The 112,954-nt window shown below is 65.5% G+C and carries 100 protein-coding genes, 1 tRNA gene and 1 riboswitch (1 of these 102 only partly in view); of the genes, 45 read left to right on the top strand and 56 right to left on the bottom strand.

Annotation, left to right across the window (positions count from 1 at the left end):
- The 5 genes from V9L20_RS06180 to V9L20_RS06160 all read left to right on the top strand — a co-directional run.
- Positions 1 to 1,506, top strand: partial view of a 3-oxoacyl-[acyl-carrier-protein] synthase III C-terminal domain-containing protein gene (locus tag V9L20_RS06180; protein WP_258505961.1) — the 3' portion only. It extends 450 nt beyond the left edge of the window; 1,506 of the gene's 1,956 nt are visible here — the last part of the coding sequence; the start codon falls outside the window, past its left edge; it ends in the stop codon at positions 1,504 to 1,506.
- Complete coding sequence (locus V9L20_RS06175) at positions 1,490 to 2,401, top strand: DUF6999 family protein (RefSeq protein ID WP_258505962.1); 912 nt, start codon at positions 1,490 to 1,492, stop codon at positions 2,399 to 2,401. Before V9L20_RS06180 ends, V9L20_RS06175 begins: the two co-directional genes overlap by 17 nt.
- An 18-nt stretch (positions 2,402 to 2,419) precedes the next feature.
- Positions 2,420 to 2,788, top strand: coding sequence for a hypothetical protein (locus V9L20_RS06170; RefSeq protein ID WP_126746489.1), 369 nt, complete (start codon positions 2,420 to 2,422; stop codon positions 2,786 to 2,788).
- Complete coding sequence (locus V9L20_RS06165; RefSeq protein ID WP_012747462.1) at positions 2,775 to 3,005, top strand: hypothetical protein; 231 nt, start codon at positions 2,775 to 2,777, stop codon at positions 3,003 to 3,005. Before V9L20_RS06170 ends, V9L20_RS06165 begins: the two co-directional genes overlap by 14 nt.
- Before the next feature lie 214 nt (positions 3,006 to 3,219).
- Positions 3,220 to 3,801 carry a hypothetical protein gene (locus V9L20_RS06160; RefSeq protein ID WP_258505963.1) on the top strand — a complete coding sequence of 194 codons (582 nt, stop codon included), beginning with the start codon at positions 3,220 to 3,222 and terminating at the stop codon, positions 3,799 to 3,801.
- Here V9L20_RS06160 and V9L20_RS06155 read toward each other — a convergent pair.
- Entirely contained in the window at positions 3,795 to 4,643 is an 849-nt protein-coding gene (locus V9L20_RS06155) for a metal-dependent hydrolase (protein ID WP_337295904.1), read from the bottom strand. The two genes, V9L20_RS06160 and V9L20_RS06155, sit on opposite strands and share 7 nt — an antisense overlap.
- Positions 4,644 to 4,752: 109 nt before the next feature.
- Here V9L20_RS06155 and V9L20_RS06150 point away from each other — a divergent pair, with 109 nt between their 5' ends.
- Positions 4,753 to 5,388, top strand: coding sequence for a TetR/AcrR family transcriptional regulator (locus V9L20_RS06150; protein ID WP_258505966.1), 636 nt, complete (start codon positions 4,753 to 4,755; stop codon positions 5,386 to 5,388).
- 37 nt (positions 5,389 to 5,425) lie between these two features.
- On the opposite strand, the gene V9L20_RS06145 is transcribed toward V9L20_RS06150, so the two are convergent.
- A complete protein-coding gene (locus tag V9L20_RS06145) occupies positions 5,426 to 5,794 on the bottom strand; it encodes a nuclear transport factor 2 family protein (RefSeq protein ID WP_337295903.1) in 369 nt (122 codons plus the stop codon).
- A 13-nt stretch (positions 5,795 to 5,807) separates the two neighbouring features.
- Positions 5,808 to 8,027, bottom strand: a complete 2,220-nt coding sequence (locus V9L20_RS06140; RefSeq protein WP_337295902.1) for a sodium-translocating pyrophosphatase — start codon at positions 8,025 to 8,027, stop codon at positions 5,808 to 5,810.
- A 254-nt stretch (positions 8,028 to 8,281) separates the two neighbouring features.
- Here V9L20_RS06140 and ppa point away from each other — a divergent pair, with 254 nt between their 5' ends.
- The gene (ppa, locus tag V9L20_RS06135) at positions 8,282 to 8,809 is read left to right on the top strand and encodes an inorganic diphosphatase (protein WP_021007095.1); all 528 of its coding nucleotides are present in this window, start codon (positions 8,282 to 8,284) and stop codon (positions 8,807 to 8,809) included.
- A gap of 58 nt (positions 8,810 to 8,867) precedes the next feature.
- On the opposite strand, the gene V9L20_RS06130 is transcribed toward ppa, so the two are convergent.
- Together V9L20_RS06130 and V9L20_RS06125 are read right to left on the bottom strand one after the other, a co-directional pair.
- On the bottom strand, positions 8,868 to 9,620 hold the full coding sequence (locus V9L20_RS06130) for a hypothetical protein (protein ID WP_258505970.1): 753 nt from the start codon (positions 9,618 to 9,620) through the stop codon (positions 8,868 to 8,870).
- A 76-nt stretch (positions 9,621 to 9,696) separates the two neighbouring features.
- Positions 9,697 to 10,878 carry a GNAT family N-acetyltransferase gene (locus V9L20_RS06125; RefSeq protein WP_337295901.1) on the bottom strand — a complete coding sequence of 394 codons (1,182 nt, stop codon included), beginning with the start codon at positions 10,876 to 10,878 and terminating at the stop codon, positions 9,697 to 9,699.
- Positions 10,879 to 10,897: 19 nt separating this feature from the next.
- Here V9L20_RS06125 and V9L20_RS06120 point away from each other — a divergent pair, with 19 nt between their 5' ends.
- Together V9L20_RS06120 and V9L20_RS06115 are read left to right on the top strand one after the other, a co-directional pair.
- Entirely contained in the window at positions 10,898 to 12,601 is a 1,704-nt protein-coding gene (locus tag V9L20_RS06120) for an NAD+ synthase (protein ID WP_337295900.1), read from the top strand.
- Positions 12,598 to 12,936, top strand: coding sequence for a P-II family nitrogen regulator (locus tag V9L20_RS06115; protein WP_126746480.1), 339 nt, complete (start codon positions 12,598 to 12,600; stop codon positions 12,934 to 12,936). Before V9L20_RS06120 ends, V9L20_RS06115 begins: the two co-directional genes overlap by 4 nt.
- Before the next feature lie 127 nt (positions 12,937 to 13,063).
- Here the strand turns inward: V9L20_RS06115 and V9L20_RS06110 are convergent, their stop codons facing one another.
- The 6 genes from V9L20_RS06110 to V9L20_RS06085 form a co-directional block, all read right to left on the bottom strand.
- Entirely contained in the window at positions 13,064 to 13,654 is a 591-nt protein-coding gene (locus V9L20_RS06110) for a TIGR00730 family Rossman fold protein (protein WP_337295899.1), read from the bottom strand.
- Positions 13,655 to 13,685: 31 nt separating this feature from the next.
- Complete coding sequence (locus tag V9L20_RS06105) at positions 13,686 to 14,093, bottom strand: diacylglycerol kinase (protein ID WP_337295898.1); 408 nt, start codon at positions 14,091 to 14,093, stop codon at positions 13,686 to 13,688.
- Positions 14,090 to 14,659, bottom strand: coding sequence for an RDD family protein (locus V9L20_RS06100; protein ID WP_157613684.1), 570 nt, complete (start codon positions 14,657 to 14,659; stop codon positions 14,090 to 14,092). Before V9L20_RS06100 ends, V9L20_RS06105 begins: the two co-directional genes overlap by 4 nt.
- A gap of 11 nt (positions 14,660 to 14,670) precedes the next feature.
- Positions 14,671 to 15,456 carry a DUF3106 domain-containing protein gene (locus V9L20_RS06095; protein ID WP_337295897.1) on the bottom strand — a complete coding sequence of 262 codons (786 nt, stop codon included), beginning with the start codon at positions 15,454 to 15,456 and terminating at the stop codon, positions 14,671 to 14,673.
- A gap of 132 nt (positions 15,457 to 15,588) precedes the next feature.
- Positions 15,589 to 16,011 (bottom strand): DUF3619 family protein, encoded by a 423-nt coding sequence (locus tag V9L20_RS06090; protein WP_126746475.1) that lies wholly within the window; start codon positions 16,009 to 16,011, stop codon positions 15,589 to 15,591.
- The gene (locus tag V9L20_RS06085; RefSeq protein WP_093019119.1) at positions 16,008 to 16,574 is read right to left on the bottom strand and encodes an RNA polymerase sigma factor; all 567 of its coding nucleotides are present in this window, start codon (positions 16,572 to 16,574) and stop codon (positions 16,008 to 16,010) included. Before V9L20_RS06085 ends, V9L20_RS06090 begins: the two co-directional genes overlap by 4 nt.
- Positions 16,575 to 16,856: 282 nt before the next feature.
- Between V9L20_RS06085 and V9L20_RS06080 the strand changes: the two genes are divergently transcribed.
- From V9L20_RS06080 to V9L20_RS06045, 8 genes are all read left to right on the top strand, one after another.
- Entirely contained in the window at positions 16,857 to 18,641 is a 1,785-nt protein-coding gene (locus tag V9L20_RS06080) for an acetolactate synthase 3 catalytic subunit (protein WP_337295896.1), read from the top strand.
- Positions 18,642 to 18,748: 107 nt separating this feature from the next.
- Positions 18,749 to 19,240 carry an acetolactate synthase small subunit gene (gene ilvN, locus V9L20_RS06075; protein WP_012747479.1) on the top strand — a complete coding sequence of 164 codons (492 nt, stop codon included), beginning with the start codon at positions 18,749 to 18,751 and terminating at the stop codon, positions 19,238 to 19,240.
- Between the two features lie 55 nt (positions 19,241 to 19,295).
- A complete protein-coding gene (locus tag V9L20_RS06070; protein ID WP_157613688.1) occupies positions 19,296 to 19,559 on the top strand; it encodes a DUF4282 domain-containing protein in 264 nt (87 codons plus the stop codon).
- Positions 19,560 to 19,612: 53 nt separating this feature from the next.
- A complete protein-coding gene (gene ilvC / locus V9L20_RS06065) occupies positions 19,613 to 20,629 on the top strand; it encodes a ketol-acid reductoisomerase (RefSeq protein WP_337295895.1) in 1,017 nt (338 codons plus the stop codon).
- Between the two features lie 185 nt (positions 20,630 to 20,814).
- On the top strand, positions 20,815 to 21,639 hold the full coding sequence (gene pssA, locus V9L20_RS06060) for a CDP-diacylglycerol--serine O-phosphatidyltransferase (protein WP_055800083.1): 825 nt from the start codon (positions 20,815 to 20,817) through the stop codon (positions 21,637 to 21,639).
- 184 nt (positions 21,640 to 21,823) lie between these two features.
- Entirely contained in the window at positions 21,824 to 23,527 is a 1,704-nt protein-coding gene (gene leuA, locus V9L20_RS06055; protein WP_258505979.1) for a 2-isopropylmalate synthase, read from the top strand.
- A gap of 52 nt (positions 23,528 to 23,579) precedes the next feature.
- Positions 23,580 to 25,118, top strand: a complete 1,539-nt coding sequence (locus tag V9L20_RS06050; RefSeq protein ID WP_309957516.1) for a 2-isopropylmalate synthase — start codon at positions 23,580 to 23,582, stop codon at positions 25,116 to 25,118.
- 114 nt (positions 25,119 to 25,232) lie between these two features.
- Positions 25,233 to 26,435, top strand: a complete 1,203-nt coding sequence (locus tag V9L20_RS06045) for a serine hydrolase (protein WP_337295894.1) — start codon at positions 25,233 to 25,235, stop codon at positions 26,433 to 26,435.
- Between the two features lie 5 nt (positions 26,436 to 26,440).
- Here V9L20_RS06045 and V9L20_RS06040 read toward each other — a convergent pair whose 3' ends face one another.
- Genes V9L20_RS06040 through aat form a run of 3 tightly spaced genes read right to left on the bottom strand, consistent with a single transcriptional unit; the run spans position 26,441 to position 28,806 of the window.
- Positions 26,441 to 27,274 (bottom strand): IclR family transcriptional regulator, encoded by an 834-nt coding sequence (locus V9L20_RS06040; protein WP_337295893.1) that lies wholly within the window; start codon positions 27,272 to 27,274, stop codon positions 26,441 to 26,443.
- Positions 27,275 to 27,304: 30 nt separating this feature from the next.
- Positions 27,305 to 28,054 (bottom strand): arginyltransferase, encoded by a 750-nt coding sequence (locus V9L20_RS06035; RefSeq protein ID WP_337295892.1) that lies wholly within the window; start codon positions 28,052 to 28,054, stop codon positions 27,305 to 27,307.
- Positions 28,051 to 28,806, bottom strand: coding sequence for a leucyl/phenylalanyl-tRNA--protein transferase (gene aat / locus V9L20_RS06030; RefSeq protein WP_337295891.1), 756 nt, complete (start codon positions 28,804 to 28,806; stop codon positions 28,051 to 28,053). Before aat ends, V9L20_RS06035 begins: the two co-directional genes overlap by 4 nt.
- A 194-nt stretch (positions 28,807 to 29,000) precedes the next feature.
- Here aat and V9L20_RS06025 point away from each other — a divergent pair, with 194 nt between their 5' ends.
- Positions 29,001 to 31,331 carry a xanthine dehydrogenase family protein molybdopterin-binding subunit gene (locus tag V9L20_RS06025; RefSeq protein WP_337295890.1) on the top strand — a complete coding sequence of 777 codons (2,331 nt, stop codon included), beginning with the start codon at positions 29,001 to 29,003 and terminating at the stop codon, positions 31,329 to 31,331.
- A gap of 6 nt (positions 31,332 to 31,337) precedes the next feature.
- A complete protein-coding gene (locus V9L20_RS06020; protein ID WP_258505987.1) occupies positions 31,338 to 31,733 on the top strand; it encodes an SRPBCC family protein in 396 nt (131 codons plus the stop codon).
- Between the two features lie 15 nt (positions 31,734 to 31,748).
- Here V9L20_RS06020 and pobA read toward each other — a convergent pair whose 3' ends face one another.
- The gene (pobA, locus tag V9L20_RS06015; protein WP_337296125.1) at positions 31,749 to 32,930 is read right to left on the bottom strand and encodes a 4-hydroxybenzoate 3-monooxygenase; all 1,182 of its coding nucleotides are present in this window, start codon (positions 32,928 to 32,930) and stop codon (positions 31,749 to 31,751) included.
- 130 nt (positions 32,931 to 33,060) lie between these two features.
- Between pobA and V9L20_RS06010 the strand changes: the two genes are divergently transcribed.
- The 5 genes from V9L20_RS06010 to V9L20_RS05990 all read left to right on the top strand — a co-directional run bounded on the left by V9L20_RS06010 (position 33,061) and on the right by V9L20_RS05990 (position 37,777).
- Positions 33,061 to 33,831 carry an IclR family transcriptional regulator domain-containing protein gene (locus tag V9L20_RS06010; protein WP_126746464.1) on the top strand — a complete coding sequence of 257 codons (771 nt, stop codon included), beginning with the start codon at positions 33,061 to 33,063 and terminating at the stop codon, positions 33,829 to 33,831.
- 54 nt (positions 33,832 to 33,885) lie between these two features.
- Positions 33,886 to 34,545, top strand: coding sequence for a response regulator (locus V9L20_RS06005; RefSeq protein WP_126746463.1), 660 nt, complete (start codon positions 33,886 to 33,888; stop codon positions 34,543 to 34,545).
- The gene (locus V9L20_RS06000; RefSeq protein WP_337295889.1) at positions 34,542 to 35,873 is read left to right on the top strand and encodes an ATP-binding protein; all 1,332 of its coding nucleotides are present in this window, start codon (positions 34,542 to 34,544) and stop codon (positions 35,871 to 35,873) included. The genes V9L20_RS06005 and V9L20_RS06000 overlap by 4 nt, the downstream gene beginning before the upstream one ends.
- 103 nt (positions 35,874 to 35,976) lie before the next feature.
- Complete coding sequence (locus V9L20_RS05995) at positions 35,977 to 37,446, top strand: DegQ family serine endoprotease (protein ID WP_337295888.1); 1,470 nt, start codon at positions 35,977 to 35,979, stop codon at positions 37,444 to 37,446.
- Between the two features lie 28 nt (positions 37,447 to 37,474).
- Entirely contained in the window at positions 37,475 to 37,777 is a 303-nt protein-coding gene (locus V9L20_RS05990; RefSeq protein WP_258505991.1) for a hypothetical protein, read from the top strand.
- Between the two features lie 44 nt (positions 37,778 to 37,821).
- Here the strand turns inward: V9L20_RS05990 and V9L20_RS05985 are convergent, their stop codons facing one another.
- From V9L20_RS05985 to V9L20_RS05960, 6 genes are all read right to left on the bottom strand, one after another.
- Positions 37,822 to 38,187 (bottom strand): hypothetical protein, encoded by a 366-nt coding sequence (locus V9L20_RS05985; RefSeq protein ID WP_337295887.1) that lies wholly within the window; start codon positions 38,185 to 38,187, stop codon positions 37,822 to 37,824.
- A 17-nt stretch (positions 38,188 to 38,204) separates the two neighbouring features.
- Complete coding sequence (locus V9L20_RS05980; protein ID WP_258505993.1) at positions 38,205 to 38,627, bottom strand: hypothetical protein; 423 nt, start codon at positions 38,625 to 38,627, stop codon at positions 38,205 to 38,207.
- A 147-nt stretch (positions 38,628 to 38,774) separates the two neighbouring features.
- The gene (locus V9L20_RS05975; RefSeq protein ID WP_337295886.1) at positions 38,775 to 39,623 is read right to left on the bottom strand and encodes an OmpA family protein; all 849 of its coding nucleotides are present in this window, start codon (positions 39,621 to 39,623) and stop codon (positions 38,775 to 38,777) included.
- Positions 39,624 to 39,658: 35 nt separating this feature from the next.
- On the bottom strand, positions 39,659 to 44,053 hold the full coding sequence (locus tag V9L20_RS05970) for a YadA-like family protein (protein WP_337295885.1): 4,395 nt from the start codon (positions 44,051 to 44,053) through the stop codon (positions 39,659 to 39,661).
- 948 nt (positions 44,054 to 45,001) lie between these two features.
- Positions 45,002 to 47,593 carry an autotransporter outer membrane beta-barrel domain-containing protein gene (locus V9L20_RS05965; RefSeq protein WP_337295884.1) on the bottom strand — a complete coding sequence of 864 codons (2,592 nt, stop codon included), beginning with the start codon at positions 47,591 to 47,593 and terminating at the stop codon, positions 45,002 to 45,004.
- A gap of 1,288 nt (positions 47,594 to 48,881) precedes the next feature.
- The gene (locus tag V9L20_RS05960) at positions 48,882 to 49,208 is read right to left on the bottom strand and encodes a hypothetical protein (protein ID WP_337295883.1); all 327 of its coding nucleotides are present in this window, start codon (positions 49,206 to 49,208) and stop codon (positions 48,882 to 48,884) included.
- Between V9L20_RS05960 and V9L20_RS05955 the strand changes: the two genes are divergently transcribed.
- The gene (locus tag V9L20_RS05955) at positions 49,207 to 49,659 is read left to right on the top strand and encodes a hypothetical protein (protein WP_337295882.1); all 453 of its coding nucleotides are present in this window, start codon (positions 49,207 to 49,209) and stop codon (positions 49,657 to 49,659) included. The genes V9L20_RS05960 and V9L20_RS05955 overlap by 2 nt on opposite strands.
- 75 nt (positions 49,660 to 49,734) lie before the next feature.
- Here V9L20_RS05955 and V9L20_RS05950 read toward each other — a convergent pair.
- From V9L20_RS05950 to V9L20_RS05925, 6 genes are all read right to left on the bottom strand, one after another.
- A tRNA-Asn gene (locus V9L20_RS05950) sits at positions 49,735 to 49,810 on the bottom strand.
- A gap of 89 nt (positions 49,811 to 49,899) precedes the next feature.
- The gene (locus V9L20_RS05945; RefSeq protein WP_337295881.1) at positions 49,900 to 52,062 is read right to left on the bottom strand and encodes a TonB-dependent siderophore receptor; all 2,163 of its coding nucleotides are present in this window, start codon (positions 52,060 to 52,062) and stop codon (positions 49,900 to 49,902) included.
- Between the two features lie 11 nt (positions 52,063 to 52,073).
- Complete coding sequence (locus V9L20_RS05940) at positions 52,074 to 53,006, bottom strand: thiamine phosphate synthase (RefSeq protein ID WP_337295880.1); 933 nt, start codon at positions 53,004 to 53,006, stop codon at positions 52,074 to 52,076.
- On the bottom strand, positions 53,003 to 53,830 hold the full coding sequence (locus tag V9L20_RS05935) for a thiazole synthase (RefSeq protein ID WP_337295879.1): 828 nt from the start codon (positions 53,828 to 53,830) through the stop codon (positions 53,003 to 53,005). Before V9L20_RS05935 ends, V9L20_RS05940 begins: the two co-directional genes overlap by 4 nt.
- A 34-nt stretch (positions 53,831 to 53,864) precedes the next feature.
- Positions 53,865 to 54,068 (bottom strand): sulfur carrier protein ThiS, encoded by a 204-nt coding sequence (thiS, locus tag V9L20_RS05930; protein ID WP_126746451.1) that lies wholly within the window; start codon positions 54,066 to 54,068, stop codon positions 53,865 to 53,867.
- Positions 54,065 to 55,156, bottom strand: coding sequence for an FAD-dependent oxidoreductase (locus V9L20_RS05925; protein ID WP_337295878.1), 1,092 nt, complete (start codon positions 55,154 to 55,156; stop codon positions 54,065 to 54,067). The genes thiS and V9L20_RS05925 overlap by 4 nt, the downstream gene beginning before the upstream one ends.
- A gap of 140 nt (positions 55,157 to 55,296) precedes the next feature.
- On the opposite strand from V9L20_RS05925, the gene thiD reads away from it, so the two are divergent.
- Positions 55,297 to 56,160, top strand: coding sequence for a bifunctional hydroxymethylpyrimidine kinase/phosphomethylpyrimidine kinase (thiD, locus tag V9L20_RS05920; protein ID WP_337295877.1), 864 nt, complete (start codon positions 55,297 to 55,299; stop codon positions 56,158 to 56,160).
- Here the strand turns inward: thiD and V9L20_RS05915 are convergent.
- Both V9L20_RS05915 and V9L20_RS05910 read right to left on the bottom strand, forming a co-directional pair.
- Complete coding sequence (locus tag V9L20_RS05915) at positions 56,111 to 57,466, bottom strand: purine-cytosine permease family protein (protein WP_337295876.1); 1,356 nt, start codon at positions 57,464 to 57,466, stop codon at positions 56,111 to 56,113. The two genes, thiD and V9L20_RS05915, sit on opposite strands and share 50 nt — an antisense overlap.
- Positions 57,467 to 57,542: 76 nt before the next feature.
- Positions 57,543 to 57,650, bottom strand: a riboswitch (TPP riboswitch).
- A gap of 26 nt (positions 57,651 to 57,676) precedes the next feature.
- On the bottom strand, positions 57,677 to 58,411 hold the full coding sequence (locus V9L20_RS05910) for a TetR/AcrR family transcriptional regulator (protein ID WP_337295875.1): 735 nt from the start codon (positions 58,409 to 58,411) through the stop codon (positions 57,677 to 57,679).
- Positions 58,412 to 58,522: 111 nt separating this feature from the next.
- On the opposite strand from V9L20_RS05910, the gene V9L20_RS05905 reads away from it, so the two are divergent.
- Positions 58,523 to 59,827, top strand: coding sequence for an aspartate aminotransferase family protein (locus V9L20_RS05905; RefSeq protein WP_337295874.1), 1,305 nt, complete (start codon positions 58,523 to 58,525; stop codon positions 59,825 to 59,827).
- On the opposite strand, the gene V9L20_RS05900 is transcribed toward V9L20_RS05905, so the two are convergent.
- From V9L20_RS05900 to V9L20_RS05820, 17 genes are all read right to left on the bottom strand, one after another.
- A complete protein-coding gene (locus tag V9L20_RS05900) occupies positions 59,814 to 60,854 on the bottom strand; it encodes an NAD(P)/FAD-dependent oxidoreductase (RefSeq protein WP_337295873.1) in 1,041 nt (346 codons plus the stop codon). The two genes, V9L20_RS05905 and V9L20_RS05900, sit on opposite strands and share 14 nt — an antisense overlap.
- On the bottom strand, positions 60,851 to 61,180 hold the full coding sequence (gene fdxA, locus V9L20_RS05895; protein ID WP_055806301.1) for a ferredoxin FdxA: 330 nt from the start codon (positions 61,178 to 61,180) through the stop codon (positions 60,851 to 60,853). Before fdxA ends, V9L20_RS05900 begins: the two co-directional genes overlap by 4 nt.
- A 42-nt stretch (positions 61,181 to 61,222) precedes the next feature.
- Positions 61,223 to 62,560: a sulfate adenylyltransferase subunit 1 gene (locus tag V9L20_RS05890; RefSeq protein WP_337295872.1), complete on the bottom strand. Its 1,338-nt coding sequence runs from the start codon at positions 62,558 to 62,560 to the stop codon at positions 61,223 to 61,225.
- Complete coding sequence (gene cysD, locus V9L20_RS05885; RefSeq protein WP_337295871.1) at positions 62,560 to 63,513, bottom strand: sulfate adenylyltransferase subunit CysD; 954 nt, start codon at positions 63,511 to 63,513, stop codon at positions 62,560 to 62,562. Before cysD ends, V9L20_RS05890 begins: the two co-directional genes overlap by 1 nt.
- A gap of 32 nt (positions 63,514 to 63,545) precedes the next feature.
- Positions 63,546 to 64,178 (bottom strand): phosphoadenosine phosphosulfate reductase domain-containing protein, encoded by a 633-nt coding sequence (locus V9L20_RS05880; protein ID WP_281150693.1) that lies wholly within the window; start codon positions 64,176 to 64,178, stop codon positions 63,546 to 63,548.
- Between the two features lie 23 nt (positions 64,179 to 64,201).
- Positions 64,202 to 64,597, bottom strand: a complete 396-nt coding sequence (locus V9L20_RS05875; RefSeq protein ID WP_126746440.1) for a DUF934 domain-containing protein — start codon at positions 64,595 to 64,597, stop codon at positions 64,202 to 64,204.
- The gene (locus V9L20_RS05870) at positions 64,594 to 66,372 is read right to left on the bottom strand and encodes a nitrite/sulfite reductase (protein ID WP_337295870.1); all 1,779 of its coding nucleotides are present in this window, start codon (positions 66,370 to 66,372) and stop codon (positions 64,594 to 64,596) included. The genes V9L20_RS05875 and V9L20_RS05870 overlap by 4 nt, the downstream gene beginning before the upstream one ends.
- A gap of 267 nt (positions 66,373 to 66,639) precedes the next feature.
- Entirely contained in the window at positions 66,640 to 67,461 is an 822-nt protein-coding gene (locus V9L20_RS05865; RefSeq protein WP_337295869.1) for a M55 family metallopeptidase, read from the bottom strand.
- 19 nt (positions 67,462 to 67,480) lie between these two features.
- Positions 67,481 to 68,548, bottom strand: coding sequence for a DmpA family aminopeptidase (locus tag V9L20_RS05860; protein WP_337295868.1), 1,068 nt, complete (start codon positions 68,546 to 68,548; stop codon positions 67,481 to 67,483).
- Between the two features lie 13 nt (positions 68,549 to 68,561).
- Complete coding sequence (gene gsiD, locus V9L20_RS05855; protein WP_258506013.1) at positions 68,562 to 69,482, bottom strand: glutathione ABC transporter permease GsiD; 921 nt, start codon at positions 69,480 to 69,482, stop codon at positions 68,562 to 68,564.
- Positions 69,483 to 69,492: 10 nt separating this feature from the next.
- On the bottom strand, positions 69,493 to 70,413 hold the full coding sequence (gsiC, locus tag V9L20_RS05850) for a glutathione ABC transporter permease GsiC (protein WP_337295867.1): 921 nt from the start codon (positions 70,411 to 70,413) through the stop codon (positions 69,493 to 69,495).
- Positions 70,414 to 70,548: 135 nt separating this feature from the next.
- Positions 70,549 to 72,099, bottom strand: a complete 1,551-nt coding sequence (gsiB, locus tag V9L20_RS05845; protein ID WP_337295866.1) for a glutathione ABC transporter substrate-binding protein GsiB — start codon at positions 72,097 to 72,099, stop codon at positions 70,549 to 70,551.
- 71 nt (positions 72,100 to 72,170) lie between these two features.
- Complete coding sequence (locus V9L20_RS05840) at positions 72,171 to 74,048, bottom strand: dipeptide ABC transporter ATP-binding protein (protein ID WP_337295865.1); 1,878 nt, start codon at positions 74,046 to 74,048, stop codon at positions 72,171 to 72,173.
- Between the two features lie 32 nt (positions 74,049 to 74,080).
- On the bottom strand, positions 74,081 to 75,043 hold the full coding sequence (locus V9L20_RS05835) for an isoaspartyl peptidase/L-asparaginase family protein (RefSeq protein ID WP_337295864.1): 963 nt from the start codon (positions 75,041 to 75,043) through the stop codon (positions 74,081 to 74,083).
- Complete coding sequence (locus V9L20_RS05830; protein ID WP_337295863.1) at positions 75,043 to 76,002, bottom strand: MurR/RpiR family transcriptional regulator; 960 nt, start codon at positions 76,000 to 76,002, stop codon at positions 75,043 to 75,045. Before V9L20_RS05830 ends, V9L20_RS05835 begins: the two co-directional genes overlap by 1 nt.
- A 156-nt stretch (positions 76,003 to 76,158) precedes the next feature.
- Positions 76,159 to 76,611 carry a GNAT family N-acetyltransferase gene (locus V9L20_RS05825; protein ID WP_337295862.1) on the bottom strand — a complete coding sequence of 151 codons (453 nt, stop codon included), beginning with the start codon at positions 76,609 to 76,611 and terminating at the stop codon, positions 76,159 to 76,161.
- A 76-nt stretch (positions 76,612 to 76,687) separates the two neighbouring features.
- Positions 76,688 to 78,085 carry a TolC family outer membrane protein gene (locus V9L20_RS05820; protein ID WP_443098549.1) on the bottom strand — a complete coding sequence of 466 codons (1,398 nt, stop codon included), beginning with the start codon at positions 78,083 to 78,085 and terminating at the stop codon, positions 76,688 to 76,690.
- Positions 78,086 to 78,283: 198 nt separating this feature from the next.
- Between V9L20_RS05820 and V9L20_RS05815 the strand changes: the two genes are divergently transcribed.
- The 3 genes from V9L20_RS05815 (at position 78,284) to V9L20_RS05805 (ending at position 88,448) form a co-directional block, all read left to right on the top strand.
- A complete protein-coding gene (locus V9L20_RS05815) occupies positions 78,284 to 85,309 on the top strand; it encodes a peroxidase family protein (RefSeq protein WP_337295861.1) in 7,026 nt (2,341 codons plus the stop codon).
- 67 nt (positions 85,310 to 85,376) lie between these two features.
- On the top strand, positions 85,377 to 87,083 hold the full coding sequence (locus V9L20_RS05810; RefSeq protein ID WP_337295860.1) for a type I secretion system permease/ATPase: 1,707 nt from the start codon (positions 85,377 to 85,379) through the stop codon (positions 87,081 to 87,083).
- A gap of 21 nt (positions 87,084 to 87,104) precedes the next feature.
- Positions 87,105 to 88,448, top strand: a complete 1,344-nt coding sequence (locus V9L20_RS05805; protein WP_258506022.1) for an HlyD family type I secretion periplasmic adaptor subunit — start codon at positions 87,105 to 87,107, stop codon at positions 88,446 to 88,448.
- On the opposite strand, the gene V9L20_RS05800 is transcribed toward V9L20_RS05805, so the two are convergent.
- The 3 genes from V9L20_RS05800 to V9L20_RS05790 form a co-directional block, all read right to left on the bottom strand.
- Positions 88,391 to 89,857 (bottom strand): ATP-binding protein, encoded by a 1,467-nt coding sequence (locus tag V9L20_RS05800; protein WP_337295859.1) that lies wholly within the window; start codon positions 89,855 to 89,857, stop codon positions 88,391 to 88,393. The two genes, V9L20_RS05805 and V9L20_RS05800, sit on opposite strands and share 58 nt — an antisense overlap.
- Entirely contained in the window at positions 89,850 to 90,527 is a 678-nt protein-coding gene (locus tag V9L20_RS05795; RefSeq protein WP_337295858.1) for a winged helix-turn-helix domain-containing protein, read from the bottom strand. The genes V9L20_RS05800 and V9L20_RS05795 overlap by 8 nt, the downstream gene beginning before the upstream one ends.
- 301 nt (positions 90,528 to 90,828) lie before the next feature.
- A complete protein-coding gene (locus V9L20_RS05790; protein ID WP_337295857.1) occupies positions 90,829 to 91,722 on the bottom strand; it encodes a LysR substrate-binding domain-containing protein in 894 nt (297 codons plus the stop codon).
- Between the two features lie 85 nt (positions 91,723 to 91,807).
- Here V9L20_RS05790 and V9L20_RS05785 point away from each other — a divergent pair, with 85 nt between their 5' ends.
- Together V9L20_RS05785 and V9L20_RS05780 are read left to right on the top strand one after the other, a co-directional pair.
- Positions 91,808 to 92,980 carry an NAD(P)/FAD-dependent oxidoreductase gene (locus V9L20_RS05785; RefSeq protein WP_337295856.1) on the top strand — a complete coding sequence of 391 codons (1,173 nt, stop codon included), beginning with the start codon at positions 91,808 to 91,810 and terminating at the stop codon, positions 92,978 to 92,980.
- A 52-nt stretch (positions 92,981 to 93,032) separates the two neighbouring features.
- Entirely contained in the window at positions 93,033 to 94,064 is a 1,032-nt protein-coding gene (locus V9L20_RS05780) for a class I fructose-bisphosphate aldolase (RefSeq protein ID WP_337295855.1), read from the top strand.
- Between the two features lie 2 nt (positions 94,065 to 94,066).
- On the opposite strand, the gene msrA is transcribed toward V9L20_RS05780, so the two are convergent.
- The 3 genes from msrA to V9L20_RS05765 all read right to left on the bottom strand — a co-directional run bounded on the left by msrA (position 94,067) and on the right by V9L20_RS05765 (position 97,569).
- Positions 94,067 to 94,768: a peptide-methionine (S)-S-oxide reductase MsrA gene (msrA, locus tag V9L20_RS05775; protein WP_337295854.1), complete on the bottom strand. Its 702-nt coding sequence runs from the start codon at positions 94,766 to 94,768 to the stop codon at positions 94,067 to 94,069.
- 166 nt (positions 94,769 to 94,934) lie between these two features.
- A complete protein-coding gene (locus V9L20_RS05770) occupies positions 94,935 to 96,470 on the bottom strand; it encodes an alpha/beta hydrolase family protein (protein WP_337295853.1) in 1,536 nt (511 codons plus the stop codon).
- Positions 96,471 to 96,669: 199 nt separating this feature from the next.
- A complete protein-coding gene (locus V9L20_RS05765) occupies positions 96,670 to 97,569 on the bottom strand; it encodes a transglutaminase family protein (protein WP_258506031.1) in 900 nt (299 codons plus the stop codon).
- A 113-nt stretch (positions 97,570 to 97,682) separates the two neighbouring features.
- Between V9L20_RS05765 and V9L20_RS05760 the strand changes: the two genes are divergently transcribed.
- Positions 97,683 to 98,018, top strand: coding sequence for an antibiotic biosynthesis monooxygenase family protein (locus tag V9L20_RS05760; protein ID WP_337295852.1), 336 nt, complete (start codon positions 97,683 to 97,685; stop codon positions 98,016 to 98,018).
- Here V9L20_RS05760 and mnmC read toward each other — a convergent pair.
- Together mnmC and V9L20_RS05750 are read right to left on the bottom strand one after the other, a co-directional pair.
- Positions 98,015 to 99,856 carry an FAD-dependent 5-carboxymethylaminomethyl-2-thiouridine(34) oxidoreductase MnmC gene (gene mnmC / locus V9L20_RS05755; protein ID WP_337295851.1) on the bottom strand — a complete coding sequence of 614 codons (1,842 nt, stop codon included), beginning with the start codon at positions 99,854 to 99,856 and terminating at the stop codon, positions 98,015 to 98,017. The two genes, V9L20_RS05760 and mnmC, sit on opposite strands and share 4 nt — an antisense overlap.
- 7 nt (positions 99,857 to 99,863) lie before the next feature.
- Complete coding sequence (locus V9L20_RS05750; RefSeq protein WP_012748083.1) at positions 99,864 to 100,136, bottom strand: oxidative damage protection protein; 273 nt, start codon at positions 100,134 to 100,136, stop codon at positions 99,864 to 99,866.
- A gap of 137 nt (positions 100,137 to 100,273) precedes the next feature.
- Here V9L20_RS05750 and V9L20_RS05745 point away from each other — a divergent pair, with 137 nt between their 5' ends.
- From V9L20_RS05745 to V9L20_RS05690, 12 genes are all read left to right on the top strand, one after another.
- Entirely contained in the window at positions 100,274 to 101,299 is a 1,026-nt protein-coding gene (locus tag V9L20_RS05745; protein ID WP_337295850.1) for a sulfate ABC transporter substrate-binding protein, read from the top strand.
- 20 nt (positions 101,300 to 101,319) lie between these two features.
- Positions 101,320 to 101,904: an NADPH-dependent FMN reductase gene (ssuE, locus tag V9L20_RS05740; protein ID WP_258506034.1), complete on the top strand. Its 585-nt coding sequence runs from the start codon at positions 101,320 to 101,322 to the stop codon at positions 101,902 to 101,904.
- 98 nt (positions 101,905 to 102,002) lie between these two features.
- On the top strand, positions 102,003 to 102,137 hold the full coding sequence (locus V9L20_RS05735) for a hypothetical protein (protein ID WP_309957588.1): 135 nt from the start codon (positions 102,003 to 102,005) through the stop codon (positions 102,135 to 102,137).
- 37 nt (positions 102,138 to 102,174) lie between these two features.
- Positions 102,175 to 103,131 carry a sulfonate ABC transporter substrate-binding protein gene (locus tag V9L20_RS05730; RefSeq protein WP_337295849.1) on the top strand — a complete coding sequence of 319 codons (957 nt, stop codon included), beginning with the start codon at positions 102,175 to 102,177 and terminating at the stop codon, positions 103,129 to 103,131.
- A 185-nt stretch (positions 103,132 to 103,316) separates the two neighbouring features.
- The gene (ssuD, locus tag V9L20_RS05725; RefSeq protein ID WP_337295848.1) at positions 103,317 to 104,486 is read left to right on the top strand and encodes an FMNH2-dependent alkanesulfonate monooxygenase; all 1,170 of its coding nucleotides are present in this window, start codon (positions 103,317 to 103,319) and stop codon (positions 104,484 to 104,486) included.
- An 8-nt stretch (positions 104,487 to 104,494) separates the two neighbouring features.
- The gene (gene ssuC / locus V9L20_RS05720; RefSeq protein WP_337295847.1) at positions 104,495 to 105,343 is read left to right on the top strand and encodes an aliphatic sulfonate ABC transporter permease SsuC; all 849 of its coding nucleotides are present in this window, start codon (positions 104,495 to 104,497) and stop codon (positions 105,341 to 105,343) included.
- Between the two features lie 11 nt (positions 105,344 to 105,354).
- Positions 105,355 to 106,341, top strand: a complete 987-nt coding sequence (locus V9L20_RS05715) for an aliphatic sulfonate ABC transporter substrate-binding protein (protein WP_337295846.1) — start codon at positions 105,355 to 105,357, stop codon at positions 106,339 to 106,341.
- On the top strand, positions 106,338 to 107,168 hold the full coding sequence (locus tag V9L20_RS05710; protein WP_337295845.1) for an ATP-binding cassette domain-containing protein: 831 nt from the start codon (positions 106,338 to 106,340) through the stop codon (positions 107,166 to 107,168). Before V9L20_RS05715 ends, V9L20_RS05710 begins: the two co-directional genes overlap by 4 nt.
- Positions 107,169 to 107,202: 34 nt before the next feature.
- A complete protein-coding gene (locus V9L20_RS05705) occupies positions 107,203 to 108,492 on the top strand; it encodes an O-acetylhomoserine aminocarboxypropyltransferase/cysteine synthase family protein (protein ID WP_337295844.1) in 1,290 nt (429 codons plus the stop codon).
- A gap of 60 nt (positions 108,493 to 108,552) precedes the next feature.
- Positions 108,553 to 108,768 carry a TOBE domain-containing protein gene (locus V9L20_RS05700; RefSeq protein ID WP_007829250.1) on the top strand — a complete coding sequence of 72 codons (216 nt, stop codon included), beginning with the start codon at positions 108,553 to 108,555 and terminating at the stop codon, positions 108,766 to 108,768.
- A gap of 139 nt (positions 108,769 to 108,907) precedes the next feature.
- Entirely contained in the window at positions 108,908 to 109,822 is a 915-nt protein-coding gene (gene epsC, locus V9L20_RS05695) for a serine O-acetyltransferase EpsC (RefSeq protein ID WP_337295843.1), read from the top strand.
- Positions 109,823 to 109,895: 73 nt separating this feature from the next.
- Entirely contained in the window at positions 109,896 to 111,263 is a 1,368-nt protein-coding gene (locus tag V9L20_RS05690; protein WP_337295842.1) for an NAD(P)/FAD-dependent oxidoreductase, read from the top strand.
- Here V9L20_RS05690 and V9L20_RS05685 read toward each other — a convergent pair.
- Together V9L20_RS05685 and panE are read right to left on the bottom strand one after the other, a co-directional pair.
- On the bottom strand, positions 111,250 to 111,972 hold the full coding sequence (locus V9L20_RS05685; RefSeq protein WP_258506048.1) for an Asp/Glu/hydantoin racemase: 723 nt from the start codon (positions 111,970 to 111,972) through the stop codon (positions 111,250 to 111,252). The two genes, V9L20_RS05690 and V9L20_RS05685, sit on opposite strands and share 14 nt — an antisense overlap.
- Positions 111,973 to 111,985: 13 nt before the next feature.
- On the bottom strand, positions 111,986 to 112,918 hold the full coding sequence (panE, locus tag V9L20_RS05680) for a 2-dehydropantoate 2-reductase (RefSeq protein WP_337295841.1): 933 nt from the start codon (positions 112,916 to 112,918) through the stop codon (positions 111,986 to 111,988).
- Positions 112,919 to 112,954 lie beyond the last annotated feature (36 nt).

The following is a 112,954-nucleotide window of genomic DNA, read 5'->3' as shown; positions in this document are numbered from 1 at the left end:
GCGCTTGCGGTGGCAAGCGAAATGCCGTCGCGGCTTTTCAAGCGCTCGCGCTTCGCGGCGCGTGGCTACGAAACGGACTTCGATTCGCACTTCCTGCGGTGGATGCTTTCCGACGGTGCCGGCGCGTTGCTGCTCTCCGACGGCACGCCCGGGCTGGCCGGCAACCCGGGGCTGCGTTTGCGGCTGAAATGGGTGCACCAGCGCGCGTTCTCGGGCGACTACCCGGTGTGCATGCAGCTGGGCCTGACCGAAGACCGTACGCGCGGGCATCTGGACTACGGCTCCTGGGCGGAGGCGGAAGCGGCGGGTGCCTTGTCGCTGCGGCAGGACATTCGCCTGTTGCCGCACCTGTTCGACGTTGGCATTCACGAATACGCGACGCTGGTGCGCGATGGCTGGGTCGATCCGAAGCGGGTCGATCATTTCCTGTGCCACTACTCGTCGGAAAAATTCATTCCGGTGGTCGAAGACCTGATGACCAAGGCCGACCTTGCGATTCCCCGCGAGAAGTGGTGGAGCAACCTGGCCTGGCGCGGAAACACCGGCGCGGCGTCGATCCTGATCATGCTGTCGGAGTTCTTGCACACCAAGACGCTGAAGCCCGGTGAGCAGATCTTCTGCTACGTGCCGGAGTCGGGGCGCTTCATGGCTGCCTACATGCTGCTGGAGGCCGAGGCGGCGGATGCGCCGCTGCAGGCGGTGCCCAGCCCACGCGCGGCCGCCGAAGCTGCGCCCGCCGACGACGAGACGGCGATTGCGCCGCCGCACGATCCGGCCGCCGCGCCTGAAGGCCTGGCCGCGCTGCTGACCGAGCTGGCCGGCATCTGGCACGACTACCGCTCCAACGTCTGGCGCACGCCTTTGATCCGCCAGATTCGCGAGCGCCGCTTCGCGCTGCCCGATTACCTGAACTGGATGGAGCAGTGGGTTCCGCAGGTGCGCGAAGGCAGCCGCTGGATGCGCGAAGGCGCCGCTTCGCTGACGGGGCCCTACAAGACGCTTGCCGCGTTGATCGACGTGCACGCGGGCGAAGAGCAGGACGACTTCAACATTCTCTTCAGCGACTACCGGAAGGCCGGCGGCACCGTGGCCGAGATCGGCGAGTTGCGCCGCAACCCCGGTGGGGAGGCGCTCAACGCCTACCTGCACGGCCTGGCCGCCACGCGCGACCCCATCGGGCTGCTGGGCGCGATCTACATCATCGAAGGCACGGGCCAGCGCATCGTGCCGGCGCTGCTCCCGCTGATCAAGGCCGGCCTCAAGCTGCCGCCAGATGCGTTCCGCTTTCTCGAGTACCACGGCCACAACGACGAGAACCACCTGAACCGATGGCTTGCCGCGGTCGAGATGGTGATGGCCGTGGAAGCGGACAACGACGGCCAAGGCGGCAAAGGGCAGGGCCGCGCAGCCCGGCAGATCATCGACACGGCGCGCCACACGGCCGCGCTGTACTTGATGCAGTTTCAGCACATCACGGAGCGAATGTCACATGAGCCGAACGCCTGATTTTCTCGAGCAGGGCCACGACGAGCGCGACCCCAGCCCCTGGCTGGCCCTCTACCTCGACCAGAGCACGCCGCTGCCCGACGAGGTCAAGGCCGCGTGGCTCGCCGATTCGAGCTCGGGCTCGCGCCAGTATCTGCTGCCGTTCCTGCGGCCGGTGGCGCGGCTCACGATCATCCTGATCCAGGTGGTGAAGGTGTTCGTGCCGCGCAACTGGTCGCACTCGAAGATGCTGCACAACCTGCTGGCCTGGGGGCTGAAGCGCTTCGTGTCGCCGGAGGCGAACTGGCTGATCCTGCGGCACTTCCATCTGGGTTCGCAGGTGCTGAGCTTCATTGGCCGCAATTCCCCCGCGCCGGTGGGCACCTCGCCGCTGGAGCCTGCCGATATCGACGCACTCAGGGACGAGACATTCCTGAAGCACGATCTGAACCTGTTCAATTTCGTGATCCGCCTGAACCAAGCGCTGCGCGACAAGGGTATGGTTCTCGGCAAGGCGCCGAATGTCGACTTTTCGATGATCAAGGACCCTGGGTTGCGGCTTTCGGACATGCCGCAAGGCAAACTGAATTTTCTCGACCTGCAGAGTGCCATCGAGCTTTTTACGCCGCTGTATCAGTTGATGTTGACCGATAACGACTTTTGGCGCGCCGCCAACTCCCTGCAGCTGGACGAAACCATCGGCATCTACGCCGCGACGGTGCTGGGTGCTCCGGAGCACCTGATTCTGGTCAACAACAAGCACCCGCTGGTGCCGCTTTCCACCTTGCGGGCGGGACATCGGCTGGTCATCCATGGGCTTTCGACTGAAATGCTGCACAGCCTGCTGCGGCGCATGCAGGTCGCGCATAAGGCGCCCCCCGAGCCAACACCCGCACGGGAGGAGGCACTTGCATAAAGCGTATGCTGCCCCCAGATGGACTCCATGAACACGACCCAAAATCCGTCTCCCAAGACCGATCTGGCAGTGACCCACGTGCTGGCTCAACTGCTGGAACGGCTCGAGCACAGCACCGTTCCCGTCGGGGCGGAGCAGTACCGCTCGGTGGTCGAGCACCTCGTGCACGAATTCAGCGACGTTGAACCGGGCGCCGATCTGGGCCGCCTGCTCGACGCTTATCCCGCTGCCGCCGAGGTGTACGAAAATATCAACTATCAACACGCCGGCCTGTGCCGCTCGGCGCTGGACGCGGCACTTGCAGCCGAAGTCCGCGCCAGAGAAGTCATCGCACGGGCCATGCGTAATACCGAACCTAAAAAGGACAAAGCCGATGGCCAAAGCTGAGGTGAAGACTGCCGTCGTGGCCGATGGCTTGCGTTACAAATCGAAAGCACCAGGGTCGCCGTTCCGTGCGTCCGCGTCTTTCAGCGGGGCAACCATGTCCTGCTTCATGTGCGGCAAGCACCGCGTACGCTCGCAGCTGCGCACCCGCCAGGTGCTCGGCAAGTCGCAAACCGTTTGCGCGCCTTCGTGCAAGGCGCTGGACGAGTCGCTCGAATAATCTGGCGGCGCTCGGCTAGCAGGGCTGAGCGTCTTTTTGGCGACATGCCCGAGCACCGCCGGTGCAGATTTCCTTCCCTATTTGCGGTATTGGATATACAGTTAGACACAATTGATGCAAGTAATTGCAGTCAATAAAAAGTTCTAATTTGTAGTCGACGGCAAATGATTTTGTATAGGCGCCCGGCGTCGGGCAATGTGCGGAAGGACCTGCAATGAATAAATCACGTCATGTCGTCATGCAGGTGGTCAGGCGCTCGTCCGGCAGCGCGACGCACCATGTCGAGTTCTTCATGGACAACATCTTTGCCGAACGCCTTCGGCAGTTGCGCTCGCTGGTGCCGCCGCTCGGCAGCCTCAACAAGCAGCGCGACCTGGTGATCGACAAGGTGCGGGTGCGGCTTCCCAATGCCATCTGGCGCACCGGCAGCCATGTCGACAGCGGCGTCGAGGGCTCCTGCATCGTGATTGCAGCCGAAGGCTCGTTCAACTGCGGCGGCAAAGACCGCAACACCCGCGAGAAGCTGGTGACCTACAACTTCTCGATTGCGCGCCTGATCGAGTTGCACGCCGAACGCCCCGACAACGAAACCCTGTACATCCGCGACGGCACTTTTGCCAACGACGAGCCCGCCGAGTCGGCCGCGGGCCAGTGGGTTGCCTCATTGAATGAGCTGGAAGCCGTGATGCGTGTTCCCGATGCTCCCTCGGACTTCGACACCTTGCACGACTTGACGATGCGGCCCGAGCAGCGACCGGCTGTCACCCCTCCCACGCACCGGGCCAGCTTCTACTGAAGAGCCGCGCCGGCCGCTTCGGGGGCCGCGCCCACGGCGGCGTATTGCGCGCGGTTGTTTTCGAGCCAGCGCGCCGAAAGGCTGCTGTCTTGCTGCGCCGGATGAAAGTCTTCGCGGAAGTAGCTGCGCCAGGCGCCCCAATTTCCTCGCAGCAAGCCGCCTCTGCTCAGCAGGATGCGCGCGGCGCTTTTCCAGGTCGCCCACTTCCACAGCTGCCCTTCATGGCGCAGGTTGTCGACCGTCTGGTGCAGCAGGTCGCCCAGGAACATCACGGTCACGCGGCGAAACCAGCGCGTGCGCCACGCGTCCGAACCTTGCGCGGCCGTGTAGATGTCGAAGGCGACGGACTTGTGCTCCAGCTCTTCGGCGCAATGCCAGAGCCACATCGTCCGCAGCCGAGGTTCGGCGCCGTCGAGCACTTCAGGGTGGGCCAGCAGCCATTCGGCAAACATGGCAGTGAAGTGCTCGGTCGCCGCGGTCACGGCCAGCGCGTGGCGAGGATCGGCGCCTTCCATCAGCTCCATTCGCTTGGCAGCACGGGCCGTCCAGCCGTCCTTCAGGCCCTGCGCTTCGAGGTGGCCGTTGAAGAGGGTGTGGATGCGACGGTGCGTGGCTTCCTGCCCGATGAAGCCGCGCACCTCGGCACGGTATTTTTCTTGCGCTTCCGCCGGCAGCGTGGCCACGGTGTCGCGCACGGCATCGATGAAGAACTGCTCGCCGAACGGAAAGCTCATCGACAAGGCATTGAAGAAGGCAGTGGAGAATGCATCGCCCCCGCACCAGTTGCGGCCGAACGGCGTTTGCAGATCGATGAGAAGGCGGCGCACCACAAGCTCGGTCATGAAAGCAATCCTCTGGAGAGTGGGTTGGTACACGTCAGTACCGGTTGCCTGAATAGTGCGCACATCTGCTGGTACCGTCAAGTACCAAGGCGTAGGAAAATGTACCCTCATGAGCATCGCGATTGAAAAACCAGCCCTTGCCGGCCCTTCGGGAGAGCCGGTTCACGAGCATTACTCGCGCCTGCTGGAGGGCATGGCCCGCGCCGTGGCGGCCAAAGGCTACGCGGAGACAACCATTGCCGACATCGTGCGCGAAGCGGCGGTTTCGCGCCGAACCTTCTACGAGCACTTCGCGACCAAATCGGAATGCCTGATTGCCCTGTACGAGGCTGCCAGCAAGCTCGCGCTGCGGGCGGTGAGCGAGGCCTTCGATCCGGCGCATCCGTGGCACGCGCAGGTGGAGCGGGCCATGACCGCCTACTTCGACTATCTTGCGCAGGACCCGGTGCTGCTGCGTACGCTGTTCATCGAAATACTAGGGCTCGGAATGCCAGGCTTGGCGGCGCGGCGCCGGGTGAACGATGAGATTGCCAGCTTCATCCAGTTGGCCATCAATGGCAGCGGCGGCAACGCGCAGGGCGGCCCCGCGGCACACCTCACCAGCGAAATGGCCATGACGGTGGTGGGCGGCATCAACGAGCTGGTGCTCCAGGCCATCGAGCAGAACCGGGCCGGCGATCTGAGCCAACTGGTTGCATCGGCCACGCGCCTGGTGCGCGCCGTGGCCGCCGAGAGCTCCAGGTAGCGGCCGGGCAGGGGCTAGGTAGCGGCAGATCGGCCGATCAAGCCGGCTTGGCCTGCGCCGGGTCGTAGAAGAATTCTTCCTCGGCAATGCGGTCGCCCGCCCAGCGCTGCCAGGCGAGCTCTTCCATGCGCATGGTCTTGCCGCCCTTGAAGCGGAAATCGAACACCCACCGGATCACCACGTGGTCACCGTTCACGAGCACGGGGCGCACGCAGGTCGAAACGACGGATTCGGTTCGATCCAGCACCGCTTGCTCGTGCGCAACCAGCGTGGCGCGGCCGCGCCGGGGCTCGGCCTGGTTCTCACGCATGGTCGCGTCTTCGGTGTAGTAGTTTTCGATGGCCTTGGCATGCGCGCCGCTTTCGACGGCGGCAATAAAGGCTTCGAGTCTTTCCGCGGAAGGCATCAGATGTTGGCTTTCATTTCACTGCGCCTGAAGCCACGGCTGCCGGCGGCGTTGCGGACGCGGCCGGAGCAGCCGGAGCCGGAGCCGAAGGCGCGGGTGCAGGAGCGGCGGGCGCGGTGACCGCCACGGGCGCTTCAACCTTGTGCGGCATGGCCGCCGCCGCATCGCCGCCGTGGAACTTGACCACCAGCGGCACGATCAGCAGCGCGACGATGTTGATGATCTTGATCAGCGGGTTGACCGCCGGCCCGGCCGTGTCCTTGTAGGGGTCGCCCACGGTGTCGCCGGTGACGGCCGCCTTGTGCGCCTCGGAGCCCTTACCGCCGTGATGGCCGTCTTCGATGTACTTCTTGGCGTTGTCCCAGGCGCCGCCGCCCGTGCACATCGAGATGGCCACGAACAGGCCTGTGACGATCGTGCCCATCAGCAGGCCGCCCAGCGCCTTGGGCCCGAGCAGCAGGCCGACCAGGATCGGCACCACCACCGGCAGCAGCGAGGGGATCATCATTTCCTTGATGGCCGCGCCGGTCAGCATGCTCACGGCCTTGCCGTATTCAGGCTTGCCCGTGCCTTCCATGATGCCGGGGATTTCGCGGAACTGCCTGCGCACTTCTTCCACCACCGCGCCGGCAGCCCGGCCCACGGCTTCCATGGCCATGGCGCCAAACAGATAGGGAATCAGCCCGCCGATGAAGAGGCCGACGATCACCATCGGATCGCTCAGGTTGAAGCTGATGGCCAACCCGAAGCTCTCCAGCTTGTGGGTGTAGTCCGCAAACAGCACCAGCGAGGCCAAGCCAGCCGAGCCGATGGCGTAGCCCTTGGTCACCGCCTTGGTGGTGTTGCCGACGGCGTCGAGCGGATCGGTCACGGCGCGCACGCTGTCGGGCAGTTCGCTCATCTCGGCAATGCCACCGGCGTTGTCGGTAATGGGGCCGTAGGCGTCGAGCGCCACCACGATGCCGGCCATGCTCAGCATCGACGTTGCGGCCACGGCAATGCCGTAGAGCCCCGCGAGCGCGTACGAGGCCAGGATGGCAATGCAGACGAAGATCACCGGCCAGGCCGTGGAACGCATCGAGACGCCCAGGCCCGCGATGATGTTGGTGCCATGGCCCGTGGTGGAGGCCTGCGCGATGTGCTGCACCGGCTTGTACTGCGTGCCGGTGTAGTACTCGGTAACCCACACCAGCGCCGCGGTGAGCGCAAGGCCCACGAAGCAGGCGCCGAACAGCTTGAGCTGGCTGCCGCTCGGGGCGATGGCGTTGTCGGGAATGATCCAGCTCGTGACAAACCAGAACGCGATCAGCGACAGGATGCCCGCCACCGCCAGGCCCTTGTAGAGCGCAGGCATCACGTTGACCATGCCCGGCGAGGCCTTCACGAAGAAGCAGCCGACGATCGACGCGATGATCGACACGCCGCCCAGCGCGAGCGGGTACAGCACAGCGTTGACCGGTGCCGCCGCCACCATGAGCGCGCCCAGCACCATGGTGGCGATGAGCGTGACCGCGTAGGTCTCGAACAGGTCGGCCGCCATGCCGGCGCAGTCGCCGACGTTGTCGCCCACGTTGTCCGCAATCACGGCCGGGTTGCGTGGATCGTCTTCCGGAATGCCGGCTTCGACCTTGCCCACCAGGTCGGCGCCCACGTCGGCGCCCTTGGTGAAGATGCCGCCGCCCAGCCGGGCGAAGATCGAGATCAGCGACGAGCCGAAGGCAAAGCCGATGAGCGGGTTGAGGATGGCCGAAAGGCTGCGGTCCGGCGTGAGATTGCCGTTGCCCGCCAGGAACCAGTAGAAGACCGAGACGCCCAGGAGGCCGAGGCCGACCACCAGCATGCCGGTGATGGCGCCGCCGCGAAACGCGACGTCCAGCGCCGGGCCGATGCCTTGGGTGGCCGCCTGCGCGGTGCGCACGTTGGCGCGCACCGACACGTTCATGCCAATGAAGCCGCATGCGCCCGAAAGCACCGCGCCCACCACGAAGCCCACGGCCGTGGTCGCATCCAGGAAGATGCCGATGAGAATGGCCAGCACGACGCCGACCACCGCAATGGTGGTGTACTGCTTGGCGAGGTAGGCCGATGCGCCGGCCTGGATGGCCGCGGCGATTTCCTGCATCCGGGCGTTGCCCGGGTCCTTGGCGAGAATCCAACTTCGGGCCCAGAAACCGTATCCGACGGCCACGAGGCCGCAGACGATGGCGAGTATCAGGGGGGTGTTGCCGATCATGCTTTGCTTCTCCATTCGTTCGTTGTGACTTGTGGAGACGGACAGCATGGGTCCTGCGCGCAACGCGTACGGGACCCATGTTTTCCGTCGCGTTGCTTCCTCGAAGCTCACTGCACCGGGGTGCGGAGCCGATTGGCCAACGGGTGCAATTTACAGGCAAAAACAAGAACGTGTGCGACCGGCCCGTGACACGGAAAGTAAACTCCGGGTTTGTCCCCATCTCCCCTCATACTTTTCAACTACTCGAAAACGTCATGTCCTTCGACAAAGTCTCCCCCGGCAAAAACATTCCTGACGCCTTCAATGTCGTGATCGAAATCCCGATGAACGCCGACCCGATCAAGTACGAAGTCGACAAGGAATCGGGCGCGATCTTCGTCGACCGCTTCATGACGACCGCGATGTACTACCCGGCCAACTACGGCTACGTGCCCCAGACGCTGTCTGGCGACGGCGACCCGGTCGACGTGCTGGTGATTGCGCCGTACCCGCTCTTGCCCGGCGTGGTGGTGCCGTGCCGTCCGCTTGGCATCCTGATGATGGAAGACGAAGCCGGCGTGGACGGCAAGGTGCTGGCGGTACCCACCGACAAGGTGCTGCCGATCTACAGCCACTGGAAGTCGGTCGACGACGTGAACCCGATGCGCCTGAAGGCCATCAGCCACTTCTTCGAGCACTACAAGGACCTGGAAGCCGGCAAGTGGGTCAAGGTGCTGGGTTGGGAAGGCATCGACGCCGCCAAGAAGGAAGTCGTCGACGGCATTGCTGCTTACAAGAAGTAAGCGGGGTAATTGGCCTGATCGGTCCTGCCGAAGAGCAGGGCGCCAGGCGTGCGGGGCCTCAGCCCTGCGCCGCGTCCCCGGCCAGACGCATCCATTCGCGATTGACGGAGCGTGCGTGCGAATTCCAGTGGCGCGCGGCCTGCTGGAGTTCGTTCCATTGCCGCTGCGCGGCAGCGGTATCGCCTTGCTCCGCCAGCCAGGCGATGTAGCGAGCACGGGCTTCGACCGTGTTGTACTGGCTCAGCGCCGATTCGAAGGCCTCGCGAGCCTCTGCATGGCGCCCATCGGCAGCGAGCGCGCGGGCGGTGAGCACGGCGACTTCGTCCCTCCGGTAGTCGTCGCGTGAGGCGCGCAGGGCCTGGAGCGCCTGCAGCGCTTCGCGGCCCGAAGCCGCGCCGCCTGCGGCCAGCAGCGCGCTGGCCAGGCCAAATTGCAATTCAGGATCGGATGCGAGCGGACCTTTCAGTGCGTCGCGGTAGTGCCCGACTGCGTCTGCAGCCTGGCCCTTGTCGAGCGCGGCCTTGGCAAGGCGCAGCTTGTTCTGGGCGGTGGGGGCGAGGTCGTAGGCCTCGGTGGCTGCGCGGTACTCGCGCTCGGGGTCGATAAAGCCGATGGCCGCGCTCGCCACCTTGCCCGCGGTGCGCTGCATGCGGGAGGCAGGCAGGTACTCGACCACAAAGTACACGACGCTGCCCAGCAGGGGAAAGCTGAACAGAATGATGAGCCAATACATCTGCTTGCCGTGGCGCATTGCGTGCACGGCGAAGAACAGCGCAATGAGGATGTGCAGCCCCAGTCCGACGAACGGCATCGGTTTCTTTCTGTTGTTGGATTGGGCGCGTTTATAGCAGCCCCGCATTGCGGCAGGCCGACCGCGCCGCCGCGTCTCAGCCGGCCTTGAACGGGCTGCGTTCGCCCAGGTGGTCCATGTAGTTGCCGATGCCTTCGCCCTCGCGCTCCAGAAAGCGCTCGACCGCATCGGCAAACGCAGGGTGTGCCAGCCAATGGGCGCTGGTGGTCTTGACCGGCATGAGCGCGCGCGCCATCTTGTGCTCGCCCTGTGCGCCGCCCTCGAATCGCCTCACGCCGTGCGCAATGCACCAGGCCAGCGGCTGGTAGTAGCAAGCTTCGAAGTGAAGACAATCGACGCGCTCCATGGCGCCCCAGTAGCGGCCATAGGCAACCAGCGCGCCGTCGTCATGCGTGGACAGCGCGATCAGGCTTGTGGCAATCGGTTTGTCGCCGCGTTCGGCGACGAACAGCAGCCAGGCTTCCGGCATCGTGTCGGCCATGCGCTGGAAGAAATCGCGCGAAAGATAGGGCGGATTGCCGTGCTCGCGATAGGTGCGCGCATAGCAGCGGTAGAAAAAATCCCAGTCCGATGCCGCAATGTCGGGGCCGCGCGACCAGCGGAAAGTCACGCCTGCATCGGCCACCTTGCGACGTTCCTGGCGGATCTTCTTGCGCTTGTCGTGCGAGAGGCTGGCAAGGAAGGATTCGAAGTCCGAGTAAGGCCCGGCGCCATCAGCCCCGGCCGGGGCCGCATTGGTCCAGTGAAACTGCACGGTGTTGCGCAGCATCAGGCCCGCTTCGGTGCAGGCGGCAATGTCGGCGTCGGCGCCGAACAGCAAATGCAACGACGAAAGTTCTTGCGTCTTGCACCACGCCACCAATGCCTGCACCAGCAGCGTGCGGGTTTGCGCATCGCGGGCCAGCAGACGTGCGCCCGGCACCGGCGTGAACGGTACCGCCACCACCGCCTTGGGGTAGTAGGCAAGGCCGTGCTGCTCATAGGCGTTGGCCCACGCCCAGTCGAAGACGTATTCGCCATAGGAGTGCGTCTTGATGTAGACGGGGCAGGCCGCCTGCAATTCATCCTTGCACCAGAGCGTGACGAACTGCGGCGTCCATCCGCTTTCGGGCGAGGCGCTGCCGCTTTCGTGCAGCGCTGCAAGGTACTCGTAGCGCATGAAAGGCGACGGTTCCGCCTCGGCGTCGAGCAGCGCGTTCCATGCTTTCGGGTTCAGGTCCGACAGCGATGCCATCACCCGAATGACATAATCGTTCAAGCCTTTTTCTTCCTTCCGTATGACGCTCAAGCTCGCCATCGCGCAACTCAATTTTGTGGTGGGCGACCTCGCCGGCAATGCGAAAAAAATCGTCGATGCCGCGCGTGAAGCCTACGCAAAGGGCGCGCGTCTTCTGCTCACGCCCGAACTCTCGATTGCCGGCTATGCGGCGGAGGATCTTTTCCTGCGTCCCGCGTTTACCGAAGCTTGCGATGATGCCGTGAAAGGCATTGCCGCCGCGCTGGCCGGTCTCAAAGACATGGTCGTGGTGGTGGGGCATCCGACAGGCGGGAGCCTTCGCAGCCGCTCGGTGGCGGTGCAGATGCGCTACAACGCCGCCAGCGTGATCAGGGAAGGGCGCATCCTCGAAACCTACGCCAAGCGCGAACTGCCCAACTACCAGGTGTTCGATGAACGCCGCTACTTCACGCCGGGGCAGGGCACTTGCGTGTTCGAGGCCGGAGGTGTTTCGGTGGGCCTGCTCATCTGCGAGGACGCCTGGTTCGACGAGCCGGCCGAGCTGGCCCGCGAGGCCGGCGCCGAAGTGCTGGCGGTCATCAACGCCTCGCCGTACCACGTCGGCAAGGAAGGCGAGCGCGTGGCGCGAATGGCCGACCGTGCCCGCGCCGTGGGGCTGCCGCTGGTCTATGCGCACCTGGTTGGCGGGCAGGATGAAGTGGTCTTCGACGGGGCATCCTTCGCCCTGCAGGCCGATGGTGCGCTGGCCGCGCAGGCCGAAAGCTTCAAGGAGCGCCTGGTTTTCATGCAGCTGGAGCGGCTCGCGCAAGGCGGCGAGGGCATCGGCTTCGTGGCTGAGCCTGAAACAATCGCGCCACGGCGCGATGCCGAAGCCCAGTTGTGGGATGCACTGGTACTGGGCGTGCGGGACTACATCGGCAAGAACGGCTTTCCAGGAGCGATCCTGGGGCTCTCGGGCGGTATCGATTCCGCATTGGTGCTGGCGATTGCGGTTGATGCGCTCGGCAAGGACAAGGTGCGCGCTGTGATGATGCCTTCGCCTTACACGGCCGACATCAGCTGGATCGACGCACGCGAGATGGCAACCCGCCTGGGTGTGCGCTACGACGAAATCTCGATCAAGCACACCTTCGAGTCGTTCAAGGGCGCGCTGGCCGAGGAGTTCAAGGGCCTGCCCGAAGACACGGCCGAAGAAAACATACAGGCCCGCATCCGCGGCACGCTCCTGATGGCGCTGTCGAACAAGTTCGGCTCGATCGTTCTCACCACCGGCAACAAGAGCGAAATGGCCACGGGCTACTGCACCCTGTACGGCGACATGGCGGGCGGCTTTGCGGTCATCAAGGACCTGCTGAAGACCACCGTGTTTGCGCTGGCCCGCTGGCGCAATGCCCATGACCCGTACGGCACCGGCGCCTCGCCGATTCCCGAACGGATCATCACGCGGCCGCCCAGCGCCGAACTGCGGCCCGACCAGACCGACCAGGACAGCCTGCCGCCGTACGACATCCTCGATGGCATCCTGGCACGCTACATGCAGGACGACGAGGGCATCGACGAGATCATTGCGGCGGGCTACGAACGCGCGGTGGTCGAGCGGGTTGCGCGGCTCATCAAGATCAATGAATACAAACGGCGCCAGGCGCCAGTGGGCATCCGGGTCACCCATCGCAGCTTCGGCAAAGATTGGCGTTACCCTATCACCAGCAAATTCAACGAAACCGCCGGAGCGCAAAAACCATGAAGCAGATCACCGCCATCGTCAAACCCTTCAAGCTCGAGGACGTGCGCGAAGCGCTGGCCGAAGTGGGGGTTACCGGCCTCACGGTGACCGAAGTCAAGGGCTTCGGCCGCCAGAAGGGGCACACGGAGCTCTATCGTGGTGCGGAATACGTGGTCGACTTTCTGCCGAAGATGAAGGTCGAAGTGGTCGTCAACGAGGGCGACGTGGAACGCTGCATCGAGGCCATCGTCAACTCGGCCCGCACGGGCAAGATCGGCGACGGGAAGATTTTCGTCACGGAAGTCGAGCGCATCGTGCGCATCCGCACCGGCGAAGAGAACGAAAACGCCGTGTAAATAGGCTCGCCCCCAGTCTTCGCGCACTTCGTGTCGCTTCGCCAACCCCCTACCGGGGGCAACACCAGCGGCCCGGCAAAGCCGGTTCCGCGGTGTTTCTGGAAAAAGGCAGGTGGCCTGACTGCGGCTACAGGTTTTCGGCCAGTTTGTCGTCGCGGGGATGGAGCGGCACTTCGGCGCGCAAGGCGCTGAGGAGCTCGGTGACGTCGGTGCCGGTACGGATCAGCTCCATCTGCCATTCGCCCATGAAGCCTTCGCGCACGCTGTGCGCTAGAAAGCCCAGCAGACCGTCGTAGTAGCCGGCGGTATTCAAAATGCCGGTCGGCTTGTCGTGATAGCCAAGCTGGCGCCAGGTCCAGATCTCGAACAGTTCCTCGAAGGTGCCGATGCCGCCCGGAAGGGCAATAAAGGCATCGGCGCGCTCGCCCATCATGGCCTTGCGCTCATGCATGGTGTCGACCACGTGGAGCTCGTCGCAAAGCGTGTTCGCCAGCTCCCGGTCGACCAGCGCCTTGGGAATGATGCCGACCACGCGGCCGCCGGCTTCGCGCGTGGCCTCGGCCACCGTGCCCATCAGGCCGGTGCGCCCGCCGCCGTAGACCAACTGGCCGCGATGCTGGCCGATCCACTGGCCGACCGCTTCGGCGGCCTTGGAGAACTCGGCCCGCTCGCCGGGGCGGGAGCCGCAATACACACAGATCGAAAATTCAGGATTCATCCCGCCATCATGCCTTTTGCCGGGGGCGCTTTCATGACGCGAAGCGCTGCCACAACGCCGCCAGCCAGATGCCCCCGCACAGGGTGAGAGACAGCAGAACGGCAGCACTGCCCATATCCTTGGCGCGCTTGGAAAGGTCGTGCCATTCGGGGCCGATGCGATCGATGGCGGCTTCGACTGCCGTGTTGAGCAGCTCGACGATCATCACCAGAATGGCGCTCCCGGCGAGCAGGGCCACTTCGACCCAGCTGCGGCCGAGCCAGAAGGCAGCCGGAATCATCACGATGGCCATGATGGCTTCCTGGCGGAAGGCCGGCTCGCTCCAGCCCGCGCGAAGGCCGTGCAGGGAAATCAGGGTGGCGTGCCATACGCGCTCGAAACCCTTGCGGGCCTTTTGCGGATTGACGGCGGGGTCGGGAGGTTTGGGCAGGGCACTCATCGGCGGCTCATCGGCTTGGAGGTTATGAGCCGCGTGCCGGCCCAGGCGTCATGCCAGAACTGGCGCTCGGGGTGAAAGCGGGCCAGCACGGCCCACACGGCAATCCAGCCGAACAGCAGGACCAGCGTCTCGACCACCGGAACGCCCAGCAGCGGGTGCAATGCCAGCGGCGGCAGCAGCCAAACCCAACTCAGCACGTAGCGCAAGAAGGCCCGCGGCTGGGTGACCGGGCGGCCTTGCTTGTCCACGATTCGAATGTTCCAGGTTTTCATGCCCAGCGTCTGGCCCTTGGACCAGAACCAGACGAAATAGACGCCGAACACCACGAAGAGATAAGCCAGCAGCAGCGGACGGCGCGTGTCGTCCATGGCGTTGCGCATCTGGCTGAGTGCGCTGAACAGCCAGGCCGACATCATGGCCACGGCAAACAGCAGCATGCCTTCATAGAGCCAGCATGCCATTCGCCTCCACAGGCCTGGCACTATCGAAAGAGGAGCGCTGGTCGAAGAGTCTGCGGGGGAGGAAGAGGAATTCGATTCCGAAACTTCAGGGGAAGGTGAAACCATCGAAATCTTGTTCAGGGGGGCAAGGGCTGCTCGGCCGGCCGTCCTGCGGCAGCGGAGGGCGCGGCGGAAGAGGGGGCCGGCACCTGTGCTTCGGCAGGAATGGGAGCGGACGGCGAACCAGAAACAGAAGAGGGAACCACGGGTACGAGGCCCGGCACCCGCTCCGGCGGCGACGCCACCATGATGGCCGCGGGCGCGGCGGCGGCCGCTGGTGCTGCGGTCGCCGACGCGGGTGGCGCCAGCAAGATTCGCGGCGTGTGCTGTCCGGCGGGCGTTACTGCGGGGACCGCAACCAGCTTCTGGGCGGGAACGGGGCGCACCGGAACGGCGGCGCCGCGGGGCTTGACCGGCGCACGCTCGGCAAGACGGCGCTTCTCTTCTTCGCTCAGCGCCTGGTACTGCTCCCATTTGGCCTTGCGCTCGTCGGCCGGCACGCTCTTGACCTCGGCAAAGTTGAGGCGCGCCTGGGCGCGCTGCTGATTGCTCAGGGCGGCCCATTCGATCATTCGGCTGTGCAGGGTTGTTCGGTCATCGGCCGACATGTTCGCGTAGTTGCGTGACAGTGCCAGCCATTTGCGCTTGTGCCCCGTGCTCAAGGTGTGCCAATGCGACGCGAGCGGCTGCAGCGCCTGCTGCTGCTCGGCAGTCAGTTCGCTCCAGTGCGGCTTGGTTGCCGATGCCACTTTCGAGGTGGACGGGTGGGAAGCCGACGACGACGTCGAAGCCTGCGCTGTGTCGGTGGCCGCCTTCAGCGATTCGGAGTGAGTTTGAGCGTTCGCGAGGTTCAGGCTGCTCACGCCGCCCAGTCCGAAGACCGCCAAGGCGAGCGCACCCGCCCAAATGACTGCGCCCGACGTTTGCGGGCGCATCAGGCGGGGCGTGGAAGCGCGGGAAACGGGAAGAGGTCGCATTCGTTCGTTCGGCAGGACTCAGTCGGAAGCGCCGTCCGACTTCAGGAACTGGGCGAACCCGGGATCGGTATAAGCGGCCGGGGGCAGATCGTCCGTGAGCAGCGCCGAGTCGACGTCCGCCAGTTCGCTGGCGCGGTCTTCGTCCTGCATGACGCTGATGGTGATCAGCCCGGCCACGAGAGCGATCAGCGGAACGACCGAGCCGATGCGCGTCCACCAGCTGCCGCCCATCGTGGCCACATTGCCTGACTGGATGACTGTGGATGCCGCACGCAACTGGGGCGCCTGCTTGCGCATTGCAACGGCTTGCGCCCGCGCCACGCGCAGCCGCTCGCCGATGTCGTGCGGCAGCTCCTGGCTGCCGGCGGACAGCCGCGCAGCCACGCGCTGGCCGAATTGATCTTCGGCAGCAAAAGAAGAGGTTGGAACCTTAGTGTTCATAGCGAAATTCCCTTGGCTTTGAGCGCTTTGCTCAAGGCGTGCACGGCCCGCGAACAGTGGGTTTTGACGCTGCCTTCGGAGCAGCCCATTGCAGCGGCCGTCTCCGCCACATCCATTTCTTCCCAGTAACGCATCAGGAAAGCCTCTCGTTGACGACCCGGCAAAGCCGCGATCTGTTCTTCGATTTCGTGAAAGACCTGGGCGCGGCGGGTCGTGTCCTCGGCGCTCTCCGTTTCCCTAGAGTCGGTCGGAGAGACGAAGTTCTCCAGAAGATCGAAATCTCCGTCGTCGCCGGCGGCTTCGAAGTCGCCCAGGTTCGAGAACAGGGCGCGCCGGGTTTTCTGCCTGCGGAACCAGTCGAGCGTGCAGTTCGAAAGAATGCGCTGGAACAGCATCGGCAACTCTTCCGGTGGCTTGTCTCCGTAGTGCTGAGCCAGCTTCATCATGCTGTCCTGCACGATGTCGAGAGCCGCTTCCTCGTCCCGCACGTGGTAGACCGAGCGCTTGAAAGCGCGCCGTTCGACGCTCTTCAGAAAGTCGGAAAGTTCTTGTTCAGTGGCCAAGCGAGAGGGGGCGCCGTGGGGCGCCGCGTGGGAATGGGGTGTCTGGAAGCGCTTATGTTTTCCGCCGCGGATTATGCCTTCCTGCCTTTTCGTCGCGGTTTTTGCGCGAAGGCCGGCGCATCGATGTCATAATTCGCATTGCAAGTCAAAAGGCAAACGGGTCACGGTCCGGCGGAACATCAGTCCGCTCATGGCTTTGGCCTCAAGTCCTGGCGCGACCCCACAAGGGTTGGCAAGGGGCACCCAAGGTTTTTCGTTCCCGAAAAAACACAAAGGTTGATCATGGAAATCTCGAAGGCGGAGATCATCTCCGCAGCAGCCGCGTCCTCTGGCGCCGGCAATCAAACGCAAGAGCTCATGGGCGCTGAAGTGCTGGTCAAGGCACTGCAGGCCGAAGGCGTCCAGTACATCTGGGGCTATCCGGGCGGCGCGGTTCTGTACATCTACGACGCGTTCTACAAGCAGGACACCATCCAGCACGTGCTGGTGCGCCACGAGCAGGCAGCCGTGCACGCGGCCGACGGCTATGCGCGCGCCACCGGCGAAGTGGGCGTGGCGCTGGTTACCTCCGGCCCCGGGCTGACCAATGCGGTCACCGGCATTGCCACCGCGTACATGGACTCCATTCCGATGGTGATCATCTCGGGCCAGGTACCCACCGCCGCCATCGGCCTCGATGCCTTTCAGGAGTGCGACACCGTCGGCATCACGCGCCCCATCGTGAAGCACAACTTCCTCGTCAAGGACCCGAAAGACCTGGCCCTGACGATGAAAAAGGCCTTCCACATCGCACGCAGCGGCCGTCCGGGCCCGGTGGTGGTGGACGTGCCCAAGGACGTCTCGTTCAAGAAGACCCCTTATTCAGGCTATCCCGACAAGGTCGAGATGCGCTCGTACAACCCGGTGCGCAAGGGCCACGGCGGTCAGATCCGCAAGGCGCTGAACCTGCTGCTGAACGCCAAGCGCCCGTACATCTACACGGGCGGCGGCGTGCTGCTGGGCAACGCCACCAACGAACTGCGCACGCTGGTCGACATGCTCGGCTATCCGGTCACCAACACGCTGATGGGCCTGGGCGCCTACCCGGCGAGCGACCGCAAGTTCCTGGGCATGCTGGGCATGCACGGCACCATCGAAGCCAACAACGCGATGCAGAACTGCGACGTGCTGCTGGCCGTGGGAGCGCGCTTCGACGACCGCGTGATCGGCAACCCGAAGCACTTTGCGATGAACGATCGCAAGATCATCCACATCGACATCGACCCGTCGAGCATCTCCAAGCGCGTGAAGGTCGACATTCCGATCGTCGGCGACGTGAAGGACGTGCTGACCGAGCTGATCTCGATGATCCGCGAGAGCACCACCAAGCCGGACGCTGGCGCGCTGTCCGACTGGTGGAAGACCATCGAGGCCTGGCGCTCGCGCGACTGCCTCAAGTACGACCGCGACAACAAGGACGTCATCAAGCCGCAGTACGTGGTCGAAACCCTCTGGAACATGACCAAGGACGCCGACGCGTACATCACGTCGGACGTCGGCCAGCACCAGATGTGGGCCGCGCAGTACTACCGCTTCGACGAGCCGCGCCGCTGGATCAATTCGGGTGGCCTGGGCACCATGGGCGTCGGTATTCCGTACGCCATGGGCATCAAGCTCGCCAAACCCGATTCAGAAGTGTTCACCATCACCGGCGAAGGCTCGGTGCAGATGTGCATCCAGGAACTCTCCACCTGCCTGCAATACAACACGCCGATCAAGATCTGCTCGCTCAACAACCGCTACCTGGGCATGGTGCGCCAGTGGCAGGAGATCGAATACTCCGGCCGCTACAGCCACAGCTACATGGATGCGCTCCCCAACTTCGTGAAGCTTGCCGAGGCCTACGGCCACGTCGGCATGCTGATCGAGCGTCCACAAGACGTGGAGCCGGCGCTGCGTGAAGCGCGCAAGCTCAAGGATCGCACCGTGTTCATGGATTTCCGTACCGACCCCACCGAGAACGTGTTCCCGATGGTCAAGGCCGGCATGGGCATCACCGAAATGCTGTTGGGCTCCGAAGATCTCTGATCGACGGCGCATTCGCTTTTAACTTTACTGACGACGAATCTATTGCCCGCCAAGCCCGCGCATTACCGTGCACGGGGGAGGGCGGCGAAAAGAGGAGTCGCGCAAACATGAAACACATCATTGCAGTGCTGCTGGAGAACGAGCCCGGTGCTCTTTCCCGCGTGGTGGGTCTTTTCTCGGCCCGCGGCTACAACATCGAATCGCTGACCGTCGCACCCACCGAGGACGCGAGCCTTTCGCGCATGACCATCGTCACCGCCGGCTCCGACGACGTGATCGAGCAGATCACCAAGCACCTGAACCGCCTGATCGAAGTGGTCAAGGTCGTCGACCTGACCGAAGGCGCCTATACCGAGCGCGAACTCATGATGGTGAAGGTGCGGGCAGTCGGCAAGGAACGCGAAGAAATGATGCGCATGGCCGAGATTTTTCGCGGCCGCATCATCGACGTCACGGACAAGAGCTACACCATCGAACTCACCGGCGACCACGGCAAAAACGACGCTTTCTTGGAAGCAATCGACCGTAGCGCTATCCTCGAGACTGTCCGCACCGGTGCCAGCGGCATCGGGCGCGGCGAGCGCATCCTGCGCGTGTAGGGGGTGAAGATCCCCTCAGTTTCAATGTTCTAAACCAACACATGAGGAGAAGGTAATGCAAGATTTGCTGGGTTTCGAGAAGATGGTGACACCGATCATCATTCGGATTCTGTACTTCCTCGGGTTGCTGGGCGTGCTCGCCGCAACGGTCGTTTCGTTGTTCCAGGGGCGCTTCCTCGCTGCCATCGGCATCCTCGTTTTCGGCGCGATCATGGTTCGCGTCTACAGCGAACTGCTGATCCTGCTGTTCCGCATTCACGACAACCTCGTGTCCATCAACCATCAAATGAAGGACCGGAATCCCTCCGGCCAACTGTGAGTGAAAGCACCCCCGCCCTGGGGGTGCCAGAGATTAAATAGGAAAGACGCATCATGAAGGTTTACTACGACAAGGACGCCGACCTCAGCCTCATCAAGGGCAAGACGGTCGCAATCATCGGTTACGGGTCGCAAGGTCACGCGCACGCGCAAAACCTGAACGACAGCGGCGTCAAGGTCGTGGTCGGCCTGCGCAAGGGCGGCGCTTCGTGGGACAAGGTCGGCAAGGCCGGCCTGCAGGTCGCCGAAGTGGCCGACGCGGTGAAAGCCGCCGACGTCGTCATGATCCTGCTGCCCGACGAGCAGATTGCCAACGTCTACAAGAACGACGTGGCCCCGCACATCAAGGAAGGCGCTTCGCTCGTCTTCGCGCATGGCTTCAACGTGCACTACGGTTTCGTGCAGCCGCGCGCCGACCTCGACGTGTGGATGGTGGCTCCCAAGGCCCCCGGCCACACCGTTCGCAGCACCTACACGCAAGGCGGCGGCGTGCCCCACCTCGTGGCCGTGCACCAGGACAATACCGGCAAGGCGCGTGACCTCGCGCTGAGCTACGCCACCGCCAACGGCGGCGGCAAGGCCGGCATCATCGAGACCAACTTCCGCGAAGAAACCGAAACCGACCTGTTCGGCGAGCAAGCGGTTCTGTGCGGTGGCACGGTCGAGCTGATCAAGGCCGGTTTCGAAACGCTGGTGGAAGCCGGTTACGCGCCCGAAATGGCGTACTTCGAATGCCTGCACGAGCTCAAGCTCATCGTCGACCTGATCTATGAAGGCGGCATCGCCAACATGAACTACTCGATCTCGAACAACGCCGAATACGGCGAGTACGTCACGGGCCCGCGCATCGTGACCGACGAGACGAAGAAGGTCATGAAGCAAGTGCTGCGCGACATCCAGACCGGCGAATACGCCAAGAGCTTCGTGCTCGAAGCCGCTGCCGGCCAGCCCGCGCTGATCAGCCGCCGTCGCCTGAACGCAGAGCACCAGATCGAAGTCGTCGGCGAGAAGCTGCGCGCGATGATGCCCTGGATCAAGAAGAACAAGCTGGTCGACCAGACCCGCAACTGATCCGCAAGCGAATGAAGCGGGCGCTGCGGCGCCTGTTTCCCGAGGGCCACCCGCTGGGTGGCCTTTTTCATGTGGGGCGCACCATGCCCCTGAACTACACTGCGAACCCATGCGATTCACAGATCAAGATGCTATCGAATGGGTAGCTGCTCACGCAGTGCCCATGAGGGACGGAGGCAAACTCAATGCATGACGACACGGTTCCCGACGAAGTGCCGCCGCGCAAGCGTCGCAAGGGCATCTACATCCTGCCGAACCTGTTCACGCTGGCCGCGTTGTTCGGCGGCTTCTATTCGGTCGTGATGGCAATGAACGGGCGCTTCGATCTTGCGGCGCTCGGCGTGTTCGCCGCCATGATTCTCGACAGCCTGGACGGCCGCGTGGCCCGCATGACCAACACGCAAAGCGCGTTCGGCGAGCAGATGGATTCGCTGTCCGACATGGTGTCTTTCGGTGCCGCGCCGGCGCTCATCGCGTACGAATGGTCGCTCAAGGGCCTGGGCCGCTGGGGCTGGATCGCGGCTTTTGTGTATTGCGCCTGCGCGGCGCTGCGGCTCGCGCGCTTCAACGTCAACACCGGCGTGGTCGACAAGCGCTGGTTCCAGGGGCTTCCGTCGCCGGCCGCGGCCGCGCTGGTGGCCGGATTCATCTGGCTCATGACCGAATGGGGCAAGCGGGGCGGGGAGGTGCTGTACCTCTCGTGGACGCAGATCACGTGGATCACCTTCGCGTTCACGCTCTACGCGGGTCTTTCGATGGTCACCAACGCGCCGTTCTACAGCTTCAAGGACGTGCAGATGAAAAAGAGCGTGCCGTTCGTGGTGATCGTGCTGATTGCCCTGGGCATCGCGGTCATCAACATCCACCCGCCAACGGTGCTGTTCGGATTGTTCGTGGCCTATGGCCTGAGCGGCTATGTGGTGTACGCCTGGCGCAAGGCCAAGGGGCAGCAGGCCAGCGTGATCAGCACCTCGACCGAAGAGCCGGACGAGCGGGGCTTGCATAACTGACCGCGGCTTGTGCTACATTCGCAATCCTCATGACCAAGATTTCGCTGCTGGCTCTACTAGCCCTCCCTCACGGGCGGAGACGGTAGCGCACGCGCAAATCCCTCACCACGGCCCGTTCGCACCAGCAACGGGCCGTTTGTTTTTGGGGTTGCTGGTTGAATTCCAACCATCCAGAGAAATCGACATGCTCAAGCAACCTCAAGCCAAATACCGCGCATTCGCCCCGATCGGCCTCAAGGACCGTACCTGGCCCGATGCCGTGCTGACCAAGGCGCCCATCTGGCTGTCGACGGACCTGCGCGATGGCAACCAGGCGTTGGTCGAGCCGATGGACATTGCGCGCAAGATGCGGATGTTCGAGACGCTCGTGGCCATTGGTTTCAAGGAAATCGAAGTCGGCTTCCCCTCCGCTTCGCAAGTCGAGTTCGACTTCGTGCGCAAGCTCATCGAGGAAGACCGCATTCCCGACGACGTGACGATCCAGGTGCTGACGCAGGCGCGCGACCACCTCATTGCGCGCACCTTCGAGTCGCTGCAAGGCGCGCCGCGTGCCATCGTTCACCTCTACAACGCGGTAGCCCCCGTGATGCGCCGCGTGGTGCTCGGCATGGACGAAGACCAGATCGTCGAGCTGGCCAGCAGCCACGCGCGCATGTTCAACGAATTCGCCGCGAAGCAGCCTGCGACGAAGTGGACCTTTCAGTATTCGCCCGAAATGTTCTCGGGCACCGATGTCGTGTTTTCCAAGCGCGTGGTCGATGCGGTGACCGAAGTCTGGGCGCCGACGCCGGAGCACAAGTGCATTGTCAACCTGCCCACCACGGTCGAGCATTCCACGCCGAACATCTTTGCCGACATGATCGAGTGGATGCACCGCAACCTGGCGCGGCGCGATTCCATCGTGCTGTGCGTGCACCCGCACAACGACCGCGGCACCGGCACCGCGGCCGGGGAGCTGGCGCTGATGGCCGGCGCCGAGCGCATCGAAGGCTGCCTCTTCGGCAACGGCGAGCGCACCGGCAACCTCGACCTCGTGAACGTGGCGCTCAACCTCTACACACAAGGCGTTTCGCCGGAGCTCGACTTCTCCAACATCGACGAGATCCGCGCGACGGTCGAGCACTGCAACCAGATCCCGGTGCATCCGCGCCACCCGTATGTGGGCGATCTCGTCTACACCTCGTTCTCGGGATCGCACCAGGACGCCATCAAGAAAGCCTTTGCAGCCCGCAAGGAAGGTGACATCTGGGACATGCCGTACCTGCCCATCGACCCGAAGGATGTGGGCCGCAGCTACGAGGCCGTGATTCGCGTCAACAGCCAGTCGGGCAAGGGCGGCATGGCCTACCTGCTCGAAAGCGAATACGGCATCGAGATGCCGCGCCGCCTGCAGATGGAGTTCATGCAGACCGTACAGCGCGTGATGGACGTGGCCGGCAAGGAGCTCACCGCGGCCGACCTCTGGCAGCTGTTCGTTCGCGAATACGGCATCGAGGCCGCTCACTCGCTGCAGCACCGCGTGCTCGAGGAAGAAGGCGAGGGCGCCAATGCTTCGGTGGTGCTGCGCGGCAACCTGCCGTGGGACGGTGAAATCCGCGCCATCGAAGGCCGCGGCAACGGGCCGATCGACGCCTTCACGCAAGCCCTCTGCAAGGCCACTGGCCACACCGTGCGCGTGATGGACTACCACCAGCATGCGATTGGCGCGGGTGCCGATGCCAGGTCGGTGGCGTACCTCGAACTGCGCGTGGATGAAGCCCAGACGCTGTTCGGCGTGGGCATCGATGCGGACGTGATCTCGGCTTCGCTCAAGGCCATTGTCTCGGGCGTGCAGCGCGCACGCACCCGGGGCGCGCACAGCGCACAATCGGTGGTTGAAGTCGCCTGAAGCTGTCCGCCGCCGTACGCGCAAGGTGCAAACGAACATAAGGAAACCCACGATGACCGACCAACTCATTATTTTCGACACCACCTTGCGCGACGGCGAGCAATCGCCCGGCGCCTCGATGACGCGCGACGAAAAGCTGCGCATTGCCAAGCAGCTCGAGCGGCTCAAGGTCGACGTCATCGAAGCCGGCTTTCCGGCCAGCTCGAACGGCGACTTCGAAGCGGTCAAGGCCATTGCCAACGCCATCAAGGATTCGACGATCTGCGGCCTCTCGCGCGCCAACGACCGCGACATTTCGCGGGCGGCCGAAGCGCTCAAGGGCGCGGCGCGCGGGCGCATCCACACCTTCATCGCGACGTCGCCCCTTCACATGGAAAAGAAGCTGCGCATGTCGCCGGACGAAGTGCATGAGCAAGCCAGGCTTGCCGTGCGCTTTGCGCGTAACTTGGTGGGAGACGTGGAGTTCAGCCCCGAAGACGGCTATCGCAGCGACCCGGACTTTCTCTGCCGCGTGCTCGAAACCGTGATCAACGAGGGCGCCACCACCATCAACGTGCCCGACACGGTGGGCTATGCCATTCCCGAGCTCTACGGCAACTTCATCAAGATGCTGCGCGAGCGCGTGCCCAACAGCGACAAGGCCGTCTGGTCGGTGCATTGCCATAACGACCTCGGCATGGCCGTGGCCAACTCGCTGGCAGGCGTGAAGATCGGCGGCGCACGCCAGGTCGAGTGCACCATCAACGGCCTGGGCGAGCGCGCGGGCAACTGCTCGCTCGAAGAAATCGTCATGGCCGTGAAGACCCGCAAGGACTACTTCGGGCTGGAGCTGAACGTCGACACCCGGCACATCGTGGCGGCGAGCCGCATGGTGAGCCAGACCACGGGCTTTGTGGTGCAACCCAACAAGGCCGTGGTGGGCGCCAATGCCTTTGCGCATGCCTCGGGCATTCACCAGGACGGCGTGCTCAAGGCGCGCGACACCTACGAGATCATGCGCGCCGAAGACGTGGGCTGGACGGCCAACAAGATCGTGCTGGGCAAGCTCAGCGGGCGCAACGCGTTCAAGCAGCGCCTGCAAGACCTGGGCGTGACGATGGCCAGCGAAGCCGACATCAATGCCGCCTTCCTGCGCTTCAAGGAACTGGCCGACCGCAAGTCGGAGATTTTTGACGAGGACATCCTCGCGCTCGTCAGCGCCGAGGAATTGGCGCACGTTGATGAACAGTTTGCTTTTGTGTCGCTTTCCCAGCACAGCGAAACCGGCGAACGCCCCCAGGCCAAGGTCGTCTTTACCGTTCAGGGCAAGGAAGTCACGGGCGAATCCGACGGCAATGGCCCGGTTGATGCTTCTCTGAAGGCCATCGAATCGCTTGTCAAGAGCGGCGCCGAGATGGTGCTTTACTCGGTTAATGCGATTAGTGGCTCGACAGAAAGCCAAGGAGAAGTTACAGTTCGGTTACAAAATGCAGGGCGGGTAGTGAATGGAGTTGGCGCGGACCCCGACATCGTGGTCGCATCGGCCAAGGCTTATTTGAGTGCTCTCAATAAGTTACAGAGCCAAGCTGAGAGAGTGGCGGCACAAGGTTAGTTTTACGAGTGATCCTTGGATTCGAGTGAAGAAAAGGACGCAAGTAACTGATATTGCGTGCCTTTTTTGATTTCGATACACTGCGGTTCTCATTTTGCCGCTGGAGATTTATTAATGCCCGAAACCCGCCCCCGCCGAGTTTCCAGCCAGCGGTTCTTGCCCGCAGTCAAATTCGTCGCCGTCGCGCTCTGCGCCACGGCGTTTTTGCTGTCCGGTGCACAGGCCGCCAAGAAGGAAAAAACAACTGTCGCCAAGATGTCCACGGCCAAGAAGGCCGCGGGACCCGTGCCAGTGGAAGTCAAGCGTTCGGCCAAGGCGCCGCGCGCTGCCGTTGTCGCCAAGCGCGGCGGCAAGGCCGATAGAAGCGAAAAAGTCGTTCGTGGCGGCCGCAACGTAGTGGCTTCCATTCGCCAAAAGAACGGCAAGACCGTGGTTGCCGTGCAACGCCGCTCGGTCGTTCGTGTCGAGACGCCGGCACGCCAGTCGTTCGGCCAACTGGCCGGCTTGCATGGCACCGAAGACGTGCTCGATCTGAAGTCGAGCGTTGCACTGGTGATCGACCAGGACACGCATGAAGTGCTGTTCAGCAAGAACGACCATGCGGTGCTCCCGATTGCATCGCTCACCAAGCTGATGACCGGCCTGCTGATCAGCGAGGCCCATCTTCCTACCGACGAGCTGATCACCATCACCCAGGACGACGTCGACACCGAAAAGGGCAGCCGTTCGCGCCTGACCGTGGGTACCACGCTGTCGCGCGGCGAACTTCTGCACCTGGCCCTCATGTCGAGCGAAAACCGCGCTGCGCACGCGCTGGGCCGTACCTATCCGGGTGGCCTTGCAACCTTCGTGAGCATCATGAACGCCAAGGCAAAGATGCTCGGCATGAAGGACACGCGCTACGTGGAGCCCACCGGCCTCTCGAGCCGCAACCAGTCGAGCGCGCAAGACCTGGCGCTGCTCGTCAATGCCGCCTATTCCGACGCCACGGTGCGCTCGCTGTCGACTTCGCCTGAATACCAGGTCGAGGTGGGCAACCGCGTGCTGCAGTTCAACACCACCAACCGTCTCGTGAAGAGCCCGGACTGGGAAATTGGTGTGCAGAAGACCGGCTACATCTCCGAAGCCGGCCAGTGCCTCGTGATGCAGGCGAAGGTGGCTGGGCGCAAGCTCATCATGGTGTTCCTGGATTCGGCCGGCAAGTACAGCCGCATTGCCGATGCAGAGCGGGTTCGCCGCTGGGTCGAGGCAGCGCATGCCTCCACCGGCTCGCCGGCAGCCTCGCGCAGCAACGCGACCTACCAGGTCGCCGGCTGAACGACTCAGGCAGCGGCTGAAGAGCCGTTGCCGCTTGCACCTGGAGCAGCGGATGCCGAGGCAGCGTCCTTGTAGCCCAGCGCCCCCGAAATTTCATTGGCCGTGGCCTGTAGCTTGGGCAGCCAGCCCTCGTCCAGCCGGTCTGCCGGGGCGGAAATAGACAGGCCCGCCACCAGCTTGCCCTGGTCGTCGTAAATGCCGGCGGCCATGCATCGCACACCCAGTTCCAGTTCTTCGTTGTCGCGCGCAATGCCGTATTGGCGCGCCTTCGACAGCTCGCGCTCCAGGGCGGGCAATTGGGTAATGCTGTTGCGCGTGTGACCGGCCAGGCCGGTTCGCGTGGCATAGCTGCGCACCCGCTGCGGATCGTCCGCCGCGAGGAACAGCTTGCCGGTCGAGGTCAGGTGCAGGGCGGCCCGGCCGCCGATGGCACGCACCACCTGCATGCCTGAACGCTCGCTGTACGAGCGCTCGATATAGACGATTTCGTCGCCTTGCCGCATGCTCAGGTTCACCGGCTGCTGGGTGAGCTTGTGCAGCTCGCGCATCGGCCCCAGGGCGGCGTCACGCACGTTGAGCCGGCCCTTGACCAGGTTGCCGAGCTCCAGCAACCGCATGCCGAGCCGGTAGCTGCCGGCTTCGGGCCGATCGACGAAGCGGCCGACCGCCAGGTCGTTGAGGATTCGGTGGGTGGTGGAGGGGTGCAGCCCGGTCTTTTCGCTGATTTCCTTCAGCGAAATCGCCTCCTCGCGGGAGGCGAGCACGTCGATGAGCGCGAACATGCGCTCGATCACCTGGATGACTGGAACGGCAGGAACGTCGGATTGGTTTTTTCTCATGGCGCGATGCGGTGTGGACCGGGCGCCATTTTACCTTGTGAAATCGTTTGGCGCCTGCCAGTGTCCGTCAATCAGCAGTTCATGGGGGCTGAAGCGCGCCTTGTAGTTCATCTTGGCGCTGCCCTCGATCCAGTAGCCAAGGTAGACATGCGGCAGCCCGAGTTTCCGGGCCTGTTCGATCTGCCACAGCACGCTGTAGGTGCCGTAGCCCGCGCTGTCGTCCGGCTCGTAGAAGGTATAGACGGCCGAAATGCCGTCGTTCAGCACGTCGAGTATCGACACCATCTTCAGCGCGCCAGCGCTGCCGTCGGGCAGCGTCTCGCGGAACTCCACCAACCGCGAATTGACCCGGCTCTGCAGCAGGAACTGCGTGTACTGGTCGATGCTGTCGTGGTCCATGCCGCCGCCGGCGTGGCGGCCATTCTGGTAGCGAAGATAGAGCTGGTAGTGCTCGGGCACGAAGCACAGCTTGAGCACGCGCGCGTGCAGGTTCTTGTGCTGCTTCACGGCGCGGCGCTGGCTGCGGGTGGCGTGAAAGCTGTCGACCAGCACCCGCAGCGGAATGCAAGCGCGGCAACCGTCGCAATACGGCCTGTAGGTGAACATTCCGCTGCGCCGGAAGCCGCTGAGCACCAGGTCGGAGTAGGCGTCGTTGTGAATCAGGTGGCTGGGCGTGGCCACCTGCGACCGGGCCTGGCGGTCGGGCAAATAGCTGCAGGGGTAGGGCGCCGTCGCGTAGAACTGCAGCGTGTGAAGCGGAAGATCCTTGAGGTGCGTCACGTCGATTGAGAAGGTCGCGTGGAAAGGAGTTCTGTCCAGTATACGGGCTCGAAATGCCACTGTGGCCCCTCTTGCAGGCGGGCGTTGGCCACATGCGCCACGAACCTGTCGCGGGACATTTCGCGCGCTCCCAGGCTCGCCAGGTGAGCGGTGTTCTGCTGGCAATCGATCATCTTCACCTGGAACCGGCGGCACAGGCACACCAGCGCCGCCAGCGCGATCTTCGAGGCGTCCGGTCGGCGGGTGAACATCGATTCGCCGAACACCGCACGCCCGAGCGCAACGCAGTAGAGCCCGCCCGCCAGCTCGCCGTCGATCCACGTTTCCACGCTGTGCGCGTGGCCGGCCCGGTGCAGCGCCAGGTAGGCCTTCACCATGTCCGGCACGATCCATGTGCCCGACTGCCCCACGCGCGGCGATTGCGAGCAGGCCTTGATGACCGACGCGAAATCGCGGTCGATGCGCACTTCGCAGCCCGGCGCCTCTGCAAACCGCGCCAGGGTCTTGCGCAGTGACCGGTGGAGCTTGAAGTCGGCCACCTGCAGCACCATGCGCGGGTCCGGGCTCCACCAGAGAATCGGCTGGTCTTCGCTGAACCATGGAAATACGCAGCGGCCATAGGCCTGCGTCAGTGTGCCGACATCGAGCGCTCCGCCGGCCGCAAGCAGGCCGGGCACGGGGTCGGTTTCGCCCCATGCGGATGCGGGGTCGGGCAGTGCGTCGCCGGGTTCGAGCCAAGGCAGTTGTTGCATGCCGTAGGTATACACGGCTTCGTGGCGAGCTTCATCCGGATGGGTGAAAATGGCCACTCTTCAGCGGCTCGCAAACGATTGCGGCCTGCGAGACACAGGCTCCCGGTGCAACGGCGCACAGGAATATCACAACAGACCCATAGCGGACCGCCAGGCCGGCATTGCCTTGCGGAGGCCAGCCCAAGAGGACCACGTTGACCACTGACTCCAACCCCACGCGTTTCGGTAGCGGCCATGCGGTTCGCCGCCTCGAAGACGAGAGCCTGCTGGCCGGCGCAGGCCGCTACACCGACGACGTCACGCTGCCTGGACAGGCGCATCTCGTCTTTCTCCGCTCTCCCTATCCGCATGCGCGCATCGTGTCCATCGACACGGCCGCCGCCGCCGCCATGCCCGGGGTGCTGCGCGTGATCACGGGCGCCGAAATGGCTGAGGCGGGTGTGCAGCCCATGCCGGGCGCCGCCGGCTTCAAGCGCGCCGATGGCGGCGACTGCGCCAGCCCGCCGCGCCTTGCCATGGCGCACGAGCGTGTGCGCTTCGTCGGCGAGGCGGTGGCGGCGGTGGTGGCCGAAACCGTGCAGCAGGCGCGCGATGCCGCCGAGGCATTGATGGTCGACTACGACGAGCTCCCCATGGTGGTCGATCTTGCGAGCGCCACCGCCGACGGGGCGCCGCAGTTGTGCGCCGAAGCTACCGGCAACATTGCCGCCGAAATGAAGCACGGCAGCAGCGAAGCCGCGACAGCCGCCTTTGCCAAGGCCAGCCATGTGGTCGCGCTCGATGTGGTCAACCAGCGCGTCGTCGCGCTGACCATCGAGCCGCGCTCGGTGCTTGCGGCCTACGACGGCGAATCCGACCGCCTCACCATTCGCATGAGCACGCAAATGCCGTCGGGCGTGCGCGACTCCGTGTGCGCCGCCATCGGCCTCGCGAAGGAGAAGGTGCGCGTGGTGGTGGGCGACGTGGGTGGCGGCTTCGGCATGAAGACCGGCGCTTATCCCGAAGACATCGCAGTCGCGTTTGCCGCGCTGCAGGTCAAGCGCCCCTTGAAGTGGGTGGCCGAGCGCAGCGAAGAATTTCTTTCAAGCGCGCATGGCCGCGACATCGAGGCCCGGGCCGAACTCGCGCTAGATGCCGACGGAAAAATCCTCGCGCTGCGCATCAAGACGCTGGCCAACGTGGGCGCCTATGCCACCGGCACCGGTGTCGCCATCCAGCTGTTGATCGGCCCCTGGGTGCAAACCAGCGTCTACGACATCCAGACCATCGACTTTCACTTCAAAGCGGTGCTCACCAACACCGCGCCCACCGGCGCCTACCGCGGCGCGGGCCGCCCAGAGGCCATCTTCACGATCGAGCGCCTGATGGACGAGGCTTCGCGCCAGATCGGAATCGATCGCGTCGAACTGCGCCGCCGCAACTTCATCCGCCCCGAGCAGATGCCCTACAAGAACCCGATGGCGCAGACCTACGACACCGGCAAGTTCGAGTCGGTGATGGACCAGGCGCTGGCGCTCGCCGACTGGCAAGGCTTCGAAACCCGCGCGGCCGAATCGGCGCGGCAGGGCAAGCACCGCGGGCTGGGCATTGCCACTTTTCTTGAATGGACCGGCGGCAACGTGTTCGAGGAGCGCGTCACGGTTTCGGTTCAGGCCGACGGCGTGATCGAGGTGTTCTCGGCCGTCAACGCCATGGGGCAGGGCATTGCCACGTCGCTGGCGCAGCTGGCGGTCGATGCCTTCGGCGTGCCGATCGAAAAGGTGCGCGTGGTGCTTGGCGATACCGACCGCGGCGACGGTTTCGGCAGCGCCGGTTCGCGCTCGCTGTTCACCGGCGGCTCGGCCGTTCGCATCGGCGCCGAGCGCACCATCGACAAGGCACGCGAGCTCGCGGCGCAGGAGTTCGAAGCCTCCGTCGACGACATCGTCTACAGCCGCGGCGTGTTCAACGTGGCCGGCACCGATCTCGAGCTCGACCTGTTCGCCCTGGCGGGCAAGCAGCCCGAGGGCGAAATTTTCGTCGACTCCACCAGCACCGTGGCCGGCCCGACCTGGCCCAACGGCTGCCACATCTGCGAGATCGAAATCGACCCGCCCACGGGCGAGATCAGCGTGGTGGCCTACAGCTCGGTCAACGACGTTGGCCGAGTGATCAACCCGATGATCGTGCGCGGCCAGCTCGAAGGGGGCGCGGTGCAGGGCATTGGCCAGGCGCTCTACGAGCAGGTGGTGTACGACAACGAAACAGGCCAGCCCGTCACTGGCAGCCTCATGGACTATGCCGCGCCGCGCGCCGACATCGTGCAGACCATGTTCCACATGGAAATGGACGAGTCGACGCCCTGCATCAACAACCCGCTGGGCGTGAAGGGCGTGGGCGAGCTGGGCACCATCGGCGCGACGCCGGCCATCGTCAACGCCGTGGCCGACGCCTTTGCGCGCAACGGCTTTGCGGCCAGCGCACCGCGCCTGCACATGCCGCTGAGCCCGGCGCGCGTGTGGCAGGCCATGCACACGGTGGATTGAAGAACCATGGCAACGATCTACAAGGAATTCATCGTCGAGGCCGACGCGGCGAAAGTATGGGATGCGCTGCGCGACTTCGGTGCCGTGCACACGCGCCTCGCGCCCGGCTTTCTGACGGACGCCAAGCTGGATGGGCAGGGCGCCCGCATCGTGAGCTTTGCCAACGGTATGGTGGCGCGCGAGCTGCTCGTGGGCATCGACGAGCCGAACCGCCGCCTGGCCTACACCATCACCGGCGGCAAGGCGAGCCATCACCATGCATCGGCGCAGGTGTTCGCGCATGGCGAAGGGCGCTCACGCTTCGTGTGGATCACCGACGTGCTGCCCGACGAATTTGCCGCCTACATCGCTCCGATGATGGACCAGGGCGGCGCTGCGATGAAGAAGACGCTAGAAAAGTAAACCGCTGCTGCCGGCCTAGAAGTCTTCGAGCGGCAGGCCCACGTAGTTCTCGGCCAGCGCGGTGGAGGCGGCGTGCGAGTGCACCAGGTAGTCGAGCTCGGCTTCCTGGATCTTCTGGCCGAAGGCGCCGGTCTCCGGAAAACGGTGCATCAGCGAGGTGAACCACCACGAGAAGCGCTCCGCCTTCCACACGCGGCGCAGGCAAAGGTCCGAATAGCGGTCGAGCGCGGAGGGCGTTTTCTCGCCGTAGAAGATCTCGAGCGCACGCGAGAGATACCCCACGTCGGCCGTCGCAAGGTTGAGCCCTTTGGCGCCGGTGGGCGGCACGATGTGCGCGGCATCTCCGGCCAGGAACAGCGAGCCGAAGCGCATCGGCTCGGCCACAAAGCTGCGCAGCGGCGCAATGCTCTTCTCCAGCGAAGGCCCGGTCACCAGCCGCTCGCGCGCCTCGGGGTCGAGCCGTGCGCGCAGCTCGTTCCAGAAGGCCTCGTCGCTCCAGTTTTCAACGCGCTCTTCGGTCGGCACCTGCACGTAGTAGCGGCTGCGCGTGGCGCTGCGCATGCTGCACAAGGCAAAGCCGCGCTCGGTGTTGGCATAGATGAGTTCATGCGACACCGGCGGCACGTCGGCCAGCACGCCGAGCCAGCCGAAGGGGTAAATCTTCTCGTAGGTCTGGATCGCGTCCGCAGGCACGCTGGCGCGGCTCACGCCGTGGTAGCCGTCGCAACCGGCGATGAAGTCGCACTCGATCTCGTGCGTTTGGCCGTCTTTCTCGTAGCGCACGCGCGGGCGCTGCGAGTCGAAGTCATGAAGACTCACGTTGGCCGCGCTGTAGACGGTGGTCAGGCCTTCGGCAGAGCGTGCCTCCATCAGGTCGCGCGTCACCTCCGTCTGGCCGTACACCGTAACCTGCTTTCCGCCCGTGAGGCCGTGCATGTCGATGCGGTGGCGCGCCCCCTTGAACAGCAGCTCGATGCCTTCGTGCGGCAGCCCCTCGGTCTTGGCGCGCACATCGACGCCAGCGCGCGCCAGAAGATCCATGGTGACCTGCTCGAGCACGCCCGCGCGGATGCGCCCCAGCACGTAGTCGCCGCTTTGGCGCTCGACGATGATGTTGTCGATGCCGGCCTTGAAAAGCAGCTGCCCGAGAAGCAGGCCGGCTGGGCCCGCGCCGATGATCGCGACCTGTGTGCGCATGTTGGTGTCTCCGATGGGGTTTTCCGGAGCGTAGGGCGTGCGCGGCATGCTGGCGCGGCGCTCTGCGAGGCTCTGTGCGATCATGCGAGCGGCTGCGCGATGATCGCGCAACACTTCTCACTTCGACCAGATGACCATCGCCAAAGCCGACTTCATCGAGGGCATTGCCAAGGGCATGGCCGTGCTCGAAAGCTTCGATACCGAGCGCCAGCGCCTCAACGCCACCCTGGCCGCAGAGCGCGCCGGCCTCACGCGGGCTGCCGCGCGCCGGCACCTGCTCACGCTGGCCCACCTGGGCTACCTGGAAACGGACGGCAGCTATTTCTGGATGGCGCCCAAGGTGCTGCGCTTTTCGGGCAGCTACCTTGCTTCATCGCGCCTGCCGCGTGCGCTGCAGCCCACGCTCAACCGCCTTGCGGCACAAACCGGCGAATCGTTCTCGGCCGTGGTGCTCGACGGCGAGGAGGTGGTCATCATCGCGCGCAGCGGCAGCTACGGCACGCCGACTCGCGTGCTGGCGTACGGCTTGCACCTTGGCGCCCGCCTGCCGGCGCACGCCACCTCCACCGGGCGGGTGCTGCTTGCAGCCATGGCGCCCGCCCAGCTCACGCAGTGGCTCAAGGGTCGCCACCTCGCACGGCTCACGCCGCACACCACCACTCAGGCCCGCAGTCTGCGCCAGCTGATTTCGCGAACGCGCAAGAACGACTACTGCTTTGCCAGCGAAGAACATGAGTTGGGCGTGCAGGCGCTCGCGGTGCCGCTGCGCGACATGCAGGGCCACACCGTGGCAGCGCTCAATGTGGTGCTCTCCGGCACGCGCTACCAGGAAGAAACGCTCCAGCGCGAGATGCTCCCGTTGCTCTTCGAGGCCGCGCGCGAGGTCAGGTCGCTGCTGTAGCCTGAACTTTCCGCGCCGCCGCTGCCTCGAACCCCGAAACGGAACACAACAACCATGCGACTGCTGCTTCTGGAAGACGACGTGATGATCGGCGAAGCTGTGCTCGATCTGCTGCGCGCCGAGCAATACGCCGTGGACTGGGTGAAAGACGGCGAGGCGGCCGAGTCCGCATTGCGCACCCAGCAATACGACCTGGTGTTGCTCGACCTGGGCGTGCCCCGCCGCGACGGGCTCGAGGTGCTGCGCAGCCTGCGCGCCCGCAAGCAGCGCATGCCCGTGCTGATTGCCACCGCGCGCGACTCTGTGCAGCAACGCATCGAAGGGCTCGACGCGGGCGCCGACGACTACGTGCTCAAGCCCTACGACCTGGACGAACTGCTGGCCCGCATCCGGGCCTTGCTGCGCCGCGCTGCCGGGCGCGCCGAGCCGGTGTACGAGCACATGGGCGTGAGCATCAACCCCGCCACGCGTGAAGTCTCCGTGGCAGGCCAGCCGGTGATACTTTCGGCCCGTGAATGGGCGGTGCTCGAACCGCTGATCGCGCGGCCCGGCATGGTGCTGTCGCGAGCGCAACTCGAAGAAAAGCTCTACAGCTGGAAGGATGAGATCAGCAGCAACGCCGTAGAGGTGTACGTGCACGGCCTGCGCAAAAAGCTGGGCGCCGAATTGATCCGCAACGTGCGCGGCGTGGGCTACATGGTGCCCAAGGCATGATCCGCGCGCTGACGGGGTCGCTGCGCGCGCGCCTGCTCTGGTTTCTGCTTGCTGCCATTGTGCTGGCCGCCGGGGCGCAGGCGGTGGTGGCCTACCGCACGGTGCTGAAGGAGGCCGACGACATCTTCGACTATCACATGCAGCAGATGGCGCTTTCGCTGCGCGCCGGCCTGCCGCCCAGCGCGGCGGTGGGCGGCATAGGCAGCGGCGAGCAGAACTTCGAGTTTGTGGTGCAGGTGTGGACGGCCGACGGCGTGCGCATTTTCGAATCCGCCGAGCAGGCCGCGTTGCCCCAACTGGCGGTGCTGGGCTTTGCCGACGTGCGTGCGCGCGGCACCACCTACCGCGTGTTCTCCATGCAGACCAGCGGGCTGGTCATCCAGGTGGCGCAAGACATGGCGGCGCGGCGCAACATGGCCGGCGCGCTGGCCCTGCGCACCATCGCGCCGGTGGCGCTCATGGCGCCGCTGCTCATGCTCATCGTGTGGTGGGTGGTGAGCCTTTCGCTCGCGCCCGTGGCACGCGTGCGCACACAGGTTGCATCGCGGCAGGCCGACGATCTTTCCGCCGTGAGCGAAGAGGGCCTGCCCGACGAGGTCCGCCCCCTGGTGCAAGAACTCAACCTGCTGTTCGACCGGGTGCGCCACGCTTTCGATGCGCAGAAGCACTTTGTGGCCGATGCCGCGCATGAGCTTCGCTCGCCGCTTGCCGCACTGAAGCTGCAGGTGCAAGGCCTGCAGCGCGCGCCCGATGCCGCGGCGCGCGAAGTGGCCGTGAGCCGGCTTGTGGCGGGCATCGACCGCGCCACGCGGCTGGTCGAGCAGATGCTCGCACTGGCGCGGCACGAGGCCAGCATGGCCGCGGGCGCAAAGCCCGAACCGGTCGACCTTGCCGAAACCGCGCGGCTGGCCATTTCGGACGCGGTCGCGGCGGCGCAGTCACGGCGTATCGACATCGGCATCTCGCATGCGGACGACGCCGCCGTGGTGAACGGCCAGCCCGAAGCGCTGCGCATGCTGCTGCGCAACCTGGTCGACAACGCCGTCAAGTACACGCCTGAAGGCGGGCGCGTCGACGTGGGCATCGCGGTGCAAGGCGATGGCGTGGAGCTCAGCGTGGACGACAGCGGGCCCGGCCTGCCCGAAGAAGAGCGCGGGCGGGTGCTCGACCGCTTCTATCGCTCGGGCGAACCGCAGGCGCCGGGCAGCGGGCTCGGTCTGGCCATCGTCAAGTCGATTGCCGACCTGCACGGCGCCACGGTGGCGCTCGCTGCGTCACCGAGCCTGGGCGGCCTGCGGGTGCTGGTGCGTTTTCCGGCCAAGGCCTGAGTTCTTCTCGAATTCGAGCCGCACTTTAAGGCGCGCTTAAGTCAACGGGCCGACATTCCTCTCATCGTGTTTGCGTGCAGACGCATTGAAAGGAAAGCTAGAAATGAACACCCGCCTGACTTCTCCCTCCGCCCTGGTCCTTGCCCTGGCGACCGCCGGGGTGATCGGCGCCGTTGGTGCCGGCGCCTACACCAGTGCCGTGAGCGCCCCGACCAACGCCACGCCCGTTGCCGCCGCCCCCGCAATGGTCACGCTGCCCGACTTTTCCACCATCACCACGCGAGACGGCCCCGCGGTGGTCAACATCAGCGTGACCGGCACGGCCAAGGAGTCGGACGCCGAAGCCGCGGCCGAGATGCAGGGCATCGACCCGGACGACCCGATGTTCCAGTTCTTCCGCCGCTTCCAGGGCCAGATGGGCCCGCGCGCGCAGCAGCGCGACGTGCCGGTGCGGGCGCAGGGCTCTGGCTTCATCGTGAGCCCCGACGGCCTCATCATGACCAACGCGCACGTCGTCAAAGGCGCGAAGGAGGTCACCGTCAAGCTGACCGACCGCCGCGAATACCGCGCCAAGGTGCTCGGTGCCGACGCCAAGACCGACATCGCCGTGCTCAAGATCGACGCGAAGAACCTGCCCACGCTTGCGCTGGGCAACACGAAGGACCTGAAGGTCGGTGAATGGGTACTGGCCATCGGGTCGCCGTTCGGCTTCGAGAGCACGGTGACTGCCGGCGTCGTGAGCGCCAAGGGCCGCTCGCTGCCCGACGACAGCTACGTGCCGTTCATCCAGACCGACGTGGCCGTGAACCCCGGCAACTCGGGCGGACCGCTGCTCAACACGCGCGGCGAGGTGGTCGGCATCAACTCGCAGATCTACAGCCGCAGCGGCGGCTACCAGGGCGTGTCGTTCGCCATTCCCATTGACGTGGCCGTGCAGGTGAAGGACCAGATCGTTGCCACCGGCAAGGCCACGCATGCGCGGCTGGGCGTGGCGGTGCAGGAGGTGAACCAGGCCTTCGCCGATTCGTTCAAGCTCGACAAGCCCGAAGGCGCGCTGGTCTCCAACATCGAGAAGGGCGGCCCCGGCGACAAGGCCGGCCTGAAGGCGGGCGACGTGATTCGCAAGGTCGACGGCCAGCCCATCGTCTCGTCGGGCGACCTGCCCGCTGTGATCGGTCAACAGACGCCCGGCAAGAAGGTCACGCTCGAAGTGTGGCGCCAGGGCGAGCGCCAGGAGCTTTCCGCCAGGCTCGGCGACGCGAGCGACAAACCCACGCAGGTCGCAAAGGCCGACAGCGCCGCGGGGCAGGGCAAGCTCGGCCTTGCGCTGCGGCCCCTGCAGCCGCAGGAAAAGCGCGAGGCCGCCATCGAGAACGGGCTGCTGGTCGAAGACGTTGCCGGTCCGTCGGCCATGGCCGGCGTGCAGGCGGGCGACGTGCTGCTGGCCATCAACGGCACGCCCGCCAAGAGCCTGGAGCAGGTGCGCGAAGTGGTGGCCAAGGCCGACAAGTCGGTCGCGCTTTTGATCCAGCGCGGCGAAGACAAGATCTTCGTGCCGGTTCGCATCGGCTGAGGTGCGCCGTCACGCTTTTGCGCACAACATGAGCTCATCCATCGGCGGCCTTTCGGCCCACATCCTGCCCACGTCGGCCACCATGATCGGCGTGTGCATGACGGTGATGTCGATCGGCCACCTGGGCCCCCGCGACGACCTGCGGCTGGTCATCGACCGCATGCTGGCCATCGACGCGCTGGTCTTTTTGGCCAGCGCGCTGCTGTCGTTCATCTCGATGCGGTCGCGCAAATCGGGGGCCCGCCTCGAAGCCTGGGGCGAGGTGGTATTCATTGCCGGGCTTGCGCTGCTGGCGCTGGGCGCCGTGACGCTGGCGTTTGCCTTGCGCTGACGCACAAGCCGCGAGCGCTGCTGGCGCCGCGCAGCGCGCGCGCTTCAGGACTCTTTGTTGCCCGCGTCTTTTTGGGGCACTTGCGCGTCGAGCTCGTCCTTGATGCCCTTGTCCCCGCGCATGGCCAGGTAGAGCACGGCCCCCACGCCGATCACCGCGACGGAGATCAGAGCGAAGAGACCTCCGCCAAAGGCCCACCACCAGAACAAACCGCTTGCAACAAGAAGCAGCGCAACCAAGAGTAAAGAATTCAAGTGCATGGACCAAGCCGATAGTACATTGGCGGTAATGTACGCGGCGTTACTGTTTAGCGGCTGACTCGCGCTCTGGGAAATACCCTCTTTTTGCGATATTTCGCGTGCGCGAAGGCTTTGGCCGGCTTCACGGATTGCGTGGCGGTGCGATGTCATAGGCCTCGCGCAAGTTTTCAAGCTGCTCCTGCGCCACCCGAAAGCACTCCTGAAGCTGCTCCGCCGTCGGCTCCGGATAGCCCGGCGGTGGCTGCAGCGCATTGCCAAGACGTTCCCACGCCGCCTCCCAGGCGAGCTTGGAGAGGGCGCGCGCATCCGAAGACCTCGACATCATCTTCCTCCGGTTTTTTTGATGGGATCAATGATGCGGGCGCGCTGTCAGGATTCAAGAGGGGTGGGGTAGCCCTCCAGGCTTCGGCAACGGCCTCGGGCAGCAGCTGAAAATCGACCTGGCCGACGGCCATGGCCGCGCGCTCGCGCTGCACGGCAAGATGCAGCAGCGCAAGCGTACAGATCACTGCCGCCATTGCGGCAATCACCCACCAAAGAGCCCTTGTCGCTTGCGAATCCGGGCCGTTTCTCTTGTCGCGATCTTCCATCTCAACCTCCTAATCGAGAACGGAAGATCGAGTTGTTTCAAAATCGCAGATGTCAGACAAAGCCGCGACTGTTTGTAACGCGGCTACCGCGCCAAAAGGCTTGCCTCGCAGTGGGCCCGGCATGGGCAGGCCGGGCCCGCAAGGTCGTTAGCTTCCGCCGAAGACTTCGATCTCCACGCGGCGGTTTGGCGCCAGGCAGTCGATGAGCTCCGCGCGCCTGGTTTGCGCACATTGCACCTTCGGCTCGGATTCGCCCTTGCCTTGCACCTGCACGTTCTGCGCCGGCACGCCTGACTGCGCCAGGTAGTTGCGAACGGTGTTGGCACGCGCCAGTGAAAGGGCGTTGTTGTAGGTGCTGCTGCCCAAGCGGTCGGTATGGCCCGTCACCCTGACAGCATCCACCGACTTGATGCTGCTCTTGATCTCGCCGGCCAACGCGTCGAGCTTGCGCCGGCCCTCGGGGAGCAAGTCGGCCAGCGAGCTGCCGTCGAAGCGGAAGAGGCCGTCGGCGCCCAGCGTGACCTTGCGCGGCGCAGCCGGGGCCGCCCCAGCCGGCCGTTCGGCCACAGGCACCGCGCGCGACGCCAGCACATCGCCGCAACCGGCGGGCAGCCAGTGGAAGGTCTGCGCCTTGAAGTCCTTGTCGAAGATCACCTTGTACTGGCAGGTGGTCACGCCGCCGCCCGCCTTGCGGAAGTGAAAGATGTAGTCCCACTCGCGCGGGCTAGCCACGCCTTCGCGAAAGTGCGGACGGCCGAGCAGGTCGTACAGCTGGTCCTTGGTGACACCCGGCGCCACCGCGCGCAGGTTGTTCAGGTTGGGGAACGTGCCTTCCTTCAGCCAGGCGTCGTTTTCCACGCTGGGGAAGACCACCTCGGTGGCCTTGCCGTCATCGGTGATGCCCTTGCTCACGTAGGAACTGCAGCCCTGCAGAACCAGAATGGCGGCGGCTCCAAATGCGGCGGCCGGGAAGCGATGGAATTGCGTTTTTTTCATGATGATGTTGTTCCTTTTGTTTTGATGCCGCCGGCTTACCAATGGAAGCCCGCACCGGCCGCCACGCCGATCTTTCCGCGCGAGTTGGCCGAGCCGCTGAACTTGACGACCCAGCGGCCGTTGTCCGAAAGCTTCGACACGCCCAGGGCAAGGGCGGCCTGGCCGTCGAAGCCCGCGACGCCCGCGGACACCATGCTCTTGCCCGGGATGTAGGCCTGCGGCATGTTGGCCATTGCCATCGCACCAGCGGCACCGGCGCTCGCGTCCTTGGCAATGCTGCGGATCTCGCCGCCCAGCGAGTTGACGCGCGCATCGGTGTACGCGTTGGCTCCGGCGATGCCGGCATTCAGCTGGTTCACGTTGACCGCGTCGGTGCCGGCCACACCGGGCGCCACGTTGTGCACCGTGACCGGGCCCGTCGCGCCGCTGCCGCCCATGCTCACGCTGTTGTAGTTGATCGAGCCGTCCGGGTTGGTGTCGTACTTGACCGTCGACTGGTCGATCACCGCCACCACGCCTTGCACCCCGCGCAGCTGCGACACGTTCACCGCGTCGCTGTCGGCCGTGCCGGCCGCCACCCCGGTGATCTGCCGGAACTGCCCGTTGGCCGCATCACCCACCGACACCGCCGCCAGCGTGCTGGTGGTTGCGCCGATGGCGATGCGCTGCGCATCGGTGGCCGTGGGCGGCACGAAGCCGGCCACGCCCGCCGCGGTGGAAGCCACCGAGCCCGCGCCCAGTGCCACGCCGCCCGCTTGAGTCACGCTGCTGCCTGCGCCCAGTGCCACGCCTTGAACCCCGGCGGCGGACGCATTGGTGCCCAATGCGATCGAGTCCGCCAGATGCGAAGTGGCACCCTGGCCAATGGCAATGCCGCCCGGCGCGGTTTGCTGCACGATGGCGCCGTTGCCGATGCCCACGCCGTTGTTGCCGTTGACCACCGTCTGCGGCCCGACCGCTACCGACTCGGCGCCAATGGCCAGCGAGTCCGCAGCTGTGGAGTTGGCGTGGAAATACAGCGTGGGCGTGACGGCGAACGATTGCAGCGCGCCGCTGAGTTGCCGCACCGTGACTGCATCCTGCGCCTCGGTGCCGTCGGCCACGTTGGTGATCTGGCGGTACGTGGTCGCGCTGCCGACCGAGAGCGCGCCAAGCAGCGTGCGGTCGGTGGTGTTGTATTCGATGAGGCTGCTGCCGGCTGGAATGCTGCCGGTCGACGGCGCCACGAAGCGGTCGGAAACCGAGCCCGAGCCGAGTGCGACGCCGCCGTCGACCGTGGCACTGGCGCCGAGACCCTGCGCGATACTGGCCACGCCGCTGGCGGCCGCGTCCTTGCCTGAGGCAATGGCGTCGGCGGCCGTAGCGCCTTCGTTGGCCTCGTTGCCGCCGCCCGTGGAGCTGACGCTGTAGTACCGGGTCTTGTTGGCTGTGACCGTGCTGCTCAGGTTTTCGATCGACTGGTTGGTGGCGAACAACTGGCTGCCGTTGATCGCGTCGGTCGAGGTGCCGGAAATGCTGCCGGCTGCCACATTGGTGATGGTGCGTTCCGCACCTAACACGCCCACACTGACCGTGCTCGTCGGCGTGGCTCCAGCGAAGACATAGGGGTTGCCGTCGATCACGATGCCGCCAGTGCCGACTGCCTTGGAGGTCGTGGAACCGAAGCCCAGCGCGACATCTCCGGCGTTGTTGGCCACCGCGTTCGGCCCGATCGCGACTGAGTTGGTCCCCACGGCGCTCGAGTCGGGCAGGACGGAGTTGGCGTGGAAGTATTTGATGCCCGCGCCGTTGTTGATGTTTCCGACCTGGCTGTTGAGGTTGTTGATCGAACTCGTGTTCAACGTCACCTGCTGGTTGGTGGCGAACAGCTGCGAGCCGTTGACGGCGTCGGTCGAGATGTCGGTAATTTGGCCGGCCGCAACATTGGTGATCGTGCGCTCTGCACCCAGCGCACCCACGCTCACCGTGCTCGTTGGCGTGGCTCCAGCGAAAACATAGGGATTGCCGCCGATCGTGGCACCTGGTGTGCCGACCGCCTTGGAGGTTGTGGAGCCTAAGCCCAGCGCCACGTCGCCAGCGTTGTTGGCTACTGCGTTCGGGCCGATGGCGACGGAATCCGTGCCCAGGGCCTGCGAGTCGGGCAGGGTGGAGGTGGCGTGGAAGTACTTGATGCCTGCACCATTGTTGATGCCGCCAATCTGGTTGTTGAGGTTGGTGATCTGGGTCGAGTTCAAGTCCACCTGTTGGTTGGTGCCGAACAGTTGCGAGCCGTTGATGGCGTCGGTCGAGGTGCCGGTAATTTGGCCGGCCGCCACGTTGGTGATCGTGCGTTCAGTTCCCAGAGCGCCAACGCTGACCGTGCTCAGCGGATTGGTGCCGGCGAAGTTGTACGGATTTCCGCCGATCACAATACCGGTCGTTGCGATGGCCGTGTCTGTCACCGAACCCGAACCCAGCGCCACGTCACGCGCGTTCTTGGCCACTGCCGTGTCGCCGAACGCAATCGCACCCGCGGCCAGTGCGCTGCTGGTGCTGCCGATCGCGACGCTTCCTTGGCCGACCACCGTGTTCTGGTAGCCGATGCCGACTGCACCTTGCGCCGCCGTGCCGGCGACGCCCACATCCTGACCGCCGCCGCCAACCTTGTTGGTGTTGCCCATCGCCACGGACCCGTTGCCAGTGGCGGTGTTGTCCATGCCGTTCGCGACTGCGCCGTCGCCCGTCGCGGTGTTCGGATCACCGATGGCGACCGCGCCGTTGCCGTTGGCCACGTTGCCGGAGCCGATGGAAACCGACCGGCCGCCAGTAGCGGTGGCGTTGGTGCCGATCGCAACCGCCTCGGCCGAATCGGCTCGGGCACTCCTGCCGACCGCAATGGCGTTCGCGGCCGAAGCGGTGGCCAGGCGGCCAACCGCAATTGCTTCCGTCTGGGTCGCGGACGTCTCTCCGCCGATGGCAATGGCATCGGCGGCTGCCGCGTTGGCGCCCGCCGTCGCGTTGCCGCCCAGTGCCAGAGAACCGGCAGCGGAAGCCCGCACAGCGGTCGCGGCATTGGTGCCACCTGAACCGAGTGCGGTGGCATTGGCCGCAGTCGCGGCGGTCCGGGTACCCATTGCGACGGCGTCGGCACCGGCAGCGCGCGTTGCGGCACCCATTGCGACTGCGCGGTCCTGAGATGCCTCCACATCCGTGCCGACGGCGATGGCACCCTGCGCAGTGGCGCCCGCTCCAGCAGCGGTGCGCGCGCCAAGATTGATGGAATTTATCTTGGAGGCGATCGACTGGAAGCCGATTGCGATGCCGTTTTGGCCGCCGGCGCTGGCGTTGCTGCCTTGCGCGATAGCATCCTGTGCGGAAGCAGTTGCGTTTGAACCGATGGCGGTCGCCCTGTCCAAACTCGCATTCGCGTTCAGGCCGATCGATGTCGTCGTGCTGCTCGCGACGCCGATGCCCGCATTGGTGCCGATGGCGATATTGTCGTTGCCACTGACCAAGCTGCCTGCCGCAGCTTTCAGTGTGCCGTCGTAGGCGACCGTGCCGTCGCCTGTGCCGAAGGCAAGGTTGCGCGTTCCTGTGACGCCCGAACCTGCGCCCCGCATCACGCTCGCCGTGCCTCCGCCCAACGCGGTGTTGAGCGCACCGGTGACCAGCGTTCCGGCGGCAACACCTACAGCGACCGAACCTGTGTTGGCAATCGTCGAGCCCGCGCCGGCACCTTGGCCGACCGCAACGGTGCTCGCCCCGATGGCGAGCGCTTGCGCTCCGAGTGCCAGCGAGCTATTCCCTTGCGCCACGGCGCTGTTGCCGACAGCGGTGGCCGCTTCGCTGGTGGCCTGTGACGCGTTTCCGAGCGCAACCGTGCGCAACGCCGTCGCCCTTGCGGTTACGCCGATGGCGGTCGCAAACGCATCGGTTGCAGCTGCCTGGATGCCAAGAGCAACGGCACCGGCTCCGCTCGAAGTCACGTCTGTACCGATCGCAATGGCGCTCTCGGCCAATGCACCCGTTCCGGGGGCGGTGCGCGATCCCAGATAAAGGGCATTCGTCGCAGAGGCAATGGCGTTGATGCCGAGACTCGTGGCATTCAGCCCGGTACTCGAGGCGTTGAAACCTATGGCAGTGGCTCCGCCGAAAGTCGCTTGGGATTGTTGACCCGCACAGGTCGAGCTGCCGCTGTAAGAGTAGTAGGGCGCTGCAGCGCAGAGCGCCTGTGCCTGTGCCCACGAGCACCATCCCAAACTGCTCATCGCCAGCAGCGCAGTCAGAACACCCCTGCGCAGGCGTCGCGGCGGGAGCGATGCTTGTGCGCTAACCACGGCGGAACGTGCCACGCAACTTCCACTGCGCTTACCTCGAGCACTGGTGGTCTCCGGCGCCGCAACCCAAGCCCCGAGGGATTCATTCCAAAGTGAGCGATAAGTAGTGTTCATTTGCTCCGTCCGTGCGTATAAAAGTTTTAATGAACGATGTGAGTCGTCCAACGTTTTGCAAAAATATGAAATATTGTTTTGCAAACAAATATTAAAAGAGGGGCGAAGTGTTGTAACTGAGGATGTCTCGTTTTGGCGTCATCTTTCTGAATTCATGAAATCTTTCAATTGAAATTTATTCTGTCATAGTAATATAAAGTTACTAATAGAATTAAGTTCATACATTTGTGGTCTGTGGTTTGTAGAAGTTGGTTGTCATCAAGAGGCCCCGTCTAGCGGCGCCTAACGTGCGACCATTTGCGCTATAGCTCCGTGCAACGAATGCAGAGTGTCCGCTGGCGGCACGAGTCTGATAATTGAACGCATATTGATGCATTCCAAATATGCAATCGATAAATGTCGATACACCTTGTGTTTTTGAAATTTTATTTCTATTTACAGCTAAAATCTTCTAAAACACGCTAAAGACGAGTTGCGTGCAAACATCGGTATCACGCTCGGCTTCACATCGCCGGAAAGCGCCCGTAAGCTTGTGGAGTTCGGATTTCAGTCCGACGCTGGTGGCTAAATAAAACTAAAGATCGCCCAATTGAGGTGAGCCACGGGCTGTGCACGCCCAGTGAATCGAAATTGCCGCAATGCAGTGTGACGGTGATGCGAGCGCTTTGCGCTCATCCCGTTGCGCCCGAACAGCGCTTCTGCCAGACGGCAAGAAAACTGTACAAACATACAGTATGATTGCCGGGCTGGCCTCTGGCCCCCAAGTCGGCCATGTCCGACAACCGGGCCGGCGCTCCAAACCTACTTTGCCGTTGCCCCGATCCTTGGTTCTTCCTCTCGGGGCCCTTGACGTGGCGACATCGTCAGGGCTTCCGCCCAGCCCCCTCCGGGCTGGGCTTTTTTTTTGCCTGGCCGGCGATCATCAGATCGCCCTCGTTCAAAACGACGTCAGAACGACCAGTTCAGGTTGACCTTGAACCCATGGTCCTGCAGCCGGTCTCCAAACTGCCCTGAGTACGAGGCATTCAATGCCAGGTTGGGGCGCAGCTGCGTTTCAATGCCGGCCTCGAGCACCGCAACGTCCTCTGCCAGCGGAACACCCGACAGCGTGAACGGCACACTGCCGGCAAACGCGTGGGTGCTCGTCGGCGTGGCGCCGCCGAATGCATGGCGCCAGCCGAGTGTGCCGCGCAGGCGAATGCTTTCGCTGGCCTGCATGCTTGCGCGCACGCCAATGGTCGAGAAGGTTGCGTCGGTGCGGCCGCCGTAGCCAAACAGCGCGGCAAGGCCGCCTTGCTCGACGAACGCATCGCTGCGCAGCCGCACATGGGCCAAGCCCGCAAAGGGCTCCAGCGTGGCGGCGCCCAGGTCGATGCGATGGCCCAGCTCGCCAAAGACTTGGGTCGTGCTGCTGTCGTACTTGCCGGCCAGGCTGCCCGCAAAGCCTGCAAAGGCGACCGAGCGGCTCGTGTCCGTCTTGTTCCAGCTGTGGCTCACGCCCAGGCGCAGCGCCGTCGCGCCCGTGGCGCCCCATTGGGTACCGCCATAAACGCCGAGGTGGTAGCTCTCGGTCTTGCTGCTGCTGTTGCGCGTGCTGGTGTCCGCGCTCGCGCGGCTGTAGCCGCCCAATGCGCCCACGCGCCAGCCCGCGGCAATGCCCGTGTCCGCGCCGACGAAGAACCCGCCGATGTCGCGCTTGAGCTTGGCGGCGTTGCCGTCGCTGTCGATGCGGCCCCACGAGCCGAACACCTGCGCCCAGCCCGCGCGCGCCTGGCTGTCTTCGGGCGTGCAGCCGGTGCCGGCCTGCATCGGCTTTTGCGCAGCGCCGCTTGCCGCGCTGCCGGGCGCGCACGCGGCGCTGCGCAGCCGGTCGACTGCGGCGTCGCGCACAAAGCGGCTGTCTTCCAGCGCCGCGGTCTTCGAAGAGGCATGGATGTCTGCCGACAGCTGGTTCAGCGCATCGCGCGCCGCAAGGTCGTTGGGCAGCCATGCCACGGCGGTCGAGAGCGGGTTGCTGCCCGGCAAGGTTTCCAGCGCGCCGCCAACCGCCACCTCGTTGGGTGTGGTCGCAGGCTCGGTGAAGCTGCGTGTTTTCTGGGCCAGCAGATAGACATGGTTCGCGTCGTAGCTGTCCGTCACGCGCACGAAGGCACTTTCGGTGTCGCCCGTCAGGTTGTAGGTGCCGATCACGCTGCCGTCGGCGCTCAGCACCGTGTAGCGGGTGCCAATGCCGAAGCTGCCGCTGCCGGTGCGAACGACTTCGAGGCGTGCGCCGCTCGCAATGTTGGCGCTGCCGCTCACGCGCACCAGGTCGGAGGCAGTGGACGCCGGGTCCACTTCGACCTGGTAGGTCGAGCCCGCCAGCTGCGCGAAGTTGCCGTTGATGCCGAGCGTGCCGATGGAATTGCCTGGTGCAACTGTGCCGGCAACCGTTGTGCCGCCCACCGAGCCCGAGCCCTGAAGCCGGCCAGCCGCCAGCACATTCATGGTGCCGCCGAGCGTGCCGTTGACGGCCAGCGTGCCGGCCTCCACCGTGGTGGTGCCGGCAAAGGCCGCGCTGTTGCCGGTGAGGTTGGTCATGCCCGTACCGACCTGGCGAATGGCGCCGCTTCCGGAAATGTCGCCGCCCAGATCGAGCCGGTTGGCGCGGTTGAAGACGAACGTGCCATCGTTCACCACATTGCCGGCAATGGAGCCCGACGTGCCGCCGCTGCCCAGTTGCAGCGTGCTCGCGGTGCTGATCGCCGTGCCGCCGGTGTAGGTGTTGGTACCCGTGAGCACCTGTGCACCGCCCGCGAGCGCGAAGCTGCCCGTGCCTGCGATGGCGCCGCTGAAGGTGTCCGCGGCCGCGGTCAGGGTGAGGGCCTTGCCGCCGAGCGTGACGGCGCCGCTGCCCGAGAGGCGCTGCACGCTGGTGCCTGCCGCGCTCACGCCAGAAATATCGAAGGTGCCATCGGCGATCACCTGGCTAGAAGTGGCCACGGAGCCGGCTCCGGCAAGCGCGAGCGTGCCGGCGCCAATCGTGGTGCTGCCGGTGTAGCTGTTGGCGCCGGTGAGTACCATCGTGCCGCCGTTCACGGTCAGCTGCGTGTTGCCGCTGACCGTGCTGTCGATCTGCGCATTGCCCGAGTTCATGGTGACGCTGTTCATGCCAGTGATGGCAAAGGCCGCGCCGTGGATGAAGCTGTTCGTGCCCAGGTTGAAGTTCAGCGCATCGGCGCCGTCACCGGTGAGGTTGCCGGCGATGGAGCCGCCCGCGATGTTCAGGGTGTCGGTGCCGCCGCCGAGCAGCACATCGCCAGTGAGGGCGCCGGAGGTGGTGATGGTGGTGTTGCCGCCGATTTCGTCGATGCCATCGCGATTGAGGTCACCGTCGCGGAGGGCGACGCCGGAGGCGCCTGCGCCGATAGTGACGCCTGCGCCGATGTTGACGATGCCGCCGTTTGCCCCCGCTGTGTGGATTGCGGCGCCGAAGGCGCTGCCGCCGGTGACGGTGCTGCCGCCCATCACAGCAACGGCGTAGGTGCTATTCGTGCTCACGGCCAAGATGCCATCGCCGTTCTTGCCGGCTGCGCTGACCACACCGCCTGTCATCTCCACAAGGGCCTGGCCGCTGCCTCTGGACTCGGACCAGAGGCCATGGCCACCCGCGGAAACTACCGAACCCCCAGACATACGGATCTCGGCAACGCCCGTGCCGGCCTTGGCGCTGGCAAAAGAGCGAACGGCAGAACCTGCCCCTGATAGTGTCTCGACCGAACCACCGTTGATCACAGCGGTTGCCTTGCTCGTGAATCCGGCCGAGACCAGAATTGCATTGCCAGTGCTCGTATTGCGGACCTGTCCGCTATTCAACGTGAATTGTGCGTCGCCATTGCTGACGATATTTACGGTCGGGCTGCTACCGCCTGAGGTGACTGAACCGCCATCCAGCGTGAAAGCGGCAACCCCTGTAGTTCGAGAGTTGACGACGCTCACCGCTGGATTTGTCGCGGTGGTGATCGAGCCGACACTTGCGGCATTGACGACCAAGTCAGCGTGGGTCGTACCGGTCGTGTTCTGAACCCTCACCCCGAAACTGCCCCCGACGGTCATGAGCGGGTTGTTCAGGTTAAGCGTCAACGAGTCAGCCGCCGTGTAGATGATCCCCGCCGGATAACTGGCGCCCAAACAGGAAATCGTGTCCGCCCCAGCCACTTCGGCGCCGCACTCGTTAGCGGCTCGCGCCATCTGCGGCGCTGCCGCGAACAGAGCAACTGCGAGTGCAATGGCCGAAACGGGGAACACGGCAGCACCGGCTGGCGCTGCGTTGCGCGGCGCAGCGGCCGGGCGCTCGTTTTTCTTTGAAACGAGACGCTTGAGCCCCGCATTGCCTTCGCACGATGTCATCTGAAAACTCCTGGAAACAGAAGCTCAGATCATCACGCGCTGAAACCATTCTTACAACCAGACACGTAAGTGGAAAATCCTAACGTGTGTGAATTTCTGCCTCGGATGTGGGCTGATCGACACACGCACGCCAGAAGTCAACGCGCTTATTTGTGGCGTCCAGTTCGATCGTGCTGTCGCCAGCAGAACCGCGCCGCACTCTTGTGCATTCGGATCGAAGAATTGCTGCCTCGTTTCGGAGGCGAACGGACTCCGATATCAGTTGGTTTGCAACTGCGTTGAGCGCCGCAATCCTTAGCGCCAGATCCAAGCTGCTTTCAGTGCACATGCCCCTGATACGAGTCCGATGCGCTTTTGGATTGGGCTCGGGTGCTGGGCTGCCTTTTGCAGCTTGATGAAGAGGGCGCACGGCGAGTTGCTCGCGCAAGTGCCTGGGTGCCTACGGCCGGATCACGATCTGAGGCTGTATGACGACGGTGGGCGGCTCCACCGGCTGGGGCGCCGCATAGTAGGGGCCGTCATATTGCCGAGGGCGCGCGGCGCGCTCCTTGCACTTTCGCTCCTCTTTGTATTCGCCGCCTTTTTCCCACTTGCGTTCGACCTTGCAGCGGCCGTCCCAATATTCCTCCTTGTGTTCGCGCTTTCCGTGGCGACCCTTGCCGTAGCCATGGCCGCTTTCGTCTTTGTGCGGGTCTGCCAAGGCGGGAGCCACCAGGCCGCCGGCCAGGAGGGCGGCAAGGGCCAAAGGGCGTAGCAGGCATTTCATGACCAACTCCAAAAAATGTGAATTCTTCCCATCCTACCCGCTCCAGGACTGCCGTCCGACAGGCCGGGCAGGGCATCGCGATACCTTCGAGTTCTCTCTCAAGGAGCGATGCGGCAAGTGTCAGCGTCGAAGAAAAAAACGCATCCAACGAGGTTCAGCCATGCCGTTGTTCTACTTGCTAAGCCTGCAGACCGCCTTGCTGCCCAAGGTGGTGACGAGACCCGAAGATGTTCAGTACGTGAGCGTGTTGAAAGCAACCGGGCTTGTCGAAGCGGACATCGCGCCGGCGTCCGACGCGTGGGGCAAGTACCACATTGCCCGGACAGCGACCGTGACGCGCATCACCGAAGACGGGCTCGCGGAAATCAACAAGATGCTGCATGAACCCCGTCGAATGGCGAGGACGCTGCAGATTGCCAGGAACAAGATGCGGCGTTCGTCGTTGGCTTGAACGCACCGCCTAAAAAGTAAATGCCCCGCTACCTTTAAAGTAGCGGGGCATTCAGAGGCCTTTACGGCTTTTTAGTGGCTCCTCGACCTGGGCTCGAACCAGGGACCTACGGATTAACAGTCCGGCGCTCTACCAACTGAGCTATCGAGGAACAAGCCTCAGATTATAGCGTGATTTTTTGGGCCTTTCGAACCCGCGAATACGTCCGCGATAAATTTTTGAAAATTTTTTGAGCGGCGCTCACAGCGAGACGGTCAGGCCAAGTCGCAGCGTGCGCGGTGCTCCCGGAAACAGGTACACATGGCCGAACTGGTAGGGCGATTCTTTCCAGTAGCGGCGGTCGAAAAGGTTGTCGACGGCAAGGCTCCAGCTGGTCTGAACGCCGCGCAGTTTGGTGTCGTAGCGCAGTACCGCATCGACGCGGGTCCATGAGGGCAGGGTGATCGAACCATCGGGCAAAACGTTGCGCCGGCCTTCATGCGAAAGCTGTCCCAGCAGCTCGAGGCCGGGCACCGATGCAACGCGGTACGCAGCCTGCGCGCGCAGCACCTGCTTGGGCACGTTGGTGGGCCACTGGCCGTTGATGGCGGGCTCTGCGGTGCTGTTGCGGCGCTTGGCATCCATGAGCGTGACGCTGCCGCCAAGGCGCCAGGGGCCGGTGTTCCATTGCGCGCCCGCTTCGAGCCCGCGGTGCACCGCGCTGCCGTCGTAGCGGCCATCGCACGGCGTGGTGCCAAGCCGGTTGCAGGCGTCGAGGTTCGTCATCGGGCGCTTGATGTCGAACCACGCAAGCTGCCAGTTGAAAACGTCACTGCCCCCCTTGAGGCCAACCTCCCACTGGCGGGAGGTGAGTGCGGGAAGCGCTTCGCCGGCGTTGGTGTACTGCGAGCTCTTGTTCGGCACCACCTGCGACTCCACGCCCTTGCCCCAGCTTGCGTATGCCAGCAGCCCGGGCTGGATGGCGTAGCTGGCGGCAACCCATGGCGTGGTGATGCCGTCCTTGTAGCCGGTGGGGCGCGAGCCGTCGGTGCGAATGCTGTCGCGGTCGAGCCGCGTGTGGCGCAACCCGACCCAGGTGGTGAAGCGGCTGTTCCAGCGAATGGCGTCCTGCACCGAAAGCTCGGTCGAGCGCTCGTCGCGGCTGGTGTTGGCGTCGGTCAGCGTCGGGTCCGCCGGCACGATGGCGGTGGCCCAGATGTTGCCGGTGCCGACGTAGTTGTAGGCCTGGTCCTGAAAGCGGTTGCGCACGCGGCTTGCGAGCAGGCCAAAGCCGAGCTCATGCCGCACGCCGCCGGTCATCACGTTGCCCTTGAGGTTCAGGCTGCCGGCGGTTTGCGTGCGCCGCTCGTTCTCGCTGCGAAAGTCGTAGAAGTCGAAGGTGCCGTCGGAGCAGTAGCGGTCGTAGTTGCCTTCGGCGCCGCAGCCGAAGGCGTAGGCCAGGCGGTCATCGGTCTTGAGCCGCTGCTGGCCGATTTGCGCACTCCAGCGCCAGTCGGCGTTGAGTGCCTGGCTGAAGCGCACGCTGCCGGTGAGCGCATTGAACTCCGAGGGCTGCGACCACGGCTGGTTGTTCAGGTTGATTTTCGGATCGACCGGCGCGGGCAGCGTGTTGCCCAGCAGGCTGAAGCCGTTCTGGCTCGGCTGCGTCTTGTGGCTGCGCTCGATCTCGAATTCGAGCACCGAGTCGCGCGTGATGCGCCAGTCGCCGGCCAGCGAAAACATGTTGCGGTTGCCGTCGAGGTTGTGCGTGAGCGGCTTCAGGTTTTCGTTCACCACGTTGAGGCGGTAGCCGAACTCGCGGTTCGCACCGAAGCGCCCGCCAAGATCGAGCGCGCCCAGCACGCTGCCGCGGCTGGTGATCTCGAGGCGCAGCGTGCGAAGGTCTTGCTCGGTCGGGCGCTTGACCACGTAGTTGACCAGCCCGCCCGGCGCACTGGTGCCGGCCTGGATGCCGCTGGTGCCGCGCAAGATTTCAACGCGCTCCTTGTTGTCGAGCGGAATCGATGTCTCGGCGCTGATCGGCAAGCCCTCGCGTCGGTAGTTGAAGCGGTTGTCCAGCACAAAGCCGCGCACGGACAGGTAGTCCCAGTAGCCGGCCGAGTTGTAGGCATCGGTCACCGACGAATCGAACTGCGTGAGGTCCGCCAGTCGGCGCGCGCCGCTCGCGCGGAGCTGCGTGCTGTCGATGACCGTGGCCGAGAGCGGCAGCTCGCGCACCGGCACGTCGCCGAAGCCGCTCACGTCGGCTTGCGGCGAGGCATTGCTTTCGTTGACCGTGATGGCGGGCAGCTCTGTTGGCTGCTGGGCTTGCGCGCTGCCGGCCGCCAGAAGGAAGGCGGCGGCCGTTGCGCGCGAAACCGGCGACAGCGGCCATGCGCGAAGAAGAGATTGCTTTTTGGTCATTGTTGTTCTGTTCATGCGGCGGCTGCGCTCATGGCAGCCATCCATTGCGCGGCCGTGGCCTCAGGGTTGTCTGCGGTGACAAGCGCGCGCACCACGGCGACGGAGCCGACACCGGTGGCCAGCACCTCAGGCAGGCGCACCGCATCGATGCCGCCGATGCCCACTTGCGGATAGCCGCGCAACAGGCGCGCATACGCTGCGAGCCGCGCCACGCCTTGTGGGGCCGTCGCCATTTTCTTGAGGGTGGTCGGGTACACCGCACCCATGGCGATGTAGCTCGGGCTCACCGCGTCGGCGCGCACCATCTCGGCGTAGCCGTGGGTGCTCACGCCAAGGCGCAAACCCGCATCGCGTATTTGCTGCACCTGCGCTGGTGAAAGCGCATCGAGGTCTTCCTGGCCAAGGTGCACGCCGTAGGCACCCGCTGCAATGGCCGTTTGCCAATGGTCGTTGATGAAAAGCAGCGCGCCGGTGCCGCGCACGGCGTCGACCGCAGCCTGCACTTCGCGTTCGACGATTGCCGCACCGCCTGACTTGAAGCGCAGCTGCACGGTGGGCACGCCGGCGCGCGCCATGCGGCCGACCCATTGCGCATCAGGCAGCACGGCGTACAGGCCGAGCCGTTCGGGGCAGGGCGCAAACGCGTCATCGCGCGCATTGGGCGGAAACGCGCGCATGCCGAAATCGGCCGGGGTCTCTGGCCATTGGCTTGCATCGAATGCGCCGGTGCGCACTGTCTGTGCCTGCCATGCGAGCGCGAGGCATTCGGCGTCGATCTCGATGAAGCCGAGCGCCGCGCAAGCCTGCTTGGCGCCGCGGTACACGGGGTCGTCCGACGAAAAGCTGCCGGCTGAAATGGCCGCGGCCGTGATGGCGCCAAAGCGCAAGCCATGGGCAGCGACGATGGCGTGGGCAACCGCCCGGTGGTCGTTCAATGCGGTCATGCTGTGTGATGCCAGAAGGGCGTGCCGAGCACCGGCGTGCTCGGCTGCGCGGAATCTTGCGCGGCCATGGCGCCGGAGCGGTAGGCGGCGCGGCCGGCATGCACCGCGTCTGCAAAGGCGCCGGCCATCGACACCGGGTCTTGCGCGAGCGCAACCGCTGTGTTGAGCAGCACACCGTCGTAGCCCCATTCCATCACCTGGCAGGCATGCGAGGGCAGACCCAGGCCCGCATCGACCAGCATCGGCACGCTGAGCCGCTCGCGCAGCAACTGCAGAGCGTAGGGGTTCACCGGCCCGCGGCCGGTGCCGATGGGCGCGGCCCAGGGCATGACGGCCTGGCAGCCCACGTCGACGAGGCGCTGGCACAGCACCAGGTCTTCGGTGCAATAAGGCAGCACCTGGAAGCCATCGCGAATCAGCTGCGACGCGGCATCGACCAGGTTCAGCGTGTCCGGCTGCAGCGTGTAGTCGTCGCCGATGAGTTCGAGCTTGATCCACGGCGTGTCGAAAAGCTCACGCGCCATCTGCGCCGTGGCAATCACTTCTTGCACGCTGTGGCACCCGGCGGTGTTGGGCAGCACCGGCACCGCAAGCCGGCGCAGCAGTTCCCAGAAACCGTTGCCGCTGTCGCTTGCGCCGGGACTCGCGGATTGGCGGCGCAGCGAGGCGGTCAGCATGGCAGGTTTGGCGCGCTTTACGGCGGCTTCGAGCAGGTCCGGCGAGGGGTAGCGCGCGGTGCCCAGCAGCAGGCGGCTGTGAAAGGTCTGACCGTACAGAACCAGCGGATCGCCGTCCGGAACGGAAGAGATTGAAGAGGTGGTCATGGTGTGTGTTGTCTCCGTCGCTATGTCGTTTTGTTCACCCGCCGGTCACGGGGCGGATCACTTCGATGCGGTCTTGGGGTTGCAGTGCGCGCGCCGCATAGGCGGAGCGCGGCACGAATTCGCGGTTCACGGCCACCGCAAAAGGCGGCACGGCGTTCAGCGCGGCGAGCGCATCCACAAGCGTGGCGCTTTCTGGCAGCGCAAAAGGCTTGTCGTTGATCAGCACGTCGATCGTCATGTGTCGGAAATCTCCAGGCCAAGGCTTTGTGCGAGCGCGGAGCGGCCATGCATCAGCAGCTCCATGGCGGCGTCGAGCACGGCGGGCGCGATCATGAAACCGTGGCGGTACAGGCCGTTGATCTGCAGCACGCGCGGATGCGGCTGGCGGATTGCGGGCAGGTTGTCGGGCAGCGTGGGGCGGCACTGCGTTGCAATCTCCAGGATGCGGGCCTCGGCGAAACCGCTGTGCACCGCATAGGCAGCGCTCAGCAGTTCGAGCGTGGAGCGCACGCTGGCGGGCGACATGTCGTCCGATTCGATTTCGGTCGCGCCGATCACGAACACGCCGCCGGGCTTGGGCGCGATGTAGAGCGGGTAGCGCGGATGCACCAGCCGGGTCGGCCGCTGCAACGCCACCTCGGGCGCATGCACGCGAATGACTTCGCCGCGCACACCGCGCAGTGCATTCCATTGAGGCTTGGCGCCGAGGCCGCGGCAATCGATCACGCGGTCGGGCTGGCCAGGTGCGCCCGGAGAAAAATCTTCCGGTGCGCGTGGCGACTGCCAATGCAGTTTCACGTCGGGGCTGGTTTGCAGCGTAGCGAGCAGTGCGGAAAGCAGCGCGCGGTTGTCGAGCTGGCCCTCGCCCGGAAGGAAGAGCCCTTGTGCGAAGCGCTGGCCCAGCGAAGGTTCCAGCGTGGCAATGCCGGAGCCGTCGAGCGCCTGCATCGCGGCGAGTTCGGGCACCTGGGCGCCGGTGCGGGCCAGCACGCGCGCGAGCCGCATTGCCTCGGCAGCATCTTGCCGGTGCCACAACACCAGCGTGCCTTCGCGCTGGAAGAACACCGGCTGCGCCAGCGGCGCCAGCAGTTCGGGCCAGCGGCTCAACGCGTACTGGCCCATCCGCACGACAGACACCGGGGCCACGGCCGACTCGGCCAGCGGGGCGAGCATGGCGGCCGCGACGCGCGCGGCCGCGCCTTCCGCCTCGGGACGGCCTGCTTCGAACAGCTCGACCTTGCAACCCGCCCGCGCCAGCGTGACCGCGAGCAAGCGCCCCATCAGCCCCGCGCCGAGGATGGCGGCCGATTGAAACGGAAGGCTCATGGCTTTGCTCCTTCCCCCTTTGGGGGAAGGTCGGGATGGGGGCGGTCAGAGCGCCCGATGCATACGCCGCTTGCCCCCACCCCAACCCTCCCCCGGGAGGGGAGGGAGCAAGGCAAGGCGAGTCGCCGATAATTTTCAGCATGACCCAAGCTGCACACCCAAACGCGCCCCGAGCGCCCCAGCGCTACGTGCGCGTGCTCTCGATTGCCGGTTCCGACAGCGGCGGCGGTGCGGGCATCCAGGCTGACCTGAAGACCTTCGCGGCGCTCGGCTGCTACGGCATGACGGCCATCACCGCGCTCACCGCGCAGAACACGCTGGGCGTTTCGGGCATTCAGAGCGTGCCACCCGCATTTCTCAAGGCACAGATCCAGGCGGTGGTCGAAGACATCGGCGTCGATGCGGTCAAGCTCGGCATGCTGCATGCGCCCGAGGTGGTCGAGGTGGTGGCCTGGGCCATAGATCACTATCGGTTGCCCAACGTGGTGCTCGACCCGGTAATGGTCGCCACCAGCGGCGATCGACTGATTGCCGCCGAAACCGTGCAGGTGCTGGTGCGCGAGCTGTTCCCACGCGCCATGGTGGTCACGCCCAACCTCGACGAGGCGGCCTTGCTCATCGGCCATGCCATCGACGGCATCGATACGCTCGACCAGGCGGCCGAAGAACTGCTGGCGCTTGGCGCACAGGCCGTGCTGCTCAAGGGCGGCCACTTGCCTGGCGACGAAGTGGTCGACGTGCTGCTGGGGCGTGGCGGTATGCGCAAGCGCCTGGCCTCGGCCCGCATTGCGAGCCGCAACCTGCATGGCACCGGCTGCACGCTGTCGTCCGCCATTGCCGCGCAGCTGGCGCTGGGCTTGGCGTTGCCCGAGGCCGTGGAGCGCGCGCGCGCCTACGTGCTCGGCGCCATGGCCGCCGGTGCGAGCGTGCGCATCGGCGAGGGACACGGTCCGCTCAACCACGGTTTTGCGCCAGTGCCGACGCACCGCCTGCCGTTGTTGTAGATGCCGGCTTGGGCCGGCTGAGCCACGCCAGCAGGAAGGTGGCCGCCAGCGTCGGCAGCGCGGAGCCGAACTGGGGCGCCCACTTGGCGGCAGCGTGATAGGCCGCGATGCCGGCAATCCAGATCAGCGCGGCGCCAAGGTCGACGCGGCGGTTATTGCCGACTGATGCAATGGCCCGGCCCGTGCCCAGTCGCCCCAGAATCACGCCGTAGAGCGGCACGAACACCGAGCTCAGCATCAGCAAAAATGGCTCGAGCGTGTGCATGGGCAGCACCAGCGCCAGCCCGGTGCACAGCGCCGCGATCAGCAGGCCCCAGCGGCGCACGCTCCAGCGCGGCAGCAGGCTGTGGGTGGACACTGCACCCGAGTACACGTCGCCGTACGCGTTGTCGAGCTCGTCGATGAGGATCAGGCCGAGCGCCACCAGCCCGCCCTGTGCGAGCAGCAGGGCGGTGACCAGCCCGGTGCCCGGCTCCGCCACGCTCACCACCATCACGCCGAGCGCGTAGCACCAGATGTTGGCCAGCGCGTAGCCGAGCCAGGTGCCGGTGAATGCGCTGCCGAGGCCGCCCCGTCCGTTGGCATTGCGCTTGCCGTGGCGGGCATAGTCGGCCACCAGCGGCAGCCACGACACCGGCATTGCAATCACCAGGTCGAGCGCGCTGAACATGCCCATGCCGCCGGCACCCGGCCGGGCCCAGAAGGCTTCAAGACCCTTTGCCTCGAGCCGCGTTGCGAACTGCCAGGTGAGCCATACCAGCGAAAGCACCACCAGCGGCAGGCCGAAGCGGCTGACGAAGCGCCGCACCAGCTTGACCATGGAACCCGCCAGCAGCGCCAGCAGCACCGCGCCCCAGAGCAGGGTGGTAAGGGCGCCGCCCAGCGGCCCGGTGAGCGTGAGCCCGAACGCCTGCTGGCCGATGGCCTGCGTGCCCTCGCGCATGATCACCAGCTCGAAGGTGGTCCAGCCGACCAGCTGCACGATGTTGAGCAGCACCGGCAGCCGCGCGAAGGCGCTGCCGTAGGTGGCGTGCATCAGCCCGGCGCTCGCCAGGCCGGTTTCGCAGCCCAGCCGCGCGGTCCATGCCAGAAGGCCCGCGCCGAGCAGCGAGCCCAGCACAATGGCAATGGCCGCATCGCGCGTGCCCACCGCCGGAACCAGGTAGGCGCCGATCTGCATTACCAGCAGCCCCACGCCCAGGCTGAACCAGAGCGATGCGTGGTCGTGCCAGCCGAACACGCGCTGCGACGCCGGCAAGGGCGTCAGCGCCTCGTTGGCGGAAGAAAAACTATCGTCGTGTGCCATCCAGTTGCTCCAGTGCAAAAGGTTTGGCAGGTGGGCGAGGCTCCGGCGGCGAAGCCATCGCGCGAGACAACGCGACAGGCCGCCGGACCAGCTTCCCTGCGCGAGGATTACCTCAGTCAGGTTCAAAGGGACTCTCTCAGTCAGCCCCGGAACGGATTCCGGTTCGACACCCCTAGCGGTGGTGCTCCGCGCCGTGGCGCAAAGCGGAAACTATTGTACGAGCCTGCGCGCGAAAGCTTCCAAACCATCGATGACGATCTGGATATGCCGCTCGAAGCTGCTGTCCAGCGGCACGGTGCTGCCGTTGTCCCAGCGCACGATGAAGGCCTGGTTGGCCAGGAGCGGCAGGTTGCGCGTGAGCACCGGGTGATCGAGCGGGCGAATGGTGTGGACGCGCTCGCGCAGCTCCTCGGCCCAGGCCTGGGTGTTGTCCGAGGGCAGGGGGGAGAACTCCATCGTCACGAAGCCGAGCATGGCCGCAATCACGCAGTTGTAGGCCTCCAGCAGGGGCTGCCCTTCGAACCCGGCCTCGACCAGGGCTGCGAGCACGCCTTCCACCAGCTCGATGGGCAGGCTGCCGTTCGACACCAGTTGCGCGCCCAGCAACTGCGCCACGTTGGGGTGGCGGCGCACCGCGGCACGGCAGCGACGGAACAGCTGCGCGATCCATTCCTGCCAGGCCTGCTTGGCGGGCGGCGGCGTGACATCGGCCATCACCATGGCGGCCACTTCGGCGAGCAGCGCCTCGCGCGTGCTCACATGCCAGTGCACCGTGGCCGGGTACACGCCCAGCCGCGCCGCGATCTCCCGCATGCTGAAAGCGCCGAGGCCGTACTCATCGATGTGCGCCAGGGCGGCTTCGGCGATGAGCCGCTTGGACAGCGCGCCGCCGCCGGCGGGGCGGCCGGCGGTCTTGGGTTTGGGCTCGGAGGTGGTCTTCTTCATGGATGCTGGCATTGTGCGGGCGCGAAATTGATTGTATAAATAATATTAATTGAGCGTTGATCAATTAATCAAAGGCGAACGCCTGCCCTGCCACTTTCGAAGGACCCGCCCATGACCGACGCCGCAATCGACCATGCCCTTGCCGAGGCGCATCGCCGCTTCATCGACAGCAATCCCGCGAGCCGGCGCCAGTTCGAGGAGCAGGCGCGCTACATGCCCGGCGCCAACAGCCGCTCGGTGCTTTTCTACGCGCCGTTTCCGCTCACCATCGCCAAGGGCGAGGGCGCTGCGCTCTGGGATGCCGACGGCCACCGTTATGCGGACTTCATCGCCGAGTACACGGCCGGCGTCTACGGCCACTCGGCGCCCGAAATCCGTGACGCCGTCATCGAGGCGATGCAAAGCGGCATCAACCTCACGGGCCACAACCTGCTCGAAGGGCGGCTCGCAAAAACCATCTGCGAGCGCTTTCCGCAGATCGAGCAATTGCGCTTCACCAACTCGGGCACCGAGGCGAACCTGATGGCGATCACGGCTGCGCTGCACTTCACCGGCCGCCGAAAGATCGTGGTGTTTTCGGGCGGCTATCACGGCGGCGTGCTCGGCTTCGGTGCCAAGCCTCTGCCGACGACCGTGCCCTTCGATTTCCTGGTGCTGCCCTACAACGACCCGCAGCTTGCGAGCGAGCAAATCGCCAAGCACGGGCCGGACATCGCCGCCATCCTGGTCGAACCGATGCAGGGCGCGAGCGGCTGCATTCCGGGGCGCCTTGAATTCCTCCAGGCGCTTCGCGATGGCGCAACGAAGGTCGGCGCGCTGCTGATCTTCGACGAGGTCATGACCTCGCGCCTTGCGCCGAACGGCCTCGCCAACAAGCTGGGCATCCGGTCCGACCTCACCACACTCGGCAAGTACATCGGCGGCGGCATGTCGTTCGGGGCTTTCGGCGGGCGTGCGGACGTGATGGCGCAGTTCGATCCGCGCACGGGCTCGCTCTCCCATTCAGGCACTTTCAACAACAACGTGATGACCATGGCGGCGGGATATGCCGGCCTCACCAAGCTGTTCACCCCCGAGGCTGCCGGCGCGCTGGCCGAGCGCGGCGAAGCGATGCGCGCACGGCTCAATGCGCTGTGCGCGAAGGAGGGTGTGGCCATGCAGTTCACCGGCGTCGGTTCGCTGATGAATGCGCATTTCCTCCGAGGGGAAGTGCGGCGTGTGGACGATCTGGCGGTGGTCGACGGGCGTCTGCGCCAGTTGCTGTTCTTTCACCTGCTGAGCCAAGGCATCTACGCTTCGCCGCGGGGCTTCGTCGTGCTGTCGCTGCCCTTGCCGGATGCGGACATCGACCGCTTCGTCGCCGCCATCGGCAGCTTCATTGGCGAGTATCGGGCGCTGCTGCCTAGCGCGGAGTAGTGCCAGCCACGCCCAGCAGCTCGTGCAGCCGCGTGCTGGTGGTCGTGTACTGCAGCGGCACGGCCTTGCCGGGGAACACGATGGCGGTGGCACCCCAGGCGGCCAGCGTGGCCTCATGGAAGCCGCAGACGATGAGCTTCTTCTTGCCCGGGTAGGTGTTGATGTCGCCCACCGCGAACACGCCGCGCTCGCGGGTTTCGTACTTTTCGGTGTCGACCGGCACCTGCTTGCGCTCGAGCTCCAGGCCCCAATCGGCGATGGGGCCGAGGCGAGGCGAAATGCCAAGGCAGGCGACCAGCGCGTCGAGCGGCAGATCGACAGTCGTTGCGTCGGGCGTCGTGATCTGCAGCTGCTTACCATCGAAGGCAGTGGGCTGGCCCACCTTGAACGCCAGCCTGCCTTCGGCGACCAGCGCGCGCATCGAAGCGACGAGACCTTCATCGGCCTGGAACCCGTCGCGCCGGTGCACCAGCGTGACCTGTTTGGCAATGGCCGTGAGTGCTATGGCAGTTTGCAGCGCAATGTCGTCGCCGCCATTTACCACCACCGTCTGTCCCGCAAAGCGGTCAAGCGAATCGGGGTGATAGAAAAGCGAGCTGCCTTCGAACTGCGCAATGCCTCCGACCGCGATGCGTTTGGGCACGAAGGCGCCGACGCCTGCGGCAACGAACACCGTCCTGGCGAGGAAGGCCTTGCCCGCCGACGTTGTCAGCAGCAGGCGCTCATCGGCCTGGCGGGCGAGGGTGGCGACCTGCTCGCCGAAGTGGAAATGCGGCTTGAACGGCGCCACCTGCTGCAGCAGCGATTGCGCAAGATCGCGCCCGCTGGTGACCGGGGTGCCCGGAATGTCGTAGATCGGCTTGTCGCCGTAGAGCGCTACGCACTGGCCGCCCGCGGTGGGCAGCGCATCGACGATGTGGCAGGAGATTTCGAGCAGGCCGAGCTGGAAGGCCTGGAACAGCCCAACCGGACCGGCGCCGATGATGAGGGCGTCGGTCTCGATGGGGGCTGCGCCTGCCGGGTTCAACGGACCAGTTCGCCGATCTTGTCGGTCTTGTCTTTCCACTCTTCGGCGTCGGGGAGGGCCGGCTTGCGCTTGGTGATGCTCTTCCAGCCGTCGGCCAGCGCGAGTTCGGCGTTGAGCTTGATGAAGGCGATCTGGTTGGCCGGGAGGTCTTCCTCGGCGTAGATCGCATTGACCGGGCATTCGGGAATGCAAACCGCGCAATCGATGCACTCGTCCGGGTCGATCACCAGCATGTTGGGACCTTCGCGGAAGCAATCCACGGGGCATACGTCCACGCAGTCGGTGTATTTGCAGCGGATGCAGGCTTCAGAGACGACGTGGGTCATTTGTCTTTTAGCGTCAGTGTGAGGTCGGGAAAACCCCAGATTTTAGGCCTTTGCGGCGGCAGGCTGCACGAGCACGGCAGCAGCGGTCTTGTGAGTGGCCGTATCGACCAGCACCAGGGAGCCCAATGCCCGCGATTGCGTGAAGGGCAGAACGGCCAGCGGCTGCTGCAGCGCAAGCACCACATCGCCGATGGAATTGGCCTCCAGCTGTGCCGTCGGCTCCGATTCGAGCGTCGTGATGTTCACCCGGTCGACGATGCGCGCCACCTTGGCTTTCACCCAGCGATGGCCCTGCAGCGCCCAGTAGACGCGGCCCGCAACCAGCGGCTCGTCGTCGAGCCAGGCGACCGTGGCGGTAATTTCGCGCACCGGCTCGAAGGCACCGGGTGCCAGCAGCCAGTCGCCGCGCGACACGTCCACCTCGCGGTCGAGCACGATGCCGGCGCTGTGGCCCGCATGCACCACCTTCGGCTGGCGCGTGTGGCTCAGCACCTGGGCGACCGTGGCGGTCTGGTTGCTGGGCAGCACCGTCACGCGCTGGCCGGGCTCCACATGGCCCGAGGCCACGCGGCCCCAGAACACGCGGCGGCCCTGCGAGGTGTCGGCCGAGGAAGAGAATTTTTCGACCCACTGCACCGGAAAGGCGAAGGGCACGGCCTCGTCCTGCACGGTGACCGGCAGTTCCTCGAGCAGCTCGAGCAGGCTCGGGCCTTCGTAGCCCACCCAGTCGGCATGGCGCGTGGCCACGTTCCAGCCTTTGAGGGCCGAGATCGGCACGATGGCGGCCACCTGCACGCCGGCCGCTTCGGCAAAGGCGTTCAGCGCGGTCGAAATGCGTTCGAAGGCCAGGGCGGCGTCGTCGATGGCGTCGAGCTTGTTGACCGCGAACACAATCGACTGCACGCGCAGCAGATGGGTCAGCAGCGTGTGACGGCGGGTTTGCGGCAGCAGCTCGCGCTTGACCACAGTGCCGTCTTCCACTTCGGCGGCCCACGCCAGCTTGGTGGCATCGACCAGCACCACGGCGGCATCGGCGGCCGAGGCGGCCGTGACCATGTTGCGGGTGTACTGCTCGTGGCCCGGCGCGTCGCCGATGATGAACTTGCGCTTGGCGGTCGAGAAGTAGCGATAGGCCACGTCGATGGTGATGCCCTGTTCGCGCTCGGCCGAGAGGCCGTCGGTAAGCAGGGCCAGGTCGGTTTCGCCGCCGCGCTGCACGCCGGCCAGCTGGTCTTGCAGCACGGTCTTGCTGTCGACCAGCAGTCGGCCGATGAGCGTGCTCTTGCCGTCGTCCACCGAGCCGCAGGTGATGAAGCGCAGGGCGGTGCCGGTGTCGCCGTGCAGGGCGTTGCTATCGAGGGTTGCCGTCGTCGTGCTCATCAGAAATATCCGTCTTTCTTGCGCTTCTCCATCGAAGCTTCCGAAGTCATGTCGTCCATGCGCGTGGCGCCGCGCTCGCTCACATCGACCGACAGCGTCTCGAGCACCACGTCGCCCGCATCGGCGGCCAGGCTCTCGACCGGGCAGGTGGTCGTGATGTCGCCCACGGTGCGAAAGCGCACGTCGCGCACCTGCACCGTTTCGCCGTCGCGCCGGGGGGTGAGTTCGGTCACCGGCACCAAGAGGCCGCGGCGCTCGACCACTTCGCGCTTGTGCGTGTAGTAGATCGACGGCAGGCCGACGTGCTCGCGCTCGATGTATTGCCACACGTCGAGCTCGGTCCAGTTCGAAATCGGGAACACACGGAAGTGCTCTCCCGGTGCTAGGCGCGTGTTGAACAGCGTCCAGAGTTCGGGGCGCTGGTCTTTGGGCTGCCATTGGCCGAATGAATCTCGGTGCGAAAAGATGCGCTCCTTGGCGCGCGCCTTTTCCTCGTCGCGGCGGGCGCCGCCGATCAGCGCGTCGAAGCGGAATTCTTCAATCGCTTCGAGCAGCGTGACCGACTGGTGCGCATTGCGCGACTCGCCCGGGTGGGCCAGGCGCACGGTGCCGCGCGCCATCGAGTCTTCGACGCTGCGCACGATGAGCTCGGCGCCCAGTTCCTTGGCGCGCTGGTCGCGGTAGGCCGTCACTTCAGGAAAGTTGTGGCCCGTGTCGATCATCAGCAGCGGGTACGGAATGCGGCCGATGCCGAAAGCCTTTTCGGCGCACTTCAGCAGCACCAGCGAATCCTTGCCGCCCGAAAACAGCAGGGTCGGGCGCTCGAAGGCGGCCGCGACTTCACGCAGGATGAAGATGGTTTCTTCCTCGAGCGCATCGAGGTGCGTGTTGGACAGGTGCGCAGGGGAATGCATCGAGGGCTGCAAAAGTTCGGCTTCGGTACGGGCGTTCATCGGAGGGGGTCCTGGATGCGGAGATCGATCGTTCAGTGCGAAAGATGCAAGCCGCATTCGCGGTTGTCTTCGCCCTTGGTCGGGTCCACATAGTCGAAGTTGTTAGGCAGGCCGTTCGCTTCGCAGTATTCGTACAAATCCTTGGACGACCAGTGCAAGAGCGGCGCAACCTTGATCAGGCCGTCGGGGTTGACGCTGACCGGGTCCATCTGCGCGCGCACTGCCGTGTCGGTGGCGCGCAGCGCCGTAAACCACACCTTGGGCGCAGTTTCGCGCAGTGCACGGGCAAAGGGCTCCAGCTTCACTTCTTCGGTGAAGGCGGCGTGGCGCGGATCGTCGAGCGCCGGCGTCGGGCCTTCCACCGCTTCACGGTGCGCGCGCGAGCGGCGCGGCAGGTAGATATGCAAGTCCAGGCCCAGCTGCTTGGTCACTTCGTCGGCAAAGCGGTAGGTGGCCTCGGTGTTGTAGCCGTTGTCCATCCAGATCACCGGAACATCGCGCTTGGCGCGCGTGACCATGTGCAGGATCACGGCTTCGAACGGGCGAAAGTTGGTGGTGACGATCGCGGGTTGGCCGAGGCCGATTGCCCAGTCCACCAGGCCCTCGGCGTTGCGGCCGAGTTCGGTGTTGATGCGTGCGAAGTCGATGTCCGTGGCAATGCTCATGTCGAAGGTTCCTGTGCTGCGGCTCAGTTGCTGGCCGCGAAGTGCGGCGCCGGCTGCACCGCGTCGCCCTGGTAGAAGGCGGCAAAGCGGTCGAACTGGCGCTGCGCGTCGGAGGCGTCCACGCCTTCCTTGAGCACGGCGCTCGAAAAACCGGTGCGTTCCATTTGCACCAGCTGGTCGATCAGCACGTCGCCCGTGGCGCGAATGTCGCCCTTGAAGCCCAGCCGCCGGCGCAGCAGAAAGGCCTGGCTGTAGGCGCGGCCGTCGGTGAATTTCGGAAAATTCAGGTCGATGCGCTCGATGTCTTCCAGGCACACCTCGATGGCGAGGGGGTCGGCATCGTTCGGCAGTTGCAGCACCTTCGGGTCGCCGTCGTCGATGTGTTCTTCGGCGGCCAGGATGTTCAGCTTGCGGTTCATGCTGCTTCCTCCACCTTGAAGCGCGCACTGTTGGCCGCGGCCTTGAACGGGTCATGGCCCACGCGGCGCAGCGTGTCGATGAAGGTCTCGCCATTTTCGCGGGTGTCGCGGTAGGTGGTGAGCACCGCCTCGATCACGCCAGGCACTTCGGCCGCCGAGAACGAGGGGCCCACGGCCTTGCCGGCCTGCGGCGTGCCGCTGAGCGCGGACCCGTCGGAGCCGCCGAGGGTGACCTGGTACCACTCCTTGCCGTCCTTGTCGACGCCCAGGATGCCGATGTGGCCGCTGTGGTGATGGCCGCACGAATTGATGCAGCCGCTGATGTGCAGGTCGATCTCGCCCAGGTCGTCGAGCTCGTCGAGGTCCTGATAACGCTCGGTAATGGCTTCGGCGATTGGAATGGAGCGGGCATTGGCCAGCGCGCAGAAGTCGCCGCCGGGGCAGGCGATCATGTCGGTCAAGAGGTGCACATTGGCGCTGGCAAAGCCGGCCGCGCGGGCGGCGAGCCACAGCGCGTGCAGGTCTTCGGCATGCACCCAGGGCAGCACGATGTTCTGGTCGTGCGTGACGCGGGCTTCGCCGGCCGAGAAGCGGTCGGCCAGCACGGCGAGCGTGTCGAGCTGGTCGGCCGAGGCATCGCCGGGGGCCTGCTTCAGGCGCTTGAACGACAAGGTGACGGCACGCAGCGCGGGGTTCTTGTGCGGGGCCACGTTGCGGGCCAGCCAGCGGGCGAACTGCACGTCGTCTGCGGCGTGGGCGCGCAGCTCGGCGTCGGTCTTCTCGGCGCTTTGCAGCACGCGGGTGGCAAGCGTGGGCGGCACGAAGGAGGCGGCCACGCGGTCGTACTCTTCCTGCGTGATGGTGTGCGGCGCGCCGTCGTGCTCGAGGATCTGCTTGTACTCGGCTTCCACGTCGTCGATGTAGCGCTGGCCCTCGGCTTTCACCAGAATCTTGATGCGCGCCTTGTAGATGTTGTCGCGGCGGCCGTAGCGGTTGTAGACGCGAATCACCGCTTCGAGGTAATTCATGATCTGCTGCCAGGGCAGGAACTCGCGCAGCACGGTGCCGATGATGGGCGTGCGGCCCATGCCGCCGCCCACCTGCACGCGGAAGCCGATTTCACCTGCCTCGTTCTTCACCACGTGCAGGCCCACGTCATGCCAGCCTGTGGCGGCGCGGTCTTCGGTGGCGCCGGTAATGGCAATCTTGAACTTGCGCGGCAGGAATGCGAACTCGGGGTGCAGCGTGCTCCACTGGCGCATGATTTCCGCGAACGGGCGCGGGTCGGCGATTTCGTCGACCGCAATGCCGGCACGCTCGTCGCTCGTGATGTTGCGAATGCAATTGCCGCTGGTCTGAATGCCGTGCATGTCGACCGAGGCCAGCAGGTCCATCACGTCGGCGGACTTGGAAAGCGGAATCCAGTTGTACTGAACGTTCTGGCGCGTCGAGAAGTGGGCGTAGTGCGTGGGCAGCTTGTGGCTGCCGAGCAGGCCCTGCGTCTCGATCGCTTTCTTGTAAACCTCGGCTTCGGGCTCGTCGTATTCGCGGGCAATGCGGGCCAGCACGCGCAGCTGGCGGCTCGAGAGCTCGCCGTACGGCACGGCCACGCGCAGCATGGGCGCATAGCGTTGCACGTACCAGCCGTTTTGCAGCCGCAGCGGGCGGAACTCGTCTTCGGCGAGCTTGCCCTTTTGCCAGCGCTCGAGCTGGTCTCTGTATTGGGCTGCCCGTTGGTGGACGAACTGGCGATCGAAATCTGTGTATTGGTACATCGTGAGTCTTGAAGAAGTGCGGTGCCGCACGTCCAACGGGGCGCCCCAGCAAGAAGCCGAGATTCTGAAAGCACGCCTTATGGAAGCAAACTATTTTTTGGTTCGCGCCTTATGCGGATAAGCTTATTCTCCAATACCCATGCGGGTTGCCGGGCGGTTGAATGCTTATTCTGGATAAGGGCGCGGGTGCTCCGCAGGCCTAGGATAAGGCCCATTGGCATTGCGCGTTTTGTCCACTCCCGTCTTGGGGAGAGTGCGGGTGCTGCTTCAGCGCAGCATGGCCGACATGGCCGAGCAGCAGTTCAGCATGCGAACCGCGGCTTCCACCGAGTCTGCGGTGAAACGCAAGCTCACACCATCGACGCGTTCGAACGACGGCCATTGGCAGAAAAGATCGGCCATGGCGGGTGACTGGGTGCGCAGAGTAACCACCTGCGGGCCCTTGAAGACCAAAGGGGCTGCGCTGGCCCTGGCCGCCAGGCCCTGCTTGACCCCTGAATGGATGGCCGCACGCGACTGTTCGGGTGAAAGCGACACGCCGCTGCTGAACCCCGTGGCCCGCTTGGTCTGCACGAAGACCGCATGCGGGAAGACCGGCTGGTTCTCGGCGATGAACACATCGTCGCCGCTGGCCATGACCACCGGCACGCCGTAATCACCGGCCAGTGCGCCATAGAGCCCCGCCTCGCCCAGTTCCTGGTCGCCGAGCCAGATGCCCGCGAACGCAAAGCTGTTGATGGTGTGGGCAAGGATGCCGCGCCCCTGCGCTCGAGAGTGATAGCCCACCATGCAGACGGCTTGCACGCCTTCTTCTTCCACGCCCGCCACCATGCTCAAGTACCGCGGCTTGCCCTGGACCACGCGGGCGCGCGGGTCGAGCACGTCGGGCGGCATGTTGCGAAAGCCGCCGTGCGAATCGTTGACCAGCACCTCGGTGGCGCCCGCCTCGAAGGCGCCGGCAATGGCCGCATTGGCCTCTTGCGCCATCAGCAGCCGGGCACGCTCGAACTCCGGATTGCCGGGGCGCACCTGCTCCTGGTGGTAGACGCCGGCAACGCCTTCGATGTCGGTGGAGATCAGAACTTTCATGCGGGGCAAGACCTGCGGGTCAAGAGATGAAGGAAGAGGGCGGCAGCAGCTCCGAAAGCGCCCGCCGGTGGTGGCCGTCGCGGCCGGTCACCGCCGTGGCACGCCACAGCGCGTGGACGATGGCTTGTTCGGTGCTGTCGGCCGCAGCCTGGAAGATATCGTCAAGCAGGCTGTCGTGCAGCATGGCGACGGCAGGCATCGGCCGTTCGGCCCGGTCGGGCACGGTGTAGGCGGTCGAGAAAGCCAGTGCGATGTCGCCGCTCCCGTGGCCGAAAACCGAGCCTGTGCGCGCCAGCCCGGCGCCAGCGCGCAACGCCAGCCGGCGCAGCTGCCGCGCGTCCAGCGGCGCGTCGGTGGCAACGAGCATGATGATCGAGCCCTTTTCCGGCTCGGCCGCCGTGGTCGCCTGCGCGGCCGCGTCTTGCGAAGCCAGCTGTGCCGCGAGCTGCGCACCGACCGCTCGGCCGGCCAGCACCAGTTGCGGCAGCCGGCCATAGTTGGCCAGCACCAGCGCGCCCACTGTGTGCACGCCGCCCTGGCGCGAGGGCACGCAGCGCGAAGCACTGCCGATGCCACCCTTGAAATGGAAGCTCGACATGCCGCGGCCCGCGCCCACCGAGCCCTGCTCGAAATCGGCGCCTGCGCTTTGCAGTGCGTGCAGGTAGTCGGCCTCGGTCACGGCCAGCCGCTGGATGTCGTTGAGAAAACCGTCGTTGCACTCGAAGACCAGCGGATTGACCGTGGGCAGCGAGCGCCCCGACTCCGGATTGGCCGCCACGCAGTCGCGGATCTGCGCCGTCGCAACCGTGCCGACGGAGAAGGTGTTGGTAAGAGCGATCGGCGTTTCGAGCACGCCCAGTTCCTCGACCTGCACCAGCCCCACGCTCTTGCCAAAGCCGTTGAGCACCACGGCCGCGGCCGGCACCTTGTCGCGGAAAGCGTCACCGCCATGCGGGCGCACGACCGTGACGCCGGTCTGCACGCCGTCGTCGGCCAGCGTGCGATGCCCGACCGAAACGCCCTGCACGTCGGTGATGGCGTTGCGCGTGCCCGAGGGCAGGCTGCCGATGTGCGGAATCGATGGCATGCGAGGCCCCGGTTTACTGGCGGTCGATCTTGGGGTCGAGCGCGTCGCGCAGCGCATCGCCCAGCAGGTTGAAGGCCAGCACGGTAAAGAAGATGGCCAGGCTCGGGAACAGCGCCACGTGAGGCGAGGTCACCATGTCGGCGCGTGCTTCGCTGAGCATGGCGCCCCATTCGGGCGTGGGCGGTTGCGCGCCCATGCCCAGGAACGAGAGGCTGGCCGCCGTGATGATCGACGTGCCCACGCGCATCGAGAAATACACGACGATCGAGGAGATGGTGCCCGGCAGGATGTGCCGCACGATGATCGTCCAGTCCGATGCGCCGATGCTGCGCTCGGCCTCGATGTAGGTCTGCTGCTTGAGCACCAGCGTGTTGCCGCGCACCAGGCGTGCGAACGCCGGCACGCTGAACACCGATACCGCCACCACCACGTTGGTCATGCTGCTGCCCAGGATGGCGACCACGCCCAACGCCAGCAGAATGCCCGGAAAGGCAAACAGCACGTCGGAGATGCGCATCACGATGCGGTCCCACCAGCCTTCGTAGTAGCCCGCGAGCAGGCCGAAGGCCGTCCCGACGAAGCCGCCAACCAACACCGACAGAAAGCCGGCCATGAGCGAAATGCGCGCACCCATCAGGATGCGGCTGAAGATGTCGCGGCCCAGCGGATCGACGCCGAACCAGTGCGTGGCCGAGGGGCCCGTGTTCAGCATGTCGTAGTCGAAGAAGTTCTCCGCGTCGAAGGGCACGATCCACGGCGCGAACACCGCAACGAACACCAGCAGCAGCACGAACACTGCCGCCACGATGCCCACGGGCTGCTTCTTGAAGCGGCGCCAGCATTCGCCCCAGGGCGTGCGGACCTTGCCCGCGGTTTGAACCGCCACCACGGGCGGAGCGATGATTTCGGCAGACACGCCGGAAGCTTGCGTCATGTCGGCTGCCTCACTTGTAGCGGATGGTGGGGTTGATGTAGCCGTACAGCACATCGACCACCAGGTTGATCAGGATGAATTCGAGCGAGAACAGCAGCACCAGCGTCTGGATGACGGGGTAGTCGCGCATCTGCACCGCGTCGACCAGCAGGCGGCCGAGGCCGGGCCAGTTGAACACCGCCTCGACAAGAATCGAGCCGCCTAGCAGAAAACCGAACTGCAGGCCCATCATGGTCACCACCGGAATGAGCGCATTGCGCAGGCAGTGCTTGATGATGACCGTGCGCTCGCGCACGCCCTTGGCGCGCGCCGTGCGAACAAAGTCTTCCTGGATCACTTCGACGAACGATGCGCGGGTGAAGCGCGCCATCACGGCGGCCACCGCTGCGCCCAGCGTGATCGAAGGCAGGATGTAGTGCTTCCAGCTGCTGGCCCCCACGGTGGGCAGCCAGCCGAGCTGAACCGAGAAGATCTGCATCAGCAGCATGCCCAATGCAAATGCAGGAAAAGAGATGCCCGACACCGCCAGCGTCATGCCGAGCCGGTCGGGCCATTGGTTGCGGAACACCGCGGAAACAATGCCGATACCCATGCCGAAAATCACCGCCCACACCATGCTGGTGATGGTGAGCATCACCGTCGGGAAAAAGCGCTCGCCGATCTCCGTCGCCACCGGCCGCCGCGTGCGGATCGAGGTGCCGAAGTCGCCCTGCAGCATGTGGGTGAAGAAGCTCACGAACTGCTGCGGCAGCGGCTTGTCCAGGCCCAGCTCCGCGCGCACCATGGCCACGGTCTGCTCGTCGGCTTCCTGGCCGGCGGCAAGGCGCGCCGGATCGCCCGGCAGCATGTGGACGAACAGGAACACCAGCACTGCCACGATGAGCAGCGTCGGGATCAGCCCCAACAGTCGTTTGAGAAAGTAACTCAGCATGGCATACAGACAATCAACCCTCGTCAAGGCCTCGGGGCCCATCGGGAGACACCGCGGAACCGGCTTTGCCGGGCCGCAGGTGTCGCCCCCTCGAGGGGGAGGCGGCTACACGAAGTGAGCCGCTTCGGGGGTGGGTCAATTAATCGAGATGGCGTCGATGTTGATGTTGCCGTCAGGCATCACGTACACGCCCGACAGGCGCTTGGAGTGCGCCGACAGGTTCTGCTCGGTCACCAGCGGCACGCGCGGCAGGTCCTTGCGGATCTCTTCCTGCGCGGTCTTGTAGAGCGCGGCCTTTTCCTTGTCGTCCACGGTAATCAGAGCCTTGGCCAGTGCGTTGTCCACCACCTCGCTCTTGTAGAACGACATGTTGTTGAGCTTGGGCGCCCACGCTTCGGAGGCGAACAGCGGGCGCAGGCCCCAGTCGGCTTCGCCGGTCGACGAAGACCAGCCGGTGTAGTACATGCGCACCTTGGCCGTCTTGGCGTCGGGCCATGCATCGACCATCTCGGTGCGCTGGCCCACTTCGAGCGCCTGCACCTGCAGCTTGATGCCCACTTGCGCGAGCTGCTGCTGCACGAACTGGATCGTCTTCTGGCTGGTCGTGTTGTTGTAGGCGCTCCACAGCACCGACTCGAAGCCGTTCGGGTAGCCGGCTTCGGCCAGCAGTTCCTTGGCCTTCTTCACGTCGTAGGGAATGGGTGCCATCTTCTCGGCAAACTTCACGCCCTGCGGCAGCACGCCCTGCGCCGGGAAGGCATAGCCGCCGAACGCGACCTTGGCCAGGGCTTCCTTGTTGATGGCGTAGCCGATGGCTTCGCGCACCTTCGGGTTGTCGTACGGCTTCTGCAGCATGTTGAATGCCAGGAAGCGCGTGATGATCGACGGAATGGCCACCACTTCAAGCTTGTCGCTCTTCTTCAGCAGCTCGGCTTGCTCGTAGGGAATCGGGAACGCGAAATCGGCTTCGCCGGTCTGCAGCATGGCGGCGCGCGTGTTGTTCTCGAGCACGGGCTTCCACTGCACCGTGTCGACCTTGGGGTAGCCCTTCTTCCAGTAGCCGTCGAACTTCTTGGCCTTGACCGCTTCGGTCTGCTTCCACTCGACAAATTCGAACGGGCCGGTGCCCACGGGGTGGAAGGCGATGTCCTTGTTGCCCCACTTCTTCAGCGCGGTGGGCGAAATCATTGCGGCCGAGGCGTGGGCCAGCGAGTTGATGAAGGGGCCGAAGGGCTCCTTCAGCGTGATGCGCACGGTGCTGGCATTCACCGCTTCGACCTTGCTCACGCGATTGAACTGGTTGTAGCGCAGCAGCTTGTTGTCCTGGTTCAGCACGCGGTCGAGCGTGAACTTCACCGCCTCGGCGTTGAAGTCGGTGCCGTCGTGGAACTTGACGCCCTGGCGCAGCTTGATGGTGTAGACCAGGCCGTCCTTCGACACTTCGTAGCCTTCGGCCAGCACGTTCTGGACCTTCAGGTCCTTGTCGAACTGGAACAGGCCTTCATAGAAGGTCTTGGTCACGGCCGTGGTGATAGTCGTGTTGGTGTTGTACGGGTCGAGCGTCTCGGGCTGGTAGCCGATCGACAGCACCGCGTCTTTCGCGGCCAATGCCGTGCCGGTCATCGCCATTGCGGCCAGGCCCAGCAGTGCCGATGCCCATCGCAGGGAGGAAGAAGATTGCTTCATGGAAAGAACTCCAGTCGGTTCGAGGAAAAAAGCAGGAGAGGGCCTGCGGGTTGAAAAAATTTGGCTGTCGCTCAGAAGGCTCCGCCCACGGCGTGCCGTGCGACGAAGTGGCCGGGCGCCACCTGCACCAGCGGCGGCACGTCGGGCTCGTCGCCCACCGCGCGAATGGGGCTCGGGATCTCGCCTTCGAGCAGCGCGCGCGGCTTGTGGCGACGCGACGGGTCGGCCACCGGCACCGCGGCCATCAGCTTGCGGGTGTAGGGGTGCTGGGGCGCCTCGAACACGGCGCGGCGCGGACCGATCTCCACGATCTGCCCGAGGTACATCACGGCCACGCGGTGGCTGATGCGCTCGACCACGGCCATGTCGTGCGAGATGAAGAGAAACGCCACGCCCAGTTCGCGCTGCAGGTCGAGCATGAGGTTGACGATCTGCGCCTGAATCGAAACGTCCAGCGCCGACACCGATTCGTCCGCCACCACCACCTTGGGGTTGAGAGCGAGGGCGCGTGCAATCGCAATGCGCTGGCGCTGGCCGCCCGAGAACTCGTGCGGATAGCGCTGCGCCACTTCGGGCGGCAGGCCCACCTTCTGCAGCAGCCAGTCGACGCGCTGCTGCGCCTCGGCGCCCTTGGCAATGCCGTGGATCAGCAGCGGCTCCATGATCGAGAAGCCGACCGTTACGCGCGGATCGAGCGACGCGAACGGGTCCTGAAAGATGAACTGGATGTTGCGGCGCAGCGCCTGCAGCTCGCGCGTGGGCAGCTCGCGGATGTTCTGGCCGCCGAACTCGATGGCACCGCTCTGGCTTTCGACCAGGCGCAGCAGCGAACGGCCAGTGGTCGACTTGCCGCAGCCCGATTCGCCCACCAGCGCCAGCGTTTCGCCGGGGTACAGGTCGAAGCTGATTTTTTCAACGGCATGCACGCGGCGCTTCACGCGGCCGAAGAAGCCGCTGCGCACGTCGAAGCGTGTTACCAGGTCGCGCACGCGCAGGATGGGACCGGCTTCTTCGCGCACCGTGGTTTGCGGCGTGGTGTCGGTGATTGGCACGGTGTCGGGGCTGCCTTCGGTGCGCAGCAATTCGAACTTGGCGGGCAGGTCGGTGCCTTGCATGGCGCCGAGCTTGGGCACCGCCGACAGCAGCGCCTTGGTGTACGGGTGCTGGGGGGAGGCGAAGACCGTGTCGGAACTGCCGGCTTCCACTTTGTCGCCGCGGTACATCACGAGCACGCGGTCGGCAATCTCGGCCACCACGCCCATGTCGTGCGTGATGAAGAGCACGCCCATGCGCATCTCCTTCTGCAGCTCTCGAATGAGCTGGAGAATTTGCGCCTGAATCGTCACGTCGAGGGCAGTGGTGGGCTCGTCGGCAATCAGCAGCTGCGGCTTGCACGAGAGCGCCATTGCAATCATCACGCGCTGGCGCATGCCGCCCGAGAGCTGGTGTGGAAAGCGGTCGAGCACATTGCGCGCTTCGGGAATGCGCACCAGCTCCAGCATGCGCAACGCCTCGGCGCGCGCGGCTGCGTTGCTCTTGCCCTGGTGGATGCGGATGGCCTCGGCAATCTGCTCGCCGGCGGTGAACACCGGGTTCAGCGAAGTCATCGGTTCCTGGAAGATCATCGCGATGTCCGCGCCGCGGATGTTGCGCATCTCCGCGTCGCGCGCCTGCGCCAGGTCGAGCACTTCGCCGTTGCGGCGCCGAAATGCCATGCGCCCGCCAAGGATGCGGCCGCCACCGTGCTCCACCAGCCGCATCAGCGCGAGCGAGGTGACTGATTTGCCGGAGCCCGATTCGCCCACCACCGCAAGCGTTTCGCCGTGGTCGACGTGGAAGGACAGCTTCTTGACGGCATCGACCGTGCGCTCCGAAGTCGAGAAGCGAACGGTGAGGTCGTCGACGGCGAGAACGCGGCCGTCCGGCAGGGCGAGGGCAGGGGAGGACATGGGATGCAAGAAAAAGAGAGTGCGCGTGCGCGTCAGGCGAAGATGGCCGTCACAGGAGCTTCGTCGCCGCGGGCATGGCCGCGGTACATGCCTTCGCTGTTGAAGGCGAGGCTCAGGTTGCCGTGGCGGTCGATGGCGATCAGCCCGCCCGTGCCGCTGATGGCGGGCAGCGACTGGTGCACCACGGCACGGGTGGCGTCTTCGAGCGTGGCGCCGCCGTAGGCCATGCGCGCGCAAACGTCGTAGGCGGCCGCAACGCGGATGAACATTTCACCGCTGCCGGTGCAAGACACGGCGGCGGTGCGGTCGTCCGCATAGGTGCCGGCGCCGATCAGCGGGGTGTCCCCGATGCGGCCGACGCGCTTGTTGGTCATGCCGCCGGTCGAGGTGGCCGCGGCCAGGTGGCCGTGCATGTCGAGCGCCACGGCGCCCACGGTGCCGAACTTCTTGTCTTCATCGAGCGGCGGCGTCATGGCCGCGCCTTCGTGGTCGGTCACCACGCGGCCGGTGTCGCGCACGCGGTAGAGCTGCTGGCGGCGCGCTTCGGTCGAAAAGAAAAAGGGCTCGACCATTTCGAGACCGTGCTCGCGCGCAAAGGCTTCGGCGCCCGCGCCGGCCAGCAGCACATGGGCGCCGTCTTCGAGCACGGCGCGCGCCGCGCGCACCGGGCGGCGAATGTGGCAGACCCCGGCAATCGCGCCCGCGGCCAGCGTTGCGCCGTCCATCACGGCGGCATCGAGCTCATGGGTTTCGTCGTGCGTGAAAACCGCACCGTGGCCCGCGTTGAAGAGCGGGCACTCTTCGAGCAGTTCGACGGCGAGGCAGGTGGCGTCGAGCGCGGATGCGCCCTTGAGCAGCGCTGCCTGTGCGGCGCGCACGATGTTCTGCAGCGCGTCGTGATAGGCCTGCGCTTGGGCGGCGCTGGTGGTTGCGGCGCTGATGGTTCCGGCCCCGCCGTGAATGGCGATGACCGGGGTGTTGCTGCTGTTCTTCATCAGGAGGGTTTCTTCTTTTTCTTTCGGGTGCCGGCCGGGGCGGCGCTGGCTGGTTGTGCGGCAAATTCCGCCCGCGCCAGGCCTTGCGCGCCATGCAGCCAGGGGCGCACCGCTTGCAGGATGCGGCTCGCGGACTGCACCGCGCGCGGCGCACGCAGCGCCACCGCGCTGGTCAGCGCCTCGATCAATGCGAGCACGCTGGTTTCGCAATTCGGCCGGTAGCTGGTTTCGGTCTGGCAATAGAGCGCCACGTCGGCCAGCGGCGCCAGCGGCGAGCTCGGCCTGTCGGTCAGCGCCAGCACGGCGCAGCCCTGGCCGCGCGCAATCTGCGCCAGCGCCACCGTGTCGGTGAGGTAGCGCGGAAAGGTGAGGCCGATGAACAGGTCCTGCGGCCCCGCATGCATGAGCGTGCGCGCCGCATGCGTCACGCCGCTCACGCTGGAGAGCATTCGAACGTCGTTGCAGCTGCCGTCCAGGCCGTGCTGCAGCAGCCCCGCCAGCCATGCGCTGGCGCCAAAGCCGCCGATGTACACCGACCGCGCCTTCAGGATGCGCTGCACCGCCGCCTCGCAGGCCGCGTAGTCCAGCGACTGGCGCGTGGCTTCGATGTTGCGGCGGCTCTCGTCCAGCGCGGTGGCAAACACCTCGGCCACCGTGGTCGGATGCTCGAGGTTGCCGCGCAGGCGCTCCACCGGCGCCACCAGCGATTCGAAGCCGCGCACGAGCTCGGCGCGAAAGGTGGCATAGCCGTCGAAATCCAGCGCCCGGGCAAAGCGGTTGGCCGTGGCAACCGACACGCCCACCACCGCGGCCAGCTCATCGATGGGCAGCGTGGCGACCTGCAGCGGATGCTCCAGCACGTAGTCGGCCACCTGGCGATGCGATCGCGTCAGCCGCGGCAACGCCTGCGCAATGCGCTGGGCCACGGTGGTGCCGGTGGTGTCTACGTTGGTGCTCATTCGTGGGCCGTGCACTCCGGAGGGGAGTGTTTGATGAAAATCAGTTTACAAATATAAGACAAAAAAGAAAATTTTCTGTCATTTTTGATCGAATGAGCAAATTTCGGGCCCGCGAGGGGCGGATGCGAGAGGGGCGCGAAGATCGCCGGCCCGGGGCTAGGCGGCGCTTTTTTCCATGAACACGCTGAACGGGTCGTCCGGGTAGCTCCCGAACGGCCCTCGCTTCACGTAGCCCGCGCTGGCGTAGAAAGCCAGCGCTTCCGGCTGGCTGATGCCGGTTTCGAGCGCGAATCGCGTGCATCCCTTGCCGATTGCCTCGGCTTCGAGAAAGGTCAGCACTTTTGCGGCAATGCCTTGCCCGCGGTTTTCCGGCCGCACGAACATCCGCTTGAGCTCGCCGTATGCGGGCTCCAGCACCATGGCTCCGCAGCCCACGGCCGCTCCGTGCTCGTCGCGTGCAACTGCAAACAGCACGTGCGCCGCCGACAGCGCGGCAATGTCGATGCCGTAGTGGCACTCGGGCGGATAGAGCGGCTTCTGGTAGGCGTCGAGCGCTTCGATGAGCTGGACGACATCGGGCTGGTCGGGGTGTTCGAGGGCAATGTTCATGCGAAGGATTCTCTGGATCCGGCGAATCTTATTGGACCCCGGCCGAGCGTCGGCCTCGCGCCGCCATTCGTCGGTGCTATCGCGGATGCGTGACAGGGGCGGCGCTGTCGACCGCCGGCCTGCCGTCGAGCGCCAAAGTGGCATTGAGCGCCGCAAGTGCATCGGCGGTGAGCGAGCCGTTCGCCTGGCGCAGGCGCAGGTCGCCCAACAGCACGTTGTAGCGGGCCTGCGCCAGGTCGCGCTCGGTCTGGTAAAGCTGGCTCTGCGCATTGAGCACGTCGATGTTGATGCGCACGCCCACCCGGTAGCCCATGCGGTTGGCGTCCAGGGCCACCTGGCTCGATGCTTCGGCTGCCTCGAGCGCCTTCACCTGGCTGGCGCCGGACACCAGCCCAAGGTAGGCGGCACGGGTGGAAACAGAAACGCTGCGGCGCGCGTTTTCGAGAGAGGCGCGCGATTGGTCTTCGAGCGCCAGCGTCTCGCGCACCCGGTTCTCGGTTGCGAAGCCGGCGTATAGCGGCATGTTGAAGACCACGCCTATGCTGGCCCCGGCTACACGCACCTTGTCCGTCGAGGCGCTGGGTGAATTGCCTGGCGGGTTGGTGCTGACGTTGTAGCCCAGCTGGGCGTCGATCGTGGGCTTGTGCCCGGCCTCTGCCTTGCGGACTTCGAGCGTTGCAACCTCCACCGCAAGGGCCGCCTGAACGATGGCCGGATGCGCGGCCTCGGCCTGCGCAAGCCAGCTACCCACGTCGCCCGGTGCCAGCCCGGGGAGCACCACCGGCGCGGCGAGCGGCGTCGGCACGCTGCCCACCTGTCCGACGAGCTGGTCGAGGATGAGCTTCTTGACCTGCAGGTCGTTCTCGGCGGCAATTTCCTGCGCAATGACGAGGTCGTAGCGGGCCTGGGCTTCGCGCGCGTCGGTGATGGTCGATGTGCCGACCTCGAAATTGCGTTTGGCAAAGGCGAGCTGTTCGGCCACCGCAGCCTTTTGCGCCCGCACCAGCGCCAGGGTGTCGTCGCTGGCGAGCACATCGAAATAAGCCTGGCTCACACGCACGATGAGATCCTGCTCGGCCAGCGTCAGCTGCGTCCGTGCGATTTCTTCCTGCCGCTTGCCTTGCTCGTACGCGGCCCAGGCGGCGGGGCGATACAGAGGCTGGATCAGGTTGATGCCGATGTTTCGCGAGCTGACGCCGCGCGTGAACGCGGCGTTGCCGGCAGACACGTCCTGCTCGGTGAAGGAGGCCCCCGCCGTGAGGTTGATTACCGGCAGCACACCCGCGCGTGCCTGTGCCGCCCTGGCCACGCTCGCGTCGTACTGTGCGCGCGCACCTTGGTAGACGGCGTCGTAGCTGCGCGCCGACTGGTACAGCTCCACCAGGCTTTGTGCCGATGCAGGCGCCGCGGCGGCCAGCAGCAGCATCAGCGCGAACGGCTTGCTTGCCGATGCAGCGCGGCGTGAGGTTTGCATTTTTTTTCTCCTCCGGACATTGGTCTTCTTCGCACCGGCATCACTCGCCTGAAGCCGTGCCCGCATGCGCGGGAAGCATCAGTACGCCAGTGGAAATTACTACCAATTGCTTAAGGAAATCTTAAGAGTCGGGGCAAAGACTCAACCGTGGCGGAAACAACGCTTTCAACCAATCCCACCACACAGAGGAGCCGCGCCATGTCAGTCACTGTCAATCAAGCAGACCTCGAGTTCATCCTTGCGCAGATCAAGATCTCGGAGGCGCATGCCGCAGGGCAGCCGTTGTTCGGGCCAGGAGGCCTGGTGCCCGCGTACAACGTCAGTTGGGGTTTGCGTACGGTCGATGGCACGTACAACAACCTGCTTCATGAAACGTGGGGGGCGGCGGACCAGCAGTTCCCGTCGCTGATGGACCCGGTGTACCGGCCCGCGGACGGCACGCTGTTCGATCCCGACGGGCCCGGCCCCGCGCCGGCAATGCCGACGTCGGCGACCTACGCCCCGAGCAACGATCCGAACTCGCTGGTCTTCGACTCGAGCCTGCGCACCATCTCCAACCTGCTGGTCGACCAGACGCTGGGCAACCCGGCCGCGATCCTGACGGCACTGGACCGTGCCGGCTCGGCGAATTCCATGGCCGACCTTGCGGCCGTCACTGTCATCTACGAAGCCTTCAAGCCCGCTTCCGATGCCGAGTACCAGGCGCGCGTCATTGCGCAGAACGCCCGGGCCGATGCGGAGGAACTCGGCGATGGCGACCCCAACACGCCCCCCACGCCGCAGGAGCAGGCAGCCCTCGATGCGGCGGCCGACGCCGACGCGGCACATGCATTGACGGTTACCGCACTGGAAGACGCCCGCGCGGTGCGCGACGCCGCCGTCGCGCCCTACGGCATCGTGATGGAAGGCGACAACGTCAGCCTGCCCAACATCTCGCCGGACGTCGGCCTCTCGGCCTCGTTCAATTCATGGTTCACGCTGTTCGGCCAGTTCTTCGACCACGGGCTCGACCTCGTCAACAAGGGCGGCAGCGGCACAGTCTTCATTCCCCTGCAGCCGGACGATCCGCTCTACGTCGAGGGCAGCAACACCAATTTCATGGTGCTGACGCGCGCCACCGTGTCCGCCGGGCAGGACGGCATCATGGGAACGGCCGACGACGTCGGGCCGGTGAACACCACCACATCCTTCGTCGACCAGAACCAGACCTACACCTCGCATTCTTCGCACCAGGTGTTCCTGCGCCAGTACGAGTTGAATGACCAGGGCGTGCCGGTTGCGACCGGCAAGCTGATCGAAGGCGGCAACGGCGGCATGGCGACGTGGGGCGAAGTCAAGGCGCAAGCGCTGCTCCTGGGCATCCAGCTGACCGACTTCGACGTGGGCAGCGTGCCCTTGCTCAGAACGGACCAGTACGGCAACTTCATTCCCGACCCGGTGACCGGGTTCGCGCAGGTCATCACCGGCATCGGTGTCGACGGCATTCCGAACACGGCCGACGACATCGTGGTGTCCGGCACGCCGGGCAGCCCCGTCAATCCGACGACGGCACTGGCGCTTCGCACCGGCCATGCCTTCCTGGCCGACATCGCGCATGAAGCCGTTCCCATCGGCAAGATCGCCGACGGCGACATCACCATCGGCCTGGGCAACCCGGGCAATGGCGATGCCGAGTACGACAACGAGCTGCTCGACGCCCACTTCATCGCCGGCGACGGCCGCGTGAACGAGAACATCGGCCTGACCGCCGTTCACCATGTCTTCCATGCCGAGCACAACCGCATGGTCGACCACAACAAGGAAGTCATTCTTTCCACCGCGGCGGGCGGGGACCTGGCTTTCCTGAACGAATGGCTGCTCGAAGACGTTGCGGCCCTGCCTGTGGACCTCAGCACGCTGGTCTGGGACGGCGAGCGCCTGTTCCAGTCCGCCAAGTTCACCACCGAGATGCAATACCAGCACCTGGTGTTCGAGGAGTTCGCGCGCAAGGTGCAGCCGCAGATCAACGCGTTCGTCGTTCCGGACGGCTTCGACGTGACCATCGATCCGTCGATCGTCGCCGAGTTTGCGCACGTGGTGTACCGCTTCGGGCACTCGATGCTCACCGAGACCATCGACCGCTTCGACCCAAACTTCAACCCGAACGACATCGGCCTGATCGAGGGCTTCCTCAATCCGGTGGCGTTCGACTCCGGCCATACCATCACCGACGACATTGCCGCCGGCGCAATCATCCGCGGCATGACGCGGCAGGTAGGCAACGAGATCGACGAGTTCGTGACCAGCGCGTTGCGCAACAACCTGCTGGGCCTTCCGCTCGACCTTGCGACCATCAACCTGGCGCGCGGCCGCGACACGGGCGTGCCGTCGCTCAACGCCGCCCGGCGCGAGTTCTACAACGCAACCAACAACGCCGCCGAACTTCGCCCATACGACAGCTGGGTGGACTTTGCCGGCAACCTCAAGCACGAAGCGTCGATCATCAACTTCATTGCCGCTTACGGCACGCACCAGCTCATTACCGGGCAGACCACGATCGAGGGAAAGCGCGATGCGGCGCTGACGATCATTACGGGCGCTTCGGTCGGCGGACTGCTGGTACCTGAGGATTCGGTCGACTTCCTCAACGGAACGGGCGCCTGGACCAGCAACGCCAACGGAGTCACCATCACCGGCCTGGACAACGTCGACCTGTGGATCGGCGGCCTGGCAGAGAAGATTCTTCCGTTCGGCGGCATGCTCGGCTCGACCTTCAACTTCGTGTTCGAGAACCAGATGGAGAGCCTGCAGAACGGCGACCGCTTCTACTATCTGCAGCGGCTCGACGGCCTGCACCTGTTCGGCGAAATGGAGAACAACTCGTTCGCTGAAATGATCATGACCAACACGAACGCGACGCACCTGCCGTCGGACGTGTTCTCGACCCCGGGCCTGGCGCTCGAAGTGGACATCACAAGGCAGTTCAACGACCTGGACGGCGACGGGGACCTGGAGAGCACCGACCCGGTGGGCGGCGGCATCCTGACGCCGCTGGTGGTTCGCAACAACCCCGGCACAGTCGGGCCGGACACCAACTACCTCAGGTACACGGGTGACCAGCACGTGGTGCTCGGCGGCACCGAGGGCAACGACATCATCATTGCCAGCGAGGGCGACGACACCATCCACGGCGACGGCGGCAACGACAACCTCGAAGGGGGTGCCGGCAACGACATCATCAACGCCGGGGCGGGCGACGACATCGTCAGGGACCTGGGCGGCGACGACAACATCAAGGCCGGCGACGGCAACGACGTGGTCCATGGCGGCCCGGGCCTCGACCTGATCATGGGCGGAAAGGGGCAGGACTTCATCGTCCTGGGCACCGATGCGGGCTCGGAAGTCTTCGCGGGCGAAGGCAACGACTTCATCCTCGGCAGCAAGAACGCCGAGCGCATTCTGGGCAACGAGGGCGACGACTGGATCGAAACCGGCACCTTCGACGGTGCGCCCGGCGACAGCTTCGATGAGATCTTTGCAAAAGACGGCATCGTCGGCCACGACGTGTTCCTGGGCGACGGCGGCTTCGACGAGTTCATTGCCGAGGGCGGCGACGACATCATGGTGGGCAGCCCGGGCCGCGGCAAGCTGGCCGGCATGTCGGGCTGGGACTGGGTGACCTATAAGGACAACACAGCCTTCGTCGATGCCGACCTGACGCGCGGCATTGTGTTCGACGAGAACCCGACGCCGCCCCAGAACGGAACGCTGGATGCCTACGAATCGGTCGAAGGTCTTTCGGGCACGCGCTTCAACGACGTGCTTACCGGCGCCGACACCATTGCCGACGAGCGGCTTCCGTTCGCACAAGGCGGCACCGAGGGCTACACCGGCAGCCGGCTCGATGCGGCGGGCATCGCACGCATTGCGGGCCTGCAGGCGGTGCTGGGCGCCGGAGTCACCAGCTACATGGCGGGCGACATCATCCTTGGCGGCGATGGCAGCGACCTCATCATGGGCCGCGGCGGCGACGACATCATCGACGGCGACAAGTGGCTGGACGTGCAGATCGGCGTCTACGCCACCAACGACCCCAATCACACCGGCACCCCCATCGCGCTGCACAGCAGCATGAAGACGCTGGTCAACTCGATGTTCGCGGGCACCATCAACCCCGGCCAGTTGGCGATCGTCCGCTCGATCAAGTCGGACGCCGACGCTGTCGCCGATATCGACACGGTCGCCTACCTGGGGCCGCTGGCCAACTACGCCTTCGGTTCCACTGCCGACGGCAGGCTCACGGTCACCGACATCGGGATCGACCCGATTGAAGGCACCGACACGCTGAGCGGCATCGAACGCCTGCAGTTCACGGATTCCACCCTCACGATCGTCGCGGGCACCAACGGCGATGACGTGCTCAACGGCGGCGAAGGCAACGACCTGCTGCTGGGCTTTGGTGGCAACGACACGCTGAACGGCAACGGCGGCAACGACGTGTTGATCGGCGGCGCGGGCACCGACACGCTCAACGGCGGCGCGGGCAACGATCAGCTGAGCGGTGGCATCGGCAACGACGTGCTCAACGGCGGCCTGGGCGACGACACCTACACCTTCGGCCTTGCGGACGGCAGTGACACGATCAACGAAGGCGTCAGCGCGACGAGCGGCGGCACCGCCGATCGCATCGTCATCGTGCCGGGCGTGCTGGATCCTGTCGCCGGAACGGTCAACCCGATCACCGGGCTCAATGCCGCGGACAACAACACGGGCACCGCCACCGGTAGCCTGGTCCTCAACTTCAACGGCCAGACGGTCACCGTCGCCAACCATTTCACGGGCAACGTGGCCGGCACCGGCGTGGAGCGCATCAACTTCGGCGATGCCACCTTCGAGGGTTACCTGCTCGGCACGGAGGACTACCTGGTGAGCCGGCTCGATCCCACCGGCTTTGGGCGCACCATCAACCTGGCAGCCTCTATCGCCAATAACTTCATCGCGGGCGAGAACGGCACCGATGACGTCATCACTGGCGGCAGCGGCAACGACCTGATCTTCGGCGGCACTGGCGACAACGAACTCAACGGCGGAATCGGCGACGACCTGCTGGTCGGCGGCTCGGGCGCTGGCGACAACGACGTGCTTGACGGCGGCCTCGATGCAGACACGATGGTCGGTCTGGGCGGCAACGACACGTACATCGTCGATGACCTGGCTGACGTGGTTGTCGAGGCGGCGGGTGCCGGCACGGACGAAGTCGAGACCGAGATGGCCGCGTACTCGCTGGAGCTCGTCGCCAACGTGGAGAACCTGACGTACACCGGCATCGATGCCGATCCGTTCGTCGGAACCGGCAATGCCCTGAACAACGTCATCAGCGGCGGCGACCTAGCCGATACGCTGAGCGGACTCGGCGGCAACGACACCTTGAACGGCGGCTTGGGCATCGACACGCTCCTGGGTGGTGACGGCAACGACACACTGAACGGCGGGGATGACGACGACCTGCTGGCCGGCGGCATCGGCAACGACACGCTGAATGGCAACGACGGCAACGACACGTTGGACGGCGGCGTTGGCAACGACGCGATGAACGGCGGCGCGGGCGACGACACCTTCCTGGTGGACAGTGCAACCGACACCGTCATAGAGGGCGGGGGCGGCGGCACCGACACCGTGCAGTCGACCGTCACCTACACCATCACCGATGCGGACGTGGAGAACCTCACCCTGCTTGGCACCGGCAACATCAACGGTACCGGCAATGGGTCGGCCAACGTGATCACCGGCAACGCCGGCAACAACGTGCTGACGGGCGGCGGCGGCAGCGACACCGCGAGCTATGCCACGGCGACCGCGGGCGTCACGGTGTCGCTGGCCATTGCGGCGGCGCAAGCCACCGGCGGGGCGGGCAGCGACACGCTCTCGAGCATCGAGAACCTGGTCGGAAGCGCCTTCGCCGACTCGCTGACGGCGAGCGGAACCGCGGGGCTCGGCGTTGCCAACCTCCTGAGCGGCGGAGCGGGCAACGACACGCTGAGCGCCACGGTGGACAACGTGCGCGACACGCTCGACGGCGGGGCCAACACCGACACCGCCAACTACTCGGCGTACACCGCGGCACTCACGGTGAACCTGGGCGGCGCGGCGCCGATCGTCGTCGGCGGCTCCGGCAACAATGCGGCCAACTCCGACGTGCTGGTGTCTATCGAGAACTTCACCGGCGGCAGTGGCGCCGACACCATCTCCGGCAGCACGGCCGCGAATGTCCTGAACGGCGGCCTAGGCAACGACACCTTCACCTACGCGATCGGCGGCGGCGCCGACACCATCGACGGCGGCGGAGGCAACGACACGCTGAACATCACGGGCGTGGCGAACAACGATGTGCTGGATGTCGTCTACAACGGGGCCATCACCGGCTTCGAAGGCGCCACTGTCACCGGCGTCGAATCGATCAGCGCCAACCTCGGCGGCAACGCCGACACGCTGTCGTACGGCGCCTCCGCGACGCCCGTCACGGTCAACCTGGCGACGGGCGCAGCGTCGGGCTTCACGTCGATTGCCAGCATCCTGAACGTGACCGGCGGATCGGGCAGCGACAACCTGACGGGCAATGCCGGAGCCAACACGCTCAACGGCGGAGCGGGCAACGACACCATCAATGGCGGTGCCGGAGGCGACATCATCATCGGCGGGATTGGCGCCGACATCCTCAACTCGGGGGCGGCGAACGACAACGCGCAAGACATCTTCAGGTTCAGCGCGGCCGACGAGTTCGGCGACGTGGTCAGCAACTTCGACGCCAACGGACCGACCGCGGCAGGGGACGACCGCATCGAGTTCACCGGGGCGCTCAACACCGCATGGGACGACGGCAACAACAACGACGCCTTCCTGTTCGCTTCGGGCAACGGCTCCGGCGGCACGGTGAATGTCACGGTCGGGCAGGGCAACGCCGACATCGAAGCCTTGCTGCTGACAGGGGCCGGCGGTGAAGGCGTGACGACTGCGAACCTGGGCAACGCGGCGGCGGTTTCGGCGGCATTCAACGCCGAGTTCTCCATTACCGCGGGCGCCGGCGAAGACGCGCTGCTGGTCATCAACGACACCAACGGCAACAGCTTCTCGCTCTGGCAATGGGTGCAGGCCGGCGGAGGGGAGACGTCTGCCGGGGAACTGACGCTGATCGGCACCTTCAGTGCCAATGCCGCGGTCGTGGCGGGCAACTTCGACTTCGTCTGAACGGCGTGGCAAGGCACGGAGCAGGGCGCGCAAGCGCCTTGCTCCGCATACTGGAGGAGACAAGAACATGAAGCCGATCTGGGCCGAGATGAAGCCACTGTTGTTCAACATGGCGCTTTTCTCGTTCGTCATCAATCTGCTGTACCTGGTGCCTGCGCTGTTCATGCTGCAGGTGTTCGACCGGGTGATTCCCACCAACAGCCGCGAGACGCTGTGGGTCTTGCTGGGCGGCGTAGGCGCTGCGCTGGCCATCTTGTTCGTGCTCGACTACGTGCGGCTGCGCTTACAGCACCTGAGCGGCACCATCGTCGACGAGCGGCTCTCGCCGCCGGTGGTGCATGCGGTCGTTACCGCCACCGCCCGATCGCCGCTGAATGCGCGGCCGGATGCGATGCGCGACATCGCCACGTTGCGAGGCCTGTTCTCGGCCAACGGATTGACGGCGCTGATGGATGCGCCGTGGATCGTGGTCTACGTGGCCGTCATCGCCTTCTTCCACCCGGCGCTGGGCCTGGGTGCCGCAGGCGCCGCCATCGTGATGATCGGCCTGGCCTGGCTCAACGACCGGATGAGCCGCAAGGCGTTGGACGCGGTGCAGAAGGAAACGCGCAGCGCATCGCGCTACGTGGAAGGGTCGCTGCGCAACGCGGAGGTGCTGCAGGCCATGGGCATGACCGAGCGCCTGCTGGGCCGCTGGCGCAAGCAGCAGGACGAGGCGCTGGCGCTGCAGGGCGCTACCAGCCATTCGAGCGTGATGTTCAGCGCCGCGTCGAGGTTTCTGCGCCAGGGCGTGCAGGTCATGATGATGTCGATCGGCGCCTACCTGGTCCTCACGCAGTCGGCTTCGGCGGGCGTGATGATCGCCACCACTGTTTTGCTCGGCCGCGCCTTGCAGCCGGTGGAGCAGATCGTCGGCAGCTGGCGCGTGCTGAACGAAGCGCGTTCCGCCTATCGCCGCTTGCGCGACCTGTGCGGCCACTTCGACAAGGGCGAGCCGCAGATGTCGCTACCCCGGCCGGTGGGCGAGCTGCGTGCGGAAGGCGTATCGCTGCGCCTGCCGGGCACCGAAAAACTGGCGCTGACCGGCGTTTCCCTGAACCTCGCCGCGGGCGAGGCGCTGGCCATCATCGGGGCGAGCGCAGCGGGAAAATCGACGCTGGCGCGGCTTCTGACCGGCATCTGGCAGCCGACCATCGGTACCGTCAGGTTGGACGGAGCCGATCTCTCGGCCTGGCCGCGCAGCGAACTGGGCCCATGGATCGGCTATGTGCCGCAGGACGTGGAACTGTTCGACGGCACGGTCGCCGACAACATCGGCCGGCTCTCCAAGCCCGACCCCAAGGCGGTGATCGCGGCCGCCAAGCGGGCCAACGCGCACGACATGATCCTGCAACTGCCCAAGGGCTACGACACGCCCATCGGCGAGGCCGGAGCGCGCCTGTCGCCGGGGCAGCGCCAGCGCATTGCGCTTGCACGCGCGATGTATGGCGATGTGCGCCTGGTGGTGCTCGACGAACCGAATGCGAGCCTGGACGCGGAGGGCGAAATTGCGCTGGCGCACGCCCTCAGCAGCCTGCGCGCAGAGGGTGTGACCTCCATTGTGGTGACGCACCGCCCGTCGCTGGTCGCGCACGTGGACAAGATCCTCATCCTCGAGGCCGGGCAGGTGAAGCAGTTCGGGCCGGCTGGCGAGGTGATGAAGGCAATGCAGAAGCAATCGCAGGCCGCAGTCGCCGAACGCGAGCGCGAGCGTGAACGCGAACGCACGGCATAAGACCCGGAAAGGCAGGACCATATGACGCACGCACAAGCGCTCCCGCATGCCGGCAGGGCACCGAAGCGAAAGACCAGCGAACAGCAGATCAGGCGTCTCATGAACATGGGGCTGTGGACGGTGCTGGGCATCGTCATCCCGCTAGGGGCGTGGGTCGGGCTCGCGCCTTTGGCAATGGCGGTGGTGGCACCGGCGCACGTCAAGGTGGACTTGAACCGGCGGCCCGTCCAGCATCTGGAAGGCGGCATCGTGCGGCAGGTGCTCGTTCGCGACGGACAGGTGGTGAAAGAAGGCGAACCGCTGGTGGTCATCGGCGACGTGGGGGTGGACGCCGACCGCAACCGGCTCACCTATCGCCTTGCGGTAGAACGCACGGCCTTGGAGCGGCTGGATGCGGAGCAGCGCCGCGCCGACAAGCTGGTGTTTTCCGAGAGCCTGCAGGCGGAAGCCCGCAAGGACACGCGCCTGCAGGATGCGATGGCCAAGGAATCGGCACTGTTCCATGCGCGCCGGCATTCGCTGCAGAGCGAGCTGGCGCTGATGCGGCAATTGCGCCAGAGGGTGCAGCAGGAAATCGGGGCGCTGGAGGCGCAGGGCAGCAAGGCGCAGGAATCTCTGGCCCTGCAGCACCGCGACCTCGATGCCAATCGCGGCCTGGTGCAGGAGGGCTTCGTATCGTCGGCGCGCATCAACCAGATGGAAGCCTCGGTGGCCGACTACACCTCCAAGCTGGAGGAGCGCCGCTCCGAGCTCGCACGCGGCCATGGGCGGCTGATCGACGCCGACATCAAGAGCAATTCGATCGTCAACGAATACCTTCGCTCGGCGAGCGACCAGCTCAAGACGACGGTGGCGCGGGTGAGCGAGATCGAGCAGGAACTGCGCAAGTCCGACGATGCCACCACGCGGCAGGTGGTGCTGGCGCCGGCGGCCGGCGAGATCATCGATTTGAAGTTCACCTCGCCGGGGTCGGTCGTGCGGCCCGGTGAAACCATTGCCGAGATCGTGCCGAGCAACACGGCCCTGATGATCGAGGCGCAGATACGGCCCGAAGAAGTGAACAACGTCCTGATAGGGCAGCACGCACGCATCAAGTTCACCGCGTTCAAGTACCGCAATGCCACGATGGTTTCGGGCAAGGTCACCTATGTATCGGGCGACCGGTTTACCGACAAGTCCACGCAGATGCCGTACTACAGTGTTTCGATCCTGGCCGACGCGGAGTCGGTGAAGGCGGTGGGCGACCTGAAGATGCAGGCCGGCATGCCTGCCGAGGTCTATATCGACGGCGGATTCCAGACCGCGCTTCAGTACCTTCTGGACCCCATCACGTCGACGTTGCGCAGGGCGGCGAGGCAGATGTGAACCACTTCGCTCCGGTCGGGCGCGGATGTTCCCGGGGCTGCCGTGGGAAACCGGACCGAGGCCCGCAGGCCGCCCAGCGGCGACTGGAGCAGGCGCACCGGTGCGTGATGCGCCTGCGCCACCGCGTGCACGATCGACAGGCCGAGGCCGACGCCATGCCCGTCGACGCGTCCGAGGCGATTGAAGCGCTGAAACGCCTCCGCGTGCCGGCTGGCGGGAATGCCGGGGCCCGAATCGTCGACGGTGAGTACAACTGCGTGGCGACCCCGCGCGCTGCCCACTTCGAGGCGCCCGCCGACGGGGGTGAAACGAATCGCGTTGACGATCAGGTTGCGCATCAGCAGATGCAGGCCGAGCTCTTCGGCCAGCAGCTCCCGCACCTCGAACCGCGTCTTCAGCGCAAGATCGCGCTGGGCCGCCGCCGGACCGAGGTCGGCCATCACGTCTCGGTAGACCTCTTCCAGGTTCACAAGGTTCAGGGCATGCCCGCCGGTCGCCGCAAGGCTGTCGATTCGCGCGAGATCGAGCAGCTGATCGAGAAGGTAGCTGGCCTGGTCGATACCCGACATCAGATGCCGCAAGGAAGCCGACAACTCTTGCGGTGAATCCGCGAGCGTGGAGGCCAACTGGGCTTGCGCGCGCAGGCCGGCGAGCGGGGTGCGCATCTCGTGCGCCGCAATCACGGTGAAGTCGCGCTCGACCGACAACGCCTTTCTGAACCGATCGAACAATGCGTTGATCGAATCGACCATGGGTCTGAGTTCGGTAGGCGGGTCCTCGGCATTCAGTTCCGTGAGGTCGAGCGCGTGGCGTTCCCGAAGCTGTGAGGCGTAGCCCTCGACGGACCGAAGTGCACGGTGGAGGAACCACCAGGCACTCAAGAAGATCGGGATGAGCGGAATCGCCAGGTAGGAAAGAAAGTACCTGGTGGTGGTGCCGATCGCACCCTTGCGGTAGCCCGCGCGCTCCGCGATCTGGACGATCATGCCGCCCTTCTTGGCTGCCTCCGAATAAGTCCGCACGCTCTCGCCATCCACCATTGCCTTGCCGAACCCGCGCTCTGCAAGCGGCCGCATCGGGACGCCCGAGGGGGCCTTGTGGCTCTGAAGAAGCAGTCGCCCGTTGGGCGACCATATCTGGTAGTGATAGTGCGTGCCGAGCGTGTCGCCGGTCTCGTGGACGCCGTCGTCGTGTCCCTCCGCGGAGATCTCGGCGATTTCGTGGTCCGCGAACGCCAGTGCGGTATGCGCCAGCGCAACAAGACGGGCATCCAGCACTTTCTGGTCGGAGAGGTGGTCGGCCCTGTACATGGCGGCAGCTGCGGCCAGCAGCGTGGCGCCGCATACGAAGAGCACAATTGCCGCCAGGCGGCGGCGCAGGGACCACGGGGCGCCCGACCGCTTATTCATTCCAGGTCTCTGGCCCGAGCTGGTAGCCGACGCCTCGCACCGTGAGGATGAGTTTGGGCGAGAACTTGCGCCGCAGAAAATGAACGTGGACCTCGACCGCATTGCTCTCGACCTCGACGTCGAAGGTGTAGAGCGCCTCTTCGAGCTGGGAGCGCGAAAGCACCTGGTTCTTGCGGCGCACCAGGATCTCCAGCAGCCAGAACTCCTTGTTGGTCAACGGAACGACGTTGCCATGCAGCGTCGCCATGCGATGGGAGGGGTGCAGCTTCAGCGGGCCGTGCTCCGGCTCGGCAGCACTGGGCGTCTTGCCGTTCACCCGGCGCAGCACAGCCCTGACCCTGGAGGCCACTTCGTCCAGGTCCAGCGGCTTGATCATGTAGTCGTCGGCACCCATGTCGAGCAGGCGCACCCGTTCCCGAATGCCGCAACGCGCCGTGATCACGATCACCGAAATGGCAATGCCGCGCGTTCGGATGCTCTTGAGCAATATGTCTCCGGTGACGTCGGGCAAGCCGAGGTCAAGGAGCACACAGTCGTAGGTGCAGGACGCGAGCGACGAGAGAACGTCTTTTCCCAGGCGATTCCAGTCGACCGCGTAGCCCGTTCGAACCAGGCCTTTGTGAACCGCGCTTCCGAGCAGTTCGTTGTCTTCGACCAGGAGAAGGCGCATGCGGCACCGACGTGAATGGAACGCGGGTCAGCGCAAACGCCGCACGAACTCGGCGAGCGAGGTTCGCACCGGGGGCACCAGCGGGCTCCTCTTCGAAAGAGGGCTTTCGAAATCCATTCTTGTCTCCTCCGCCCATTGATCTTGCTCAATCGATGTTGGCTCTCGGGGTCGTCTGCTCACGCAGCGGCCGGCGGGGGTCAGGTCCATCTTGCGCCATGAAAACGGAGGTATCAATGTATAGAGTGACGAGGCAAAGTGCAACGTTTTTCTTACCTCCTCACGTTTTCTTTAGATCTATTACTCAATCGGGTGAGAGCCCAAGCACCCAGTCCTTGAACTGTTCCAGCGCCCCCGATGCGGGCGGGCCTTCCGGGTAGGCGAAGTAGTAGCCCTGGCTCACGTCCAGGTGCCGGTCGATCGGTACCACGAGTTCGCCGGTTCGCAATTCGCGCTCGATCAGAAGGCGCGGCGCCAGGCCCACGCCCATTCCGGCCGCCGCGGCGGCGGTCACCATGGTGAAGAGCTCGTAGCGCGGGCCGCGCGAGGCGTGCAGCGTGTAGTCCCAGCCCTGTTGCGCATACCAGTCGCGCCAGGCGTGCGCGCGGGTGCTCAGGTGCACATGGCGGCAACGCTCGAAGGCCGCTTCGTTCCACGGCCCGTTGGCATCGCGGAACGCCGGGCTGCAGACGGGAACCATCTCGCCTTCGGAAAAGATCAACCCGCCCTGCGTGCTCGGCCAGAACTGGTCGCCGAAATAGATGGCGGCGTCATAGGCGTTGTCCTGGAAAGAGAAGGGCTGCGTGCGCACCGAGAGATTGACCGTGATGTTCGGGTGCTGCCGGCTGAAGTCGGGCAGCCGGGGAATCAGCCATTGGGTGGCAAAGGTGGGAACCACCGCCACTTCGAGCACAAAACCCATGTCGTGGCCGGCGCTGATCTCGAGCGTGTCGCGGCGGATCTGGTCCAGGTGGCGGCGGATGCGCGCGGCGTATTCACGGCCGGTGTCGGTGAGCGTGAGCCGCCGGCGCACGCGCGAAAACAGCGGCACGCCCAGCCGCTGCTCCAGCGTGGCCACCTGGCGCCCGACGGCGCTTTGCGTCAGCGCCAGTTCGGCCGCGGCGCGGGTAAAGCTCCCCAGGCGCGCCGAGGCCTCGAAGGCCTGCAGCGCGCCCAGGTTGGGAATGTCTTTTCTCATCGTTGCTATTCTGCGTGCGGGTCTCGCGGTTTTTCCCGGCGCTTGTAAGAATGGACCTGTGGGCGAGCAGCAAGAAAGGGATTTCATGCGTCGTGTGGTGATCATCGGCGGCGGGGCCATCGGCTCTGCGATTGCCTATTTTCTGAACCAGGACCCGTCGCAGGAGCCGTTCGACGTGACCGTGGTCGAGCGCGACTTCTCGTACACGCAGGCATCGTCGGCCTTGTCGGCGAGCTCGATCCGGCAGCAGTTCTCCACCGCCATCAACATCGAGATGTCGCTCTACGGCATCGACTTTTTTCGCCGGCTTGGCGAAACCCTCCGCGTGGGCGACAACGTGCCCGACATCGGCCTGGTCGAGCCCGGGTACCTGTACCTGGCCCCGCCGGGCGGTGTGGACGTGCTGCGCGAGAACCATGCAACGCAGAAGGCGCATCGGGTCGACGTGGTGCTGATGACGCCCGAACAGCTGAAAGCCCGCTTTCCGTGGATCTCGACCGAAGGCATCGCGCTGGCTTCGCTGGGCCTTTCGGGCGAAGGCTGGTACGACGGCTACAGCCTGCTGCAGGCGTTTCGCAAGAAGGCCATTTCACAGGGCGCGCGCTATGTGCAGGCAAAGGCAATTGGGCTGCAGCGCAGCGGCCGTGCGTTGACGGGCGTGGAGCTGGACATCGGCGATCCGCTCGAGGCCGACGTGGTGGTCAACGCGGCAGGCGCCTGGGCCGCCAAGGTGGCGGGCTGGGCCGGCATCGACTTGCCGGTGCGCGGGCGCCGGCGCATGGTGTTCAGCTTTTCGTGCCCCGACACCCTGCCGGGCTGCCCGCTGATCATCGACACCTCGGGCATCTGGCTGCGCCCCGAAGGCCGCCGTTTCATCTGCGGCTTTGCACCGCCGCAGGACCGGGACCGCGACGATGCGCCGCTCGAGGTCGACTACCGCGTTTTCGACGATTTCATCTGGCCGGCGCTGGCTGCGCGCGTGCCGGCGTTCGAGGCCATTCGCATGACAAGCGCATGGGCCGGCTACTACGAGATGAACGTGTTCGACCACAACGCAATCCTCGGGCTGCATCCGGGCTGCGACAACCTCTACTTTGCCAATGGGTTCTCGGGGCATGGGCTGCAGCAATGCCCTGCGGCGGGGCGGGGCGTGGCGGAGCTCATCCGCTACGGCGAATACCGCAGCCTCGACCTGTCGCCGGTTTCGTTTACGCGCATTCTCGAAAACAGGCCGCTGGTCGAGAAGAACGTGATCTAGCCGGAGGCCGGGCACAGGCGTACGATCATCCGCAAGCGAGGGCCACAGCATCATGACTGCACAGGCATTGATCGATACCGCACAGGCGCTGGTTGCCGGCGACAAGGGCTTGCTGGCCATGGACGAGAGCAACGCCACCTGCCACAAGCGCTTTGCGAAGCTGAACATTCCCCAGACCGAAGACGCACGCCGCAGCTGGCGCGAGCTGATCGTGACCGCGCCCGGCCTTGGCGCAAGCATCAGCGGCGCGATTCTTTTCGACGAAACGATCCGGCAGCGCACGAGCGGGGGCGCGACCTTTGTCTCGGCACTCGAGGCGGCGGGCATCATTCCGGGCATCAAGGTCGACACGGGCGCGAAGCCTCTGGCGGGCCACCCGGGAGAGACGGTGACCGAGGGCCTGGACGGCCTGCGCGAGCGGCTGGCCGAATACGCCGGCATGGGCGCGCGCTTCGCCAAATGGCGCGGCGTCATCACCCCCGGTGCCGGCTTGCCCAGCCGTGCGTGCATCGAGGTCAATGCCCATGCGCTGGCCCGCTATGCGGCCCTGTGCCAGGAGGCCGGGCTGGTTCCCATCGTCGAACCCGAAGTGCTGATGGAAGGGGACCATTTCCTCGCACGCTGCGCGGAAATCACCGAAGAAACGCTGCATGCGGTCTTCGTTCAATTGCGTTTGCAGGGCGTGCTGCTGGAGGGCATGCTCTTGAAGCCCAACATGGTCTTGCCCGGCCAGGCCTGCCCGATCCAGGAGAGCGTGGACGAGGTTGCCGACGCCACGGTGTCGTGCCTCCTGCGCACTGTGCCCGCGGCCGTGCCGGGCATCGCGTTTCTGTCTGGCGGCCAGTCGGCAGAGCTTGCTTCGGCCCGGTTGAACGCCATGAACGCGCGGTTCGCATCACGGCTGCCCTGGGCGCTGGCGTTCTCGTACTCGCGCGCCGTTCAGCAGCCGGCGCTGGACGCCTGGAAAGGCGATGCCGCCAATGTCGGATCAGCGCAGAAAGCGCTCGTGCACCGCGCCCGCTGCAACCAGGCTGCGCGCCGCGGCGACTACGACGCGCTGGCGGACGCACCGAAGCCCGGTTGAGTTCATCCGCCTTTTGCCGGGTTCACCAGCACAGGCGTCGACCGGTAGCTCTCCGGAAACAGCTTCTTCAGGTTTTCGATTTTCGGCATGTCGTGGATCACGATGTAGCCGTGCCGCGGATGGCGTGTGAGGAAGTCCTGGTGATAGGCCTCGGCCGCATAAAAAGGCTTCGACATTTCGATGGTGGTCGCCAGCGGCTTGCCGAAAGTCTTGGCCTGGTTCAGCTGCACGATGTAGTCCCTTGCAACGCGGGCCTGTTCGATGTTCTCGGCGAACACAGTGGAGCGGTATTGAGGGCCTGTGTCCGGCCCTTGCCGGTTCAGTTCGGTCGGGTCGTGCGCCACCGAGAAATAGATCTGCAGCAGCTTGCCGTAGCTGATCTGCTGCGGGTCGTACGTGATGCGCACCGATTCCGCGTGGCCGGTGTTGCCGGAACCCACGCGCTCATAGCGTGCCGTCTTCGATTCGCCGCCGGCATAGCCCGACACGGCGTTGTTCACGCCCTTGACGCGCTGGAATATGCCCTGCACGCCCCAGAAGCAGCCGCCGGCGAACACGGCGGTTTCGTATTTGGTGGTGGGCGAGGCCACGACGTCGACCTTGGGCGCCGGCACGCGCCGCGCCGGCTCGGCGGACGAAGACGCGACAGGCCAGGCCAGCGCCGCGGCTGTGAGCGCGGCTGCGGTGAATGCGAGGGTTCTCATGTGCTGTCCCGTGCGAGTGAGCCATCGATGCCAGGCCGATGGGAGCGACATTGCCGCCGAAAGTGGCGTGCGTCAATGCCGCGTACCCGTGCCTTTTATCGACGACCTGCCGGTTCAGGCGCTCGACCGGCGCCTGCACCCCGGCCAGAACCCTTTGCGCCTTTTTTTACGGCGGGCAGGGACGCGCCGCCGCCGCACCCGGCCGCGTCGCCTGGCTGGTGGGGCTTTCGTCCACGGTGCCGAGTGGGCGAGTGAAGGTACAGCCGTAGGTCGGGGCTGCCACCGTGGCAGCTGTGACCACGTCGTCGCCCGCGGGCTTCACGCCATCGCGCTCCCACTTGATCATGGCGTCGAAGGCTTCGACCTGCTCCGCGATCGTGAAGTCGCAATGGGAGATGCCGCGCACGGCGCGCTGCACCAGCCAGTCGCTGTTGCCCTTGGCCGCAACGCGCTGGTTGTAGATCTGCTGCATGCTGAAGGGCACGTACAGGTCGCCCAGCGTGTGCAGCGAGACCACCGGAATCTTGAATTCGCCGTTCGCCTTGGGAATCCAGCGCAGGCCGTCGGTGCGCAACCGGTTGGCGTCGGGTGCCGCGGTGAGCTTGAGCACCGATGCGTTCAGCGCGGTCGTTCCCGCCACGTCGCCGTCGATGGTGTAGGTGAAGCGGTTGGTGTCGAGCGTGCTCTTGTTCAGGATGCCGTTGACGGTGCCGTCGCTGCCGAACACGCCCCAGACCGCCGCGAACGAACCGCCCTGCGTGAACCCGAGATCGAACATCGGCCGCTCGCCGCCCGTGAGGTTCTTCACCACCGATCCGAACTTCAGGCCGGTGGCCGTGGGTGTGCCCGGAAAGGCCGTGTAGAGCGTGCCCGTGACCTGCGTCCTGATGTCCAGCCAGTTGACGGTCGGGTACTTGGGCAGACCTGCCAGTGCCTGTGCGGCAATCTGTGCGCCTGCAAAGTAGTCGAACAGCTCGGTGTCGCCCAGCACGCCGCACATCGGCACCGCGCCGTTGTACCTGACCTTGTGGTTGGCCGTGGCGAAAGCCTCGTCCTCGATGGCCGCCGCGGTGATGTGGCCGCCCATCGAATGGCCCGTGATGTAGATTTTTGAAGGCGCCGCAAGCTCTCGGCCACTGGCCTTGGCAATGGCGTTGAACTGCAGGGCCAGCGCGTTGGTGTCTTCGACGCCGGCGCGCACGTCATAGAAATTCTTGCTGTAGCTCGACGCGGCCCAGGCGTAGCCGTTCTGGATGAGATAGCGGCGGATCGATGGGGCGTTCACCTTCAGCAGGTTGCTTTCACCCGCATAGCCGTGCGCATACATCACCAGCTTGCCGTTCCAGTTGGCAGGCACCTCGACTTGGTATTGCGCGGCGCCGAGCATGCCGGCCCAGCGGCTGGTGGTGGCGTTGTCGACCGTGTCGCTGGCGTCCGGTGCGAGCGCCGCGAAGGTGGTGGCTGAAGCATCTGCGGGCGCGAACGAGTTGCGGCTGTCTTGCAGGCGCGTCTCTTCCGGCGGCGGCGGGGGCGGTGGAGGAGGAGGAGGGGGAGGGGGAGGGGGAGGGGGAGGGGGCGGCGCGGGGGCCGGAGCCGGCGGCAGCGGGGTGAACGCAAAGCCGCCCCCACCGCCACCACCGCCGCAGGATGCGACGGCAAGGCTGGCTGCAAGGGCAAGAAGTGTCAGGCGCGCGGAATGCATGGGATGTCTCTCTCCGTTCTTGTGGTGTTGGGAAGAAGAAGCCCGGCGCAGCGATGCATTGCCAGGCCGTAGAGAACGACCGTGCTATTTCGCTGGACCGGCGGCGCAGCGTAGGGGCGTTGCCGGGCGCATCGGCCCGGGCTTTCCCGTAGCTGCTATCTCGTACGCGACACTCGCGCCATGCCGGCGCGCGGAGGCGTCATTCCTTGCGGCGCGTGACCACCACCGTGGCCTCAAGACCGTCGTAGGCCTCGGCGTCGCCATACCAACTGCCCGAGATCGGCGCGGCCTGTGCCGGGTCTCGCGTGACGCCGACGCGGATCAACTGGCCGCTGCCCATGAGGTTGTTGGTCGGGTCGAATGCCAGCCAGCCGACGCCCGGCAGGTAGGCCTGCAGCCAGGCGTGCGTGGTGCCGGCGCCGGTCATCGATTCGCCGGGCGACTGGGCCGCGCGGTCGAGCGCGGCGTCGTAGATGTAGCCCGAGACAAAACGGGTGGCAATGCCCAGGCGGCGCGTGGCTTCCATCATCAGCAGCGCGTAGTCGCGGCAGCTGCCGCTGCCGAGCGCCAGCGTCTGGAGCGGCGTCTGCGTGCCTTCCTCGTCGCGCGCCTTGTATTCGAGGCTCTGGCCGATGTGCGCATTCATGCGCGTGAGCACTTCGCGCGTGCTGTTGGGCTTGTCGGTGTGCAGGAACTGGTGGGCCCAGCGGATCAGCGTGCCGTTCGCATCGTCGTCGTGGTGCGGGCGCAGGTAGTGCTCGAGGTCGAGGCGCTCCTGCACCGAATAGGCAAAGGGCAGGAATTCGGCCGCCGGGTCGAGCGCGAGCTGGTCTTGCTGCGCCGGCACATGCTCGATGGTGAAGGAGCACACGATGCGCAGCTCGGTGGCCTCGCCCATGGGCTGCACCAGTGCGACCGAGTTGGAATGCGGGTCCTGGATGAGCCGAGTGAACGATTGGGGGCTCACCTGCAGGTCGGTGGCCAGCACCCGCAGGTCGTGGCTGTCGCGGGGCCGGAACATGACGCGGTGCAGCCCGAAGGTCACCGGTTTCTTGTAGCGGTAGACGGTGGTGTGCGTGATGTCGTACTGAATGGCCATGCGGTGCATTCTCACGTGTTGGCAGGGCCAGCGGGGGCTTTCCGTCGGCTTGCTTCGGCCCTATGCCGCAGAATCGGCGCCCGCCCGGCCTTCAGCACCCGCATCCACGACACATGTACTCTGCGACTTTCATCTTTGCCAAGAAGCAGTTCGACGACGAATTCCATCGCCTCGACCAGACCATTGCGGCGGCCGCGAAGTCGCTGCCCGGCTACCTGGGCGAGGAGACATGGGAGAACACGAGCAACGGGCTGGTGTCGAACGTCTACTACTGGGATTCGCTCGAAGCGCTGCAGGCGCTGATCCGGCACCCCGTGCACCAGCAAGCCAAGGCGGCGCAGGCCAACTGGCTCGACGGCTACAAGGTCGTCATTGCCGAGGTGGTGCGCGTCTACGGCGACAGCAAGATCGACCACATGCTGGCGCCGGCCGGCAACGTTGGCGCCTAGGGCGCGGTTCTTTCGGTGCCGAGGGCCTTGGCCAGGTTGGCCGGCAGCGGCAGCGGCTCGCCGTGCCATTGCGCGGCCAGCAGTTCGGCGCACAGCGCCGCAAAGCTGAGCCCTCGCGAACCCAGCGCGGTGCAGGCCCAAAGGCCAGCTTCGTTCAGCGCGCCGACCAGCGGGCGGCGGTCGCCCGAGGCGCAACGGATGCCCACCCAGTGTTCGGCCTCGCCGCTTTCGAAAGCCGGTGCGAGAGTTGCCGCGGCGCCGGGGTGCAGGCGCTTCAGGCGCTCTTTGTTTGCCTCGGCATCATTGGCGTGGGGTGCCAAGTCGGTACTGTCGCGGTCGAAGGTGGCGCCACACAGCCAGAGCAGGGCGCCTTCGCCTCCATGTACGTGGGCGATCAGATGGCCGTCGCCGTTGAGTGGCGTGGCGGGCAATGCAAGGTCGTCCGCCATGCGGCCCCACGCGACTTGGCCGCGCACCGGCTGCAGCGGAAGCCCGGGCGCGAAGCGGCCCGATTCGTAGCCTGCTGCGATGACCACGCGGTCGGCTTCAGCCAGCAACCGGTCGGCAGCATCCCAGAGCTGCCAGCCGGCCGCGCTGCGTGACAGGCGTGCGACCGGCGCGTTGCCGCGAAACTCGATGCCCGGCTCGCGCAGCCAGCCTTCGATCAGCCTTGAAGGACGGACCCAGCCCGCCCGCGCATGCCAGAGCGCGGGTGCGTCGGCGGGCAAGCCGGCATTCGCCAGTTGCGCGGCGCTGGCGGGCCACGATTCGTTCGGGCCGCTCTCGCTCCACCCGTCGGGCACGCGCGTGTCGCCTTCGGGCCGGCGCTCCAGCACACCGGCGGCGCGCCAGTCGCGGCCTTCTTGCAGCAGGCGCTCCAACTCCAGCCAGGTGGCGCGGATGCCGGCACGCGTAAGCCGCGAGAGCAGGGCATCGTCAGGCGACACATGCGGCGCCAGCACGCCGACCGGCAGGCCAGAAGCACCGGCGGCAGGGCGGTCGGCTGCATCGACCACGGTGACCTGCCACCCGCGCCGCGCAAGGCTGGCGGCAACGGCCGCGCCGGCCAGCCCGGCGCCGATGACAGCGCAGCGGCCGGGCGCCTCCACGTGCTCGGGCGCAGGACCGCGGCGGCGCACTGTCCAAGCTGGCGCGAACACGCCGGCGAGGCAGTCGCGCCCGGGCGGCAGGCCGGGGCGCTCTTCCAGCTGGAAACCGTTCTGCGAAAGCGCATCGCGCACGGCCCGGGCACAGGTCCAGGTGGCGATGCCGGTGCCCTGGCGGGCAAAGCGCGACACGGCCTTGAGCGTATCGGGCGACCACATGGCGGGGTTCTGCTCGGGAATAAAGCCGTCCAGGAAGATGCTGTCGGCCTCGAAACGCTGCGCGCGCAGCATCGGCTGCACGTCGCCGATGCACAGCGTGAGCAGCACGCGGCCTTGGTCGAAGGCCAGCCGGTGAAAGCCCGGCAGCAGCCCGTGCCACTGCGCGGCCAACTCCTCAGCCAGCGGCATCAGCTCCGGATAAGCCCCGGCGGCGCGCAACAGGTCTTCAGGCCCGACTGGATGTGCTTCGGCCGAGACGAAGTGCAGCACGCGCGGCCGGTTCGCGTCCGCGCGCCACGCCTGCCAGGTTGTCAGAAAGTTGAGGCCCAGCCCGAATCCGGTTTCGAGAATCAGCCATTTCAGGTGGCCGGACCATGCCCCGGGCAGGCCGCAGCCGCCCAGAAACACATGGCGAGCCTGCGCCAGTGCCCCGGTTTCGGTGTGGTAGATGCCGCCGAAGCGCTCGCTGTACGGCACGCCATCGGTGCGCCAGGCAACGGGCTCGGCGGCCAAGGCGGCTTTAGTTGGACGGGGGAACGTAGCCCTGGGCGACGTCGGCGCCTTCGCCGAAGAAGTGCTTTTCCATCTGGCGGGCGAGGTATTGGCGGGCCCGCAGATCGGCCAGGTTCAGCCGGTTTTCATTGACCAGCATCGTCTGCTGCTTGAGCCAGGCGGCCCAGGCTTCCTTGCTGACGTTCTCCCACAGGCGCTTACCCAGTTCCCCGGGATAGGGCGGGAAGTCGAGCCCTTCGGCCTCTTTGCCGAGCTTGATGCACTGAACCATGCGTGCCATTTTTGATTGCCTCTGGTGGGGAAAGCGGTTGCTTAGTTGATTTTGCTATTTAGAACTGAGAACTCGGTCGTTCCAGTTTCCATATGTCGTATTCAGAATACGTAGCTTCATTGATATGCCTTTTTGAGTAAGACACCATGAGCCTTCGCCGCGACTTTATCAAGCTTTCCCTGGGGGCCGGCGTGGCCGGTGCCATGGCCCTGACAGTATTGCCGTCGTTTGCGCAGGGCGCGGGCCCGGTGACGCTGCTCAACGTGTCGTACGACCCGACGCGCGAGCTGTATGTCGACTACAACCGCGCCTTCGCCAAATACTGGAAGGCCAAGACCGGCCAGGACGTGACCATCAAGCAGTCGCACGGCGGCTCGGGCAAGCAGGCGCGCTCGATCATCGACGGCATCGACGCCGACGTGGCCACGCTGGCGCTGGGCGGCGACATCGACGCGCTGGTCACGCACGGCGGGGTCGTCAAGGAAGGCTGGCAGAAGCGCCTGCCGCAAAACTCGGCGCCGTACACCTCGACCATCGTGTTCCTGGTGAAAAAGGGAAACCCCAAGGGCCTGAAGGACTGGAGCGACCTGGTGAAGCCCGGCGTTCAGGTGATCACGCCCAACCCCAAGACCTCCGGCGGCGCCCGCTGGAACTACATGGCCGCGTGGGAATTTGCCAAGCGCAAGTACGGCAGCGACGCCAAGGCCAAGGAATTCATCGGCAGCCTGTTCAAGAACGTGCCCGTGCTCGACACCGGCGCGCGCGGCTCGACCATCACCTTCGTGCAACGCGGCGTGGGCGACGTGCTGCTGGCTTGGGAGAACGAAGCCTTCCTGGCGCTGAAGGAGTTCGGCACCGACAAGTTCGAGATCGTGGTGCCTTCGATTTCCATCCTGGCCGAGCCGACCGTGGCGGTGGTCGACAAGGTGGTCGACAAGAAGGGCACCCGTGCCGTGGCCGAGGAATACCTCAAGTACCTGTACTCGGATGAGGGCCAGGACATTGCGGGCCGCAACTTCTATCGCCCGACCTCTGAAAAGGCCAAGGCCAAGTACGACAAGCAGTTCCCCAAGCTCACGCTGGTTTCCATCGACGAAGCATTCGGCGGCTGGGCCAAGGCGGACAAGGCGCACTTTGCCGACGGCGGCTCGTTCGACCAAATCTACAAGTAAAACAGCAAAGAAAGCCTCTTGTGTCCGTTCTCCTGATTGCTGGCAGCCCTTCGGCACCGTCGCGTTCCACCGCCTTGCTCGAGGCGGTGGGCGAGCGGCTCGCCGGCCGCAATGCGCGCATCGAGCGGCTCGCAATCCGCGACCTGCCGGCAGAGGCGCTGCTGCTGGCCGACTGGGACCACCCGGCCATCGAGCGCGCCATTGCGCAGGTGGCGCAGGCGCGGGTGGTCGTGGTGGCCACGCCGGTCTACAAGGCGGCCTACAGCGGCGTGCTGAAGGTTTTTCTCGACCTGCTGGCGCAGAACGCGCTCAAGGGCAAGACGGTGCTGCCGCTGGCCACCGGCGGCAGCCCGCACCACATGCTCGCGCTCGACTACGCATTGCGGCCCGTGCTGCATGCGCTCTCGGCGCGGCACATTCTTCCGGGTGTCTACGCCACCGATTCGCAGATCACGCTGACACCCGAGAACGCCTACCAGGTGCATGCCGACCTGGCCGAGCGGCTCAACGAAGCCGTCGAACTATTGGCGACCGAAGGACTGAAGCTGCCCGCCACGCACGGCTTCGAGCCGGTGCCGTTCTCACGCGTGCGATGTAGCGTCTGACGGGCTCCCCGTCGACCCCGCCTTCAGCCGGCCCCATCTCAGTTCCCTTTTTTCGCCCGTATGCGGCGAGGGGACAGCTTTGCCCAAAGGAACCACACGTGAACCCCGTTGCCACCGAAGACTCCGCGCTCGACACGCCGCCTCGTTCCATCTGGCACGCGTTGCGAGACCTTGCCATCAGCACGGTCGTGGTCACGGCCGTTGCGCTCATCGTCGGTTTCATCTCGGCCTGAGCCCGGTTTGCTCCTCCGCACACGAAAGAACAACCTCATGACTTCGATCTCCATTCCACGCCGTCGCCTGCTGCAGGGCGCTGCCGCCGCGGTAGCGTTTCCTTCTTTCGGCGCGCTTGCCCAGGCGCCTGCGCGCCAGCTTCGCATCGGCAAGCAGAAAGGCCTGCTCAGCATTCTCAAAGGCCGCGGTACGCTCGAGAAGCGGCTCGCGCCGCTCGGCGTGTCGCTCAAGTGGACCGAGTTCACCGCCGGCCCGGTGCAGCTCGAAGCGCTGAATGTCGGCTCCATCGACTTCGGCGACGTGGGCGAGGCGCCGCCCATCTTTGCGCAGGCCGCGGGGGCGCCGCTGGCCTATGTGGCCGCCACGCTGCAACGCCCGCAGTCCGAAGCCGTGCTGGTGCCCAAAGGCTCCGCCCTCAAGAACGTGGCCGATCTGAAGGGGAAGAAGATCGCGCTCAACAAGGGCTCGAATGTTCACTATTTCATCGTCAAGCTGGCCGAGAAGCATGGCCTGGCGTACGGCGACCTGAATCTTGTCTACCTGCCGCCGGCCGATGCGCGCGCCGCCTTCGAGAAGGGCTCGGTCGATGCATGGGTGATCTGGGATCCGTTTCTTGCGGCCGCAGAAAAGTCGCTCGAGGCCCGCGTGCTGGCCGACGCGACCGGCGTGGTGGGCAACCGCTCGTACTACTTCTCGTCGCTCGACTATGCGGCGAAGAATGCCGACGTGCTGGCCATAGTGACCGAGGAGATCGGCAAGATCGACGCCTGGGGCACCGCCAACAAGAGCGATCTTGCCGCCGAACTGGCCACCCTCTGGGGCCTGCCGAAGCCGGTGGCCGACCTGACGGTGGCGCGCGCGGTCTACGGCACCGGCCCCATCACCAAGGCGATTCTTGCCGAGCAGCAAAAGATCGCCGACACCTTCTTCGACCTGAAGCTGATTCCGAAGCGGATCAACGTGCTCGAGGCCGCTCCGGCGGGAATTGCGTGACGCGCGAAACCTTGCGCACCCGCGCCGCGTGCGTGCTTGCCACAACCAGGCGCGCGTGGGGCATTTCCGAGCCTCCAGTTCGCCGTTCGCGGGCTCCCTTGCCGCTTCTGCGGTTCGCACCGCCCAGCGTACGCGGCTTTTCCTTCGCCATCTGACGCCAAGGCCCCAACCGACGGAAAGAAGACATGCAGATATTCTGGTTTTTACCCACCCATGGCGACAGCCGCTATCTCGGCACGACCGAAGGCGCGCGCCAGGTCGACCTGGCCTACCTGCAGCAGATTGCCGGCGCCGCCGACAACCTCGGCTATGAAGGCGTGCTCATTCCCACCGGCCGCTCCTGCGAAGACCCCTGGGTGATCGCATCGAGCCTGATCGGCGCGACGAAGAAGCTCAAGTTCCTGGTCGCGGTGCGGCCGGGCCTGCACCAGCCCAGCCTGGCCGCGCGCATGGCCGCGACCTTCGACCGGCTCTCGGGCGGCCGCTTGCTGGTGAACCTGGTCACCGGCGGCGACCAGGCCGAGCTCGAGGGCGACGGCGTCTACCTCGACCATGCGGCCCGCTACGAGCAGTCGGCCGAGTTCATTCGCATCTGGCGCGAGATTCTTGCGCGCAGCCACGACGGTCAGTCTTTCGACTACGAAGGGCAGCACCTGAGCGTGAAGGGCGCGAAGCTGCTGTTTCCGCCGGTGCAGAACCCGCATCCGCCGGTATGGTTCGGCGGCTCGTCGGCCGCCGCGCACGAGCTTGCGGCCGAGCAGGTCGATGCCTATCTCACATGGGGCGAGCCGCCCGCCGAGGTGGGCAAGAAGATTGCCGACGTGCGCAACCGCGCCGCGCGCAAGGGCCGCAAGGTCGAGTTCGGCATTCGGCTGCACGTGATCGTGCGCGAAACCGAAGAAGCCGCCTGGAAGGCCGCCGACGAGCTGATCAGCCGTGTGGACGATAACACCGTGATCCGCGCCCAGGCCGCCTTTGCGCGCATGGACTCGGAAGGGCAGCGCCGCATGGCCGCGCTGCATGCGGGCGGCGCCAAGCGCTCGCGTGCCGACCTGGAAATTTCGCCCAACCTGTGGGCTGGCGTGGGCCTGGTGCGCGGTGGCGCGGGCACCGCGCTCGTGGGCGACCCCAAGACCGTGGCGGCGCGCATAGAGGAATACGCGGCGCTCGGCCTCGACAAATTCATTCTCTCGGGCTACCCGCATCTCGAAGAAGCCTACCGATTCGCAGAGCTGGTGTTTCCGCTGCTTTCGCGCAAGGCGCAAACGCGGCTCGCGGGCGGCTCGCTGAGCGGGCCCTTCGGCGAAGTCGTCGCCAATCTCGATGCGCCTTCGCGCCTCGCCTCACAAAGCTAAGGACCGTCATGACCGAACAAGTGCAGGAACTGCCGGCGCTCGCGCCTTCGCGAGAGAGCGCCCCCGGAGCGCTGAAGGCCTTCGGCGCCAACGTTGCGGGCCGGCTGGTGCCGTGGCTCGTGCCGGTGGGGCTCATCGTCCTCTGGCAGATCGCTTCATCGCTGGGCTGGCTCTCCACGCGGGTGCTTCCGGCGCCGGTGGACGTGGTCAAGGCGGCCTGGAGCCTGGCGGTTTCGGGCGAGCTCTGGACGCACGTGAAGGTAAGCGCGGGGCGTGCGCTCGCGGGCCTTGCGATCGGCGGCGGAACCGGGCTGGTGCTGGGCCTCTTGACAGGCTCGGTGAAGTTCTTCGAGACGCTGCTCGACTCGACCATTCAGATGGTGCGCAACATTCCCGCGCTGGCGCTCATTCCGCTCGTGATCCTGTGGTTTGGCATCGACGAGTCGGCCAAGCTGTTTCTCATCTCGGTGTCGGTGTTCTTTCCGATCTACCTCAACACCTTTCACGGCATTCGCAACGTCGATCCGCAGCTGATCGAGATGGGCCGCACCTACGGCCTCTCTCGCTGGCAGCTGTACCGCGAGGTGATATTGCCGGGCGCGCTGTCGTCGATTCTGGTGGGCCTGCGCTTTTCGCTCGGGCTGATGTGGGTGATCCTGATCGTGGCCGAAACCATTTCGGCCCAGGCAGGCATCGGCTACCTCACCATGAACGCCCGCGAGTTCCTGCAGACCGACATCGTGCTGGTGGGCATCCTCCTGTATGCGCTGCTCGGCAAGCTGGCCGACCTGTTCGCGCGCGGGCTGGAGCAGTGGTGGCTGCGCTGGCACCCTGGCTACCAGAAGAAGCCGAAGTGAGGGCAGGGCGAATGACCAAACCATCCACGATCTCTCGCCGCACCGTCGTTGCGGGGCTGGCTGGCCTGGGCGCACTCGGCACCGGCGCAGTGCTGGCCCAGGGCACGGCCGCTCGGCCTGTGACGGTGCGGCTCGGCTACCAGAAGTCTTCAACGCTGATCGCGCTGCTGAAGGTGCAGGGCACGCTCGAAAAGCAGCTTGCACCGCTCAACGCCACGCTGAGCTGGCATGAGTTCACCAGCGGCCTGCCGCTGCTCGAGGCGCTGAACCTCGACAACCTGGACATCAGCGCCGACGTCGCCGACACCGTGCCGGTGTTTGCGCAGGCCGCCGGTGCCGACCTGACCTTCGTCGCGCAAGAAGCGCCTTCGCCCGCGGCGCAGGCCATTCTGGTGCGCGAGGATTCACCGCTCAAATCGGTGGCCGACCTGAAGGGAAAGAAGATCGGCTTCGCCAAGGCGGCCGGCGCGCACTACCTGCTGATTGCGGCGCTGGAGAAGGCCGGCTTGTCTTTCAGGGACATCGATCCCGCCTACCTGACACCGGCCGACGGACGGGCCGCGTTCGAGCGCGGTGCCATCGACGCCTGGGTGGTGTGGGATCCGTTCCTTGCGGCAGCGCAGCGCCAGGCCAGGGTGCGCGTGCTGGCTGACGGCACGGGCATCGCTTCTTACCAGCGCTACTACCTTGCCAGCACCAAGTTCGCGAAGGCACGCCCTGATGTGCTGCGCGTGGTGTATGCCGAGCTCGAAAAAACCGGTAGGTGGGTCAAGCAGAACCCGAAGGAAGCGGCGGCCCTGCTGTCGCCCGTGTGGGGTCTGGACGCCGCAACGATCGAACAGGCCAACGCGCGCCGCAGCTATGCGGTGCGTCCGGTGCTGGCCGAGGCACTCACCGAACAGCAGCGCATCGCCGATGCCTTCTTCGCGGAAAAGCTGTTGCCAAGAAAGATCAACGCGCTCGACGTGGCGCTGTTTCAACCGAGCCTTAAATCATGAGCGCCGTTCTCAAAGACATCCAACCCACTGCTATCGCCGGCGGCGTGCGCCTCGAGGCGCGCGGGCTGCACAAGCGCTACGGCGAACGCGAGGTGCTGCGCAATACGCAGCTCACCATCGAGCCGGGGCAGTTCATCGCCATCGTGGGGCGCAGCGGCTGCGGCAAGAGCACGCTGCTGCGGCTCATTGCCGGGCTCGAGGAGGCTACGTCCGGCGGGCTCTATACGGACGGCAAGGCGATCGACGGCTTGCACGACGACACGCGGATCATGTTCCAGGAGGCGCGCCTCTTGCCCTGGCGTCGCGTGCTCGACAACGTGACGCTGGGCTTGCCCAGCGAGGCGAAGGCGCGCGGCAAGGAAGTGCTCGCGCATGTGGGCCTGGCCGACCGCGAGAACGAATGGCCGGCGCGCCTCTCAGGCGGCCAGCGGCAGCGCGTGTCGCTGGCACGCGCGCTGGTGCACCACCCGCGGCTGCTGCTGCTCGACGAGCCGCTGGGTGCGCTCGACGCGCTGACACGCATCGAGATGCACCGGCTCATCGAGAACCTGTGGCAGCGCCATCGCTTCACCGCGCTGCTGGTGACGCACGACGTGCAGGAAGCCGTGGCACTTGCCGACCGCGTGATCCTGATCGAGGACGGCCGCATTGCGCTCGACGAGAACATCGCGCTCGCACGGCCTCGCTCGCAGGGCGACCCAGCTTTCGCGGCCATCGAAAAACGCATTCTCGACCGCGTGCTGCAGAAGGCCGGAGACACGGAGCCCGCGGAGACGGATGCCGCCTGGCTGCAGCCCTCGGCGCACACGCTGCGTTGGGCCGTCTGAACCCGCTCATTCACACAAACAGAAAGGCAGCTGCATGTCGCAGAACTGGAAATTCGAAACCCTGTCGGTGCACGCCGGCTACTCGCCCGAGCCGACCACGCGCGCCGTCGCGCCGCCCATCTATCAAACGGTGGCCTATGCCTTCGACAGCGCGCAGCACGGCGCCGACCTGTTTGACCTGAAGGTGCCGGGCAACATCTACACCCGCATCAACAACCCCACGCAAGACGTGCTCGAACAGCGCGTGGCCGCGCTCGAAGGCGGCATTGCGGCGCTCGCGCTGGCCTCTGGCCAGGCGGCCGTGACCTATGCGATCCAGACCATCGCCGAGGCGGGCGACAACATCGTCAGCAGCACCGCGCTGTATGGCGGCACCTACAACCTGTTTGCGCACACGCTGCCTCAGTTCGGCATTACCACGCGCTTTGCGGACCATCGCGACCCCAAGAGCTTCGAGAAGCTGTTCGACGAAAAGACCAAGGCCGTGTTTGTCGAGTCGCTCGGCAATCCGGCCGGCAACGTGACGGACATTGCGGCCATCGCAGACATTGCGCACCGCCACGGCGTGCCACTGATCGTGGACAACACCGTGCCTTCGCCGTACCTGAGCCGGCCCATCGAACATGGCGCGGACATCGTCGTGCATTCGCTCACCAAGTACCTGGGCGGGCACGGCACCAGCATCGGCGGCGCCATTGTCGATTCGGGCAAGTTTCCATGGACCGAGCACAAGGAGCGCTTCAGGCGCCTGAACGAGCCCGACGTGAGTTACCACGGCGTGGTCTACACCGAAGCGCTGGGCCCGGCCGCCTACATCGGCCGCGCACGCGTGGTGCCGCTTCGCAACACAGGCGCGGCCATTTCGCCGTTCAATGCCTTCCTGATCCTGCAGGGCATCGAGACGCTGGCGCTGCGAATGGACCGCATCAGCAGCAATGCGCTTGCGGTGGCGCAGCACCTCAAGACGCACAAGGCCGTCAACTGGGTCAACTACGCGGCGCTCGAAGACCACCCCGACCACGCACTGGCGAAGAAGTATTTCGGCGGCAAGTCGAGCGGCGTGCTCACCTTCGGCATTGGAAGCGGCCGCGAGGGTGGGGCGAAGTTTCTCGATGCGCTGAAGCTCTTCACGCGGCTCGTCAACATCGGCGACGTGCGCTCGCTGGCCACGCATCCGGCCTCGACCACGCACCGGCAGCTCTCGCCCGAAGAGCTTGCCCGAGCCGGCGTCACGGAAGACACCGTGCGCCTGTCGGTCGGCATCGAGCACATCGACGACCTGCTGGCCGACCTCGACCAGGCGCTGGCCGCCGCGACCGCCTGAGCGCGCGCTTCCATTCACCCACCCGAATCATCCGTTCAACCTGAAAGAGAAAGCAACACCATGTCCATTCAAGCCATCAACGTACGCAACCAGTTCAAGGGCAAGGTCCGCGAGATCATCCGCGGCGACGTCGTCTCCGAAGTCGATGTCGAAACCGCCTGGGGCATCGTCACCTCGGTCATCACCACCCGCTCGGTCGACGAGCTTCAGCTGAAGGTGGGCTCCGACGTGGTGGCGCTCGTCAAGTCCACGGAGGTTTCGATCGCAAAGCTCTGACGGACCCTCGGGCTTGCGACACCCGGCGCCGCTTTGGCGCCGGGCTTTTCTTGAGTTGCCGCGTCACCGGGTTTTCAGTTCTTGGCACAAGCGCCGGGGGCTTCTACAGTGTGGCTACACATGTCCCGGAGAAAGCAACATGGTCAATTTTGAAGTGAGCGACGTCGTTCGCGCACTGCACGACGCGCGCGACGAGTGGCGCGACTCGCAGCGCCGTTCGCGCGAGCCCGGTGCGCGCGAATTTCCGTCGCGCGAGGCGCTTGCGCAGATCGTGGAGTCGCTCAAGGGTGCGCTGTTTCCCATGCGGCTCGGGCCGCCGGAGCTGCGCCATGAGAGCGAGGACTTCTACGTCGGCCACACGCTGAACACCGCCTTGCACGCGCTGCTGGTGCAGGCGCGCCTGGAGTTGAACTTCAACGCCCGCCACAATCCGCGCCCCGCGAGCGAGATCGATCAGATTGCCACCGATGCCGTTCGCCAGTTTGCGAACGCGTTGCCGGGTTTGCGCCGCCTGCTCGACAGCGACGTGCTCGCGGCCTACCAGGGCGACCCTGCGGCGCGCAGCGTGGACGAAGTGCTGCTGTGCTACCCGGGCGTGCTGGCAATGATCCACCACCGGCTCGCGCACCGGCTGTACGAGCTCGACCTGCCGCTCCTGGCGCGCATCGTGGCCGAACTGGCGCATGCGCAAACGGGCATCGACATTCACCCCGGCGCGCAGATCGACGCGGGCTTTTTCATGGACCACGGCACGGGCGTCGTGATCGGCGAAACGGCGGTCATCGGCAAGCGCGTGCGGCTTTACCAGGCCGTGACGCTGGGCGCCAAGCGATTTCCGACCGATGCCGAGGGCAACCTGCAGAAGGGCCTGCCGCGGCATCCGGTGGTGGAGGACGACGTGGTGATCTATGCCGGCGCCACCATCCTCGGGCGCGTGACGCTGGGGAAGGGCGCCGTCATCGGCGGCAACGTGTGGATTACCGACAACGTGCCCGCTGGTGCGAGCGTGACGCAGGCCAGCCTGCAGAACGCGCCGAAGACCGGCACGCCATAGGAATGCCGCGCGGATCCGGCCGCGGCCGGCCGCGCTATGCTTCGCGGTTGTCAACAATGGTGCTTGCCCCCGCATGTCCTCGCCCCAAGCTACTTCTTCCGCTTCTTCCATGCCGCGGACAGCCGACGAATCCTGCGATGTGCTCGTGATCGGCGGCGGACCCGCGGGTTCGACGATTTCGGCGCTGCTCGCGCAACAGGGCCGCAAGGTGGTGCTGCTCGAAAAGGCGCATCACCCGCGCTTTCACATCGGCGAATCGCTGCTGCCGGCCAATGTGGAGCTTTTCGAGAAGCTCGGCGTGCGCGACCAGGTCGAGAAGATCGGCATGCCCAAGTTCGGCATCGAGTTTGTCTCGCCGGACCATGAGCATCGCAGCTACGTGGACTTTGCCGAAGGCTGGGACAAGTCGCTCGACTCCGCCTGGCAGGTGCGCCGCTCGGAGCTCGACGAACTGCTATTCCGCAATGCCGCCACGCGCGGCGCGCAGACGATCGAGGGCTGCAAGGTGCGCGACGTGGCGTTCGACGCCGACGGGGCCACGGTCCAGGCCGAGATGGACGATGGTGCCAAGCGCAGCTGGCGCGCGCGCTTCGTGGTCGATGCCACGGGGCGCGACACGCTGCTGGCCAATAAATTCCGCTGCAAGGAAAAGAACCCCGACCACAACAGCACCGCGCTGTTCGGCCACTTCACCAATGCCGAAAGGCTCGAGGGCAAGAAGGAAGGCAACATCAGCATCTGCTGGTTTCCGCACGGCTGGTTCTGGTTCATCCCGCTGGCCGATGGCACCACCAGCGTGGGCGCGGTTTGCTGGCCTTACTACCTGAAGACGCGCGACAAGCCGCTGAAGGACTTTTTCTACGACACCATCGCGCTGTGCCCGGTGCTGGTGGACCGGCTGAAGAACGCCACGCTCGTGGACGACGCGGTGCACGCCACGGGCAACTTCTCGTACTCGAGCACCCATGCCACCGGCGACCGCTACCTGATGCTGGGCGACGCCTTCACCTTCATCGACCCGATGTTCTCGTCCGGCGTGTACCTGGCCATGCACAGTGCATTCGATGGCGCCGAGCTGGTGGCTAAGGCCTTGGACAATCCGGCCGAGCTGGCGCCCGCGCGCAAGGATTTCGAGGCCATGATGCGCAAGGGGCCGTGCGAGTATTCGTGGTTCATCTACCGCGTGACCAATCCGACCATCCGCGACATGTTCATGCACCCGGGCAATCCGTTCCGCGTGAAGGAAGGGCTGATGTCGCTGCTGGCCGGCGACATCTACCGCGGCACGCCGATCTGGCGGGCGCTCGGCATGTTCAAGTTTCTCTACTACTTCATCTCTATCACCCACATGCGCCGCACGTGGGAAGGATGGAAGCGGCACCGCTTCAACATCCGCGACATGGGCGCGCTGAAGGGCGAAACGATTCTCAAATCGGAGTAGCGCGGGCCGCAGGGCTCGCAAAGGCAGAGGCCTGCGCCGCCCATGCCGTGCGCGATGCGCGCAGCGTTGCCACCGCATGCGCAACGCCCGTGGCGGGACTCGCGAGCACCTCGATGCCAAGGTCTGCGAGCTCATGCGCAACGGGCGCCATGGAGGCTTGCGCCAGAACCACGGCGTCGGCTGCGACAGCGGCAGTGCGAATGGCCTTGGCCAACGTCTCGATGTAGCGGGCGGTGTCGCCGGCCTCGAAGTACGGCCAGGCTTCTTCGACCCAGAGCACGCTCGGTTTGACACCGGCGCCGGCCTGCGCCGCAGTTGAAAGAATCAGCGCAGTGGTGGGCTCCAGGGTGCTTTCGAGCGCTGCGGCAATCAGCACGCGCGGACCGGCGCGCACCGCACGCTCGGCCATTGCGCGGTCGATGCGCTGGGCGGTGAAGGCGCCGCCCGTCGCGGTTTTTTCCGCAATGCCCCCGATGGTGGAGCAGGTGCATGCAACCACGGCGGCGCCGTCGGATGCAGCCTCGCGCATGGCGTCGTGCACGCGGGCGGCCAACTTCGGGTTGTCGATGCCGGAGGCGCGGGCTTCGTGCAGCAGTTCTTCCCTTACCAGGTGGCGCACTTCCAGCTCGGGCGCAATCTCGCGGGTGAGGCGCTCGAAGGTTGGCACATGAACCTGCGCGGTGTGGAGAAAAGCGATGGCGTCGGTCATCGGGAAACCCTCGTCAGGTGGCTTGTCGGGCGCGCTGCGCCTCGTAGGCTTTCAGGTGAACGTAGGCGATGCGCAGCACCGAAGGCGTCGCTGAACGGCCTGCCGGTGCGCGGCCGAGCAGGTCTCCCACGATGTGGTCCGCCTCGACCGGTGCACTGCGCACGATGTCCTTGTACATCGACGCCGTCATCGGCGAGCCCGGCGCCGTCATGATGGCGCGACCGCGCTCGATGGCCGCCGGGCGCGGTGCGAAGCCGTTGTGCGAGGCAATGGCGCAGCATTCGTCGAAGATCGCAAGTGCCACGTCCTGGCCGCCCGCGCTGGCGATGTCGCCGATGGAAGCTCGCATCAGGCTCGTGAGGCCGGCTGCCGAGGCGATGAAGACCCATTTCTCCCACATGTCCTGCGAGATGGTCTCGCTTGCGGTGGCATCGAACTTTGCGCCGGCGAACTGGGCTGCGATGGCATCGACGCGGGCCGAACGGCCGCCCGCGCGTTCGCCGTAGCTCAGGCCGTGCATGTCGTTGAGATGCAGCACGCGGCCTTCGTCGTCCAGCGTGGCAGAGATCATGCAAAGGCCGCCCAGCACGCGCTCGTCGCCGAAGCGTGCGACCAGGCGCTCGATGTGGCTCATGCCGTTGAGCAGGGGAAGGATGACCGTGTTCGGCCCGACGGCCGGTGCGAACGACTCCATGGTCGAGTCGAGGTCGTAGGCCTTGCTGCCGACCACGATCACGTCGAATGGCGCCTTGATGTCTTCAGCCAGCACGTGGGGCGGCGAGGGCAATTGCAGGTTGCCGAACGGGCTCTGGACCACCAGGCCTGTCTTCTCGATTTGCGTCGCGCGCCGGGGGCGCAGCAAAAAGGTCACATCGCGTCCCGCCTCCAGCAAACGGCCGCCAAAATAACCGCCGAGTGCGCCGGCACCCACCATCAAGAATCTCATCGTGCATTGCTCCTGGGGTCGAAAGGACCGGGACGA

The sequence above is a fragment of the Variovorax sp. CCNWLW225 genome (assembly GCF_037204045.1).
Taxonomy (GTDB): domain Bacteria; phylum Pseudomonadota; class Gammaproteobacteria; order Burkholderiales; family Burkholderiaceae_C; genus Variovorax.
The sequence above is the reverse complement of the archived record's forward strand: the minus strand, read 5'-3'. Positions and strand labels throughout refer to the sequence as shown.

Excerpts from the sequence above, each read along its gene's own strand:
- V9L20_RS05835 (WP_337295864.1), bottom strand. The coding sequence starts at position 75,043 with ATGAAGAACAGCAGCAACACCCCGGTCATCGCCATTCACGGCGGGGCC.
- V9L20_RS05880 (WP_281150693.1), bottom strand. The coding sequence starts at position 64,178 with ATGAGCATTGCCACGGACATCGACTTCGCACGCATCAACACCGAACTC.
- ilvN (WP_012747479.1), top strand. The coding sequence starts at position 18,749 with ATGAAACACATCATTGCAGTGCTGCTGGAGAACGAGCCCGGTGCTCTT.
- V9L20_RS06100 (WP_157613684.1), bottom strand. The coding sequence starts at position 14,659 with ATGGTTTCACCTTCCCCTGAAGTTTCGGAATCGAATTCCTCTTCCTCC.
- msrA (WP_337295854.1), bottom strand. The coding sequence starts at position 94,768 with ATGAGAACCCTCGCATTCACCGCAGCCGCGCTCACAGCCGCGGCGCTG.
- V9L20_RS06170 (WP_126746489.1), top strand. The coding sequence starts at position 2,420 with ATGGACTCCATGAACACGACCCAAAATCCGTCTCCCAAGACCGATCTG.
- V9L20_RS05840 (WP_337295865.1), bottom strand. The coding sequence starts at position 74,048 with ATGTCCTCCCCTGCCCTCGCCCTGCCGGACGGCCGCGTTCTCGCCGTC.
- pssA (WP_055800083.1), top strand. The coding sequence starts at position 20,815 with ATGCATGACGACACGGTTCCCGACGAAGTGCCGCCGCGCAAGCGTCGC.
- V9L20_RS05685 (WP_258506048.1), bottom strand. The coding sequence starts at position 111,972 with ATGACCGACGCCATCGCTTTTCTCCACACCGCGCAGGTTCATGTGCCA.
- leuA (WP_258505979.1), top strand. The coding sequence starts at position 21,824 with ATGCTCAAGCAACCTCAAGCCAAATACCGCGCATTCGCCCCGATCGGC.
- V9L20_RS05705 (WP_337295844.1), top strand. The coding sequence starts at position 107,203 with ATGTCGCAGAACTGGAAATTCGAAACCCTGTCGGTGCACGCCGGCTAC.
- V9L20_RS05875 (WP_126746440.1), bottom strand. The coding sequence starts at position 64,597 with ATGAACCGCAAGCTGAACATCCTGGCCGCCGAAGAACACATCGACGAC.
- V9L20_RS05970 (WP_337295885.1), bottom strand. The coding sequence starts at position 44,053 with ATGAACACTACTTATCGCTCACTTTGGAATGAATCCCTCGGGGCTTGG.
- ilvC (WP_337295895.1), top strand. The coding sequence starts at position 19,613 with ATGAAGGTTTACTACGACAAGGACGCCGACCTCAGCCTCATCAAGGGC.
- V9L20_RS06115 (WP_126746480.1), top strand. The coding sequence starts at position 12,598 with ATGAAGCAGATCACCGCCATCGTCAAACCCTTCAAGCTCGAGGACGTG.
- V9L20_RS05915 (WP_337295876.1), bottom strand. The coding sequence starts at position 57,466 with ATGGCACACGACGATAGTTTTTCTTCCGCCAACGAGGCGCTGACGCCC.
- V9L20_RS05795 (WP_337295858.1), bottom strand. The coding sequence starts at position 90,527 with ATGCGCCTTCTCCTGGTCGAAGACAACGAACTGCTCGGAAGCGCGGTT.
- V9L20_RS05800 (WP_337295859.1), bottom strand. The coding sequence starts at position 89,857 with ATGAATAAGCGGTCGGGCGCCCCGTGGTCCCTGCGCCGCCGCCTGGCG.
- V9L20_RS05870 (WP_337295870.1), bottom strand. The coding sequence starts at position 66,372 with ATGTACCAATACACAGATTTCGATCGCCAGTTCGTCCACCAACGGGCA.
- V9L20_RS05810 (WP_337295860.1), top strand. The coding sequence starts at position 85,377 with ATGAAGCCGATCTGGGCCGAGATGAAGCCACTGTTGTTCAACATGGCG.
- V9L20_RS06080 (WP_337295896.1), top strand. The coding sequence starts at position 16,857 with ATGGAAATCTCGAAGGCGGAGATCATCTCCGCAGCAGCCGCGTCCTCT.
- thiD (WP_337295877.1), top strand. The coding sequence starts at position 55,297 with ATGACCCAAGCTGCACACCCAAACGCGCCCCGAGCGCCCCAGCGCTAC.
- V9L20_RS06145 (WP_337295903.1), bottom strand. The coding sequence starts at position 5,794 with ATGCCTTCCGCGGAAAGACTCGAAGCCTTTATTGCCGCCGTCGAAAGC.
- fdxA (WP_055806301.1), bottom strand. The coding sequence starts at position 61,180 with ATGACCCACGTCGTCTCTGAAGCCTGCATCCGCTGCAAATACACCGAC.
- V9L20_RS05690 (WP_337295842.1), top strand. The coding sequence starts at position 109,896 with ATGTCCTCGCCCCAAGCTACTTCTTCCGCTTCTTCCATGCCGCGGACA.
- V9L20_RS06150 (WP_258505966.1), top strand. The coding sequence starts at position 4,753 with ATGAGCATCGCGATTGAAAAACCAGCCCTTGCCGGCCCTTCGGGAGAG.
- ppa (WP_021007095.1), top strand. The coding sequence starts at position 8,282 with ATGTCCTTCGACAAAGTCTCCCCCGGCAAAAACATTCCTGACGCCTTC.
- V9L20_RS06120 (WP_337295900.1), top strand. The coding sequence starts at position 10,898 with ATGACGCTCAAGCTCGCCATCGCGCAACTCAATTTTGTGGTGGGCGAC.
- aat (WP_337295891.1), bottom strand. The coding sequence starts at position 28,806 with ATGCAACAACTGCCTTGGCTCGAACCCGGCGACGCACTGCCCGACCCC.
- V9L20_RS06175 (WP_258505962.1), top strand. The coding sequence starts at position 1,490 with ATGAGCCGAACGCCTGATTTTCTCGAGCAGGGCCACGACGAGCGCGAC.
- V9L20_RS05860 (WP_337295868.1), bottom strand. The coding sequence starts at position 68,548 with ATGCCATCGATTCCGCACATCGGCAGCCTGCCCTCGGGCACGCGCAAC.
- V9L20_RS05825 (WP_337295862.1), bottom strand. The coding sequence starts at position 76,611 with ATGAACATTGCCCTCGAACACCCCGACCAGCCCGATGTCGTCCAGCTC.
- V9L20_RS05815 (WP_337295861.1), top strand. The coding sequence starts at position 78,284 with ATGTCAGTCACTGTCAATCAAGCAGACCTCGAGTTCATCCTTGCGCAG.
- V9L20_RS05935 (WP_337295879.1), bottom strand. The coding sequence starts at position 53,830 with ATGACCACCTCTTCAATCTCTTCCGTTCCGGACGGCGATCCGCTGGTT.
- V9L20_RS05760 (WP_337295852.1), top strand. The coding sequence starts at position 97,683 with ATGTACTCTGCGACTTTCATCTTTGCCAAGAAGCAGTTCGACGACGAA.
- V9L20_RS06105 (WP_337295898.1), bottom strand. The coding sequence starts at position 14,093 with ATGAGTGCCCTGCCCAAACCTCCCGACCCCGCCGTCAATCCGCAAAAG.
- V9L20_RS05990 (WP_258505991.1), top strand. The coding sequence starts at position 37,475 with ATGAGCTCATCCATCGGCGGCCTTTCGGCCCACATCCTGCCCACGTCG.
- epsC (WP_337295843.1), top strand. The coding sequence starts at position 108,908 with ATGGTCAATTTTGAAGTGAGCGACGTCGTTCGCGCACTGCACGACGCG.
- panE (WP_337295841.1), bottom strand. The coding sequence starts at position 112,918 with ATGAGATTCTTGATGGTGGGTGCCGGCGCACTCGGCGGTTATTTTGGC.
- V9L20_RS06155 (WP_337295904.1), bottom strand. The coding sequence starts at position 4,643 with ATGACCGAGCTTGTGGTGCGCCGCCTTCTCATCGATCTGCAAACGCCG.
- V9L20_RS06005 (WP_126746463.1), top strand. The coding sequence starts at position 33,886 with ATGCGACTGCTGCTTCTGGAAGACGACGTGATGATCGGCGAAGCTGTG.
- ssuC (WP_337295847.1), top strand. The coding sequence starts at position 104,495 with ATGACCGAACAAGTGCAGGAACTGCCGGCGCTCGCGCCTTCGCGAGAG.
- V9L20_RS05785 (WP_337295856.1), top strand. The coding sequence starts at position 91,808 with ATGCGTCGTGTGGTGATCATCGGCGGCGGGGCCATCGGCTCTGCGATT.
- V9L20_RS05770 (WP_337295853.1), bottom strand. The coding sequence starts at position 96,470 with ATGCATTCCGCGCGCCTGACACTTCTTGCCCTTGCAGCCAGCCTTGCC.
- V9L20_RS05765 (WP_258506031.1), bottom strand. The coding sequence starts at position 97,569 with ATGGCCATTCAGTACGACATCACGCACACCACCGTCTACCGCTACAAG.
- V9L20_RS05830 (WP_337295863.1), bottom strand. The coding sequence starts at position 76,002 with ATGAGCACCAACGTAGACACCACCGGCACCACCGTGGCCCAGCGCATT.
- thiS (WP_126746451.1), bottom strand. The coding sequence starts at position 54,068 with ATGACGATCGACGTGCTGATCAACGACAAGCCTTTTGCGCTGCCAGAA.
- V9L20_RS06045 (WP_337295894.1), top strand. The coding sequence starts at position 25,233 with ATGCCCGAAACCCGCCCCCGCCGAGTTTCCAGCCAGCGGTTCTTGCCC.
- cysD (WP_337295871.1), bottom strand. The coding sequence starts at position 63,513 with ATGAACGCCCGTACCGAAGCCGAACTTTTGCAGCCCTCGATGCATTCC.
- V9L20_RS06020 (WP_258505987.1), top strand. The coding sequence starts at position 31,338 with ATGGCAACGATCTACAAGGAATTCATCGTCGAGGCCGACGCGGCGAAA.
- V9L20_RS05995 (WP_337295888.1), top strand. The coding sequence starts at position 35,977 with ATGAACACCCGCCTGACTTCTCCCTCCGCCCTGGTCCTTGCCCTGGCG.
- V9L20_RS06050 (WP_309957516.1), top strand. The coding sequence starts at position 23,580 with ATGACCGACCAACTCATTATTTTCGACACCACCTTGCGCGACGGCGAG.
- V9L20_RS06010 (WP_126746464.1), top strand. The coding sequence starts at position 33,061 with ATGACCATCGCCAAAGCCGACTTCATCGAGGGCATTGCCAAGGGCATG.
- ssuD (WP_337295848.1), top strand. The coding sequence starts at position 103,317 with ATGCAGATATTCTGGTTTTTACCCACCCATGGCGACAGCCGCTATCTC.
- V9L20_RS06160 (WP_258505963.1), top strand. The coding sequence starts at position 3,220 with ATGAATAAATCACGTCATGTCGTCATGCAGGTGGTCAGGCGCTCGTCC.
- V9L20_RS05985 (WP_337295887.1), bottom strand. The coding sequence starts at position 38,187 with ATGACATCGCACCGCCACGCAATCCGTGAAGCCGGCCAAAGCCTTCGC.
- V9L20_RS05715 (WP_337295846.1), top strand. The coding sequence starts at position 105,355 with ATGACCAAACCATCCACGATCTCTCGCCGCACCGTCGTTGCGGGGCTG.
- V9L20_RS05890 (WP_337295872.1), bottom strand. The coding sequence starts at position 62,560 with ATGAGCACGACGACGGCAACCCTCGATAGCAACGCCCTGCACGGCGAC.
- V9L20_RS06130 (WP_258505970.1), bottom strand. The coding sequence starts at position 9,620 with ATGCCGTTCGTCGGACTGGGGCTGCACATCCTCATTGCGCTGTTCTTC.
- gsiC (WP_337295867.1), bottom strand. The coding sequence starts at position 70,413 with ATGCTGAGTTACTTTCTCAAACGACTGTTGGGGCTGATCCCGACGCTG.
- V9L20_RS05960 (WP_337295883.1), bottom strand. The coding sequence starts at position 49,208 with ATGAAATGCCTGCTACGCCCTTTGGCCCTTGCCGCCCTCCTGGCCGGC.
- V9L20_RS05730 (WP_337295849.1), top strand. The coding sequence starts at position 102,175 with ATGACTTCGATCTCCATTCCACGCCGTCGCCTGCTGCAGGGCGCTGCC.
- V9L20_RS06090 (WP_126746475.1), bottom strand. The coding sequence starts at position 16,011 with ATGAACACTAAGGTTCCAACCTCTTCTTTTGCTGCCGAAGATCAATTC.
- V9L20_RS05910 (WP_337295875.1), bottom strand. The coding sequence starts at position 58,411 with ATGAAGAAGACCACCTCCGAGCCCAAACCCAAGACCGCCGGCCGCCCC.
- V9L20_RS05780 (WP_337295855.1), top strand. The coding sequence starts at position 93,033 with ATGACTGCACAGGCATTGATCGATACCGCACAGGCGCTGGTTGCCGGC.
- V9L20_RS06165 (WP_012747462.1), top strand. The coding sequence starts at position 2,775 with ATGGCCAAAGCTGAGGTGAAGACTGCCGTCGTGGCCGATGGCTTGCGT.
- V9L20_RS06140 (WP_337295902.1), bottom strand. The coding sequence starts at position 8,027 with ATGATCGGCAACACCCCCCTGATACTCGCCATCGTCTGCGGCCTCGTG.
- V9L20_RS05955 (WP_337295882.1), top strand. The coding sequence starts at position 49,207 with ATGACCAACTCCAAAAAATGTGAATTCTTCCCATCCTACCCGCTCCAG.
- V9L20_RS05865 (WP_337295869.1), bottom strand. The coding sequence starts at position 67,461 with ATGAAAGTTCTGATCTCCACCGACATCGAAGGCGTTGCCGGCGTCTAC.
- V9L20_RS05700 (WP_007829250.1), top strand. The coding sequence starts at position 108,553 with ATGTCCATTCAAGCCATCAACGTACGCAACCAGTTCAAGGGCAAGGTC.
- V9L20_RS05790 (WP_337295857.1), bottom strand. The coding sequence starts at position 91,722 with ATGAGAAAAGACATTCCCAACCTGGGCGCGCTGCAGGCCTTCGAGGCC.
- V9L20_RS06000 (WP_337295889.1), top strand. The coding sequence starts at position 34,542 with ATGATCCGCGCGCTGACGGGGTCGCTGCGCGCGCGCCTGCTCTGGTTT.
- V9L20_RS05750 (WP_012748083.1), bottom strand. The coding sequence starts at position 100,136 with ATGGCACGCATGGTTCAGTGCATCAAGCTCGGCAAAGAGGCCGAAGGG.
- V9L20_RS05945 (WP_337295881.1), bottom strand. The coding sequence starts at position 52,062 with ATGACCAAAAAGCAATCTCTTCTTCGCGCATGGCCGCTGTCGCCGGTT.
- V9L20_RS06040 (WP_337295893.1), bottom strand. The coding sequence starts at position 27,274 with ATGAGAAAAAACCAATCCGACGTTCCTGCCGTTCCAGTCATCCAGGTG.
- V9L20_RS05980 (WP_258505993.1), bottom strand. The coding sequence starts at position 38,627 with ATGGAAGATCGCGACAAGAGAAACGGCCCGGATTCGCAAGCGACAAGG.
- gsiD (WP_258506013.1), bottom strand. The coding sequence starts at position 69,482 with ATGACGCAAGCTTCCGGCGTGTCTGCCGAAATCATCGCTCCGCCCGTG.
- V9L20_RS05925 (WP_337295878.1), bottom strand. The coding sequence starts at position 55,156 with ATGAGCCTTCCGTTTCAATCGGCCGCCATCCTCGGCGCGGGGCTGATG.
- V9L20_RS05975 (WP_337295886.1), bottom strand. The coding sequence starts at position 39,623 with ATGAAAAAAACGCAATTCCATCGCTTCCCGGCCGCCGCATTTGGAGCC.
- V9L20_RS05710 (WP_337295845.1), top strand. The coding sequence starts at position 106,338 with ATGAGCGCCGTTCTCAAAGACATCCAACCCACTGCTATCGCCGGCGGC.
- gsiB (WP_337295866.1), bottom strand. The coding sequence starts at position 72,099 with ATGAAGCAATCTTCTTCCTCCCTGCGATGGGCATCGGCACTGCTGGGC.
- V9L20_RS06110 (WP_337295899.1), bottom strand. The coding sequence starts at position 13,654 with ATGAATCCTGAATTTTCGATCTGTGTGTATTGCGGCTCCCGCCCCGGC.
- V9L20_RS05745 (WP_337295850.1), top strand. The coding sequence starts at position 100,274 with ATGAGCCTTCGCCGCGACTTTATCAAGCTTTCCCTGGGGGCCGGCGTG.
- V9L20_RS05805 (WP_258506022.1), top strand. The coding sequence starts at position 87,105 with ATGACGCACGCACAAGCGCTCCCGCATGCCGGCAGGGCACCGAAGCGA.
- V9L20_RS05905 (WP_337295874.1), top strand. The coding sequence starts at position 58,523 with ATGACCGACGCCGCAATCGACCATGCCCTTGCCGAGGCGCATCGCCGC.
- V9L20_RS05820 (WP_443098549.1), bottom strand. The coding sequence starts at position 78,085 with ATGCAAACCTCACGCCGCGCTGCATCGGCAAGCAAGCCGTTCGCGCTG.
- V9L20_RS05940 (WP_337295880.1), bottom strand. The coding sequence starts at position 53,006 with ATGACCGCATTGAACGACCACCGGGCGGTTGCCCACGCCATCGTCGCT.
- pobA (WP_337296125.1), bottom strand. The coding sequence starts at position 32,930 with ATGCGCACACAGGTCGCGATCATCGGCGCGGGCCCAGCCGGCCTGCTT.
- V9L20_RS06070 (WP_157613688.1), top strand. The coding sequence starts at position 19,296 with ATGCAAGATTTGCTGGGTTTCGAGAAGATGGTGACACCGATCATCATT.